Source organism: Pseudarthrobacter arbutini (genome assembly GCF_054510915.1).
In genome coordinates, this window is the sequence record NZ_JBTNDQ010000007.1 from 57,219 (window position 1) to 169,018 (window position 111,800).

117 protein-coding genes, 1 tRNA gene and 3 pseudogenes (2 of these 121 cut by a window edge) are annotated in these 111,800 nt (G+C 64.1%); 42 read left to right on the top strand and 79 right to left on the bottom strand.

Features of this window, described 5'->3' with window-relative positions:
- The 3 genes from ACX80V_RS09565 to ACX80V_RS09575 all read left to right on the top strand — a co-directional run.
- On the top strand, positions 1–322 hold the 3' portion of the coding sequence (locus ACX80V_RS09565) for a type II secretion system F family protein (protein WP_485842962.1). Its footprint begins 611 nt before the window's first position; the window shows 322 of its 933 coding nt (coding positions 612–933); its start codon lies off the left edge, out of view; the stop codon is at positions 320–322.
- Between the two features lie 8 nt (positions 323–330).
- Positions 331–1,215, top strand: a complete 885-nt coding sequence (locus ACX80V_RS09570; RefSeq protein WP_485842963.1) for a type II secretion system F family protein — start codon at positions 331–333, stop codon at positions 1,213–1,215.
- A 92-nt stretch (positions 1,216–1,307) separates the two neighbouring features.
- Positions 1,308–1,772 (top strand): Hpt domain-containing protein, encoded by a 465-nt coding sequence (locus tag ACX80V_RS09575; RefSeq protein ID WP_485842964.1) that lies wholly within the window; start codon positions 1,308–1,310, stop codon positions 1,770–1,772.
- On the opposite strand, the gene ACX80V_RS09580 is transcribed toward ACX80V_RS09575, so the two are convergent.
- Positions 1,769–2,572 (bottom strand): response regulator transcription factor, encoded by an 804-nt coding sequence (locus ACX80V_RS09580; RefSeq protein ID WP_485842965.1) that lies wholly within the window; start codon positions 2,570–2,572, stop codon positions 1,769–1,771. The genes ACX80V_RS09575 and ACX80V_RS09580 overlap by 4 nt on opposite strands.
- A gap of 254 nt (positions 2,573–2,826) precedes the next feature.
- Here ACX80V_RS09580 and ACX80V_RS09585 point away from each other — a divergent pair, with 254 nt between their 5' ends.
- Both ACX80V_RS09585 and ACX80V_RS09590 read left to right on the top strand, forming a co-directional pair.
- On the top strand, positions 2,827–4,488 hold the full coding sequence (locus ACX80V_RS09585; RefSeq protein WP_485842966.1) for a sensor histidine kinase: 1,662 nt from the start codon (positions 2,827–2,829) through the stop codon (positions 4,486–4,488).
- Positions 4,489–4,624: 136 nt separating this feature from the next.
- Positions 4,625–4,918 carry a GIY-YIG nuclease family protein gene (locus tag ACX80V_RS09590; RefSeq protein WP_485842967.1) on the top strand — a complete coding sequence of 98 codons (294 nt, stop codon included), beginning with the start codon at positions 4,625–4,627 and terminating at the stop codon, positions 4,916–4,918.
- 59 nt (positions 4,919–4,977) lie between these two features.
- Here the strand turns inward: ACX80V_RS09590 and ACX80V_RS09595 are convergent, their stop codons facing one another.
- The 8 genes from ACX80V_RS09595 to ACX80V_RS09630 all read right to left on the bottom strand — a co-directional run bounded on the left by ACX80V_RS09595 (position 4,978) and on the right by ACX80V_RS09630 (position 10,367).
- Entirely contained in the window at positions 4,978–5,871 is an 894-nt protein-coding gene (locus tag ACX80V_RS09595; protein WP_485842968.1) for a tRNA pseudouridine synthase A, read from the bottom strand.
- Between the two features lie 32 nt (positions 5,872–5,903).
- The gene (gene rplQ / locus ACX80V_RS09600) at positions 5,904–6,596 is read right to left on the bottom strand and encodes a 50S ribosomal protein L17, sunset domain variant (protein WP_485842969.1); all 693 of its coding nucleotides are present in this window, start codon (positions 6,594–6,596) and stop codon (positions 5,904–5,906) included.
- A gap of 77 nt (positions 6,597–6,673) precedes the next feature.
- Entirely contained in the window at positions 6,674–7,684 is a 1,011-nt protein-coding gene (locus tag ACX80V_RS09605) for a DNA-directed RNA polymerase subunit alpha (RefSeq protein ID WP_056344331.1), read from the bottom strand.
- 132 nt (positions 7,685–7,816) lie between these two features.
- Positions 7,817–8,218, bottom strand: coding sequence for a 30S ribosomal protein S11 (gene rpsK, locus ACX80V_RS09610; RefSeq protein ID WP_018769149.1), 402 nt, complete (start codon positions 8,216–8,218; stop codon positions 7,817–7,819).
- A gap of 51 nt (positions 8,219–8,269) precedes the next feature.
- Positions 8,270–8,644, bottom strand: a complete 375-nt coding sequence (rpsM, locus tag ACX80V_RS09615) for a 30S ribosomal protein S13 (RefSeq protein WP_028275004.1) — start codon at positions 8,642–8,644, stop codon at positions 8,270–8,272.
- A 176-nt stretch (positions 8,645–8,820) separates the two neighbouring features.
- On the bottom strand, positions 8,821–8,934 hold the full coding sequence (gene rpmJ, locus ACX80V_RS09620; RefSeq protein ID WP_009358722.1) for a 50S ribosomal protein L36: 114 nt from the start codon (positions 8,932–8,934) through the stop codon (positions 8,821–8,823).
- A gap of 69 nt (positions 8,935–9,003) precedes the next feature.
- Positions 9,004–9,225: a translation initiation factor IF-1 gene (gene infA / locus ACX80V_RS09625; RefSeq protein WP_009358723.1), complete on the bottom strand. Its 222-nt coding sequence runs from the start codon at positions 9,223–9,225 to the stop codon at positions 9,004–9,006.
- A 179-nt stretch (positions 9,226–9,404) separates the two neighbouring features.
- Positions 9,405–10,367 carry a P1 family peptidase gene (locus ACX80V_RS09630; RefSeq protein WP_485842970.1) on the bottom strand — a complete coding sequence of 321 codons (963 nt, stop codon included), beginning with the start codon at positions 10,365–10,367 and terminating at the stop codon, positions 9,405–9,407.
- A gap of 224 nt (positions 10,368–10,591) precedes the next feature.
- On the opposite strand from ACX80V_RS09630, the gene ACX80V_RS09635 reads away from it, so the two are divergent.
- The 3 genes from ACX80V_RS09635 (at position 10,592) to ACX80V_RS09645 (ending at position 13,931) form a co-directional block, all read left to right on the top strand.
- On the top strand, positions 10,592–11,572 hold the full coding sequence (locus tag ACX80V_RS09635) for a carbohydrate ABC transporter permease (RefSeq protein ID WP_485842971.1): 981 nt from the start codon (positions 10,592–10,594) through the stop codon (positions 11,570–11,572).
- Positions 11,569–12,474: a carbohydrate ABC transporter permease gene (locus tag ACX80V_RS09640; protein WP_485842972.1), complete on the top strand. Its 906-nt coding sequence runs from the start codon at positions 11,569–11,571 to the stop codon at positions 12,472–12,474. The genes ACX80V_RS09635 and ACX80V_RS09640 overlap by 4 nt, the downstream gene beginning before the upstream one ends.
- Before the next feature lie 110 nt (positions 12,475–12,584).
- Positions 12,585–13,931: an ABC transporter substrate-binding protein gene (locus ACX80V_RS09645; protein WP_485842973.1), complete on the top strand. Its 1,347-nt coding sequence runs from the start codon at positions 12,585–12,587 to the stop codon at positions 13,929–13,931.
- 152 nt (positions 13,932–14,083) lie between these two features.
- On the opposite strand, the gene map is transcribed toward ACX80V_RS09645, so the two are convergent.
- From map to rpsJ, 23 genes and pseudogenes are all read right to left on the bottom strand, one after another.
- Positions 14,084–14,911: a type I methionyl aminopeptidase gene (gene map / locus ACX80V_RS09650; RefSeq protein WP_485842974.1), complete on the bottom strand. Its 828-nt coding sequence runs from the start codon at positions 14,909–14,911 to the stop codon at positions 14,084–14,086.
- A gap of 71 nt (positions 14,912–14,982) precedes the next feature.
- Positions 14,983–15,478 (bottom strand): annotated as a pseudogene (locus ACX80V_RS09655) (nucleoside monophosphate kinase).
- 5 nt (positions 15,479–15,483) lie between these two features.
- The gene (gene secY, locus ACX80V_RS09660) at positions 15,484–16,794 is read right to left on the bottom strand and encodes a preprotein translocase subunit SecY (protein WP_252598402.1); all 1,311 of its coding nucleotides are present in this window, start codon (positions 16,792–16,794) and stop codon (positions 15,484–15,486) included.
- A gap of 219 nt (positions 16,795–17,013) precedes the next feature.
- The gene (gene rplO / locus ACX80V_RS09665) at positions 17,014–17,508 is read right to left on the bottom strand and encodes a 50S ribosomal protein L15 (RefSeq protein WP_058931722.1); all 495 of its coding nucleotides are present in this window, start codon (positions 17,506–17,508) and stop codon (positions 17,014–17,016) included.
- The gene (gene rpmD, locus ACX80V_RS09670) at positions 17,509–17,715 is read right to left on the bottom strand and encodes a 50S ribosomal protein L30 (protein WP_056344352.1); all 207 of its coding nucleotides are present in this window, start codon (positions 17,713–17,715) and stop codon (positions 17,509–17,511) included.
- A gap of 3 nt (positions 17,716–17,718) precedes the next feature.
- A complete protein-coding gene (gene rpsE, locus ACX80V_RS09675; protein WP_058931721.1) occupies positions 17,719–18,456 on the bottom strand; it encodes a 30S ribosomal protein S5 in 738 nt (245 codons plus the stop codon).
- Entirely contained in the window at positions 18,453–18,836 is a 384-nt protein-coding gene (rplR, locus tag ACX80V_RS09680; RefSeq protein ID WP_058931720.1) for a 50S ribosomal protein L18, read from the bottom strand. The genes rpsE and rplR overlap by 4 nt, the downstream gene beginning before the upstream one ends.
- Positions 18,837–18,838: 2 nt before the next feature.
- Positions 18,839–19,375, bottom strand: coding sequence for a 50S ribosomal protein L6 (rplF, locus tag ACX80V_RS09685; RefSeq protein WP_056344361.1), 537 nt, complete (start codon positions 19,373–19,375; stop codon positions 18,839–18,841).
- A gap of 18 nt (positions 19,376–19,393) precedes the next feature.
- Positions 19,394–19,792, bottom strand: coding sequence for a 30S ribosomal protein S8 (gene rpsH, locus ACX80V_RS09690; RefSeq protein WP_056344363.1), 399 nt, complete (start codon positions 19,790–19,792; stop codon positions 19,394–19,396).
- Positions 19,793–19,870: 78 nt separating this feature from the next.
- The gene (rplE, locus tag ACX80V_RS09695) at positions 19,871–20,452 is read right to left on the bottom strand and encodes a 50S ribosomal protein L5 (protein WP_056344366.1); all 582 of its coding nucleotides are present in this window, start codon (positions 20,450–20,452) and stop codon (positions 19,871–19,873) included.
- The gene (gene rplX, locus ACX80V_RS09700; protein WP_056344369.1) at positions 20,452–20,811 is read right to left on the bottom strand and encodes a 50S ribosomal protein L24; all 360 of its coding nucleotides are present in this window, start codon (positions 20,809–20,811) and stop codon (positions 20,452–20,454) included. The genes rplE and rplX overlap by 1 nt, the downstream gene beginning before the upstream one ends.
- A 3-nt stretch (positions 20,812–20,814) precedes the next feature.
- Positions 20,815–21,183 carry a 50S ribosomal protein L14 gene (gene rplN / locus ACX80V_RS09705; RefSeq protein ID WP_024366126.1) on the bottom strand — a complete coding sequence of 123 codons (369 nt, stop codon included), beginning with the start codon at positions 21,181–21,183 and terminating at the stop codon, positions 20,815–20,817.
- 535 nt (positions 21,184–21,718) lie between these two features.
- A complete protein-coding gene (gene rpsQ / locus ACX80V_RS09710) occupies positions 21,719–22,027 on the bottom strand; it encodes a 30S ribosomal protein S17 (protein ID WP_056344371.1) in 309 nt (102 codons plus the stop codon).
- Positions 22,024–22,353, bottom strand: a complete 330-nt coding sequence (rpmC, locus tag ACX80V_RS09715; protein WP_058931719.1) for a 50S ribosomal protein L29 — start codon at positions 22,351–22,353, stop codon at positions 22,024–22,026. The genes rpsQ and rpmC overlap by 4 nt, the downstream gene beginning before the upstream one ends.
- Before the next feature lie 2 nt (positions 22,354–22,355).
- The gene (rplP, locus tag ACX80V_RS09720; protein ID WP_056344375.1) at positions 22,356–22,772 is read right to left on the bottom strand and encodes a 50S ribosomal protein L16; all 417 of its coding nucleotides are present in this window, start codon (positions 22,770–22,772) and stop codon (positions 22,356–22,358) included.
- Positions 22,773–23,615, bottom strand: coding sequence for a 30S ribosomal protein S3 (gene rpsC, locus ACX80V_RS09725; RefSeq protein WP_056344378.1), 843 nt, complete (start codon positions 23,613–23,615; stop codon positions 22,773–22,775).
- Positions 23,616–23,981: a 50S ribosomal protein L22 gene (gene rplV, locus ACX80V_RS09730; RefSeq protein ID WP_056344381.1), complete on the bottom strand. Its 366-nt coding sequence runs from the start codon at positions 23,979–23,981 to the stop codon at positions 23,616–23,618.
- A gap of 38 nt (positions 23,982–24,019) precedes the next feature.
- The gene (gene rpsS / locus ACX80V_RS09735; protein ID WP_056344384.1) at positions 24,020–24,301 is read right to left on the bottom strand and encodes a 30S ribosomal protein S19; all 282 of its coding nucleotides are present in this window, start codon (positions 24,299–24,301) and stop codon (positions 24,020–24,022) included.
- 12 nt (positions 24,302–24,313) lie between these two features.
- Complete coding sequence (gene rplB, locus ACX80V_RS09740) at positions 24,314–25,153, bottom strand: 50S ribosomal protein L2 (protein WP_056344386.1); 840 nt, start codon at positions 25,151–25,153, stop codon at positions 24,314–24,316.
- Between the two features lie 29 nt (positions 25,154–25,182).
- Positions 25,183–25,488 carry a 50S ribosomal protein L23 gene (gene rplW, locus ACX80V_RS09745; protein WP_018773664.1) on the bottom strand — a complete coding sequence of 102 codons (306 nt, stop codon included), beginning with the start codon at positions 25,486–25,488 and terminating at the stop codon, positions 25,183–25,185.
- Positions 25,485–26,108 carry a 50S ribosomal protein L4 gene (rplD, locus tag ACX80V_RS09750; RefSeq protein WP_056344389.1) on the bottom strand — a complete coding sequence of 208 codons (624 nt, stop codon included), beginning with the start codon at positions 26,106–26,108 and terminating at the stop codon, positions 25,485–25,487. Before rplD ends, rplW begins: the two co-directional genes overlap by 4 nt.
- 4 nt (positions 26,109–26,112) lie before the next feature.
- Positions 26,113–26,763 (bottom strand): 50S ribosomal protein L3, encoded by a 651-nt coding sequence (gene rplC / locus ACX80V_RS09755; protein ID WP_056344391.1) that lies wholly within the window; start codon positions 26,761–26,763, stop codon positions 26,113–26,115.
- Positions 26,764–26,780: 17 nt separating this feature from the next.
- Positions 26,781–27,089, bottom strand: coding sequence for a 30S ribosomal protein S10 (rpsJ, locus tag ACX80V_RS09760; protein ID WP_038464699.1), 309 nt, complete (start codon positions 27,087–27,089; stop codon positions 26,781–26,783).
- 435 nt (positions 27,090–27,524) lie between these two features.
- Between rpsJ and ACX80V_RS09765 the strand changes: the two genes are divergently transcribed.
- A complete protein-coding gene (locus ACX80V_RS09765) occupies positions 27,525–28,976 on the top strand; it encodes a GH1 family beta-glucosidase (protein ID WP_485842975.1) in 1,452 nt (483 codons plus the stop codon).
- A 42-nt stretch (positions 28,977–29,018) separates the two neighbouring features.
- On the opposite strand, the gene ACX80V_RS09770 is transcribed toward ACX80V_RS09765, so the two are convergent.
- From ACX80V_RS09770 to ACX80V_RS09810, 9 genes are all read right to left on the bottom strand, one after another.
- A complete protein-coding gene (locus ACX80V_RS09770; RefSeq protein WP_256468624.1) occupies positions 29,019–29,144 on the bottom strand; it encodes a hypothetical protein in 126 nt (41 codons plus the stop codon).
- A gap of 30 nt (positions 29,145–29,174) precedes the next feature.
- Positions 29,175–33,458, bottom strand: coding sequence for a hypothetical protein (locus ACX80V_RS09775; RefSeq protein WP_485842976.1), 4,284 nt, complete (start codon positions 33,456–33,458; stop codon positions 29,175–29,177).
- A 156-nt stretch (positions 33,459–33,614) separates the two neighbouring features.
- Complete coding sequence (gene tuf, locus ACX80V_RS09780; protein ID WP_141141214.1) at positions 33,615–34,805, bottom strand: elongation factor Tu; 1,191 nt, start codon at positions 34,803–34,805, stop codon at positions 33,615–33,617.
- Between the two features lie 244 nt (positions 34,806–35,049).
- Positions 35,050–37,164 (bottom strand): elongation factor G, encoded by a 2,115-nt coding sequence (fusA, locus tag ACX80V_RS09785; protein ID WP_485842977.1) that lies wholly within the window; start codon positions 37,162–37,164, stop codon positions 35,050–35,052.
- 69 nt (positions 37,165–37,233) lie between these two features.
- Positions 37,234–37,704 (bottom strand): 30S ribosomal protein S7, encoded by a 471-nt coding sequence (gene rpsG, locus ACX80V_RS09790; protein ID WP_011692813.1) that lies wholly within the window; start codon positions 37,702–37,704, stop codon positions 37,234–37,236.
- A 1-nt stretch (position 37,705) separates the two neighbouring features.
- Positions 37,706–38,080, bottom strand: a complete 375-nt coding sequence (gene rpsL, locus ACX80V_RS09795) for a 30S ribosomal protein S12 (protein WP_011692814.1) — start codon at positions 38,078–38,080, stop codon at positions 37,706–37,708.
- A gap of 334 nt (positions 38,081–38,414) precedes the next feature.
- The gene (locus ACX80V_RS09800; protein WP_485842978.1) at positions 38,415–42,314 is read right to left on the bottom strand and encodes a DNA-directed RNA polymerase subunit beta'; all 3,900 of its coding nucleotides are present in this window, start codon (positions 42,312–42,314) and stop codon (positions 38,415–38,417) included.
- 104 nt (positions 42,315–42,418) lie between these two features.
- Complete coding sequence (gene rpoB, locus ACX80V_RS09805; RefSeq protein ID WP_058931713.1) at positions 42,419–45,928, bottom strand: DNA-directed RNA polymerase subunit beta; 3,510 nt, start codon at positions 45,926–45,928, stop codon at positions 42,419–42,421.
- A gap of 296 nt (positions 45,929–46,224) precedes the next feature.
- Positions 46,225–46,695: a hypothetical protein gene (locus tag ACX80V_RS09810; protein WP_485842979.1), complete on the bottom strand. Its 471-nt coding sequence runs from the start codon at positions 46,693–46,695 to the stop codon at positions 46,225–46,227.
- 224 nt (positions 46,696–46,919) lie between these two features.
- Between ACX80V_RS09810 and ACX80V_RS09815 the strand changes: the two genes are divergently transcribed.
- A complete protein-coding gene (locus ACX80V_RS09815) occupies positions 46,920–48,119 on the top strand; it encodes an acetyl-CoA C-acetyltransferase (protein ID WP_485842980.1) in 1,200 nt (399 codons plus the stop codon).
- Positions 48,120–48,135: 16 nt separating this feature from the next.
- Positions 48,136–48,633, top strand: a complete 498-nt coding sequence (locus tag ACX80V_RS09820; RefSeq protein ID WP_485842981.1) for an aminoacyl-tRNA deacylase — start codon at positions 48,136–48,138, stop codon at positions 48,631–48,633.
- Between the two features lie 125 nt (positions 48,634–48,758).
- Here ACX80V_RS09820 and rplL read toward each other — a convergent pair whose 3' ends face one another.
- The 9 genes from rplL to ACX80V_RS09865 form a co-directional block, all read right to left on the bottom strand.
- On the bottom strand, positions 48,759–49,136 hold the full coding sequence (gene rplL, locus ACX80V_RS09825) for a 50S ribosomal protein L7/L12 (protein ID WP_056344416.1): 378 nt from the start codon (positions 49,134–49,136) through the stop codon (positions 48,759–48,761).
- Positions 49,137–49,215: 79 nt separating this feature from the next.
- A complete protein-coding gene (gene rplJ / locus ACX80V_RS09830; RefSeq protein WP_485842982.1) occupies positions 49,216–49,815 on the bottom strand; it encodes a 50S ribosomal protein L10 in 600 nt (199 codons plus the stop codon).
- Between the two features lie 296 nt (positions 49,816–50,111).
- A complete protein-coding gene (locus tag ACX80V_RS09835) occupies positions 50,112–51,230 on the bottom strand; it encodes a GNAT family N-acetyltransferase (protein WP_248759569.1) in 1,119 nt (372 codons plus the stop codon).
- 8 nt (positions 51,231–51,238) lie between these two features.
- Positions 51,239–52,357, bottom strand: coding sequence for a GNAT family N-acetyltransferase (locus tag ACX80V_RS09840; protein ID WP_485842983.1), 1,119 nt, complete (start codon positions 52,355–52,357; stop codon positions 51,239–51,241).
- A gap of 149 nt (positions 52,358–52,506) precedes the next feature.
- Positions 52,507–53,214 (bottom strand): 50S ribosomal protein L1, encoded by a 708-nt coding sequence (gene rplA, locus ACX80V_RS09845; protein WP_058931708.1) that lies wholly within the window; start codon positions 53,212–53,214, stop codon positions 52,507–52,509.
- A 143-nt stretch (positions 53,215–53,357) separates the two neighbouring features.
- Positions 53,358–53,789: a 50S ribosomal protein L11 gene (rplK, locus tag ACX80V_RS09850; protein ID WP_024365990.1), complete on the bottom strand. Its 432-nt coding sequence runs from the start codon at positions 53,787–53,789 to the stop codon at positions 53,358–53,360.
- A gap of 130 nt (positions 53,790–53,919) precedes the next feature.
- Positions 53,920–54,771, bottom strand: a complete 852-nt coding sequence (nusG, locus tag ACX80V_RS09855) for a transcription termination/antitermination protein NusG (protein WP_056344429.1) — start codon at positions 54,769–54,771, stop codon at positions 53,920–53,922.
- 116 nt (positions 54,772–54,887) lie between these two features.
- Entirely contained in the window at positions 54,888–55,172 is a 285-nt protein-coding gene (gene secE, locus ACX80V_RS09860; RefSeq protein WP_056344431.1) for a preprotein translocase subunit SecE, read from the bottom strand.
- An 81-nt stretch (positions 55,173–55,253) separates the two neighbouring features.
- Positions 55,254–55,326 (bottom strand) — tRNA-Trp (locus ACX80V_RS09865).
- Positions 55,327–55,600: 274 nt separating this feature from the next.
- On the opposite strand from ACX80V_RS09865, the gene ACX80V_RS09870 reads away from it, so the two are divergent.
- Positions 55,601–56,818, top strand: a complete 1,218-nt coding sequence (locus ACX80V_RS09870; protein WP_485842984.1) for a pyridoxal phosphate-dependent aminotransferase — start codon at positions 55,601–55,603, stop codon at positions 56,816–56,818.
- An 85-nt stretch (positions 56,819–56,903) separates the two neighbouring features.
- Here ACX80V_RS09870 and ACX80V_RS09875 read toward each other — a convergent pair whose 3' ends face one another.
- Positions 56,904–57,587: a LuxR C-terminal-related transcriptional regulator gene (locus ACX80V_RS09875; RefSeq protein WP_058931703.1), complete on the bottom strand. Its 684-nt coding sequence runs from the start codon at positions 57,585–57,587 to the stop codon at positions 56,904–56,906.
- Complete coding sequence (locus ACX80V_RS09880) at positions 57,584–59,002, bottom strand: ATP-binding protein (protein ID WP_485842985.1); 1,419 nt, start codon at positions 59,000–59,002, stop codon at positions 57,584–57,586. Before ACX80V_RS09880 ends, ACX80V_RS09875 begins: the two co-directional genes overlap by 4 nt.
- A gap of 124 nt (positions 59,003–59,126) precedes the next feature.
- On the opposite strand from ACX80V_RS09880, the gene ACX80V_RS09885 reads away from it, so the two are divergent.
- The 9 genes from ACX80V_RS09885 (at position 59,127) to ACX80V_RS09925 (ending at position 67,103) form a co-directional block, all read left to right on the top strand.
- A complete protein-coding gene (locus tag ACX80V_RS09885) occupies positions 59,127–60,671 on the top strand; it encodes a PspC domain-containing protein (protein WP_485842986.1) in 1,545 nt (514 codons plus the stop codon).
- Between the two features lies 1 nt (position 60,672).
- Positions 60,673–60,966: a hypothetical protein gene (locus ACX80V_RS09890; protein ID WP_485842987.1), complete on the top strand. Its 294-nt coding sequence runs from the start codon at positions 60,673–60,675 to the stop codon at positions 60,964–60,966.
- A 3-nt stretch (positions 60,967–60,969) separates the two neighbouring features.
- A complete protein-coding gene (locus ACX80V_RS09895; RefSeq protein WP_058931699.1) occupies positions 60,970–61,221 on the top strand; it encodes a PspC domain-containing protein in 252 nt (83 codons plus the stop codon).
- Between the two features lie 146 nt (positions 61,222–61,367).
- Positions 61,368–62,330, top strand: a complete 963-nt coding sequence (locus ACX80V_RS09900) for an ABC transporter ATP-binding protein (RefSeq protein ID WP_485842988.1) — start codon at positions 61,368–61,370, stop codon at positions 62,328–62,330.
- Positions 62,327–63,193, top strand: coding sequence for an ABC transporter permease (locus ACX80V_RS09905; protein WP_485842989.1), 867 nt, complete (start codon positions 62,327–62,329; stop codon positions 63,191–63,193). The genes ACX80V_RS09900 and ACX80V_RS09905 overlap by 4 nt, the downstream gene beginning before the upstream one ends.
- A gap of 64 nt (positions 63,194–63,257) precedes the next feature.
- Positions 63,258–64,544: a sensor histidine kinase gene (locus tag ACX80V_RS09910; RefSeq protein ID WP_485842990.1), complete on the top strand. Its 1,287-nt coding sequence runs from the start codon at positions 63,258–63,260 to the stop codon at positions 64,542–64,544.
- Positions 64,541–65,173 (top strand): response regulator, encoded by a 633-nt coding sequence (locus tag ACX80V_RS09915; protein WP_485842991.1) that lies wholly within the window; start codon positions 64,541–64,543, stop codon positions 65,171–65,173. The genes ACX80V_RS09910 and ACX80V_RS09915 overlap by 4 nt, the downstream gene beginning before the upstream one ends.
- Before the next feature lie 97 nt (positions 65,174–65,270).
- A complete protein-coding gene (locus ACX80V_RS09920; protein WP_058931694.1) occupies positions 65,271–66,296 on the top strand; it encodes an ATP-dependent 6-phosphofructokinase in 1,026 nt (341 codons plus the stop codon).
- A gap of 90 nt (positions 66,297–66,386) precedes the next feature.
- On the top strand, positions 66,387–67,103 hold the full coding sequence (locus ACX80V_RS09925; RefSeq protein ID WP_485842992.1) for a GNAT family N-acetyltransferase: 717 nt from the start codon (positions 66,387–66,389) through the stop codon (positions 67,101–67,103).
- Between the two features lie 13 nt (positions 67,104–67,116).
- On the opposite strand, the gene ACX80V_RS09930 is transcribed toward ACX80V_RS09925, so the two are convergent.
- The 6 genes from ACX80V_RS09930 to ACX80V_RS09955 form a co-directional block, all read right to left on the bottom strand.
- A complete protein-coding gene (locus tag ACX80V_RS09930; protein ID WP_485842993.1) occupies positions 67,117–68,622 on the bottom strand; it encodes a DHA2 family efflux MFS transporter permease subunit in 1,506 nt (501 codons plus the stop codon).
- A gap of 3 nt (positions 68,623–68,625) precedes the next feature.
- Positions 68,626–69,081: an ankyrin repeat domain-containing protein gene (locus ACX80V_RS09935; protein WP_083510454.1), complete on the bottom strand. Its 456-nt coding sequence runs from the start codon at positions 69,079–69,081 to the stop codon at positions 68,626–68,628.
- Complete coding sequence (ygfZ, locus tag ACX80V_RS09940; RefSeq protein WP_485842994.1) at positions 69,081–70,163, bottom strand: CAF17-like 4Fe-4S cluster assembly/insertion protein YgfZ; 1,083 nt, start codon at positions 70,161–70,163, stop codon at positions 69,081–69,083. Before ygfZ ends, ACX80V_RS09935 begins: the two co-directional genes overlap by 1 nt.
- Before the next feature lie 135 nt (positions 70,164–70,298).
- Positions 70,299–71,021, bottom strand: coding sequence for a flavodoxin family protein (locus ACX80V_RS09945; RefSeq protein WP_485842995.1), 723 nt, complete (start codon positions 71,019–71,021; stop codon positions 70,299–70,301).
- Between the two features lie 66 nt (positions 71,022–71,087).
- Entirely contained in the window at positions 71,088–71,702 is a 615-nt protein-coding gene (locus tag ACX80V_RS09950; RefSeq protein ID WP_485842996.1) for a nitrobindin family protein, read from the bottom strand.
- A 170-nt stretch (positions 71,703–71,872) separates the two neighbouring features.
- Positions 71,873–72,640: a permease gene (locus ACX80V_RS09955; protein WP_485843071.1), complete on the bottom strand. Its 768-nt coding sequence runs from the start codon at positions 72,638–72,640 to the stop codon at positions 71,873–71,875.
- Positions 72,641–72,988: 348 nt separating this feature from the next.
- Between ACX80V_RS09955 and ACX80V_RS09960 the strand changes: the two genes are divergently transcribed.
- From ACX80V_RS09960 to asd, 10 genes are all read left to right on the top strand, one after another.
- Positions 72,989–73,687, top strand: coding sequence for a winged helix-turn-helix transcriptional regulator (locus ACX80V_RS09960; protein WP_056344481.1), 699 nt, complete (start codon positions 72,989–72,991; stop codon positions 73,685–73,687).
- A 223-nt stretch (positions 73,688–73,910) separates the two neighbouring features.
- Positions 73,911–74,882 (top strand): mycothiol synthase, encoded by a 972-nt coding sequence (gene mshD / locus ACX80V_RS09965; RefSeq protein ID WP_058931688.1) that lies wholly within the window; start codon positions 73,911–73,913, stop codon positions 74,880–74,882.
- Positions 74,883–75,030: 148 nt separating this feature from the next.
- Complete coding sequence (locus ACX80V_RS09970) at positions 75,031–77,280, top strand: RNA degradosome polyphosphate kinase (RefSeq protein ID WP_485842997.1); 2,250 nt, start codon at positions 75,031–75,033, stop codon at positions 77,278–77,280.
- A 10-nt stretch (positions 77,281–77,290) separates the two neighbouring features.
- Positions 77,291–78,259: an NUDIX hydrolase gene (locus ACX80V_RS09975; RefSeq protein WP_485842998.1), complete on the top strand. Its 969-nt coding sequence runs from the start codon at positions 77,291–77,293 to the stop codon at positions 78,257–78,259.
- 148 nt (positions 78,260–78,407) lie between these two features.
- On the top strand, positions 78,408–80,072 hold the full coding sequence (locus tag ACX80V_RS09980; RefSeq protein ID WP_485842999.1) for a hypothetical protein: 1,665 nt from the start codon (positions 78,408–78,410) through the stop codon (positions 80,070–80,072).
- Complete coding sequence (locus ACX80V_RS09985) at positions 80,069–80,458, top strand: GntR family transcriptional regulator (protein ID WP_485843000.1); 390 nt, start codon at positions 80,069–80,071, stop codon at positions 80,456–80,458. Before ACX80V_RS09980 ends, ACX80V_RS09985 begins: the two co-directional genes overlap by 4 nt.
- 85 nt (positions 80,459–80,543) lie before the next feature.
- Positions 80,544–81,347 (top strand): thymidylate synthase, encoded by an 804-nt coding sequence (locus ACX80V_RS09990; RefSeq protein WP_058931684.1) that lies wholly within the window; start codon positions 80,544–80,546, stop codon positions 81,345–81,347.
- Positions 81,344–81,928 carry a dihydrofolate reductase gene (locus ACX80V_RS09995; protein ID WP_485843001.1) on the top strand — a complete coding sequence of 195 codons (585 nt, stop codon included), beginning with the start codon at positions 81,344–81,346 and terminating at the stop codon, positions 81,926–81,928. The genes ACX80V_RS09990 and ACX80V_RS09995 overlap by 4 nt, the downstream gene beginning before the upstream one ends.
- 1 nt (position 81,929) lies before the next feature.
- Positions 81,930–82,148, top strand: coding sequence for an NF038396 family protein (locus ACX80V_RS10000; RefSeq protein WP_056344500.1), 219 nt, complete (start codon positions 81,930–81,932; stop codon positions 82,146–82,148).
- A 96-nt stretch (positions 82,149–82,244) separates the two neighbouring features.
- On the top strand, positions 82,245–83,387 hold the full coding sequence (gene asd, locus ACX80V_RS10005) for an aspartate-semialdehyde dehydrogenase (protein ID WP_056344503.1): 1,143 nt from the start codon (positions 82,245–82,247) through the stop codon (positions 83,385–83,387).
- A gap of 99 nt (positions 83,388–83,486) precedes the next feature.
- On the opposite strand, the gene ACX80V_RS10010 is transcribed toward asd, so the two are convergent.
- Both ACX80V_RS10010 and ACX80V_RS10015 read right to left on the bottom strand, forming a co-directional pair.
- Positions 83,487–84,464: a type IV toxin-antitoxin system AbiEi family antitoxin domain-containing protein gene (locus ACX80V_RS10010; RefSeq protein ID WP_485843002.1), complete on the bottom strand. Its 978-nt coding sequence runs from the start codon at positions 84,462–84,464 to the stop codon at positions 83,487–83,489.
- Between the two features lie 194 nt (positions 84,465–84,658).
- Positions 84,659–85,756, bottom strand: a complete 1,098-nt coding sequence (locus ACX80V_RS10015; protein WP_485843003.1) for a winged helix DNA-binding domain-containing protein — start codon at positions 85,754–85,756, stop codon at positions 84,659–84,661.
- 91 nt (positions 85,757–85,847) lie between these two features.
- Between ACX80V_RS10015 and ACX80V_RS10020 the strand changes: the two genes are divergently transcribed.
- On the top strand, positions 85,848–86,303 hold the full coding sequence (locus ACX80V_RS10020; RefSeq protein WP_485843004.1) for a hypothetical protein: 456 nt from the start codon (positions 85,848–85,850) through the stop codon (positions 86,301–86,303).
- 2 nt (positions 86,304–86,305) lie between these two features.
- Here ACX80V_RS10020 and ACX80V_RS10025 read toward each other — a convergent pair whose 3' ends face one another.
- From ACX80V_RS10025 to ACX80V_RS10060, 8 genes and pseudogenes are all read right to left on the bottom strand, one after another.
- A complete protein-coding gene (locus ACX80V_RS10025; RefSeq protein WP_485843005.1) occupies positions 86,306–87,373 on the bottom strand; it encodes a UDP-N-acetylmuramate dehydrogenase in 1,068 nt (355 codons plus the stop codon).
- A 48-nt stretch (positions 87,374–87,421) separates the two neighbouring features.
- Positions 87,422–88,696: an MFS transporter gene (locus ACX80V_RS10030; protein WP_485843006.1), complete on the bottom strand. Its 1,275-nt coding sequence runs from the start codon at positions 88,694–88,696 to the stop codon at positions 87,422–87,424.
- A 4-nt stretch (positions 88,697–88,700) separates the two neighbouring features.
- Positions 88,701–89,138: a MaoC family dehydratase gene (locus tag ACX80V_RS10035; protein WP_058931677.1), complete on the bottom strand. Its 438-nt coding sequence runs from the start codon at positions 89,136–89,138 to the stop codon at positions 88,701–88,703.
- Between the two features lie 2 nt (positions 89,139–89,140).
- Positions 89,141–89,608: an FAS1-like dehydratase domain-containing protein gene (locus ACX80V_RS10040; protein WP_058931676.1), complete on the bottom strand. Its 468-nt coding sequence runs from the start codon at positions 89,606–89,608 to the stop codon at positions 89,141–89,143.
- A gap of 44 nt (positions 89,609–89,652) precedes the next feature.
- Positions 89,653–89,877: a DUF3188 domain-containing protein gene (locus tag ACX80V_RS10045; RefSeq protein ID WP_485843007.1), complete on the bottom strand. Its 225-nt coding sequence runs from the start codon at positions 89,875–89,877 to the stop codon at positions 89,653–89,655.
- A 22-nt stretch (positions 89,878–89,899) separates the two neighbouring features.
- On the bottom strand, positions 89,900–90,856 hold the full coding sequence (locus tag ACX80V_RS10050) for a DUF2797 domain-containing protein (RefSeq protein ID WP_485843008.1): 957 nt from the start codon (positions 90,854–90,856) through the stop codon (positions 89,900–89,902).
- Positions 90,857–90,888: 32 nt separating this feature from the next.
- Positions 90,889–91,752: an HpcH/HpaI aldolase/citrate lyase family protein gene (locus tag ACX80V_RS10055; RefSeq protein ID WP_254746946.1), complete on the bottom strand. Its 864-nt coding sequence runs from the start codon at positions 91,750–91,752 to the stop codon at positions 90,889–90,891.
- Positions 91,753–91,897: 145 nt separating this feature from the next.
- Positions 91,898–92,083: pseudogene (locus tag ACX80V_RS10060) on the bottom strand (low molecular weight phosphatase family protein); the annotation flags it as partial.
- Between the two features lie 305 nt (positions 92,084–92,388).
- Between ACX80V_RS10060 and ACX80V_RS10065 the strand changes: the two are divergent.
- The 6 genes from ACX80V_RS10065 to ACX80V_RS10090 all read left to right on the top strand — a co-directional run bounded on the left by ACX80V_RS10065 (position 92,389) and on the right by ACX80V_RS10090 (position 97,425).
- Positions 92,389–92,580 carry a hypothetical protein gene (locus ACX80V_RS10065; RefSeq protein ID WP_485843009.1) on the top strand — a complete coding sequence of 64 codons (192 nt, stop codon included), beginning with the start codon at positions 92,389–92,391 and terminating at the stop codon, positions 92,578–92,580.
- Positions 92,581–92,913: 333 nt separating this feature from the next.
- Complete coding sequence (locus ACX80V_RS10070) at positions 92,914–93,882, top strand: PstS family phosphate ABC transporter substrate-binding protein (protein ID WP_485843010.1); 969 nt, start codon at positions 92,914–92,916, stop codon at positions 93,880–93,882.
- 31 nt (positions 93,883–93,913) lie between these two features.
- Positions 93,914–94,867, top strand: coding sequence for a phosphate ABC transporter permease subunit PstC (pstC, locus tag ACX80V_RS10075; protein ID WP_485843011.1), 954 nt, complete (start codon positions 93,914–93,916; stop codon positions 94,865–94,867).
- Positions 94,867–95,781, top strand: coding sequence for a phosphate ABC transporter permease PstA (gene pstA, locus ACX80V_RS10080; protein ID WP_485843012.1), 915 nt, complete (start codon positions 94,867–94,869; stop codon positions 95,779–95,781). The genes pstC and pstA overlap by 1 nt, the downstream gene beginning before the upstream one ends.
- Positions 95,782–95,923: 142 nt before the next feature.
- Complete coding sequence (gene pstB / locus ACX80V_RS10085; RefSeq protein ID WP_485843072.1) at positions 95,924–96,697, top strand: phosphate ABC transporter ATP-binding protein PstB; 774 nt, start codon at positions 95,924–95,926, stop codon at positions 96,695–96,697.
- A gap of 8 nt (positions 96,698–96,705) precedes the next feature.
- Positions 96,706–97,425: a winged helix-turn-helix transcriptional regulator gene (locus ACX80V_RS10090; protein WP_485843013.1), complete on the top strand. Its 720-nt coding sequence runs from the start codon at positions 96,706–96,708 to the stop codon at positions 97,423–97,425.
- A gap of 250 nt (positions 97,426–97,675) precedes the next feature.
- On the opposite strand, the gene ACX80V_RS10095 is transcribed toward ACX80V_RS10090, so the two are convergent.
- From ACX80V_RS10095 to ACX80V_RS10120, 6 genes are all read right to left on the bottom strand, one after another.
- Entirely contained in the window at positions 97,676–98,125 is a 450-nt protein-coding gene (locus tag ACX80V_RS10095) for an arsenate-mycothiol transferase ArsC (protein WP_485843014.1), read from the bottom strand.
- A complete protein-coding gene (locus ACX80V_RS10100; protein WP_485843015.1) occupies positions 98,122–98,784 on the bottom strand; it encodes an arsenate reductase ArsC in 663 nt (220 codons plus the stop codon). The genes ACX80V_RS10095 and ACX80V_RS10100 overlap by 4 nt, the downstream gene beginning before the upstream one ends.
- Positions 98,785–98,835: 51 nt before the next feature.
- The gene (locus tag ACX80V_RS10105) at positions 98,836–100,221 is read right to left on the bottom strand and encodes an FAD-dependent oxidoreductase (protein ID WP_485843073.1); all 1,386 of its coding nucleotides are present in this window, start codon (positions 100,219–100,221) and stop codon (positions 98,836–98,838) included.
- 208 nt (positions 100,222–100,429) lie between these two features.
- Positions 100,430–101,422 carry a thioredoxin-disulfide reductase gene (gene trxB, locus ACX80V_RS10110; protein ID WP_485843016.1) on the bottom strand — a complete coding sequence of 331 codons (993 nt, stop codon included), beginning with the start codon at positions 101,420–101,422 and terminating at the stop codon, positions 100,430–100,432.
- A gap of 39 nt (positions 101,423–101,461) precedes the next feature.
- Positions 101,462–101,884: an arsenate reductase ArsC gene (locus ACX80V_RS10115; RefSeq protein ID WP_485843017.1), complete on the bottom strand. Its 423-nt coding sequence runs from the start codon at positions 101,882–101,884 to the stop codon at positions 101,462–101,464.
- A gap of 151 nt (positions 101,885–102,035) precedes the next feature.
- A complete protein-coding gene (locus tag ACX80V_RS10120) occupies positions 102,036–102,710 on the bottom strand; it encodes an arsenate reductase/protein-tyrosine-phosphatase family protein (protein WP_485843018.1) in 675 nt (224 codons plus the stop codon).
- Positions 102,711–102,755: 45 nt separating this feature from the next.
- On the opposite strand from ACX80V_RS10120, the gene ACX80V_RS10125 reads away from it, so the two are divergent.
- The 3 genes and pseudogenes from ACX80V_RS10125 (at position 102,756) to ACX80V_RS10135 (ending at position 104,396) form a co-directional block, all read left to right on the top strand.
- The gene (locus tag ACX80V_RS10125) at positions 102,756–103,496 is read left to right on the top strand and encodes an aquaporin (protein WP_485843019.1); all 741 of its coding nucleotides are present in this window, start codon (positions 102,756–102,758) and stop codon (positions 103,494–103,496) included.
- Positions 103,497–103,601: 105 nt separating this feature from the next.
- Complete coding sequence (locus ACX80V_RS10130) at positions 103,602–103,952, top strand: ArsR/SmtB family transcription factor (RefSeq protein ID WP_058931667.1); 351 nt, start codon at positions 103,602–103,604, stop codon at positions 103,950–103,952.
- Between the two features lie 35 nt (positions 103,953–103,987).
- A pseudogene (locus ACX80V_RS10135) lies at positions 103,988–104,396 on the top strand (GNAT family N-acetyltransferase).
- 49 nt (positions 104,397–104,445) lie between these two features.
- On the opposite strand, the gene ACX80V_RS10140 reads toward ACX80V_RS10135, so the two are convergent.
- The 5 genes from ACX80V_RS10140 to ACX80V_RS10160 form a co-directional block, all read right to left on the bottom strand.
- Positions 104,446–105,414 carry an aldo/keto reductase gene (locus tag ACX80V_RS10140; protein ID WP_485843020.1) on the bottom strand — a complete coding sequence of 323 codons (969 nt, stop codon included), beginning with the start codon at positions 105,412–105,414 and terminating at the stop codon, positions 104,446–104,448.
- Between the two features lie 83 nt (positions 105,415–105,497).
- A complete protein-coding gene (locus tag ACX80V_RS10145; RefSeq protein WP_485843021.1) occupies positions 105,498–107,210 on the bottom strand; it encodes a glycoside hydrolase family 13 protein in 1,713 nt (570 codons plus the stop codon).
- A gap of 53 nt (positions 107,211–107,263) precedes the next feature.
- On the bottom strand, positions 107,264–108,148 hold the full coding sequence (locus tag ACX80V_RS10150) for a carbohydrate ABC transporter permease (RefSeq protein ID WP_485843022.1): 885 nt from the start codon (positions 108,146–108,148) through the stop codon (positions 107,264–107,266).
- The gene (locus tag ACX80V_RS10155) at positions 108,148–109,086 is read right to left on the bottom strand and encodes a carbohydrate ABC transporter permease (protein ID WP_485843023.1); all 939 of its coding nucleotides are present in this window, start codon (positions 109,084–109,086) and stop codon (positions 108,148–108,150) included. The genes ACX80V_RS10150 and ACX80V_RS10155 overlap by 1 nt, the downstream gene beginning before the upstream one ends.
- 26 nt (positions 109,087–109,112) lie before the next feature.
- Complete coding sequence (locus tag ACX80V_RS10160; protein WP_485843024.1) at positions 109,113–110,402, bottom strand: ABC transporter substrate-binding protein; 1,290 nt, start codon at positions 110,400–110,402, stop codon at positions 109,113–109,115.
- A 232-nt stretch (positions 110,403–110,634) separates the two neighbouring features.
- Here ACX80V_RS10160 and ACX80V_RS10165 point away from each other — a divergent pair, with 232 nt between their 5' ends.
- On the top strand, positions 110,635–111,800 hold the 5' portion of the coding sequence (locus ACX80V_RS10165) for an ROK family transcriptional regulator (protein WP_485843025.1). It continues 37 nt past the right edge of the window; only the first 1,166 of its 1,203 coding nucleotides appear in the window; its start codon is at positions 110,635–110,637; its stop codon lies off the right edge, out of view.

Here is a 111,800-nt window from a genome sequence, read left to right on the forward strand (position 1 = left end):
CGTCTGGGTAGCCCAAGCCATCCAGATCAACCGGGAAGTGGGTGGCAACCTCGCGGAGGTCCTCGACCAGGTGAATGAAACCATCCGGGAGCGGTCTGAAATCAAAGGCCACATCAAGGCGCTGGCAGCAGAGGGTAAATTCTCCGCGTATATCCTCATCGCGATGCCGTTTGGAATCGTAGTCATGCTCATGGGGGTAAACCCGGGGTACATGAATTCAATGTTCACGCATCCCCTGGGCTGGGGAATGATCGGGCTCTCCGTCGTCCTCATGACGATCGGCAGCTTGTGGATGCGCAAGATCATCGACCTGAAGTTCTGAGCTGAATCATGAATGCCTTGGTATTTTCCTCGCTCCTCCTGGTGGCCCTGCCGGTTGGTTACCTCACCTGGTCCCTCCTCGCTGTGGACCGCAAGGGCCGCACCGCCACAGTGGAGATCCTCACGCGGGGCAGGCAGGATGCCCAAGCCCCGGAAAAAAACAGCAGCGGATTCCTCTCCGGCATCGGCTACCGGCTGACGCCGGCAGCCTATGTCCGCAAACTCGACCGCCTGCTGTCACTCGCAGGCCGGCCCGTCGCCTGGCCGCTGGGCCGAATCCTTGCAGCAAAACCCGTCCTAGGGCTGGTTGGGGCCGTACTGGGTCTGTTGATCAGCACCAGCAGTCCGGCACCGCTCATCAAGCTCACGGGTTTGTTTGTACTGTTCCTGGGGTATTTCATCCCCGACCTGATGCTGTACAGCAAAGGCACGGAGCGCCAAAAGCTCATGCAGCTGGAACTGGCGAACACCCTGGACCAGATGCTCATTTCTGTGGAAGCCGGGCTTGGATTCGAGGGAGCAATGGCACGCGCGGGGGCAAACGGCAAGGGACCGCTGGCAGAGGAATTGGTCCGGACTCTGCAGGACATGCAAGTGGGGCGTAGCCGCCGGGAATCCTATCTGGCCCTCGCCGAACGGACCAGCCTCCCGGAGCTCCGCAGCTTCGTCCAGGCCATTGTCCAGGCAGACAAGTACGGCATTGCCATCAGCCGCGTACTGCGGGTCCAGGCGAAGGTGATGCGGGTAAAACGCCGCCAGCGTGCTGAGGAAAAGGCTATGAAGCTTCCGGTGATGATCCTCTTTCCGCTGCTGTTCTTTATTTTTCCCGTGCTCTTTATTGCCATTCTGGGGCCGGCGGTTATCAACGCGGTTGTCACATTCAGCGGGCAATGACGCCAGATACGTCAAGTCAAGGATGACTCAAGGTTTCCACAGGTTCTACTCAAAACGGACTCACAAGTAACTACAGAAAGTAGCCTTGAAGCATGGATAGTCCACGTCTCACCTCCAGCAGCGGGGGTGTCCCTGCCGAGCCGTCGGCTGCGGGGGCTGCTGCGGGCGTGGGCGCTGGCCTGCCGATGATGGGCGAAGAGCCAGCGCGCTGGGTCGAACCCGGCATCCTGGCGGAGCTGGAAGCAGAACTGGACGGCCCCGAACTTGCCCTTGGATTCGCCCGCGATTACGCGTCTTTGTGGGACCAGCGCTTCAGCCGGCTGTCGGCAGCGGTCCACACCGAGGACCGCCCCATTGCCTTGGACGCCGTCATCAGCCTGCGGATCGCTTCAGCCATGGTGGGCGGGATCCGTTTGTCAGTCCTGGCTCAAGCACTGGAGGATGCCATCCGCCGCAGCGACTTCGTCCAAGGCCAGGCACTGCTGGCAACCCTGGCCGAGCACGGAGTGCGTACAGTCTCAGAACTCCACGCGAACTACATCCTGAAAAACGACTAGTGACCAGCCCCCGGCCAGCCCTGCAGGTCGGTCCTTGGTGGTGCGAGCCGGTAGCCCACTCCGCGCACCGTCTGAAGCCAGCGCGGTGAGAGCGGATCCTCCCGCAGCTTGCGGCGAAGGTTCCCGACGTGGACTTCCACGGCCCGCTCGTCAGCCTCACTGATGTACGCATCGGCCTCATAGAGGTCACCCCGGACCGCTCGCACCAGATCGGACCGCGTACACACCTCCCCCTCGCCGCGGAGCAAAGTGTGCAGGAGGTCGAACTCGCTGCGGGTGAGCCCGAGGTTGACCTCACCAATCACCACCGTGCGGGTCCGGTAGTTCAGAATGAGCCCGTTGTGCTGGAGAACTCCCGCGTAGGTGAAGGTTGCCGGCGCGGCCGGAGGTGAAGCCCATGCAGCCGCCTCGGGTGGACTGGTGACCTCATGGCGCGGCCTGCGCATCATTGCCGCCACCCTGGCCCGGAGTTCACGCGGCCGAAAGGGCTTGGCAATGTAGTCGTCCGCCCCGGCGTTCAGGGCCGAGAGCAGATCCGGCTCCTCGGTCCGGCCGGTCAGCATCACAACGTAGGCATCACTGAAATTCCTGATCCGCCGCAGGACCTCAAACCCGTCAATGTCCGGAAGGCCGATGTCCAGCGTGACCACCTGGGCCTTGTTATGTCGTACCACTTCTACGCCCTCCCGCCCTTCGGCGGCAGTATGGACCTCAAAGCCTGCCTGGCGAAGCACTCCCTCAAGGAGGTTCCGCACATCGGCGTCGTCTTCAATTACTACAGCTACCCCAAGATCTTCCATGTCTATCCCTGTTGCCAGGTGGACGAGGCCCCCATCAGCCCAGCGCCAATCCCTCATCCACTCCAACTCTCTATACGGTACAAGTATGAACGGCAGATAACACGCCTTCTAGAGATTAGTTTTGGAAAGTCAATTACCATGACAACACATGCATATCCGGATTCTGAAGATAGACCGCGTCAGCCTTCAGATATTCGGTTGCATCAATTCATTGGGGACGGAATGGGGACCGTCACGAAAGTTGGAGATCCCCTATGGCTATGCGTCCCTCGCCCCGGGGTGTGGCCCTCTATTTCCGGAAGCTCGGCCCCCGCACCCAGGTGGCACTGTGCCAGCTTCCGCTGTCGCTGATTGTCGCCGTCCTCGGCGTGATGACACCGTTCACCTGGCCATCCCTGCTGGTCAGTCCGCTCTACTTGGCTGCAGTCGCCCTTCATCTCATTCTTTTCGTGGCCTGTTTCCTTACTCCTTGGGAGCGCCTGCCCCATAGCTCCTACTTGGTGATTCCGGTTCTTGACCTGCTGGCGATCGCGCTGCTGCGCAACGGCGCCGCGCCGCTCCTGCCGGGCCTGGCAATTCTGGTCGTATTTCCGGTCATTTGGCTGGCCGCTTCCGGGATCATGGTCCGCACAAGCCTCGTGCTCAGCGCTCTGGGACCGCTCCTGATCATGCTCCCCACAACGGCCGCAAAATTCCCCAACCTCACGGCAGCGGATATCACTTCACTGATCCTTTTCCCGCTCATGATGCTCGGCGTCTCGCTCGCAATCCGGTTCGCCAGCGTCAATATGCGGGTACAGCAGCGGCAGCTGCAGGCCATGGGCGAGGAACTGCGGGAACTGCTCGCCGCGAGCCGGGAACGCGAGAAACTCCTGATGACCATCCTGGACGCCACCGACGTCGGCATTGTTGCCGTCGATTCGAACGGTGACCAGCTGTTGGCCAACAACATGATGCGGCGTTGGCAGCAGACCGCCGCACCGGCTGGCGTCGTGCCTGCCGACCACAGCGAACAACGGGTCTTCGCCCAGGACAAAGTGACTCCCCTGCCGCCGGACAAACGTCCCCTCCGGCGCGCCATCGAGGGTGAATCGTTCGCCGACTATCTCGTCTGGATCGGTGATGTCCCGCAGCAGCGTGCGGTGTCCACCGCCGCCAGACCGTTAATGGACGACGGCGGCCGCCTCACCGGAGCGGTGGTCGTCTACAGCGACGTGACGGGGCTGGTTGAAGCCATGGCCGCGAACGAGGAACTGGTTTCGAACGTCTCCCACGAATTCCGGTCGCCACTGAATTCCATCCTGGGCAACATCGACCTGGTGCTCGAGGACAGCGACGGACTCTCCGCCGTCACGATCCAGCGCCTGGACGTGGTGCAGCGGAACTCCGAACGGCTGCTTGCCCTGGTCTCGGACCTGACGCTTGAGGCGTCCGCCGCCCTGAACGTCCACCCGAAACGGACCGACATTTCCGGCCTGGTGGAGACCACCATCGGCTCAGCCCAGGCACACGCGGAACGGTCAGCCGTGTCGCTGGTGGCCGACGTGCCCTCACCGCTCTGGGCCTTCGCCGACCCGCTGCGGATCGGGCAGGCACTGGACAATCTGGTGTCGAACGCCATCAAGTACTCCCCCGACGGCGGCACTGTGACCATCAGCGCGGCCGGTACCGAGGACTGGGTCAAGCTGGTGGTCCGGGACACCGGCATGGGCATGGCGCCGGAGGATGCGGCCAAGGTTTTCAGCCGGTTCTTCCGCGCCGAGTCGGCCCGGGATGCAGCTATCCCCGGCGCCGGGCTGGGCCTGTCGATCACCAAGACCATCCTGGAACGCCACGGCGGTGCCATCGCCTGCGCCAGTGCCCTGGGCGGCGGCAGCACGTTCACCATGACCCTGCCCGTCGAAGCCGGTGGCTGAGCCCCGGTGGTCGAGCCTGTCGAGACCCAAGCCCGTCGAAACCAATCCCGGTGGTTGAGCCTGTCGAAACCAAGCAGTTTTCCACATAGGTATTCTCCCGCCCGCGCGGGCTCAGAATGCGATGCACAATCGCTACATGCCATTCGCCTACATGCTCCGATGCTCAGACGGCTCCTACTACGTGGGCAGCACGGTGAATATGGAAATGCGCGTGGCACAACATCAATCGGGTGAAGGGGCGGCCTACACGCGCCGGCGAAGGCCGGTAGAGCTCGTTTGGATTGAAGAGTTCAGCCGTATTGACCAGGCGTTTGCGCGGGAGAAGCAAGTTCAAGGCTGGAGCCGCGCCAAGCGGGAAGCGCTTATATCAGGGCGATACAGCGATTTGCCAGGGCTTTCGGCCGCTCCTGACAGGCCACCGATTCCGTAGGGTTTCGACAGGCTCAACCACCGCGCTCCGTTGCGACGGGCTCAACCACCGGACCGGATCTAGTGCTTCCGCACAGCCCTGGTCAGTTCTGCCCTCGCCAGCATCTCGTCGTCGGACGGATAGGCCACTTCCTCAAGGACCAGCGGGTGCGGGGCGGCCAGCACGGACTTGGCGTCACGTTTCTTGGCCAGCAGCCGCTCATGCAGCCAGCCCGGCTCCTCGATGCCCTCACCCACGAACAGGGCCGAGCCAACCAGGGAGCGCACCATGTTGTGGCAGAACGCGTCGGCCTGGACGGTGGCCACAATAACGCCGTCCTCACCGCGGTGGAACTCGAAGCGCTGCAGCTCGCGGACGGTGGTGGCACCCTCCCGCGGTTTGCAGTAGGACAGGAAGTTCTGCAGCCCCAGCAGCTGCACGGCACCCGCGTTCAACAGGTCCACGTCCAGCGGGCTTTGGTGCCAGAGCGTGAAGTACCGTTCGAGCGGATCCCACAGGGCAGGACCGTCCGCGATGCGGTAGCTGTACCGCCGCCACAGCGCGGAGAATCTGGCATCGAACCCCACGGGTGCCAGGGACACCAGGTGAACCTCGATAGCCCCGCTCAGGTCGCCCAGCCCCCTGCTGAGGGCGCCACGAATCCGCCGTAAGAACGCGACGGCGGGGTCCAGTTCGTGCCCGCGAGGCAGCTTCAGCCACTCGGCCTCGGTCAGGTCCAGGTGGACCACCTGACCGCGGGCGTGCACGCCGGCGTCGGTACGTCCCGCCACGGTGACCCGGATGGGACGGCGGATCAATAGCGCCAGCGCCTCTTCCAGGATGCCCTGGACGGTCCGCAATCCCGGCTGCACTGCCCACCCGTTGAAGGGGCCGCCGTCGTACGATAAATCAAACCGGACGCGCAAAAACCCGCCGCCCCCCAAAACGGGGGCAGCGGGTTTTTGGTCGTTCATAGACACAAGTCTACTGGAGCGTCAGAGCCTGATTACTCAGCTTCGACGGCCTGCGCAGCTTCGCCACCGGCAGGCACGAAGCCTGCGGCTGCGGCGGACTCTGCAGAGTCGAACCAGACTTCAGCAGTCGTGGCGTCGTACCAGCGTGAGCCGGGAACGTGGTACTTCATGGAGTCCTCGTTGCCCTTGACCTCGAAGCCCTCAGGGGCGACGTTGTCAGCCGTAGCAGGCTTGGAGCCGGCGTACTTGGCTTCAGCAGCTTCGGTCTCAGCGGCTTCGGTTTCAACAACCGGAGCTTCTTCAGCAACCGGAGCAGCCTTGGCGGCAGCCTGGGTAGCCTCGGCCACAACGGCCTGCTTGGCGGAAACCGGCTCGAGAACCAGTTCGATGACAGCCATGGGAGCGTTGTCGCCCTTGCGGTTGCCGATCTTGGTGATGCGGGTGTAGCCGCCGTCGCGGTTCTCCACTGCCTGTGCAATGTCGGTGAACAGCTCGTGGACGATGCCCTTGTTGCTGATCAGGCCGAGTACACGGCGGCGGGAAGCCAGGTCGCCACGCTTGGCGAAAGTCACCAGACGCTCGGCGTACGGCTTCAGGCGCTTGGCCTTGGTCACCGTGGTGGTGATCCGCTTGTGCTCGAACAGTGCGGCGGACAGGTTCGCGAGCATAAGACGCTCGTGAGCCGCTCCGCCTCCGAGGCGCGGACCCTTAGCGGGGGTAGGCATAATAGTTTCTCCTCATATGGAAGCCAGTGGGCTGCGCACACCGTGGTGCATCCAGCCAGCCGGCCAAGATCTGTTTGTTAGAGTTCGTCGTCGCCGAAAGCGGCGTCGTCCTCTTCAATTGCTGCGGCGCGTGCTGCGAGGTCAAAACCGGGAGGCGAGTCCTTGAGGGACAGGCCCAGTTCAACCAGCTTTGCCTTGACCTCGTCAATGGACTTCGCACCGAAGTTACGGATGTCCATGAGGTCAGCCTCGGAGCGTGCAACGAGTTCACCCACGGTGTGGATGCCCTCACGCTTGAGGCAGTTGTAGGAACGGACGGTGAGGTCCAGATCCTCGATCGGCAGTGCCATGTCTGCTGCCAGGGCAGCATCCGTCGGCGACGGGCCAATCTCGATACCTTCAGCTGCGGTGTTCAGCTCGCGGGCCAGACCGAAGAGTTCCACCAGGGTGGTACCTGCGGAAGCAACAGCATCGCGCGGGGCGATGGCCTGCTTGGTCTCGACGTCGACAATGAGCTTGTCGAAGTCGGTGCGCTGCTCAACACGGGTTGCTTCCACGCGGAAAGTAACCTTCAGGACCGGCGAGTAGATCGAGTCGACCGGGATACGGCCGATCTCGGAGTCGCCGGACTTGTTCTGAGCTGCCGAAACGTAGCCGCGGCCGCGCTCGATGGTCAGTTCGAGTTCGAACTTGCCCTTCGAGTTCAGCGTGGCAATGTGCAGATCCGGGTTGTGGAATTCGACGCCGGCCGGCGGAGCGATGTCCGCGGCGGTGACGACTCCGGGGCCCTGCTTGCGCAGGTAAGCCACAACCGGCTCGTCGTGCTCGGAGGAAACCGACAGGCTCTTGATGTTCAGGATGATCTCAGTGACATCTTCCTTGACACCCGGAACCGTGGTGAACTCGTGCAGCACGCCATCGATCCGGATGCTGGTTACAGCGGCACCGGGGATGGAGGAGAGCAGGGTACGGCGGAGGGAGTTTCCGAGGGTGTAGCCGAAGCCCGGTTCCAGCGGTTCAATGATGAAACGCGAGCGGTTATCGGAGACTACCTCTTCGGAGAGGGTGGGGCGCTGTGCAATGAGCACTTAGGTTTCCTTTCGGCGAGCATCCGCTATATGACGCAACACAGGTGGTGGAAATTCGGTCTGAAGACTTAACGCGGCTGGGCTTGCCCGGACCATAGACGGTCCGGGCAAGCTCAAGCTGCTGGAAAAGCCTTAGACGCGGCGGCGCTTCGGCGGACGGCAGCCGTTGTGCGCTGCGGGGGTGACGTCCTGGATGGAGCCAACCTCCAGGCCAGCGGCCTGCAGCGAGCGGATTGCGGTCTCGCGTCCTGAACCCGGTCCCTTGACGAAAACGTCAACCTTGCGCATGCCGTGCTCCTGCGCACGCTTGGCAGCAGCTTCGGCAGCCATCTGGGCTGCGAACGGGGTGGACTTGCGTGAGCCCTTGAAGCCAACCTCACCTGAGGAAGCCCAAGATATAACAGCGCCGTTCGGGTCCGTGATGGACACGATGGTGTTGTTAAAAGTGCTCTTGATGTGCGCCTGGCCCAGCGCGATATTCTTTTTGTCCTTCTTACGCGGCTTGCGAACCGCGCCACGAGTCTTCGGGGGCATTTTTTCTCCTACAGAAAGTTATTGGGGGAAGACGAGTCAATCCCGAGGGATTTAACGAGCCTTCTTCTTGCCTGCAACGGTGCGCTTCGGACCCTTACGGGTACGTGCGTTCGTCTTCGTACGCTGTCCGCGCACTGGCAGGCCCTTGCGGTGGCGAATACCTTCGTAGCTGCCGATTTCAACCTTGCGGCGGATATCAGCTGCTACTTCGCGGCGAAGGTCACCCTCAACCTTGTAGTTGCCTTCAATGTAGTCACGAAGCTCTACCAGCTGGGCATCGGTGAGGTCCTTAACGCGGACGTCAGCGCTGATGCCAGTGGCAGCCAGGGTTTCGTGTGCACGGGTCTTGCCCACGCCGTAGATGTAAGTAAGCGCAATTTCCAACCGCTTTTCGCGGGGAATGTCTACGCCAGCGAGACGAGCCATAGAGGCAGTGCTCCTTGAATAAACCGGAGGTCGTAGGCAGTACACCCGCACGTTCTGTGCGGCCCCAGCCTCCGACCGGGGGTTAGCTGTCCGGGCTCATACGTCCCAGTTCAGCTTGTGCTGCCTTTTATTTACTTGCGTGGGTTAGCAACCCAGGATTTCCCTCGGGAGGGAAATTAGCCCTGGCGCTGCTTGTGGCGCGGGTTCTCGCAGATCACCATGACCCGGCCATTACGGCGGATCACTTTGCACTTTTCGCAGATCTGCTTGACGCTCGGCTTGACCTTCATGGCATTCCTTTGCGTGTGGCAGTTGGTCAACTGGAGCAGCCGTCAGCTCATGCTGAGGCCGCCCAGAATTTACTTGTAGCGGTAGACGATACGACCCCGAGTGAGGTCATATGGGCTCAGTTCCACCACTACCCGGTCCTCAGGGAGAATCCTGATGTAGTGCTGGCGCATCTTGCCTGAGATGTGCGCGAGTACGATGTGCTTGTTGGTCAGCTCAACGCGAAACATCGCGTTAGGCAGCGCCTCAGTCACAACGCCTTCGATCTCAATGACCCCGTCCTTCTTGGCCATACCCTCCGCTAACTGTTGTTGCCGCAGCCCTGCCGGATTGCACCGGACATGGCCACGAACGTTTTTGTTGGATCGGTTATCGCCTCCGGCCCCAAACAGGGCACAGCTGGGCAGACAACCAACAAACCACTTTACTGTAAGTGTGTAGAAAGTCCAAACTAAATATGAAAGTAGACACCCTACCCGGAAATTGGACTTCCCGGAATCCCGTCGAGGATCGCCAAGCGTACGACGTCGGCTGCCGCACTCTGCAAGGTAATGAGACTCACCTGCCGGGCAGTTTCAGTACTCCGGTCCAGTGCCACCTCACCGGTGGCAAGGCAGAACACAGTATCCCCGTCGGCCAACGTGTGCGACGGATTGAGCGCCCGGGCCAAGCCAGCATGCGCAGCAGAAGCAGTCCGCTTGCATTCCGCCGCATTGAGCACAGCGTTTGTCGCCACAACTACAAGTGTCGTGTTGAGCGGTGGTGGGCCGCCATCACGGTCGGCAGGTTCCGGAGCCCGGAAGCGCGCGTCTAAGGGAGGCACGACCGAGCGCGCGGAGGGCTGCGGCTCCTGCCGCCCGTCGACAACCGGAAACCCCAGAGCGTTCACCACGGCAAGCGCCCCCACAACCACGCCGTTCTCAAGCGTGACCGAAGCCGTACCCACCCCACCTTTGAACTGTCCGCGTCCGATCATCGCTCCGGTGCCGGCACCCACACTGCCGCGTCCGACGTCGTGCCCGGCCTTTTCGGCAGCAGCGGCAACGGTGGCCGCGTAGCCCATGTCCGCCGTCGGGCGCGCTGAGAAGTCGCCTCCCCGACCCAGGTCGAAGATCGCGGCGGCGGGAACGATGGGCACCACTCCTCCGGTGACGGCGAAGCCCCGGCCGTTCTCTTCGCACCAGCGCTGTGCACCGTGAGCCGAGACGAGCCCGTAGGCGCTGCCGCCGGTGAGGACCACGGCGTCCACCGTGGACACCAGCGTGGTGGGATCCAGCGCGTCAGTCTCATGCGTGCCCGGGCCACCGCCACGGACGTCCACCGACCCGACAGTGCCCGGCGGCGGCAGCACCACGGTGACGCCCGTCAGCCAGCCGTCGCCGGTCTTCTGCTCGTGGCCAACCTTGATCCCAGGCACATCCGTGATTGCTCCCATGGCTCCATTCTGCCCTGCGCATCACCCGGTGGTTGAGCCTGTCGAAACCCCGGACTGTGGGCTCCATCACCGGGGAAACGAAACGTTCCGTGAACGGGCTCCGAAGCCTCGGACAACAATTCGTTGGGCGGCCGCATCTGGTCCGGTCCGGCATCGACTATGTGATGGAGTGATCTCAAATCCGTTCCACAGCCCTGCCGTCGCAGGCCTCCCGATTGAGATCCATGACACCACAGCTCACCGCCAAGCCGGGCAGTTCCCCGGCGCAGACGGCCTCCAGCGGAGCAAAAGACCAAGGCGGCGCCCTGCCCCGCCAACGCAATCGCTGGTCGCGCCGGAAACGCCAGGACTTCTTCGTCTTCCTCGCGCTGGCCCTGCCGAACCTGCTGCTCATCGCGGTCTTCACCTACGTCCCGCTGTTCAACAACCTCTACTACTCCACGCTGAACTGGACGCTCGGCTCCGCGTCGGCCACCGTCGTCGGGCTGGAAAATTACGTCACGTTCTTCACCAGCGCGGACGCCGTCCGGGTCCTTGGCACCACCGCCGTATTCACTGCCGCAACCGTGGGCGGCTCCATGGCGCTGGGCCTGCTGGTGGCGCTGGCCCTGAACTCGAAGGTCCGCGGCACCACCTTTGCCCGGTCGGCCGTCTTCGCACCGTATGTGCTGTCCGGTGTTGGCGTTGGCCTGGTGTGGCTGTTCATCTTTGATCCCGGTTACGGTGTGCTCGCGTGGATCCTGCGGGGCCTCGGGCAGCAGAGCCCACAATGGATCAACGATCCGGAGCTCTCACTGGTGATGGTCATCATCGTGTACGTCTGGAAGAACCTGGGCTACTGCGCCGTGGTGTTCCTCGCCGGGCTGCAGTCCCTGCCGCAGGACGTGATGGAGGCGGCGTCGCTGGACGGTGCCAGCAGTTTCCGGCGCTTCGTCAGCATGTCGCTGCCGCTGCTCTCTCCCACCACATTCTTTCTGCTGATCACCACCATGCTTAGTTCGCTCCAGGCCTTCGACCTCATCCGGATCATGACGCCCCTGGGCAGCGGCACCAGCACCCTCATCTACGAGGCGTACCTCCAAGCCTTCGGCGCCTACAACCGCGCTGGCTATTCCGCCGCCATCTCGGTGGTCCTGTTTGTCATCCTGCTGGTCATCACAGTGCTGCAGCTGCGGTTCGTCGAAAAGAAGGTGCACTACTCGTGAGCGCTCCCGCCGCCCTCCTTCCGGACCCTTCAACGCCCGACGCCGTCCCGCCCCTCGAGCGGCCGTTCTCCCGCGCCAACCTGGTCAGGACAGTCGCTGCCGGGTATGCGCCGCTGGCCGTCGCCGTCCTGGTGGTGTTCCTGCCGCTGCTGTGGATGGTGCTGAGCTCGTTCAAGCAGCCCGGCGAAATCGTCACACTGGATCTGCAGGTGCTCCCGGCAGCCCTGGACCCGGAGAACTATCGGGTGGCCATGACCACGGTCCCGTTCGGTCAGTTCTTCCTCAACAGCACCATCGTCACCGTGGTGGGCGGCGGCATCAAAGTGATCCTTGCCCTGCTGACCGCCTATGCCCTGGTGTTTGTGCGCTTTCCGTTCAAGAACCTGATCTTCGTTCTGATCCTCGTGGCCCTGATGGTTCCCGCGCAGGTGTCCATCCTGCCGAACTACATCCTGATCGCCGGAATGGGTGGAAAGAACACCCTGTGGGGCATCATCCTGCCCGGCCTGGGCACTGCCTTCGGCACGTTCCTGCTGCGCCAGCACTTCCTCACCCTGCCCGGTTCGATTCTGGAATCCGCAGAGATCGACGGCGCCGGCCACTGGCGGCGGCTCTGGCAGATCGTGGTGCCGGTGTCCGTACCCTCGATCGCCACGGTTGCCCTGGTCACCGTAGTGAGCGAATGGAACGAGTACATCTGGCCGCTGATCATCACCGACAAACCCGAAAGCATGACTCTTCCTGTGGGCCTGACCCTGCTGCAGAACTCCGAGAGCAACGGCGCAGGCTGGGGAATCATGATGGCCGGCGCCGTGCTCGTGATCGTCCCCATCCTGGTCATCTTCGCCATGCTCCAGCGCTACATCGTCGCGGGCCTGACCCAGGGCAGCGTGACGGGCTAACCTCCGCCGAGCACCGCCGTCGGGCATTGCCGCCGAGCACTGCCGCCGGGCATCCAAACCATCCATCCACCGCATCCGGCACTCCGAGGCACACAACGAAAGGCAGCACCATGTCCTTTACCCTTGATCGACGGTTCTTCCTCACCCTGGCCGGCGCCGGGGCAGGCGCCGCAGCACTCTCCGCCTGCGGCGGCCCGTCAACAACCCCCGGAGCCGCGGTGACGACCGTTGCCGACATCGACTTCAGCGGCGTCAAGCCGGCCGCCTCCATCGACTTCTGGTCCAACCACCCGGGCAAGTCACAGGACGTGGAAAAGAGCATCATCGAGAAGTTCCACGCCAAGTACCCGGACATCAAGGTGAACCTGGTGACGGCCGGCGCCAACTACGAGGAAATCGCCCAGAAGTTCCAGACCGCCCAGGCCGCCAAGTCAGGCCTGCCGTCCCTGGTGGTCCTCTCCGACGTCTGGTGGTTCCGCTACTACCTGAACGAGAGCATCATCCCGCTCGACTCCCTGGTCAAGCAGCTGGACGTCAAGCTGGACGACTTCCGCACCTCGCTGGTGGACGACTACAAGTACGACGGCAAGCAGTGGGCACTCCCCTACGGCCGGTCCACGCCCCTGTTCTACTACAACAAGGACCACTTCGCCGCAGCCGGTTTGCCGGACCGTGCCCCCGCCACCTGGCAGGAATTCGCCGGCTGGGCCCCGAAGCTCAAGGCGGCTTCCGGCGCCCAGTACGCGTTTATGCACCCCGCCCTGGCCGGGTACGCGGGCTGGACCCTGCAGAACAACCTGTGGGGCGAAGGCGGCGGCTGGTCCAAGGAATGGGACATCACGTGTGATTCAGCCGAGTCCGTGGCGGCACTGCAGGCGGCCCAGGATTCCGTCTACAAGGACGCCTGGGCTGGGGTCTCCTCCAAGGAATCCGCCGACGACTTTGCCGCTGGCCTCGCCTCGGCCACGTTGTCTTCGACGGGGTCACTGATCGGCATCCTGAAGTCCGCCAAGTTCAACGTGGGCGTCGGCTTCCTGCCGGGCGGCTCAAAGGCCACCTCAGGCGTGTGCCCCACCGGCGGCGCCGGCCTGGGCATCCCCAGCGGTGTGACCAAGGAAGAGCAGCTGGCAGCAGCCATGTTCCTGCAGTTCATGACCGAGCCGGAGAACACTGCCGCCTTCTCGGCCGCGACCGGCTACATGCCCACGCGCACGTCCGCCGATATGACCGCTGTGCTCGCCAAGACGCCGCAGATCAAGATCGCCATGGACCAGCTGGCCGTGACGAAGGTCCAGGACAACGCGCGCGCGTTCCTGCCGGGAGCCGACCAGGAGATGGCCAAGGCTGCCGCCAAGATCCTGACCCAGGAGGGCGACGTGAAAGCCACCATGACCGAGCTGAAGGCGACCCTCGAGGGCATCTACACCAAGGACGTCAAGCCCAAGCTCAAGGCCTGACGCTCCCCACCACCTGCGACACGCAAAATCCCTGCCGCTATCGGTATTCCGGTAGCGGCAGGGATTTTGCGCGTCGGGAGCGCCTGGGCCCACGACCGCCGGGTTCCCTGGCCGAGATTGCGAGGTTAGGGGGCGGTTGGGGAGCCTCAAAGCTACGGGATCGGGACCGGTACGACGCCGAGCGGCACCAGGTGCTCCGCTCCGCCGTCGGGGGCTGAGAGTACCCAGATCCCCTTTTCGTGGACGGCAACCGAGTGCTCCCATTGGCAGGAGCGCTTGCCGTCGGTGGTCACCACTGTCCAGTCGTCCTCCAGCACGGCGGTGTCGATACTGCCGCGGACCAGCATGGGCTCGATGGCCAGGCACAGTCCGGGCTTGATTTTGGGGCCGCGGTGGCTGGTGCGGTAGTTGAGGACGTCCGGGGCCATGTGCATTTCGGAGCCGATGCCGTGGCCCACGTAGTCCTCCAGGATGCCCAGCGGCTTGCCCGGCACGGAGGAGACGTAGTCGTCGATGGCTGCGCCGATGTCGCCCACATGGCTTCCCGTGGCCAAGGCGGCGATGCCGCGCCACATGGCTGCCTGGGTGACGTCGGAAAGCCGCTGGTCCTCGGGGTCGGCCTCGCCCACGATGACGGTCCGTGCAGAGTCCGAATGCCAGCCGTCAACAATGGCGCCGCCGTCGATCGAGACGATGTCGCCATCGTTGAGGACCTTGCCGCCGGGGATGCCGTGCACCACTTCCTCGTTCACGGAGGTGCAGATGGTGGCGGGGAAGCCGTGGTAGCCGAGGAAGTTCGACTTGGCGCCGGCCTCGTTCAGCACTGCGGCGAAGACGTCGTCCAGCTGCTTGGTGGTAACGCCTGGAGCGGCTGCGGCCACTGCTGCGTCCAGCGCACGGTTCAGCACCAGCCCGGCGTCGCGCATGATGCGCATCTGGGCGTTGGTCTTGTATTCGATACGGGGCTGGCCGAAGGCCATGGTGTGTCCTCTCAATGGCTGAGGCTCCTCCCGGATGCCGGGAGGAGCCTCGGAAAAACATGTTGCGGGGCTTAGGCGGCCTGGGCTGCCTTGATGGCCTGCATCACGCGGTCGGTGACCTCGTCGATGCCGCCGATGCCGTCAACCTGGGTCAGGATGCCGCGTTCGGCATACTTAGCCACAACGGCCTCGGTCTGCTCGTGGTACAGGTCCAGACGGTGGCGGATCACGGCTTCGTTGTCGTCGCTCCGGCCGGTTTCCTTGGCACGGCCCAACAGGCGCGAGACGAGTTCCTCGTCGTCGGCCGTGAGCTGCAGGACGACGTCGAGCTTTTCTTCGCTGTTCGCGAGGATCCCGTCAAGGTAGTCCACCTGCGCCGTGGTGCGCGGGTAGCCGTCCAGGAGGAAGCCGTTTTCGACGTCGGACTCGCTGAGGCGGTCGCGGACCATCTTGTTGGTGACGCTGTCCGGAACNATCACCGGTGGAAATCGCCACGACGCCGAGGCGCTCGGAAATGCGTTCCGCTTGAGTTCCTTTTCCGGAACCGGGAGGTCCAATAATCAACATTTTCGTCATCGCAAAAGCCCTTCGTAGTGACGTTGCTGTAGCTGCGCATCTATTTGCTTGACGGTTTCAAGGCCAACGCCCACCATGATCAGGATCGAGGTGCCACCGAACGGGAAGTTCTGGTTCGCGTTGATCAGTACCAGTGCCACCAGCGGAATCAGTGCCACGAAGCCCAGGTACAGGGCGCCGGGCAGCGTGATCCGGGAGAGCACGTACTGCAGGTAGTCCGCGGTCGGTTTTCCGGCACGGATACCCGGGATGAAACCGCCGTACTTCTTCATGTTGTCCGAGACCTCTTCAGGGTTGAAGGTGATCGCGACGTAGAAGTAGGTGAAGAACACGATCATGGCGAAGTACAGCGCCATGTAGATCGGGTGGTCTCCTCGGGTCAGGTTGTTGTTGATCCACTCAACCCACGGCGCGAGCGCCTCGCCCGCTTTGGGCTGGTTGAACTGTGAGATCAGTCCCGGCAGGTAGAGCATGGACGATGCGAAGATCACGGGGATCACGCCTGCCATGTTCACCTTGATGGGGATGTAGGTGTTGGTGCCGCCGACGGTCCGGCGTCCGATCATTCGCTTGGCGTACTGCACCGGGACACGGCGCTGGGACTGCTCCACGAAGACCACCAGGGCAACCGTCACCAGGCCGATGACCAGGACCATAAAGAACGTACCCGGGCCCTGTGAGCTCCAGATGGCGCCCAGGGACGTGGGGAACGTTGCCGCGATGGAGGTGAAGATGAGCAGCGACATGCCGTTGCCCACACCCTTTTCGGTGACGAGTTCGCCCATCCACATGATGAGTCCGGTACCGGCGGTCAGCGTGATGATCAGCAGGATGGTGGTGATGATGCTGTCGTCAGGAATGATCGGCAGGGCACAGCCCGGAAGCAACTGGCCTGAACGTGCCAGCGACACCAGCGTCGTTGCGTTCAGCAGGCCCAGGGCAATGGTGAGGTAACGCGTGTACTGGGTGAGCTGGGACTGCCCGGAGGCGCCCTCCTCGTACAGCTCCTGGAACCGGGGAATGACCACCCGGAGCAGCTGCACGATGATGCTGGCCGTGATGTACGGCATGATGCCCAGCGCGAAGATGGACACCTGAAGCAAGGCACCGCCGCTGAACAGGTTGACGAGCTGATAGAGCCCGCCTGCGGTCTGACCGTTCTGCAAGCATTGCTGGACATTCTGGTAGTTCACACCAGGCGAGGGGATGAATGCACCCAAGCGGAAGATTGTGATGATTGCCAGCGTGAACAACAACTTGCGTCGCAGATCAGGCGTGCGAAAGGCCCGGCCAAATGCGCTAAGCAAGCGTCCTCCTGTGTTGTTTATAAGCGTGGTGTGATGGGGGACAATAATCCCAACAACCGAGTCTAACGGGTGGATCGGCCATGCGAATAATCCGCGAACCCGCGTTTGCGGCGAACGGACGGAAATGGTCGGCCAGCGGATGTGAAAAAACTCCCGGTGTGCAGGGCCCTGGGGGCCCTGCACACCGGGAGTTCACAACGGGCGTACGCCCACCGTCTACTAGAGAGCGGTAGTGCTTCCGCCTGCTGCTGCAATCTTTTCTGCGGCGCTGGCCGAGAATGCGTGGACGGTGACGTCAACCTTGACGGTGATGTCGCCGGTGCCAAGCACCTTGACGGGCTGGTTCTTACGAACGGCACCCTTTTCGACCAGGTTCTCCACGGTGACTGCGCCACCTTCGGGGAACAGCTCGTTGAGCTTGTCCAGGTTTACAACCTGGAACTCAACCCGGAACGGGTTCTTGAAGCCGCGCAGCTTCGGCAGGCGCATGTGCAGCGGCAGCTGGCCGCCGGCAAAGCCAGCCTTGATCTGGTAGCGGGCCTTTGTACCCTTGGTACCGCGACCAGCGGTCTTACCCTTGGAACCTTCACCACGACCAACGCGGGTCTTGGCGGTCTTGGCACCCGGGGCGGGACGCAGGTGGTGAACCTTCAGTGCGTTCTGCTTCTCAGCAGCGGCGCCCTGAGCCTTTTCGGCGGTGTTCTTCTCTGCCATTTACTTCGCCTCCTCTACCTTTACCAGGTGCGGAACCGTGTTGAGCATTCCAACAGTCACGGCGTCGGCGGTGCGGACAACTGTGTGTCCGATCCGCTTCAGGCCGAGGGACCGAAGGGTGTCGCGCTGGTTCTGCTTGCCGCCAATGGCGGACTTGATCTGAGTGATCTCCAACTGAAGGTCGGAGGGAATCAGGTTCTTAGCCATGGCTTAGACACCCGCCTTCTGGTTCAGGATTGCCTTCACCATTGCCGGCGGAGCAACCTCGTCCAGCGGCAGGCCGCGGCGTGCTGCCACTGCTGCCGGCTCTTCGAGCTGCTTCAGCGCAGCAACAGTCGCGTGAACGATGTTGATGGCGTTGGAGGAACCCAGCGACTTGGAGAGGATGTCGTGGATGCCCACGCACTCCAAGATGGCGCGGACCGGACCACCGGCAATAACACCGGTACCGGCGGAAGCCGGACGCAGCATTACGACGCCGGCAGCGGCCTCACCCTGAACGCGGTGCGGGATGGTGTTGCCAATGCGGGGAACGCGGAAGAAGGACTTCTTAGCCTCTTCAACGCCCTTCGCGATTGCGGCAGGAACTTCCTTAGCCTTGCCGTAGCCCACGCCGACCATGCCGTTACCGTCACCAACGACGACCAGAGCGGTGAAGCTGAAGCGACGACCACCCTTGACCACCTTGGAAACGCGGTTGATGGTGACAACGCGTTCAATGAACTGGCTCTTCTCGGCTTCGCGGCCGCCGTCACGGCCACCACGGCCACCACGGCCGCCATCGCGACCGCCCTGGCCCTTGTCGCCACGCTCGCCACGACGAGCGCCACCACGGCGGTCATCGGCAGCAGCTGCGGGCGCAGTGGTCTCAGTGGCCGGAGCAGCTACGGCTTCAGTAGCCTTCTGATCTGCAGACACAGTGTCCTTTTCCTTGTTTGCTTCCGTCACAGTGACAGCCCACCTTCACGTGCGCCGTCAGCGACAGCAGCAATTCGGCCGTGGTACTTGTTACCACCGCGGTCGAAGACAACTGCTTCGATACCGGCAGCCTTCGCACGCTCGGCGACGAGCTCGCCAACGCGCTTGGCCTTGGCGGTCTTGTCACCTTCGAATGCACGAAGATCGGCTTCCAGTGTGGAGGCGCTTGCTACGGTCAGGCCCTTGGTGTCATCGACAACCTGGACGAATACGTGGCGTGCGGAGCGGTTGACGACCAGACGAGGACGTACAGCCGTGCCGGAGATGCGCTTGCGGATACGAAGCTGGCGGCGGCTGCGCGAAGCAGACTTGCTCTTGTTCGTACGCTTCTTGTTAATTGAGATGGCCATGGTTACTTACCAGCCTTTCCGACCTTGCGGCGGATGACTTCGCCTGCGTAGCGAATGCCCTTGCCCTTGTAGGGGTCCGGCTTCCGCAGCTTGCGAATGTTGGCAGCAACCTCGCCGACCTGCTGCTTGTTGATACCTGAAACAGAGAGCTTGGTCGGGGTCTCAACTGCAAAGGTGATGCCGTCCGGTGCGGTGACATTTACCGGGTGGCTGTAGCCGAGAGCGAACTCAAGGTCAGATCCCTTGGCCTGAACGCGGTAACCAGTACCAACGATTTCAAGCTTCTTCTCGTAGCCCTTGGTAACGCCCTCGATCATGTTGGAGATCAGGGTGCGGGTCAGGCCGTGGAGTGAACGGGAGGCGCGCTCGTCGTTCGGGCGGGCGACAGTCAGGGTCTCTGCTTCCAGGGAAACCTCGATCGGGCTGGCCACAGTGTGGTTCAGCTCGCCTTTGGCACCCTTGACGCTGACGACAGAGCCGTCAACCTTGACCTCAACGCCGGCAGGAACGGTGATGGGGAGACGTCCAATACGTGACATTATTCTCTTCCTTTCCCGTTACCAGACGTAGGCGAGGACTTCGCCGCCCACGCCCTTCTTGCCGGCTTGCTTATCAGTCAAGAGGCCGGAAGAGGTGGACAGGATTGCGACACCCAGGCCACCGAGCACGTGCGGGAGGTTGGTGGACTTTGCGTAAACACGCAGGCCCGGCTTGGAAATACGGCGAACGCCAGCGATTGAACGCTCGCGGTTCGGGCCGAACTTAAGGTCCAGGGTCAGCTTCTTGCCAACCTCTGCGTCTTCTTCTTTCCAGGAGGCGATGTAACCTTCAGCCTTCAGGATGTCGGCAACGCGTGCCTTGAGCTTGCTGTACGGCATGGACACGGAATCGTGGTACGCCGAGTTTGCATTGCGCAGACGCGTAAGCATGTCTGCGACCGGATCAGTCATTGTCATTTGGGCTCTTGCCCTTCCTCATAACGGTTTCCTCGCTGCTGCATGAAGCATCAGCGAAGGACCTGTTACGTAGTTAGATTAGTCTTCGGCCTTGAACGGGAAACCAAGCGCCTTGAGCAGCGCGCGGCCTTCGTCATCGGTCTTGGCGGTGGTTACAACCGTGATGTCCATGCCGCGAACGCGGTCGATGGAATCCTGGTCGATTTCGTGGAACATAACCTGCTCGGTCAGACCGAAGGTGTAGTTGCCGTTGCCGTCGAACTGCTTGCCACTGAGGCCGCGGAAGTCGCGGATACGGGGCAGAGCCAGCGTGACCAGACGATCCAGGAATTCCCACATGCGGTCTCCACGCAGAGTTGCGTGTGCGCCGATGGGCATGCCTTCGCGCAGCTTGAACTGTGCGATCGACTTGCGGGCCTTGGTTACCTGCGGCTTCTGGCCGGTGATCAGGGTCAGATCGCGGACAGCGCCGTCGATCAGCTTGGAGTCCTTAGCGGCATCTCCAACACCCATGTTCACAACGACCTTCACCAGGCGGGGAACCTGGTTAACGTTGCTGTACTTGAATTCCTCAACGAGCGTGCTCTTGATGGAATCGGCGTACTTGGTCTTCAGACGAGGAACGATCTTCGCTGCCGGAGTCTCGAGAGTCTCAGTCATTAGATGTCCTTCCCGGAGCTCTTGGCCACGCGGACACGCACGTCGCGCTTCACGCCATTGCGCTCCACGGTCTCGGTGCGGAAACCAACGCGGGTGGGCTTCTTGGTGGACGGGTCAACCAGAGCCACGTTGGAGATGTGGACCGAAGCTTCTACGACCTCGATGCCACCAGTCTTGGTGCCGCGCTGCGACTGACCGGCCTTCGTGTGCTTGGTTACGCGGTTAATGCCTTCGACCAACACGCGGTTGGTCTCCGGGAATACGCGCAGAACCTTGCCCTGCTTGCCTTTGTCGCCGCCGCGCTCAGCCTTGGCGCCAGTGATGACCTGAACGAGGTCACCCTTTTTGATCTTAGCCATGGACTAAAGCACCTCCGGAGCCAGAGAAACGATCTTCATGAACTTCTTGTCACGAAGTTCACGACCAACCGGTCCGAAGATACGGGTACCGCGGGGGTCACCGTCAGCCTTCAGGATCACAGCTGCGTTCTCGTCAAACTTGATATAGGAACCATCCGCACGGCGGCGTTCCTTCTTGGTACGGACGATGACTGCCTTAACAACATCGCCCTTCTTTACGTTGCCGCCCGGAATTGCATCCTTGACGGTAGCGACGATGACGTCGCCAATGCCTGCGTAGCGACGGCCAGATCCACCGAGAACGCGAATGGTAAGGATTTCCTTAGCACCCGTGTTGTCGGCGACCTTGAGTCGCGACTCCTGCTGAATCACTATTTACTCCTTGCGTCGCGCCGGTTCTCAGACCGAAAATGTTCCTACGGAATGAGCCTTGCGGAACGGTTGATCGGGGTGTCTCTTGACCTGCCTGGATTTTGCCAGACCAGGCCTAAACGCCAGTGCCAAAAACATTTGCTTCCCAAGCGGATCCGGACAGGTCCGGAGCACGAGGGGGCACTATGCCGTGGCACGATTGTTTACGAGGTTGATGACAGCGCACAGAGGGCGCCATACAAACTCAATATCCTAGCACAGTTGGGGCCATCTCCCATATCACACGGCGGCAGCCACAGCACAACCGCTACCCTCCAGAGCCGGCAACGCACGACGGCGTCACGCACGGCACGCTTTAGGCCCACCGGCGGTGCCGCTCCCCCGGAAACCCGGCGTCCCGCCGTCGGCCGTCCCCCAAAAACCTGCTCCGCGTGAAACACCCAGCCAGCCCACAGTCCGCCAAATGCGGAAAACCCCCGCTCCCAAAAGGGAACGGGGGTTTCCAGTGCAGTACCTGCAAGCAGGCTGCGGGGTGTTACTTGGCCTTTTCGAGGATCTCGACCAGACGCCACCGCTTGGTAGCGGACAGCGGGCGGGTCTCGGCGAGGAGAACGAGGTCGCCGATGCCGGCGCTGTTCTCTTCGTCGTGAGCCTTGATCTTCGTGTTGCGGCGGATGACTTTGCCGTACAAAGCGTGCTTTACGCGGTCTTCTACCTGGACAACGATGGTCTTTTCCATCTTGTCCGAGACTACGTAGCCACGCTTCGTCTTACGGTCACCGCGTTCGCCAGCCGTAGCTGCTGCGGAAACAGTTTCCGTCACGTTCTCGTCCTTTTCACTCACTTGGCATCCTCCTCGGCCTCAACCGTTTCAGCCGTTTCGGCCTTCTTGGTTGCAGCCTTCTTGGACTTCTTCTCTTCCTTGGCTTCCACAACCGGTGCGGCAACCTCGGCACGAATGCCCAGCTCGCGCTCACGGAGAACGGTGTAGATGCGTGCGATGTCCTTCTTTACCGCGCGCAGACGACCGTGGTTCTCCAGCTGACCGGTGGCGGACTGGAAACGCAGGTTGAACAGCTCTTCCTTAGCCTTCCGGAGTTCTTCAACGAGGCGCTCGTTGTCGAACGTGTCCAGCTGTGCGGATGCAAGTTCCTTGGATCCTACTGCCATTTCTATTCACCACCTTCGCGACGCAAAATGCGTGCCTTCAACGGGAGCTTGTGGATTGCCAGGCGCAGGGCCTCGCGAGCTACCGATTCCTCGACGCCGGAGATCTCAAAGAGAACCCGGCCCGGCTTGACGTTTGAGACCCACCATTCCGGTGAACCCTTACCGGAACCCATGCGGGTTTCGGCTGGCTTCTTGGTGATCGGACGGTCCGGGTAAATGTTGATCCAGACCTTGCCGCCACGCTTGATGTGGCGGGTCATCGCGATACGGGCAGACTCGATCTGACGGTTGGTGACGTATGCCGGGCTCAGAGCCTGGATACCCCACTCACCGAAGGAGACCTTGGTGCCGCCCGTAGCAGCGCCGGAACGACCCGGGTGGTGCTGCTTACGGTGCTTGACTCGACGTGGGATAAGCATTTAAGCCTGTCCTCCTTCTACTGCAGCAGGTGCAGCCTCAACTGCCGGAGCCTCGGCAGCCGGAGCTGCCTCTGCTGCCGGACGGTCGGTACGACGGCGGCGGTCACCACGGTCAGCGCCGCCGGCGCCACCCGGGCGGCCCGGACGGTCGCTGGGGCCGCGGCCACGGGACGGAGCAGCAGCTGCCTGCTGAGCCAGTTCCTTCGCGGTGACGTCACCCTTGTAGATCCAGACCTTCACGCCGATGCGGCCGAAGGTGGTCTTGGCCTCGTAGAAGCCGTAGTCGATGTTCGCACGGAGGGTGTGCAGGGGCACACGGCCTTCGCGGTAGAACTCCGAGCGGGACATTTCTGCGCCACCCAGTCGACCGGAGCAGGCGATACGGATGCCCTTGGCACCTGCACGCTGAGCGGACTGCATGGCCTTCTTCATCGCACGGCGGAAAGCCACGCGGGAAGTCAGCTGCTCAGCAACGCCCTGGGCAACAAGCTGTGCTTCCATCTCGGGGTTCTTGACCTCGAGGATGTTCAGCTGGACCTGCTTGCCCGTCAGCTTCTCAAGCTCGCCGCGGATGCGGTCTGCTTCAGCGCCGCGGCGGCCGATAACGATACCGGGACGTGCCGTGTGGATATCCACGCGGACACGGTCACGGGTGCGCTCGATCTCAACCTTGGCGATACCGGCGCGCTCCATGCCAACTGACATGAGCTGGCGGATACGGATGTCTTCGCGAACGAAGTCCTTGTACCGCTGTCCGGGCTTGGTGCTGTCAGCGAACCAGTGCGATACGTGATCGGTGGTGATGCCGAGTCGGAACCCGTGCGGGTTAACTTTCTGTCCCACTTAGCGAGCCTCCTCTTTCTCAGGTGTAGCGACTACCACAGTGATGTGGCTGGTGCGCTTCTTGATCTGAAATGCACGACCCTGAGCACGCGGCTGGAACCGCTTCATGGTCGGGCCTTCATCAACGAACATTTCGCTGATGATGAGGTCGCTTTCGTCAAACGAAACACCGTCGCGGTCCGCGAGGGACCGGGCGTTTGCGATTGCCGACTGTACTACCTTGAATACCGGCTCCGAAGCTGCCTGGGGGGCAAACTTCAGAATTGCCAGAGCCTCATTCGCTTGCTTACCACGAACAAGGTTGACGACGCGCCGGGCCTTCATAGGCGTTACGCGGATGTGACGCGCAATTGCCTTGGCTTCCATTGCTTTCCTTCTCTCGTCTTTGACGTAAGTGCAGGCGCCTAGCGGCGCTTGCCCTTACGGTCGTCCTTGACATGGCCGCGGAATGTCCGCGTGGGAGCGAATTCGCCGAGCTTGTGCCCGACCATCGACTCAGTGACAAACACCGGAATGTGCTTGCGTCCGTCGTGTACGGCGATCGTGTGCCCAAGCATGTTGGGGATGATCATCGAACGGCGGGACCAGGTCTTGATGACGTTCTTGGTGCCCTTTTCGTTTTCCCTGTCCACCTTTACAAAGAGGTGCTGGTCAACGAAAGGACCTTTTTTCAGGCTGCGTGGCATGTGTCCAGGCTCCTATCGCTTGTTCTTGCCAGTACGACGGCGACGAACAATAAGCTTGTCGCTCTCTTTGTTGGGACGCCGGGTGCGGCCTTCCCGCTTACCGTTCGGGTTGACGGGGTGACGTCCACCGGACGTCTTACCCTCGCCACCACCGTGCGGGTGGTCAACCGGGTTCATAGCGACACCACGGACGGTCGGGCGAACGCCCTTCCAGCGCATGCGGCCGGCCTTACCCCAGTTGATGTTCGACTGCTCGGCGTTGCCGACCTCGCCGACGGTTGCGCGGCAGCGCACGTCAACGTTGCGGATTTCGCCGGAAGGCAGACGCAGCTGGGCGAAGCGGCCTTCCTTGGCAACAAGCTGGATCGATGCGCCGGCGGAGCGGCCCATCTTGGCGCCGCCACCCGGACGCAGTTCAACTGCGTGGATTACGGTACCAACCGGGATGTTGAGCAGCGGCAGGTTGTTACCGGGCTTGATGTCAGCACCGGAACCTGCCTCAACGACGTCACCCTGGGAGAGCTTGTTCGGGGCGATGATGTAACGCTTGGTGCCATCAACGTAGTGCAGGAGGGCGATGCGAGCCGTACGGTTCGGATCGTACTCGATTTCGGCAACGCGGGCGTTGACGCCGTCTTTGTCGTGGCGACGGAAGTCGATCAGACGGTACTGGCGCTTGTGGCCACCACCCTTGTGACGGGTCGTGATCTTACCGGAGTTGTTACGGCCGCCCTTTTTGGGCAGCGGACGTACCAACGACTTTTCCGGCGTCGACCGCGTGATTTCGGTGAAGTCCGCTACGCTCGAGCCACGACGGCCCGGGGTAGTCGGCTTGTATTTACGGATTCCCATAATTTATTTCCTCGTTAAAGTGGTCTCCGCTACGAGAGCGGACCGCCGAAGATGTCGATGGTGCCTTCTTTGAGGCTCACAATTGCACGCTTGGTGTTCTTGCGGGTACCCCATCCGAATTTGGTGCGCTTGCGCTTACCGGCACGGTTGATGGTGTTGATCGATTCGACCTTGACGGAGAAAATCTTCTCCACGGCCAGCTTGATCTCGGTCTTGTTCGAGCGGGGGTCCACCAGGAAGGTGTACTTGCCCTCATCGATCAGGCCGTAGCTTTTTTCCGATACGACGGGTGCAAGCACGACGTCGCGCGGGTCTTTGATGGTGGCTGCACTCACTTGGCATCCTCCTCGTTCTTTGCTACTGCCCGGTCAGCAACGAATGCTTCGTAGGCAGCCTTGGTGAAGACAACGTCGTCAGAGACGAGTACGTCGTAGGTGTTCAGCTGGTCTGCGTACAGAACGTGAACACCGGCGAGGTTGCGCACGGAAAGTGCTGCAACATCGTTGGCGCGCTCGATGACAACCAGCAGGTTCTTGCGCTCGGAAACTCCGCGCAGCGTTGCCAGTGCGTTCTTGACGGACGGCTTGGTGCCCTCCACCAGTTCAGCAACAACGTGGATGCGTCCGTTGCGTGCCCGGTCAGAGAGTGCGCCGCGCAGTGCAGCAGCAATCATCTTCTTGGGGGTGCGCTGGCTGTAGTCACGCGGTGTGGGACCGTGGACTACGCCACCACCGGTCATGTGAGGAGCACGGATTGAACCCTGACGGGCGCGGCCGGTGCCCTTCTGCTTGAACGGCTTGCGACCTGCACCGGAAACTTCGGCGCGGGTCTTGGTTTTGTGGGTACCCTGGCGAGCAGCAGCGAGCTGGGCTACGACGACCTGGTGCAGCAGCGGCACGTTGGTCTGAACGTCGAAGATCTCTGCAGGCAGGTCAACCTTGACAGTGCTAGTCATTGAACTAGGCTCCCTTCACGGCGGTGCGTACGAGTACGACCTGGCCGCGGGCGCCGGGGACGGCGCCCTTGATCAGGAGCAGCGACTTCTCGACGTCAACTGCGTGAACCGTGAGGTTCAGCGTGGTGTGACGAACGGCGCCCATGCGGCCGGCCATTTTCATGCCCTTGAAGACGCGGCTCGGGGTGGATGCGCCACCGATTGAACCGGGCTTACGGTGGTTCTTGTGAGCACCGTGTGAGGCGGGAGCACCGTGGAAGCCGTGACGCTTCATAACACCGGCGAAGCCCTTACCCTTGGTGGTGCCGATAACGTCGATCTTCTGGCCGGCTTCGAAGAGCTCAACAGAAAGCTCCTGGCCCAGCTCGTAAGTGTCAGCATCTGCAGTGCGCAGTTCGACGACGTGGCGGCGAGGCGTGACGCCTGCCTTTTCAAAGTGACCAGCCAGCGGCTTGGTGACCTTGCGGGGATCGATCTGGCCGTAGCCGATCTGAACAGCTACGTAGCCATCAGTGTCTGCGTTGCGCAGCTGGGTGATGACGTTCGAATCTGCCTGGACCACAGTGACGGGGATGAGCTTGTTGTTCTCGTCCCAGACCTGGGTCATGCCGAGCTTCGTGCCCAGCAGGCCCTTTACGTTACGGGTTGCGGTCATAGTCTCTCAGCACCTCCCTACAGCTTGATTTCGATGTTCACGTCGGCCGGCAGGTCGAGACGCATAAGCGAATCAACAGCCTTCGGCGTGGGATCGATGATGTCGATAAGACGCTTGTGCGTGCGCATTTCAAAGTGCTCGCGGCTGTCCTTGTACTTGTGCGGAGAGCGGATAACACAGTAAATGTTCTTCTCCGTTGGCAGCGGCACGGGGCCAACTACCGTTGCGCCTGCGCGCGTGACCGTCTCAACGATCTTCCGTGCTGAAACGTCAATGACCTCGTGGTCATATGACTTCAGCCGGATGCGGATTTTTTGTCCCGCCATGTCGCCTGACTCTCTTTCAGTTAGTGCTGCTCCCGGTGAGGGCTGCTCTGTTCACTTTCTTGTTGCATGTGGCTGCCGAAGCATTTGAAGTCTGAACTACCACCCGCCGCACAAGCTGAATCCGGATGAATCCGGGTTCCTCAACCTGCCGACGTAACCGACCCCCGCGGTCGGGCGTGTCGCGCTTAGCACGCATACAAATCCGCAGTTCCATGGGGAGTGGGTTATGTTTGGGCTTCCACTTGGACCCTGACACCCGGCATTATCCGGATCGGGACACGAAGAAGCGCTTGAACAACTCATCTAGTATGCCGGATATTATGCCCAGAAGCGAATCTGCAGGCTGACACCTCCCCGTCCGGCCCGGTGCGCATTCGGGGCCCTGCGCGGCCTGGGGTCATTGCCTTCGGCAACATCCGAATGGATGATGGGGGAATGACCGTCGAAAATGACGTTTCCGTCCAGGATCTGGCCGACCTACTGCCCAGCTCGTTCACCTTGGGTGTTGCCGCGGCCGCCTTCCAGATCGAAGGCTCCCTCTCCGCTGACGGACGGGGTCCCTCCGGCTGGGACGCCTTCGCGGAGAAACCCGGCGCGATCATTGATGGACACTCCCCCGCCGTGGCCTGCGACCACTACAACCGCTCGCCCGAAGATGTGGCTCTGATGCGGGACCTCGGCGTGGATTCCTACCGCTTTTCCATCTCCTGGCCACGGATCCAGCCGGACGGCCGCGGCGCGTTCAACAAACAGGGCCTGGACTTCTACGACCGCCTGATCGACCAGCTGCTCGAAGCCGGCATCTCCCCCATGGCCACCCTCTACCACTGGGATACGCCACTGCCCTTGGAGCACCGTGGCGGCTGGATGAACAGGGCCACCGCCGAACGCTTCGCTGAGTACGCAGGCGAGGCCGGCCGGCGTTTTGGTGATCGCGTAGACCAGTGGGTAACCCTCAACGAACCAGCCTCGGTAGTCCTCAACGGCTATGCGCTGGGCGTCCATGCCCCCGGACGGGATCTCCTCTTTGACGCCTTTCCTGCTGTCCACAACCAGCTGCTTGCCCATGGCATGGCCGTCCAGGCGCTGCGCGCAGCAGGGGTCCGCGGCGGAATCGGCGTGACCAACCTCCACTCCCCCGTCCGGCCGGCCACGCGAAAAATCACGGACAAATACATCGCGCTGGTTTTCGACCTGATGCTCAACCGCATCTATGCCGATCCGGTCCTCCTGGGCCGATACCCCCGTCCGCCGCTCATCGCCAAGCCCTGGTTCCGGTCGTTCGGCAGAATCCCCGACGCCGACCTCCGCACCATCCACCAGCCCCTGGACTTCTACGGCGTGAACTATTACTACCCCACGAAGGTGGCAGCCGGACGGGGTCCGGCCGAAAGCCCCACGGGTCCTGCCGAGGCGATGGTGCGGGTGCCGTTCCATCAGGAGCCGTTCCCCGAATACGGCACCACGGGTTTCGGCTGGCCGGTAGCGCCGGAGCACCTTGGCATCCTGCTGCGCGAACTAAAGGACCGCTATAAAGGGGACCTGCCCCCGCTGTACATCACCGAAAGCGGCGCCAGCTTCCCGGAGCCCGACCATGTGAGCGGCCCCATCCAGGACCTGGGGCGGATCAATTACATCGCGGACCACCTGCGGCACGCGCTGGAAGCGACGGCACCGGGCGGAATCGCCCACGACGTGGACCTCCGCGGCTACTACGTCTGGACGCTGATGGACAACTTCGAATGGGCCGCGGGGTACTCCCAGCGCTTCGGCCTGGTGCACGTGGATTTCGACACCCTGGAGCGCACGCCCAAAGAATCGTTCTACTGGTACCGGGCGCTCAGCCATGCCCGGAAATCACTGGCCGGCGAAGGCCAGCCCGGCTGAACACCGGCGAACACCCCTGCCGGCTGAGGCCCAGTGGCCTTGCTACTTGTCCTTGTTTGCCCGGTTGATGCGCTTGGCGCGGTCAATCTCGGTGCGGAAATGCTTCTTGGCCCAGAAAACTCCGGCGACCACGGCGACCACGATGATCAGAAAAATCAGCCATTCCATGATGTACTCCTCTCGCTGTCAGCAACAGTATCAGTGCCGGCGGGACGGTTCCCTGCCGTCGCGGGACGGCGGGCTGGACTCAGGACCCGGGGTCACCTCTGGTCCCGCCTCCGGCGCCTGACCGGCCGTTCCACGGTTCAGCCGCCAGACGGCAAAGACGATCAGCCCCACAGCGATGAACGCCAACAGCAGGAACGTGTACTGCCGCATGGCCCACAGAATGCAGACGGCCACCCCTGCCGCGCCCCACCAGACGAAGAGCCGTTCCCCCAGTCCAAGGCCTGCCATGAGCAGCAGGGCAAAGAGCACCAGGACCCATAGCTGCTGCCCAGCGTTCCCGCCGAACACTATGCCGAGGCCGCTCAGCGAGAGCAACGCAGAGGCCGCGCCCACCAGGAACCGGCCGGCAGCCTGGTTGCCGGCGAAGTAGCGCAAGCCACCGAGGACAGCGGCCAGGACCACGTACCACTGGACAACCCAGAAGGGACTGGGAAGGTCGGTCAATAGCCGGCCTGTGCGACCTTCAGGCGCGTCCAGTTCGAAGATGGCAGCGCGCTGGATGGCTACGGTGAGGAGCAGCGCACCCACTTCGAGGGCGATCCGTCGCGCCCTTGCGGGTGCCTCCCTGTAGGACATTCCGACGGCGGCGGCCAGCACGGCGGCCGCCGTCCAGGACGTTGCATCGTGCCGGATTCCGACGAAGACCACCAGCACGAGGCCGAGGAACGCCGCACCGGCAAGCGACCAACGACGCACCGGCTCGGCCTGCAACGGGCCGCTGCGCATGAGCCGCACGGCATAGAGGGCGGCCGAAGCCACGCCCGCGCCGGTCAGCCATGGCAGGAATCCGTCCCAGACGCCGGGGACATCCTGATACGCCTCCGCCGCCAAGGCCACGGACCCGCCGAGCGCGGCCACGGCAGCCGGCGGATACAGGACCGGCAGATCCTCGATATGCGACGCGGTAAAGCACACGGCTGACAGGACCAGTACAGCCGCTCCCGCCACCCAGTCGGCCGCCAACGGCGAGATCAGCAGCCCAACACCGGCAAACGAGCCGGCGCTAACCAGCCAGAGCCAGTGCTCGACGTCCGCGTCGAGAGCGGTCTGTTGGTGACCATTCTGCGCGTGCCCGTTCTGAGTGAGCCCGTTCTGCCGGCCCGCGTTCTGCCGGTGTCGCAGGATGCCGGCAGCGGTAGCAAGCAGCGCACCACACAACAGAGTCACGGCAGTGCCGGTGTGGCTCAGGAGCGCAGTCACAAGGAACGTCCCGCCAAACGTGAACAGCGGGCCCAGGGCGAGCACGCCGAACAGCGCCGCATACACAGCGAAGTAACGGGCTCCGTTGGCACTGAAGAGTCTCCTGGCCACCACAGCAGAGACCAGCAGCAACAGCAGTTCCAGCAACACCACCCAGCGGCCGCCGTCGGCGTCCTGCGCCAGCAGCCCGACGCCGCCCGGCCTCGTCACGTAGACCAGCGGCAGCAACGCTTGCCCGGCCAGGGTGATCCAGACTGCAGCCTGCTGGAAGGGGATGTCAGCCAGCCGTGAGCGCATCACCCAGCGGACGGCATGCTGGGCCGCGAGCACCAGGGCAAAGGTCACCGAAACCACAGTGGGCGACGCGGTGATGTCGTAGCTGAGGACCACCGCGAGGCCTGCCGTCAGCACGCGGGCCGCCACAAAGTTCCATCCCTTCCTGGCCCGCTGTCGCTCGGCCACCACCATCAGCGTGGAGTAGACCGCGAAGATACCCAGGATCAGTTCCACCCGAAGTAGATCGCCATCGCTGAAGACCAGCAGCACAACAAATGCAAACGGGGCCAACCAGACTGCACCCGCCACTCTGCGAAGGAAGTACCCCGAGGCCGCCGCGCCTAGGGCCACGAGTCCTGCAGCGGAGGTTTCCTGCCAGTCTGCGGAACCTGACTGCAAGAGGCTGGTAATGCCGGCCAACTGGAGAAGGAGCACGGCGCCCGCGTCAGCAAGAATCCCGCGGGGAGCACGACGGCGGACGGCAGCCACGAGCGGAAAGCACAGCTGGAGTGCCAGCACGGTCACCAGGACCGTTGCCGGGTGGACCACTTCGTCCGCGATGACCACCGGGCCGCCGTCCCGCCGCAGCTGGTGAAAAGCTGTTAGGGCAAGTACGGTGGCTGCCGCCCTGGCGAACCACCAGTAGGCCCAGCGGTGTTGGCGCAGGGGCAGACGAACCGCAGTGATGATCAGATACGCCACCACCAACAACAACGCCACGTTCCCGGCGCCTTGTGAAACGGCTTGGAACGCGACCGTCGCGGCGACCACGGACATACCCAGCGGCAAGGCCTCCCACACCGTTGCAACCCAGTCCGGTTCCGTAGCCGGCCGTGGAACCACAAGGGCTCCGATGACAAAAGCGGCAGCAAGCTGGATGATCACGCAAACGGCTGTCAGGCCGTGGTCCGGAGAGGTCTCTATGAACGGCATCCCGACCAGAACCAGTGCACCCCCGGCACCGAAGACGCCCAAGGTTGCCTCCGGCGCCAACGTCCGCACGCCCGCGCGTTCCAGGAGCGCCGTAAGGAGCTGCTGGCACACGAGTGCCAGCAACAGCGCGAACATGGACGCCTCGGCCCGCCCGGGGCCGTCATCCATCACGGCCGCGACAGTTACAGGGACCGCACAGGTGAGGGCCAACCGGGACCCCAGAACCAACCGGCCGCGGAAATCACCTGCCGCGAAAACCCCACGGATCGCCCAGAAGCCGGCCGCGGCGAGCAGCATTCCGGCGAGCGGCCACGCGCCCATCGAAGGCGAAACTATGCAGGCCAAGACCAGTGCGGCCACGGGCGCCCATTCGGCCCGGCCGGCCCACTTGGCTGCCAGCACCATGCCCGTGGCCAACGATAAGGCCACCGGCACCCACAGCGGCACCGTAGTATCCGCTGCGACTGAACCGTAGCCGTCCATAGCGCGGAAGAAGCCGACAGCGGTCTCCTGAACGCTGAACGCCGTGGTGGCAGCGAGTTGCAGAGCAAACGTCGCCCGGGCATCAACCTGCCAGCGTTCTCCAGCGGCGTTTGGGCTGTTGCCGGCGGCGGACGAGCCTGCCTCCTGCTGGGGAAACCAGCCCGTCAGCCTGGCCGACAGGAACGCCAGCCCCACTGTCTGGGCGGCGAACAGTAGGCCGGCGGAGAGCAGGGCATCGGAACCCCGGCCGGTCAGGTGCCAGATCTCGACGGCGGCAGCTACAGTCAGGGCGGCCCGTGCCGCATAGAAGTTGATCAGCCGGAACCGCCCCGGAACAGCGGCCATAAGGGCAAAATAGACTCCGCACATCCCGATGACCAGCGCGTACTCAGCTTTGTCCAAGTGCAACGGCACGCAGGTCGCGGCGACGGCAACGGCCGGAACCACCAACGGGTGAAGGACCATCAGCGGCCTGATATACACCGGCGGCAGCCAACGCGGCCGGGCAAGGGCAATGCCAGTTAGCAGCACGGCGACGGCTATGAGCGCAGCGAAATACCAGACGAGCGCGCCACCCAGGATTGAAACGCCGGAGAACGCTGTGGAAGCCACAAACGTGAAGGAAAGGTACACGAGAACCCTGCTCTCCAGCCGGACCGCCGCCGCAACATAAGCCGCGGTACCGATCAGCGACGTGATCAGCCAGGCAGACGGGCCGTGATGCAATGCGAAGTTGTACAGTGCCAGCCCGGTCACAGGAACCAGGGCAAGCCCGGTGCCGGTGAACGCCACGGCAGCAGGCTTCAGCCGCGGGACCCGGGCGTGGAGTACAAATCCCGCGCCATAGAAAAGCGCCGTGACTGCGCAGACGCCGGCAAAGCGCAACATGGGCGGAAGGCTGGTGCCGATGAAGAGTGCTGCGGCAGCCACCAGCAGCAGGCTGGCCACGTACAGCGTGATGTTGATGTTCTGCCGGTCCCGCTTTTCACGTCGGGCCTGGCGCTCAGCCGGTGTCTCCGGATATGTCTGGAACGAGGCGACCGGAGACTGCGGCGGAATCCTCGGTGGCACCGACGCGGTGGGCGACGGCGACGATAAGGGCGCCGAAGGCGACGCCGGCACCAGGGAGATGCTGACGTCGGCGGGCACTGGCGTGGCGGGCGTGGGCACGCTGCTGGCTGCCGCCGTCGTACGCTTCCCCAGAGGCTGGCCCTCCCCCAGCCGTGAGTCAGCGTCGCCAGAACTTGGCGATTGTGTGGCCCCCGGACTTGGCTGGCCGGACGCCTGAAGCTTGGCCACGGCGTCAAGCCACCCCTGCAGGTGACCGGCGCGGTACCCCGCTTCATATGATTCGTCCCTCACGGCGATCCCTTTCCAAAGGGCAGGCTTGCCTGCACAATTAATCCAGTGATTGGATTAATTGTAGCAAAGAACAGCCCCGCTGCACTAGCAGCGGGGCTGTTCCAAACTTCGCGTCAGGCCGTCAGACGGCGATCAGCTCCGTAATCAACAAGTAAATTACTTGATGATCTTGGTAACGCGTCCTGAACCAACGGTGCGGCCGCCTTCGCGGATAGCGAAGCCGAGGCCCTCTTCCATGGCGATGGGCTGGATGAGCGCAACGGTCATCTCAGTGTTGTCGCCAGGCATAACCATTTCCGTGCCTTCCGGCAGGGTGATAACGCCGGTTACGTCCGTGGTGCGGAAGTAGAACTGCGGGCGGTAGTTCGAGTAGAACGGGTTGTGACGTCCGCCTTCGTCCTTGGAGAGGATGTAGACGTTGGCCTCGAAGTCGGTGTGCGGGGTGATGGAACCCGGCTTGACGACAACCTGGCCACGCTCTACGTCATCGCGCTTCAGACCGCGGAGCAGGAGGCCACAGTTCTCGCCGGCCCATGCTTCGTCGAGCTGCTTGTGGAACATCTCGATACCGGTAACCGTGGTCTTCTGGACCGGGCGGATGCCGACGATCTCGACCTCGGAGTTGATGGCGAGAGTTCCACGCTCGGCGCGGCCCGTTACAACGGTGCCACGGCCGGTGATCGTGAAGACATCTTCGATCGGCATCAGGAACGGCTTGTCACGGTCACGTACGGGGTCCGGAACGGACTCGTCGACAGCTGCCATGAGGTCCTCGACGGACTTGACCCAAACCGGGTCGCCTTCGAGAGCCTTCAGACCGGAAACGCGAACAACCGGAGCTTCATCGCCATCGAAGCCCTGAGCCGAAAGCAGCTCACGAACTTCCATTTCAACGAGGTCCAGCAGCTCTTCGTCGTCGACCATGTCCGACTTGTTCAGCGCAACCAGCAGGTAGGGAACGCCAACCTGGCGGGCAAGCAGAACGTGCTCGCGGGTCTGAGCCATCGGGCCGTCAGTGGCGGCAACCACGAGGATTGCACCGTCCATCTGTGCAGCACCGGTGATCATGTTCTTGATGTAGTCAGCGTGACCCGGAGCGTCTACGTGTGCGTAGTGGCGCTTCTCGGTCTGGTACTCAACGTGGGAAATGTTGATCGTGATACCACGCTGGCGCTCTTCCGGAGCAGAGTCAATCGACGCGAAGTCGCGCTGCTCGTTGAGAGTCGGGTACTTGTCGTACAGCACCTTGGAAATGGCGGCAGTCAGCGTCGTCTTACCGTGGTCAACGTGACCAATGGTGCCGATGTTGACGTGCGGCTTAGTCCGCTCGAACTTTGCCTTTGCCACAGGTTCCTCCTAGAACGTTTTCAAATGACTTACCCTTCAACCGCGCTTATCGCGGCAGAAACTCAGGCAAGTCTACTTGGGGGGCTTTGGATTGGTGAAATTGCAGATTCAGGAACTAATACTAGTCCCTCGAGCCTGTTCGCGCAGATGGCCGGGCCCGGCATGACCGGACCCGGCCACCTGCACCAGGCGTGCTTCCGTGAACCGGAAACGCACCCGAGTTTTTGCTGCGAAAGTCGGAAGACTACTCGCCGCGGTTCTTCTGGATGATCTCGTCGGCAAATGCCTTCGGGACCTCGGCGTAGCTGTGGAACGTCATGGAATACACAGCGCGGCCCTGGGTCTTGGAACGCAGGTCACCGATGTAGCCGAACATGCCGGACAACGGGACGTGCGCACGGATGACCTTGACACCCTGTGCATCTTCCATGGACTGCATCTGGCCACGGCGGGAGTTGAGGTCACCGATTACTTCACCCATGTATTCCTCAGGGGTGCGGACCTCTACATCCATCAGCGGTTCAAGCAGGATGGGGTTCGCCTTGCGTGCGGCTTCCTTGAAAGCCATACGGCCGGCGATCTTGAACGCCATTTCCGAAGAGTCAACATCGTGGTAAGCGCCGTCAATCAGCGTCGCCTTGATGCCAACCACCGGGTAACCGGCCAGGACGCCGTCATTCAGTGCATCCTGGATACCGGCGTCAACCGACGGGATGTATTCGCGCGGAATACGGCCACCGGTGACCTTGTTCTCGAACTCGTACAGCTCGCCCTCGGAAGTGTCCAGCGGCCCAATGGCAATCTGGATCTTTGCGAACTGACCCGAACCACCGGTCTGCTTCTTGTGCGTGTAGTCGTGACGCGCAACAACATTCTTGATGGTTTCGCGGTAAGCGACCTGCGGCTTGCCGACGTTGGCCTCGACCTTGAATTCGCGGCGCATGCGGTCCACCAGGATATCCAGGTGGAGCTCGCCCATGCCGGCGATGATGGTCTGACCGGTGTCCTCGTTGAGGGAGACCTGGAAGGTCGGGTCCTCAGCGGAGAGCTTCTGGATAGCCAGTGAGAGCTTCTCCTGGTCACCCTTCGTGTTCGGTTCGATTGCAACCGAGATCACGGGCTCCGGGAAGCTCATGGACTCGAGGACGATCTGGGCGGCGGAGTCACACAGGGTGTCGCCCGTGGTGGTGTCCTTCAGCCCGATCGCTGCGTAGATGTGGCCGGCGGTAGCGCCCTCAACGGGCATTTCCTTGTTGGCGTGCATCTGGAACAGCTTGCCGATGCGCTCCTTCTTGCCCTTGGTGGAGTTGACCACCTGAGCACCCGCTTCGACGTGACCGGAGTACACGCGGATGAAGGTGAGCTGGCCGAAGAACGGGTGCGCGGCAATCTTGAACGCCAGAGCCGAGAACGGCTCCTCGGAGGAAGGCGCGCGCGTGAGTTCCTTCTCTTCGTCGCGAGGATCGTGACCGATCATCGGCGGGACGTCGAGCGGGTTCGGCAGGTAGTCAACCACGGCGTCAAGCATCGGCTGAACGCCGCGGTTCTTGAACGCGGAGCCACAGAAGACAGGGTAGAGCTCAGAGTTGATCGTCATCTTGCGGATGCCGGCCTTGAGCTCCTCGACCGTGAGTTCTTCACCCTCGAGGTACTTCTCCATGAGCTCTTCGGTAGCGTCGGCCACCGTCTCAACGAGGGCAGCCCGGTATTCCTTGGCCTTCTCCAGCAGATCCGCGGGGATCTCCTGGACCTCGTACTTGGCACCCATGGTGACGTCACCCTTGGAGTCGCCCGGCCAGACCAGCGCGCGCATTTCCAGGATGTCGACAACTCCGACGAAGTCGTTCTCGGCACCGATCGGCAGCTGCATAACGAGCGGCTTGGCACCGAGGCGGCTGATGATGGTGTCTACCGTGTAGTAGAAGTCAGCGCCGAGCTTGTCCATCTTGTTGACGAAGCAGATACGCGGAACGTTGTACTTGTCAGCCTGGCGCCAAACGGTCTCAGACTGGGGCTCGACACCTTCTTTACCATCGAACACGGCAACGGCGCCGTCGAGGACGCGCAGTGAGCGCTCAACCTCGACGGTGAAGTCAACGTGGCCGGGGGTGTCAATGATGTTGATCTGGTTGTTGTCCCAGAAGCAGGTCACGGCGGCAGACGTGATGGTGATGCCGCGTTCCTTTTCCTGTTCCATCCAGTCAGTCGTCGAGGCGCCGTCGTGCGTTTCGCCGATCTTGTGGTTCACACCTGTGTAGAACAGAATGCGCTCGGTGGTGGTGGTCTTGCCAGCATCGATGTGGGCCATGATGCCGATGTTGCGGACCTTACTAAGGTCTGTAAGCACGTCCTGTGCCACGGTGTCTCCCTTTCGGATGGACTACGCGTCCGCCGCCGGCTCAGTCGAGCCGGCGGCGTCCGGGAAGTATTACCAGCGGTAGTGTGCGAAGGCCTTGTTGGACTCGGCCATCTTGTGGGTATCTTCGCGACGCTTCACAGCGGCACCGAGACCGTTGGAGGCATCCAGGATTTCGTTCTGGAGACGCTCGGTCATGGTCTTTTCACGGCGGGCCTTGGAGTAGCCAACCAGCCAACGCAGGGCGAGGGCGGTGGAGCGGCCCGGCTTGACCTCAACCGGAACCTGGTAGGTAGCGCCACCGACGCGGCGTGAGCGGACCTCGAGGGAAGGCTTGACGTTCTCCATGGCCTTCTTGAGGGCTGCTACGGGGTCGCCGCCGGACTTGGCGCGGGCGCCTTCGAGGGCACCGTAAACAATGCGCTCTGCGGTGGACTTCTTACCGTCAACCAGCACCTTGTTGATCAGCTGGGTAACCAGCGGGGAGCCGTAAACGGGATCTAGTACGAGCGGCCGCTTGGGGGCCGGACCCTTGCGAGGCATATTACTTCTTCTCCATCTTTGCGCCGTAACGGCTGCGTGCCTGCTTACGGTTCTTCACACCCTGGGTATCGAGGGCGCCACGGACGATCTTGTAGCGAACGCCGGGGAGGTCCTTCACGCGACCGCCGCGAACGAGCACAATGGAGTGCTCCTGCAGGTTGTGGCCTACACCGGGGATGTAAGCGGTAACTTCAACGCCACCGTTGAGGCGCACACGTGCAACCTTACGAAGAGCCGAGTTCGGCTTCTTGGGGGTGGTGGTGTAAACGCGGGTGCAAACACCGCGGCGCATCGGGCTGCCGTTAAGCGCGGGAGCCTTGGTCTTTTTGACCTTAGGCGTGCGGCCCTTGCGGACCAGCTGGTTAATCGTAGGCACTCTCGTGTTCTCCGTTGGTTTGATCTCTACCTTCACGCTCAGGCGCCAGCCTGAACACAATGGTTTTGGCGTTGCTCCTTGCAGCTGCGGCCTCTGGAAACTTGCGTAGGCGTGCAAAAGCGTGGCATTCGTTGCGCACCTTACCCGCAACCCGGAAACAAGCTCCACCCAGCATCATGAGAACAAAACCAAAATGATGCTGCGGCGGCCTTCATCCACTGCCACACAGAACAATTACACAAAGTTTAGCACGGCTGGACCCGGGCCCTTAATCGGGTGTAGACGAAAGGCCCCGCCTCCACAGAGTGGAAGCGGGGCCTTTCAACGCAATCGACTAGCGGAAATCGTTGCCGAGATCGTAGTCATCCAGCGGGATGGCGTGGAACTCAGGAGCTCCGTCGCCGCCCAGGGAGTCGTACGAGAAGTCACTGAATGCGCTGGGGCCGGTGAACAGGTTGGCCTTCGCTTCCTCAGTGGGCTCCACGGTGACCTCGGTGTAGCGCGGGAGACCCGTGCCGGCCGGGATCAGCTTACCGATGATGACGTTCTCCTTGAGGCCGAGCAGCGGGTCGCTCTTGCCTTCCATGGCCGCCTGCGTCAGGACGCGGGTGGTCTCCTGGAAGGAAGCTGCCGACAGCCAGGACTCGGTGGCCAGGGATGCCTTCGTGATGCCCATGAGCTCAGGACGTCCGGAAGCCGGAGTCTTGCCCTCGGACACAACGCGGCGGTTGGCCTCCTCGAAGCGGCTGCGCTCGGCGAGCTCGCCGGGGAGCAGATCCGATTCGCCGGACTCGATGACCGTGACGCGGCGCAGCATCTGGCGGACGATAACCTCGACGTGCTTGTCGTGGATACCGATGCCCTGGCTGCGGTACACGCCCTGGACCTCGTCCACCAGGAACTTCTGCGCGGCACGGGGACCCATGATGCGCAGAACCTGCTTGGGATCCACCGGACCGTTGATGAGCTTCTGGCCTACTGTGACGTGCTCGCCATCCACAATGAGGAGGCGTGAACGGCGCAGTACCGGGTAGGCGATCTCTTCAGAGCCGTCATCCGGAGTGATGACCAGGCGCATCTGACGCTCGGACTCTTCGATGGCGATGCGGCCGGCTGCTTCAGCAATCGGTGCGACACCCTTCGGAGTACGGGCTTCGAAGAGCTCCTGGATACGGGGCAGACCCTGGGTGATGTCGTCGCCACCGCTGGCGGAAACAGCACCACCGGTGTGGAACGTACGCATGGTCAGCTGGGTACCGGGCTCACCGATGGACTGTGCGGCGATGATGCCGACGGCCTCGCCGATGTCCACGGTCTTGCCGGTGGCCAGTGAACGGCCGTAGCACAGGGCGCAGGTGCCGACGCTGGACTCACAGGTGAGTACGGAGCGGACCTTGACCTCGGTGATGCCGGCTGCGAACAGCTCAGCGATAACGACGTCGCCGCAGTCGGTGCCGCCGGCTGCAAGGACATTGCCCTTGGAGTCCACAACATCAACAGCGAGCGTACGGGCGTAGGCGCTGTTCTCGACGTTCTCGTCCAGGACCAGCTCGCCGTTGGCGTCCGGCACGGCGATTGCCGTGACCAGGCCGCGCTCGGTGCCGCAGTCCTCTTCGCGAACGATGACGTCCTGCGACACGTCCACCAGACGACGGGTCAGGTAACCCGAGTTGGCGGTACGCAGCGCGGTGTCAGCCAGACCCTTACGGGCACCGTGCGTGGCGATGAAGTATTCCAGCACCGACAGGCCCTCGCGGTACGAGGACTTGATGGGACGCGGGATGATTTCACCCTTAGGGTTGGCCACCAGGCCACGGATACCCGCGATCTGCCGGACCTGCATCCAGTTACCACGTGCACCGGAGGACACCATGCGGTTGATGGTGTTCATCGGCGACAGGTTGTCACGCATCACCTGGGCGATCTCGTTGGTTGCCTTGTTCCAGATCTCGATCAGTTCCTGGCGACGCTCGTCGTCGTCGATCAGGCCCTTGTCGTACTGGCCCTGGATCTTGGCAGCCATGGTTTCGTAACCGGCGAGGATCCGCGGCTTGTCCTTGGGTACCTCGATGTCCGAGATGGCGACGGTAACGCCCGAGCGGGTGGCCCAGTAGAAACCGGCGTCCTTCAGGTTGTCCAGCGTTGCCGCCGTGACCACCTTCGGGTAGCGCTCGGCGAGATCGTTGACGATCGTGGACAGTTCGCCCTTGTCCGCAACGTTCTCAACCCACGGGTAATCCGCCGGCAGCGTCTGGTTGAAGATGACCTGTCCCAGGGAGGTCTGGACGATCACCGGCTGGCCGGCTTCCCAGCCTTCCGGAGCTTCCCAGCCCGCGTACGGAACGAAGCCTTCGAGGCGGATCCGGACCTGCGAGTTCAGGTGCAGCTCGCGGAGGTCGTAGGCCATGATGGCTTCGGCAACCGAGGAGAAGACGCGTCCCTCGCCAGCTGAACCGACACGCTTGGTGGTCAGGTGGTAAAGACCGATGATCATATCCTGCGAAGGCAGGGTGACCGGACGGCCGTCGGACGGCTTCAGGATGTTGTTCGAGGACAGCATCAGGATGCGTGCCTCAGCCTGGGCCTCGGGGCTCAGCGGCAGGTGGACTGCCATCTGGTCGCCGTCGAAGTCAGCGTTGAAGGCGCCACAAACCAGCGGGTGGAGCTGGATTGCCTTACCTTCAACAAGCTGCGGTTCGAAAGCCTGGATGCCAAGGCGGTGCAGGGTAGGTGCACGGTTGAGCAGCACCGGGTGTTCGGTGATGATCTCTTCCAGCACGTCCCAGACCTGCGGACGGTAACGCTCAACCATGCGCTTGGCCGACTTGATGTTCTGGGCGTGGTTGAGGTCAACCAGGCGCTTCATCACGAACGGCTTGAAGAGCTCCAGTGCCATCTGCTTGGGCAGACCACACTGGTGCAGCTTCAGCTGCGGGCCGACGACGATGACCGAACGGCCGGAGTAGTCAACGCGCTTGCCGAGGAGGTTCTGGCGGAAACGGCCCTGCTTGCCCTTGAGCATGTCGCTCAGGGACTTCAGCGGACGGTTGCCAGGACCGGTGACCGGACGGCCGCGACGGCCGTTGTCGAAGAGGCTGTCAACAGCTTCCTGAAGCATGCGCTTCTCGTTGTTGACGATGATCTCCGGGGCACCGAGGTCAAGCAGGCGCTTGAGGCGGTTGTTGCGGTTGATCACACGACGGTAGAGGTCGTTGAGGTCGGAGGTCGCGAAGCGGCCACCGTCCAGCTGGACCATCGGGCGCAGTTCCGGCGGGATCACCGGGACAGCGTCCAGCACCATGCCGAGCGGGCTGTTGTTGGTGGTCAGGAACGCGTTGACCACCTTCAGGCGCTTCAGGGCGCGGGTCTTGCGCTGGCCCTTGCCGTTGGCAATGATGTCGCGCAGAAGGTCAGACTCGGCCTGCATGTCGAAGTTCTCAAGACGCTTCTTGATGGCTTCGGCACCCATGGAGCCTTCGAAGTACATGCCGTAGCGGTCGCGCAGCTCGCGGTAGAGGCCTTCGTCGCCTTCGAGGTCCGCGACCTTCAGGTTCTTGAAACGGTCCCAGACCTGCTCGAGGCGCTCGATCTCGGCGTCGGCACGCTTACGCACGTTGGCCATCTGACGGTCCGCGGAGTCGCGGGCCTTCTTCTTGTCGGCAGCCTTGGCACCTTCACCTTCGAGGCGCGCGATCTCGTTTTCGAGGTCACGGGCGATCGTGGCGATGTCGGAGTCGCGGTTGTCGATCAGCTGCTTCTTCTCGATGTCGTGCTCAACCTGAAGGTTGGGCAGTTCCTCGTGGCGGCTGTCGGCGTCGACGCTGGTGATCATGTAGGCAGCGAAGTAGATGACCTTTTCGAGGTCCTTCGGTGCCAGGTCAAGGAGGTAGCCCAGGCGGGAAGGAACACCCTTGAAGTACCAGATGTGCGTGACCGGGGCGGCCAGCTCGATGTGGCCCATGCGCTCACGGCGGACCTTCGCACGGGTGACTTCAACGCCACACCGCTCGCAGATGATGCCCTTGAAGCGCACACGCTTGTACTTACCGCAGTAGCATTCCCAGTCACGGGAAGGGCCGAAGATCTTCTCGCAGAAGAGGCCGTCCTTCTCGGGCTTGAGCGTGCGGTAGTTGATGGTTTCCGGCTTCTTAACCTCGCCGTAAGACCAGCCACGGATGTCATCCGCGGTGGCGAGGCCGATCTGCATGAGGCCGAAGGAGGATTCGCTGGACATATGGTCCCTGTTCTCTCTTGTTCTCTAAATTCTGAAGTCTTGGTTACGGGAAGAGGGAGGTGACTTACGACGGCGGGTGCGAACCCGCCGTCGTAAGTCCCCTGCTAAACCTCTTCTACGGAACTGGGCTCTGCACGAGACAGATCGATGCCCAGTTCTTCCGCAGCCGTGAAGACTGCGTCATCAGAGTCACGCATTTCAATTGTGGTTCCGTCCGTGGAAAGTACTTCCACGTTCAGGCACAGCGACTGCATTTCCTTGATCAAGACCTTGAAGGACTCAGGAACGCCCGGCTCGGGGATGTTCTCGCCCTTGACGATTGCTTCGTAGACCTTGACACGACCGTGGATATCATCCGACTTGATGGTGAGGAGTTCCTGGAGGGTGTACGCGGCGCCATAAGCTTCCAGCGCCCACACTTCCATCTCACCGAAGCGCTGGCCACCGAACTGTGCCTTACCACCCAGCGGCTGCTGCGTGATCATGGAGTACGGGCCAGTGGAACGGGCGTGGATCTTGTCGTCCACCAGGTGGTGGAGCTTCAGGATGTACATGTAGCCGACCGAGATCGGATCCGGGAACGGCTCGCCGGAGCGGCCGTCAAAGAGGCGGGTCTTGCCTGAGGAGTTGATCAGGCGGTCGCCGTCGCGGGTGACGTTGGTGGAGTCCAGCAGACCCGTGATTTCCTCTTCACGGGCGCCATCGAACACCGGCGTTGCAACAGTGGTCTGGCCACTCTCGCGCGGCAGGTTCGGCAGCTGCTTCATCCACTCGGGCTCGCCTTCGATCTTCCAACCGGTCTTGGCAACCCAGCCGAGGTGCGTTTCCAGCACCTGGCCGACGTTCATACGGCCCGGAACACCCAGCGGGTTCAGGACAATATCAACGGGGGTACCGTCGGCAAGGAAGGGCATGTCCTCGATCGGGAGGATCTTGGAGATAACGCCCTTGTTGCCGTGACGGCCGGCGAGCTTGTCGCCGTCGGTGATCTTGCGCTTGGCGGCCACGTAGACGCGCACCAGCTGGTTCACGCCCGGGGGCAGTTCGTCGTCGTTGTCGCGGTCGAAGACGCGGACGCCGATGACGGTGCCGGACTCGCCGTGCGGAACCTTCAGGGAGGTGTCGCGCACTTCGCGGGACTTCTCACCGAAGATGGCGCGCAGCAGGCGCTCTTCGGGGGTCAGTTCAGTTTCACCCTTCGGGGTGACCTTTCCGACCAGGATGTCGCCGGCTTCAACCTCGGCACCGATGTGGATGATTCCACGCTCGTCCAGGCCTGCCAGGACTTCCTCGGACACGTTGGGGATGTCACGGGTGATTTCCTCGGCACCAAGCTTGGTGTCGCGGGCATCGATCTCGTGCTCCTCGATGTGGATGGAGGAAAGAACGTCCTCGGCAACAATGCGCTGCGAGAGGATGATGGCGTCCTCGAAGTTGTGGCCTTCCCATGACATGAATGCCACGAGCAGGTTCTTACCGAGGGCGAGTTCGCCCTGGTCCGTTGCCGGACCGTCGGCGATGATGCCGCCGACCTCGAGGCGCTGGCCTTCGTTCACCAGGACACGGTTGTTGTAGCAGTTGCCCTGGTTGGAGCGTGCGAACTTGTTGATGCGGTAGTTGGTTTCCGTACCGTCGTCGTTGAGCATGATGACGAGCTCAGCGGAGACCTCGGTAACCACACCGGCCTTCTTCGCAATGGTGACATCACCGGCGTCGACGGCTGCGGCGCGCTCCATGCCGGTTCCCACGAACGGGGCCTCGGAACGGACCAGCGGCACGGCCTGGCGCTGCATGTTGGCACCCATGAGTGCGCGGTTAGCATCGTCATGCTCGAGGAACGGGATCAGGGCCGTAGCCACGGACACCATCTGGCGCGGGGAAACGTCCATGAACTCGACCTCGCCGGCGGGAACGAGCACAGGCTCGCCTCCACCACCACGGGCGCGGACCAGGACGGTCTCTTCGGCGAACTTCTTGTTCTCATCCAGCGGAGCGTTGGCCTGTGCGATCAGGACCTCTGCCTCGTCGTCGGCCGTGAGGTACTGGACCTCATCGGAGACAACGCCTTCAGCGACGAGACGGTAAGGAGTCTCGATGAAGCCGAACGGGTTGATGCGGCCGTAGGATGCCAGCGAACCGATCAGACCAATGTTCGGGCCTTCAGGGGTTTCGATGGGGCACATACGTCCGTAGTGGGACGGGTGAACGTCTCGAACTTCCATGCCTGCGCGGTCACGGGACAGACCACCCGGGCCAAGCGCGGACAGACGGCGCTTGTGCGTCAGACCCGACAGCGGGTTGTTCTGGTCCATGAACTGTGACAGCTGGGAAGTTCCGAAGAACTCCTTGATGGCCGCAACGACAGGGCGGATGTTGATCAGTGTCTGCGGCGTGATGGCCTCGACGTCCTGGGTAGTCATCCGCTCGCGGACAACGCGCTCCATACGGGACAGGCCGGTGCGGACCTGGTTCTCGATGAGCTCGCCGACGGCGCGGATACGACGGTTGCCGAAGTGGTCGATGTCATCGATCTCAACGCGCAGCTCGTGGTCCTGGCCGTCGCGCTTGCCCGTGAGGGTCTTCTCGCCGGCGTGCAGGGCAACCAGGAACTTGATCATGGCCACGATGTCTTCAACGTGCAGGACCGAAGCTTCCTTGTCGCCAAGGGAGCGGTCGATGCCAAGCTTGCGGTTGATCTTGTAACGGCCAACCTTGGCCAGATCGTAGCGCTTGGAGTTGAAGTACAGGTTGTCCAGGAGGGACTGGGCAGCCTCGACTGTGGGCGGCTCGCCCGGTCGCAGCTTCCGGTAGATGTCCAGCAACGCGTCTTCGCGGGTCTCGGTGGCGTCCTTCTCCAGCGTTGCGCGCATGGAGTCGTACTGGCCGAACTCTTCGAGGATCTGGCCTTCGGTCCAGCCGAGGGCCTTCAGCAGAACGGTGACGGACTGCTTGCGCTTGCGGTCGAGGCGAACGCCGACCTGGTCGCGCTTGTCGATCTCGAGTTCAAACCATGCACCGCGGGACGGGATGATCTTGGCAGTGAAGATGTCCTTGTCACTGGTCTTGTCGGCGGTGCGCTCAAAGTAGGCGCCCGGTGAACGGACCAGCTGGGAGACGACCACACGTTCGGTGCCGTTGACGACGAAGGTGCCCTTCTCCGTCATGAGGGGGAAGTCGCCCATGAACACGGTCTGCTGCTTGATTTCGCCCGTGTTGTTGTTCATGAACTCGGCCTTGACGTACAGCGGTGCCGAGTACGTTGCGTCCCGGTCCTTGCACTCGGCCATGGTGTACTTCGGGTCAGCGAACTCCGGATCGGAGAAGCTCAGGGACATGGTGCCCTGGAAGTCCTCGATCGGGGAGATCTCTTCAAAGATGTCCGACAGTCCGGACGAGGTGGCGACGCTAAGATCGTTTTCTTCGACGGCCTTCGCTACGCGCGCCTGCCAGCGTTCGTTTCCGACCAGCCAGTCGAAGCTGTCCGTCTGCAGGGCAAGGAGATTCGGAACGTCCAGCGGTTCGTGAATCTTTGCGAATGAGAGCCGGCGAGTGGCACCATCAGTGCTGTCGGCGGTGTTAGCGGTTTCGTTATTAGAGGTGCTCGAGGCGACCAAGAGGGATCCTTCCACAGACCTTCAGGCGTTTTCAGATCTCCCCCGCTGTGCACCCTGCGGAGTGACTCCGCAGTGCTACCATCCGGTTCCGCTATATGACCCGGGCCGGGGCTTTCCATACAGTGACGTTGTTGACGGCACGTTGATGGTCAGCTGCCAGGCAAAGCCCACCGCTATATGAAGGCTGAAGGTAAACAGGGAAGACGCAAATATCTACGATACGGCAAAACCAATTACGTGTCTACCCCACAACCTGACTTATTGCAAGCACTGATTTTTTGGCTTCCGGCCCGCGTTTAGAGGCGGAGCGTGACGTCCGCTGCGGTGCACTCGCCCGCGTTTGCGAAGACAGCATCCCGCACACCATCCTTGGAAGCCTGCTCCGGCCCGCCGCCCTTTTTCGCGGCCGTGGAGTGGTCAAGCGCGAGAACGCTGAGCGAGGTAAACAGTCCCACCAGGTTCCCCGACACCGTGTCCTTGGCGTCCTGCGCGGCAAAGTAGATGTCCTCGTAGGCGTTGGAATCGTCCTGGATGGCCTTGTAGTCGGCGTAAAGCGAGTTGAACGTCTCGCAGGCTCCCTTAACACCTCCGGCCTGGGGCGCTGCTGACGGACTGGAAGAGCGCGACGGCGACGCGGTGGACGGTGCGGACGTGGACGCAGTGGGGGCCGCTGTGGATGAAGTGCTGTCCGGCGCAGGAGTGGCAACGCTGCAGGCGGTGAGTCCGGCGAGGCTGGCCATGGCTGCCGCGGCGAGGATTTTCTTCAAGATGCTGCTGCTCCCTGTTTTGCGTTGCTCTGTTGCTTTCGTCTTCGCCGTCCACCCTACGCACCACCGCGACCTCGCGCACAACCGGCGGATGGGTAGTTCTCCCCTGTTGGCCATGGCCGGCACGATTGGAATCACCGGCACCCCTGCGGCGTTTGGATAAATAGGTGACATGCCTCACGGTAGCCTTGGAAGTACATCGATTCAGAGCGGAAGAGATCACAATGGGCAACTCCAACGACAACACTGACGTGGTCATCCTGGCCGGTGCGCGCACCCCGCAGGGCCGGCTCAACGGGCAACTGGCGAGCTTCACCGCCGTCGAACTCGGAGCGCACGCGATCAGGTCCGCGATTGCAGCGAGCGGCGTGGACGCCGGCCAGGTGGACGCCGTCATCATGGGCCAGGTACTGCAGGCCGGCGCCGGGCAGAACCCCGCACGCCAGAGCGCCATCGGAGCGGGAATCGGCTGGAACGTTCCCACGGTCACCATCAACAAGGTGTGCCTGTCCGGGCTGACCGCGGTGATCGACGCCGCCAGGATGATCCGCAGCGGCGACGCCACCGTGGTGGTGGCCGGCGGCCAGGAATCCATGACCCGTGCGCCCCACCTGCTGCCGGGTTCCCGCCAGGGCTGGACCTATGGCGCCATCCAGGCGCTGGATGTTGCGGCGCACGACGGCCTTACGGATGCGTTCGACGGCCAGTCCATGGGCCTGTCCACCGAGACCAAGAACCTGACTCTCGGCATTGACCGGACCTCGCAGGACAACGTGGCCGCCCACTCGCACCAGCGTGCGGCGCTGGCGGCGAAGAACGGCGTCTTCGACGACGAGATCGCGCCCATCAGCGTCAAGCAGCGCAAGGGAGATCCCATCGTTGTCTCCACCGATGAAGGGGTACGGCCCAACACGTCCATCGAGTCCCTGGCCGGGCTCCGGGCGGCTTTTGTCAGCGACGGAACCATCACCGCCGGCAACTCCTCTCCCCTGTCCGACGGCGCCTCCGCACTGGTGCTGGCATCGCGCCGGTTCGCGGAGGAGAACGGCCTGGAATACCTGGCTGTGGTGGGAAAGCCCGGACAGGTTGCCGGTCCGGACAATTCCCTGCATTCGCAGCCGTCCCACGCCATCATGAACGCACTGCAGAGGGCGGAATGGACCACCGCCGACCTGGACTTCATCGAAATTAACGAAGCCTTCGGTTCGGTCGCGGTGCAGTCGCTGAAGGACCTGGACTACCCCCTGGAGAAGTGCAACATCCACGGCGGCGCCATTGCCCTGGGCCACCCGATCGGGGCGTCCGGTGCGCGGTTGGCGCTGCACGCGGCCCATGAACTCAAACGGCGGGGCAGCGGCAAGGCCGCGGTTTCGCTGTGCGGCGGCGGCGGCCAGGGCGAAGCGCTCCTGCTGTACCGGGACTGATGGCGGGCAGGGACTGATGGCGGGGCAGGCGGACAACGGGGGCCCCGCCGTCGGACGTCAGCGCTTCCTTTCAGACGCCGCCGGGCGCGGCTTGGACGTGCAGCTGGTGGAGCGGCTGGCCGCGCGGAGCCTTGAGGAGGCTGCCGGGATTCTGGGCATCACGCCCGCGGACATCGTGAAGTCCCTGGTGGTCAAGCACAAGGACGGGACGTTCCTGTTCGCGCTGATTCCGGGTGACCGGCAGATCTCCTGGCCAAAACTGCGGACCCTGGTGGGCGTCAACAAACTCTCGTTGCCGCCCGCGGACGTGGCGCTTGGTGCGACCGGCTACGAACGCGGGACCATCACCCCGCTCGGCAGCACCACCGCCTGGCCGGTGTACGCGGACGCCACCATTGCCGGCCGCCGGATCTCCATGGGCGCCGGCGAACACGGCTACAGCGCATTTGTGGACGCCGATGCGCTCACCGCAGCACTGGGCGCCGTCGTCGCCGATATCTCCGAACCGAACTAGCAACGCGGGGTCACTTACGGCCCAATAGTGGGCACTTCATGGGCCATATTTGACCCCGCGTTGGGTTAAATGCAGGAAAACCCCGCCCACCGAAGTGGACGGGGTTTTCCGTGAAGCGGCGTGAGTTACTTGAGGGTAACGGTTGCGCCGGCAGCCTGGAGCTGCTCCACTGCCTTCTCGGCAGCTTCCTTCGTGACGCCTTCGAGGACAGCCTTGGGGGCGCTGTCAACAACGTCCTTAGCTTCCTTCAGACCCAGGGAAGTGATTGCGCGAACTTCCTTGATCACTGCGATCTTCTTTTCGCCAGCTGATTCGAGGATAACGTCGAATTCAGTCTGCTCTTCAGCTTCTTCAGCTGCGCCGCCACCGGCGGGGCCAGCAACAGCAACTGCAGCTGCAGTAACTTCGAAGGTCTCTTCGAAGAGCTTGACGAACTCGGAGAGCTCGATGATGGTCAGTTCCTTGAAAGCTTCAATGAGCTCTTCGTTGGTGAGCTTCGCCATGGTGTGGCGTCCTTCCTATAGGTGGTGCTTGGCGGCCTGGGCCATTGCCTTCACACCGGAGTCTGGTGGGTGAAGAGAACTAGTTCTCTTCGGCAGCGGGTGCTTCGGCGGGAGCCTCGGCAGCTGCTTCGGGGGCTTCGTCTGCGGCCGGAGCTTCTTCCGCGGCGGGAGCCTCGGCAACTGCCGGTGCACCGTTCGCTTCTTCGAGCTTGAGGCGCAGTGCGTCAATGGTGCGTGCAGCGGCGGCAGCAGGAGCCTTGAGGATGCCTGCAACCTTGGCGAGCTGCAGCTCGCGGGACTCGAGTGCTGCCAGGGCAGCGACTTCGCTCGCGTTCAGTGCCTTGCCCTCGAAGTAACCGGTCTTGATAACCAGCTGCTTGTTGGCCTTGGCAAAATCCGTCAGGCTCTTGGCAGCGGCAACTGCGTCACCCTTGATGAACGCGATTGCAGTAGGGCCGGAGAGCTGGTCGTTGAATGCTTCGACACCAGCTTCCTTGGCTGCAATGGCGGTCAGGGTGTTCTTGACGACCGAGAACTTGGTGTCCTGGCCGAGAGAAACACGCAGCTGCTTGAGCTGTGCAACGGTGAGCCCGCGGTATTCGGTCAGGACAGCGGCGTTCGATTCCTTGAAATCGTTAGTGATCTCAGCTACTGCTGAAACCTTTGTAGGCGTTGCCATAACCCTCCTTCCGGGGATAGTGCCGGTATGCGACGGTCCCCGCTCAGATGAGCTAAAACTAAAAAACGCCCCGCGCAGATGCACGGGGCTTGGCTCAACACGGCTTTCACTGTGGAGCGTTGCTTCGTTCACCTGCGCCGGCCGCCCTATGTTCAGGGTCCTTCGTCCAGAAATACACTTGGCCTCCCGCACACAACTGCAGAGTTGAGCTGCGTTCAGGAGAATGGATTTCCAACAACCGACGGTCTTTGGTACTTCAAGCTTACGGGACGGCCAGCCGGACCACCAAATCGGCCTTAGCTCTTGCTGGTCCCCAGGTACGGAAGTTCCTTCTGCCAGATGCCGGTCACGCCGGCGGTGGTGAAGCCGAGCTGCTGGTTGACAGTCAGCAAGTACCTGTTCTCGGGGGCGTTCCAGGTGTAGATGACACGGGCATCGGGGAACTGCTCGGTGAGCCGCTCCATGTTGGCCACTTTGATCAGTAGCCCCAGCTTGTTCCCCCGGTGCTCCTGCAGGACCAGGGTGTCGTCCTGGAACACCACATCGGGCCGGTGGGCCAGGACGCTGATGGTGGTCAGGCCCACCAGGGCCCCGGTGGCCAGATGCTCGACGGCGGTGACCACCGTCCGCCTCCCCTGCGCGATGGTGACCTCTTCGGCCTCGCGGAGGATGCCGCCGTCGAACACCATGTCCTGCTCAACGGGAGTCTCAAGGGAAGGATCGACGTCGGCGCCCGCCTGGTTCTCGAGCACGGCCACGGCTTCCAGCCACTCATCCGGGCAACGGTCCGTCCAGTGATGGAGCCGGTACCGCCCGTTGTTGGCTTCATCCGCCTCGGCCTGGAGATCGGCCACGAGTTTGCTGTCCAGCGGCAGTGCACAGGAGCTGAACTGTTCGATGTGCTGAAGTGTGTAGCCGGTCCGGCGCGCGAATTCGACTTCCCGGCTGTCCAACGGCACAAAGCCCTGGCCTGAACCCGGCACCAGCTGGGCCGTCTCGAACTCGTGCAGGGACGCGCCGGGATGGTTGGTGTCAACGAGGATTAAAGTGCGGCCCTCGCTGCGCGCCAGATGTTCGGCCGCGAGGAGCAGCTTGCGGCCCACCCCCTGGCGCTGGAATTCCGGCAGGATGTCCAGGGTGAACTCCGCCATGTCCAGGTTGTCGGTCAGCGGCAGGGCAATGTCCACCGTGCCGATGATCTGTTCTCCGGCCTTGGCCACCAGGATGACTTGGCGCTCATAGGGATCCGCCAGCTCCAGCAGCTTCTCCAGCGGCGTGTACGCGAGGTCATCGCTGCCCCAGGTCTGCATCCGGACTTTGCGGCCCACCTCCACGGCAGCCAGGAAATCCACCGCGTCAGGTGCGTCCAGGGTGTCCGGGATCCACAGCTGCTCGATCCGTACGTCTTCTGCCATAAGGTGCGTCATCCCAGCCGTTTCTGCCATTCGCCCTCATAACCAGCAGGTTTGAATCCAAGCAAATTATTTATCGCCAGCATATGCCGGTTTTCCACGGCGTTCCATGTCAGCACCGAACGCGCCGCGGGCCATCGTTGCTGGGCGGCGCGGAGGTTCGCCGCCTTGATCAGCAATCCCAGCCTCTTCCCGCGGTGCGCGGAAGAGACCAGGGTGTCCTGCTGGGCAATGCTGGCAGGAATGCCCGGCCGCCAGTTCAGGACCGAGTAGGCGACGAGCTGGCCGGTGGGCCTGTGCAGCGCGGCCGCGACCTGGCTCTGCAGGCCGCTGCGGCTGTTCGACTGCTCCTCCTGCCGGACCCTGGCAGCGTCCCAGTCCTCGGCTTCCCAGTCCATCCCGGCAATGGGCACATCCGTGCTCATCCGGTTCTTGAGGACTGCATATTCAGTCACGAGTTCGTCAGGACAGGTATCAGACCAGCCCACCAGGACGTAGCCGGTTGCCCGTGAAGACGCCTCCATCTCCAGTGTGTCGAGTTGATTCGCCGGGACCGGCAGCGTGAGCCGGCTGGCCCTCTCCACCTGCTCAAGTTCGTAGCCTGCACCGGCCGCAAAGGCCACGGCGGGATCATCGGCGGGGAGCCCGCCCGCCCCCGATTTGGCGGGGATCAGCCTGGCTGCGTTCTCCACCGGCCCGGCGGGCAGCTCACAGTAGGCATCCAAGGAAGTGCGGCCGCTTTCCGCGGCCACAGCCTCGGCATGCTCCAGAAGCCGGCGGCCCCAGCCCCGCCGCCGGAAGGCTGCCGCCACGTCCACCATGATCCCTGCCGTGTACGTGTTCTCACGCAGGGGCAGGGTGACGGAGCAGGTTCCCACGGTTTCCTGGCCCAGCCGTGCTATGAAGAGCCGGCGTACCTCATACTCATTGCCGCGCCAGTATTCCAGGCTTTCCATGGCCGTGGGGCAGCGGTCCAGGTCGCCCCATTTCTCCAGCTCATGCTTCTCGCGCAAGGCGTGGCACTCGTGGAAGTCCATCACACCGCCGGTGCCGCCGGCACCGTGGCCTGTCCCGGCGTCGAGCGCTGAAGGAATGGCCACTGCGGTGATCATCAGCTGGTGACCGGTCATCCCCCATCCTAACCATCCATCCGGTTTGGACGAGGGGGCAGGGGCCGCATGGTCCAGGGCTGTTGGGGTTAAACCAAAGGACCGCCCGGCGCAGTGCCGGACGGACCATTTGGTGTGCCGGAATAACCCGGCCGAAGTGCTGTTGAGGACTAGACCTCGGTCAGGACCTTCGTGACGTTGGGGTCGACGGAGATGCCGGGACCGAACGTGGTGGCCACGGTGGCCTTCTGGATGTAGCGGCCCTTGGAAGCGGACGGCTTCAAACGAAGCACCTCTTCCAGTGCTGCTGCGTAGTTCTCGGCCAGCTTGATGGCGTCGAAGGAAACCTTGCCGATGATGAAGTGCAGGTTCGAGTGCTTGTCGACGCGGAAGTCGATCTTGCCACCCTTGATGTCGTTGACAGCCTTGGCCACGTCTGCGGTCACGGTGCCCGTCTTCGGGTTCGGCATCAGGTTACGGGGACCCAGGACCTTACCAAGACGGCCAACCTTGCCCATGAGGTCAGGGGTGGCGACGGCTGCATCGAAGTCGGTCCAGCCGGCTGCGATCTTTTCGATCAGGTCATCGGAACCAACGAAGTCGGCGCCGGCAGCGATTGCTGCCTCAGCCTTGTCGCCCGTTGCGAAGACCAGGACGCGGGAGACCTTACCGGTGCCGTGGGGCAGGATAACGGTGCCGCGGACCATCTGGTCAGCCTTGCGAGGGTCAACGCCCAGGCGGAAGGCAACCTCAACGGTGGCGTCGAACTTGGACGGGTTGGTGTCCTTGGCGAGCGTTACTGCCTCGAACGGCGCGTAGAAGTTCTCCGCGTCGATCTTGGCGGCTGCTGCCTCATATGCTTTGCTGCGCTTTGCCATGCTGCTTATTTCTCCTTGTGCAGTTGTGGTCTGCGGACCGCGCTGGGCCCTGCCACAGCCGAGGATCCTGGAAGGACCCTGCGGCATTACGGTTTTGTGCCGGTTGTCCGGCAGTGGTGCCGGTTTCCCGACGGTGAAGGCTATTAGCCTTCTACGGTGATACCCATGGAGCGGGCGGTACCGGCGATGATCTTCGCTGCGCCTTCGAGGCTGGTGGCGTTGAGATCTTCCATCTTGGTGGTGGCGATCTCGTTGACCTGGGCCTGAGTCAGCTTGGCAACCTTGACGGTGTGCGGGGTGGGTGAACCCTTGGCAACTCCTGCAGCCTTCTTGATGAGCTCTGCAGCCGGCGGGGTCTTGGTGATGAACGTGAAGGAACGGTCTTCGTAGACCGTGATTTCCACGGGGATAACGTTTCCGCGCTGGGCTTCTGTGGCAGCGTTGTACGCCTTGCAGAATTCCATGATGTTGACACCGTGCTGGCCAAGCGCAGGACCGATCGGCGGGGCCGGGTTAGCGGCGCCTGCCTGGATCTGCAGCTTGATGAGGCCGGTGACCTTCTTCTTGGGAGCCAATGTAAGGTCCTTCTCTCAATATCTTCCTGGGACACAGGAGCGTGCCTCAGGTTTTTGGCCGCCATGGCGAGGCGACCGGCCGTTCCGGGGCTGCTAAGCGGGCAGTCCGGAACGAATTCTGTGCGGGTAACTAGATCTTGCTGACCTGGTTGAATGCCAGCGTGACCGGGGTTTCGCGTTCGAAGATCGATACGAGCACCACGAGGGTCTGGGATTCCACCTTGATCTCGGAGATCGTGGCGGGGAGGGTCTCGAACGGCCCTTCCTTGACGATGACCGATTCGCCGACCTCGAAGTCGACGTCAATCTGGGCGGCAGCATGCTTGACGGGCTTGCCCTTTTCGGCCTGCTCTTCTTCGAAGACCGGCGCGAGCATGGAGAAGACTTCGTCGAGGCGCAGCGGCACCGGGTTGTGGGCGTTGCCCACGAAGCCGGTAACACCGGGAGTGTGGCGGACGGCGCCCCAGGAGGCGTCCGTCAGGTCCATGCGGACCAGGACGTAGCCGGGGATCCGGACGCGGTTGATGACCTTGCGCTGAGCGTTCTTGATCTCAACGACCTCTTCCATGGGCACCTGGATTTCGAAGATGTAATCTTCCATGTCCAGGGTCTGGATGCGGGTCTCAAGGTTGGCCTTGACGCGGTTTTCGTAGCCGGCGTAGGAGTGGATGACGTACCAGTCACCCTCCTGGCGGCGCAGCTTGGCTTTGAATTCGTCGGCGGGGTCAACCTCGGCCTTGGCGGCCGCGGCTGCCAGGGCGTCTGCATCAGCGTCGTCGCCCTCCGAGTCGCCTTCAGCAGGTTCGCCTTCTACGGCGTCATCCTCTGAATCGTCTGAATCGTCGGCGGAATCGGCGTCGGCGGATTCGGGCGCAGCGGACTCAACCTCGGACTCTTCACCGGCTTCAGCCGTGGGGGCCGCCGTGTTGTCCGTGGACTCTTCCAGCTCAGTCTCGGTTACCTCGAGCTCCTGCTCAGACACTTGGTCTCCTGCTTCCTCATTGCCTAACATGCCTATTTAAATGGCTCAATTCCGCACACCGCGTGGATTCTTCCGGTTTACCCGGACAAGGCCACGCGGCCTGCGGACGATTCGCCCTAGCGGTCCCCGGGAGCGATCCCGCCGAAGACCCAACTGACAGCGGTTCCAAAACCGATGTCCAGCAGGCTGACGATCACCATCATGATGGCCACGAACACCAGCACCACGAGCGTGTAATTGATCAGTTCCTTGCGGGTTGGTGCAACAACCTTCTTCAGTTCGCCGATGACCTGGCGAATGAAGAGTGCAATACGAGCGAAGAAGTTAGCCTTGGCGTCCTTCTTAGCTGGGCGGCCCTTGGAGCTGCTGGCAGCTGTTTCGGTCACCTGGTCCTCGCTCATCTTTGCAATGTTGGATTACCCGGTTCTGATCAGAACCATGGTTGCTGCGCTTGCTCCGGCATTCCGCCGGAACAGCTTGCGCAGGGCAGACAGGACTCGAACCTGCAACCTGCGGTTTTGGAGACCGCTGCGCTACCAATTGCGCCACTACCCTATGGATCGAAAACAGCATCCTGACAAACTTCCGCAGTTTGCACTGGGGCGCACGTCATCATCCGTGTTTTCAACACCGGAGAACCAGTCTACGCAACAACTTCGTCTACGTCGAACCAGCCTCATTCCGGACCGTCCAATCCGCCCTCGTGGGTGAGTTGACCTGCAGTCACATCCACGCCGGCAGCCCGAACGATCCGCTGAACAGCATAGAGTAGATCACGTCGAATTCCACCATTCAGCCTCCTGGCTGCAAGCGAAGAACGGACCCTGCCATGTCTGCCGCCCGCGTTTCCCAGCGCATTTCCGCAATTGCCGAATCCGCAACCCTGGCTGTTGATGCCAAGGCCAAGGCGCTGAAGGCAGCTGGCCGGCCGGTTATTGGCTTCGGGGCAGGGGAACCGGATTTCCCCACTCCGGACTACATCGTCAAGGCATCCATTGAGGCCGCCAGCCAGCCCAAGTACCACCGCTACTCCCCCGCCGCCGGCCTGCCGGAGCTCAAAAAAGCCATCGCCGAGAAGACCCTGCGCGACTCCGGCTACGCCGTGGATCCGTCCCAGGTCCTGGTGACGAACGGCGGCAAGCAGGCCGTGTACAACACCTTCGCCACGCTGGTGGATCCGGGCGACGAAGTGATTGTTCCCACGCCGTTCTGGACCACCTACCCGGAGGCCATCAGGCTCGCCGGCGGTGTCCCTGTTGAGGTGTTCGCCGGACCTGAGCAGGACTACCTGGTCACCGTTGAGCAGCTTGAGGCCGCTGTGTCGGACAAGAGCAAGATCCTGCTGTTTGTCTCGCCGTCCAACCCCACGGGCTCCGTGTACAGCCCGGAGCAAGTGGCCGAGATCGGCAAGTGGGCCGCCGCCAAGGGGCTCTGGGTGGTCACCGACGAGATCTACGAGCACCTGACGTACGACGGCGTCCCGTTCACCTCCATCGCCACGGCAGCCCCGGAACTCGGCGACAAAGTGGTCATCCTCAACGGCGTCGCCAAGACCTATGCGATGACCGGCTGGCGGGTCGGCTGGATGATCGGCCCGGCCGACGTCATCAAGGCTGCCACCAACCTGCAGTCACACGCCACCTCCAACGTTTCGAACATCATGCAGATTGCAGCCCTCGCCGCCGTCTCCGGACCGCTGACCGCCGTCGACGAAATGAAGGTGGCCTTTGACCGCCGCCGCAAGGCGATCGTTGCCGGCCTGAACGCGATCGACGGTGTTGAGTGCCCGACGCCGAAGGGTGCGTTCTACGTCTACGCGGACGTCCGTGCGCTGCTGGGGAAGGAATTCCCGACGGCGGCAGGCACCGCAACGCCGTCGACCTCCGCCGAACTGGCTGCTTTGATCCTGGATGAGGTTGAAGTAGCCGTGGTGCCGGGTGAGGCGTTCGGCCCCTCCGGCTACCTGCGGCTCTCTTACGCCCTGGGCGACGAGGACCTGGCCACCGGCGTCGCCCGGCTCCAGGACTTCCTGGGCAAGGCCAAGTAGGCACGCTCTCTCACACCCGGTGCTCTATCACTTTTGGTCCCCATTCGAGCCTTATGGGGACCAAAAGTGATAGAGCATCTTTGGGTTAGAGGAGGCGGCGTTCGGCGGCCCACTTGGTCAGCTCGTGCCGGCTGGAGAGCTGGAGCTTGCGCAGCACCGCCGACACGTGGGTTTCCACGGTTTTGATGCTGATGAACAGCTCCTTGGCCACCTCCTTGTAGCTGTAACCGCGGGCGATCAGCCGCATCACTTCGAGTTCGCGGGCAGACAGCCTGTCCAGCTCGTCGTCGGCAATATCGGCCGGAGCGGTGCCGAAGGCGTCCAGCACGAAGCCGGCCAGCCGGGGCGAGAATACGGCGTCGCCGCCGGCCACGCGGAACACTGCGTCGGTGATCTCGGCCCCGGAAATCGTCTTGGTGACATACCCCCGGGCACCGGCGCGGATGACTGACACCACGTCCTCGGCGGCGTCGGAGACGCTCAGGGCCAGGAACTTGGTGGTGGCCAGCAGCGCCGCGGAACCCGCGATGACTTCCCGGCCGCCGCCGCCCAGGCCACCGGGCAGGTGCACGTCCAGGAGCACCACTTCCGGACGCTCCTGCGCGATCACGGCGATGGCCTGCTCAACCGTTGCCGCTTCCCCCACTACCTGGATGCTCTCAGAGAGGTCGGCCTTGAGTCCCGAGCGGAAGATGGCGTGGTCGTCCACGATGACCACCCTGACCGGCGTTGCGGGGCGGATGGGCCCGGTCCCCTGTACGTTGTTCATGATTTCCCTTCCGCGTTTTCCGTTTGGAGCGCCGGCATTCCCAGCCGCACCTCAGTGCCGTTGGGCGTGCTGGTGATGGAGGCGGACCCGCCGTGGCGTTTCATGCGTCCGATGATCGATTCGCGGACACCGAGACGGTCTTCGGGCACATCCTGCAGGTCGAAGCCCGGCCCCCTGTCCTTGATGAAGATTTCCGTCCGACCATCGGAAACTTCGAGGTAGACAGAGACGGTCCCGCCGCCGTGCCGGGAGGCATTGAGCATCGCCTCACGGCTGGCCTGAACCAGGGCTTCATGGGATTCGGTCATGGCTGTGTCCCCGACGCTCACCACCTCCACGGCGTTGCCGAGCGAGTCTTCCACCTCGGCACCCACTGCCTTGATGCGGTCCGAAAGCTGGCCCGCCTCCTTACCCGGGTCCTGGAACAGCCAGCTCCTGAGCTCACGTTCCTGCGCCCGGGCGAGCCGGACAACGTCGTGCTCGTTTCCCGCCCGCCGCTGGATCAGGGCGAGGGTCTGGAGGACGGAATCGTGCAGGTGGGCAGCGATCTCGGCCCGCTCCGTTTCACGGATACGGCCCGCCCGCTCAGTTTCCAGGTCCCGCCAGAATTTGAGGGCCCACGGAAGGAGTACCAGCACCACGCCGCCCAGCACCGCCACCGATGCCAGCAGCGCCAGCCAGGTCTGTTCCCAGGATCCGGAACCGGACACCATCACCAGCACGCCGGCAACCACCAGAGCCAATCCGGCGGCCAGGCGCGCCCAGCCGCCTGCCTGATCGGCCTTGGTTTTGTCCACGAGCCCCGCGCGGCGGGTTTCGTCGAGCTGCATCCAGGCGATGGCTGCACCGCCCAGCACGGCAGCCGCGGGGATAAGGGTCTCGAGGGGCACGTCCACGCCCAGGAGCCGGGCAATCATGATGCCCGCCACGAGGAGGAGGCCGGCACCCAGCAGAATCTCCTTGCCATAGCGCATGCTGCGGACCCGGAACCACGGCGGCCGCACGGCGGCCCGGTAGCCCGACCCGTAGCCGGCAGCGGGCCCGCCGGGGGAAACCCCCGGGGCGTCAGCACCGGCGTCGGGATTTCCCCACCAGGGAGCGGCCGCGGGCGAGCCCTGCGACGGCGCCGCCGAGTGCGGCCCAGCGCTCGGTGACGGGTCAAGGCTGACGGCCGGGGCAATGGGCGACGCCGGACGCCTGGCGTTTCGCCGTGCGCTTTCGTCCGCCGTGGGGACCATGATCCACAGCCACGCGTAGAAGGCCAGCCCGGCGCCGCCGGCGAGGGTTGCGAGCGCCATGCCGATCCTCACGCTTTTCACCGGCCAGCCCAGATGCGCCGCGAGGCCGGCACATACGCCCGCGATGACGCGGTCGCTGCTGCGGACAAGCGGTGGGCGGGTGAGGGCGGTGGTCATGTGTCAATCCAAGCACGGATCAGGGTTCCCCGGACCCGATTCCGGCCTGAACCGGGGGTAACTCAGGGGCGAGTCAGGGTGTTCCCCAGTAGAGCTGCGTCGCCCCGGACGGCAGGATCGAAGTATGAACTCCCAGACCCCCACCCCCGATGACGGCCAGCCCACGGAACCGCTCCCCCCTCGCGACCCGGACCAGCCAACCGAACCCCTGCTGCCACCCCCGGCTGCTTCGCAGGACACACCCCCGGCCGCCGGTCCCTATGCCGGCCCCTACGCAAGCCCGTATTCCGGCCCGTCCGCCGGCCCTTACTCCAGCGCCAAAGCACCGGGCCAGTCCGGTGACTTCTTCACCTGGGTCCGGAGCCACGGCATCCAGCGCGGAGGCGACCGGTGGATCGGCGGTGTCTCCAGCGGCATCGCGCACCGGATGGGCATCGATCCGCTGATTGTCCGCGGCATCTTCATTGTCCTCACCCTCTTCGCCGGAATCGGCGTCCTGCTCTACGGCCTGGCGTGGGCATTCCTTCCCGAACCCGACGGGCGCATCCACGTCCAGGAAGCTGGCGCCGGCCGCTGGTCCAGCGGCATGACAGGCGCGCTGATCACCACCGTGGTGGGACTCACCGGGCTGGGCGGCGGATTCTGGGGCTGGAGCCGCAACGGCTTCGGCGGATTCCTCTGGACCGTCTTCTGGGTGGGCGGCGCCATCTACTTCATCTACTACCTGACCCAACGCAGCAAGGCCCGGAATGGAGCTCCCATGAACGCGACACCGCAGCCGGCCGGCGGAGACTCCGGTTACTCGGCCTCCTATCCCACAACCCCCTATGCCGCGCCGTTTGCGGCCACGGACTCTGCTTCGACCCGCACATCCGGCACGTCCGGCAGCGCACCCTACCTTCCGGTCCCGCCGTCGGGCGTCAACCCGCCTTACGGCGGCGGCACTTACGGCGGCGGCAGCTACGGCGGGGGCGGCAGCGACGGCGGTGCCTACGGCGGCTACCAGCCACCGCAGGGCCCGGCCCGGGCACCCAAGGTCCGCCCCTCCGGCCCCGGTGCCCCGGCAGTAGCCATCACAGCCGGAACAGCACTCCTGGTGGGTGGCGGGCTCAAGGCCCTGGACGCCGGCAACGTGATCAACCTCGGTGACGCCGCCAACGCGATCGTCTGGGCCAGCGGCGCAGCCGTCCTGGGCCTGGGCATCCTCATCGCGGGCCTGCGCGGCCGGACGTCCGGAATCCTCGGTTTCTTCGCCGTTGTTGCCTTGGTGATCGGCGGCATCTTCAACGTGGTGGGCAACGGCGACAGGGTCCGCTTCAGCCAGGTCGACTGGGCACCGACGAGCCAGCAGCAGGCGGCCGATGGCTTCAGCGTCACCGGCGGCCGGGGAACCGTTGACCTCACCCAATTGGCCGCTCAGGCCCCGCTGGACTCAGACGTCGTGGTTCCCCTGGACATCACGGCGAGCAACGTCACCGTGATCCTCCCCAGCAACATTCCAGTGGACGTGAGGGCAGACATGACGCTGGGGAACCTCAACGAAGGCACCAACCACCGGGGCGGCATTACCTCCCGGGAATCCAGCTACAACACCGACAAGCCAGGCGGCCACCTGATCATCCGGATCGACGGCACCGTCAGCAACGTCACCATCCAGGAAGGAAACTGACATGAGCAGCTTCGATCCGGCACCAGACCCATACACTCCGGAAAGCACGACGGCGGCCGGCCAGCCCGGAGCCGACGCACCCCAGCAGCCATCCGCCCGCGTGGGCACCATAGTCTGGGGCCTCATCGTGATGGCGCTGGCCGCCCTGATCATCATCGCCCAGCTGGGCGTGGTGACCCTGAACGGCACCTACGTGCTGATCGGCCTTATGATCGGCGCCGGCGCCGCGCTGGTGATCGGCGGGCTGCTCTCGGCCCGGAAACGTGACAACGAACCCACAACAGGGAAGTCTTGAACCATGGACAAGTTCTTCAGCATCGTCAGGGGCTTCGGCCTGAAACGTGGACCCCAACGCTGGCTGGGAGGTGTGTGCGGCGGCATTGCGGCAAAGCTCAATGTGGATGTGGCCTTCGTCCGGATCGCTTTCCTGGTCTTCTGCCTCCTCCCCGGCCCCGCCGTCGTCCTCTACGTTGCAGCGTGGCTGGTCCTTCCCGACCAGCAGAACTCCATCCCGCTGCAGAACTTCCTGGACCGCCGCTCCATCAGCTGAACTCATGTAAGAACCGCAAGGCCCTCGCTCCCCGGAGATCCTTCCCGGAGCGGGGGCTTCTGCTGTCCTTGTCCACCGGCCGGTGGACAACAGGTTCAACCGGCCGGGCCTGTTGACCGGCACCCCGGGACTGCAACGCTGGACGCATGAACACTTCCCTCATCCCCGGGCAGCGGCAATCCCCTGATGCCATCACCGTGCGCGGCCTCAACAAAACGTACGGCCTGCCCAAAGGCGGGACCCTCACGGCCGTGGACCAGCTGGACCTCACCATCCGCGCAGGCGAAACCTACGCCCTTCTAGGTCCCAACGGCGCCGGCAAGTCCACCACCATCGAGATCCTGGAAGGCCACCGGAAACCTGACAGTGGCGAGGTCATGGTTCTGGGAACGCGCCCCTGGAAGGCGGCACCGTCCTTCCGCGCCCGGATCGGTATCGTCCTCCAGGAGGCCACCGACTCCGGTGAACTCAAGGTTTCCGAGGCCCTGCGGTCACTGGCTTCCTGTTTCCCGGCGCCCCGGCCAGTGGACGACGTCATCGAAGCCGTAGGACTCGGCGGCAAGGGCGGCGTCCGGATCTCAACCCTTTCGGGCGGCCAGCGGCGCCGGCTGGACGTGGCGCTGGGGATCATCGGCAACCCGGACGTCCTGTTCCTGGACGAACCCACCACAGGCTTCGATCCGGAAGCCCGTCGACAATTCTGGGACCTCATCCGCCAGCTGAGCAGCGGCGGCACCACCATTGTCCTCACCACGCACTACCTGGACGAGGCCGAGCAGCTGGCGGACCGGATCGGCGTCATCAACCACGGGCGTCTGATCGCCGAAGGCAGCCCGCAGGAGATCGGCGGCCCGGGCCTCCGGGTGCCCCGCGTCCGGTGGCGGGATGCTTCCGGCCTTCGCGAAGTGGTGACCGAGCAGCCTGCTTCCCTGGTCGCGTCGCTGTCCGACGGCGGCGCGATAGAGCCGGCGGAGCTCGCCGTCGTCCGTCCCAGCCTTGAGGACATTTACCTCCAGCTGATCGGTGCCGTGGACGGCGCCGAAAACTCTGCCGAACCATCCGCCGCACGATCTACGGAAGCATCGTCCGTTTCAGGAGCCCTCCGATGAGCACAGCAGTCCCCGCATCCGTCTCCCACGCCACCGGCCGTCCGGCCTGGCGCCCGTCAGTCCTGCGCCTGGGACTTGGCCGGGTCCTGCTGGAGATCAAACTATTTAACCGTGACGTGCTATCTCTGGTCCTGGTCCTCTTCTTCCCGATCCTGATGATGTCCCTGTTCGGGACTGTTTTCGGTGACGAGCCGGTCTTCGGGGCCGGCCCGGACGGGCAGGGCGGCATCACCCCGGCGCACTACTATCTGCCCGGCATGCTTGCGCTGAGCACCATCCTCAGCGGGTTCCAGAACCTCAGCAGCTACGTGGCCACCGAGCGTTTCAACGGCACGGTGAAGCGGCTGGCCGGTACGCCACTGCCCGCGGCCTCGTACTTCATCGGGAAAACAGGCCAGACGCTCTACCTGATCGTGGCCCAGACTGTCCTCCTATTGCTCGCGGCGGCCGTCCTGTTCGACGTGCCGCTGCCCCGGGATGCCGGGCAGTGGGGCATGGTGGCGCTGCTGATGATCCTGGCCACGGCTGCCTGGGCCACAGTGGCCATCGCGTTCACCGCCTTGCCGAAGTCAGCACAAAGCGCGTCCACCCTGGCGGTCCTGCCAGTACTGCTCCTGTCCTTCACATCGGGTGTGTACTTCCCGTTCTCCCAGCTTCCGGACTGGCTGCAGTCCGTGACCAATTTCTTCCCCCTCCGCTGGACGGCGAGCGCGTTCAGGTCTGTTTTCCTGCCCGCCGGTTTTGAAGCCGTTGAGCCCGGCGGCACCTACAACCTGCCGCTGACGTTCCTGGTCCTGGGTATCTGGGTGGCCGCGGGTGCCGTGCTGGCCCGGTTGGCGTTCCAGTGGCCGCCGCAGAAGTAGCCGGCTCCGTGCCGCAGCAACCGCCGATCTTGGTAGCCCGGCGGCACGCCGATAGGGTGCACCCATGAGCTATATGAGCGGACGGACCGAGCGGCTGCTGCCGGCACGGTCCGTGTGGGCCACCTCCATGGTCTGGTGGCACGCCGGCTTCTACGCCGCACTGGCCAGCGTGTCGTATTTCGCCATGTTCGGCGACGAGCGCGAGCCGGGGACGCCCCTGGTCGTTGGTGCGCTGTTGCTCCTGGGGGCCGCGTACCCGTTCCTGACCCGGACCAAGGATCTCCGGACACTGCGGCCCACCATCTACGTGGCACTGCTGGTGGCGGTGGTGGTGTTCCTGTCCTTTGTGTACGACGGCGCCGGGGTCCTGCTGTTTGTGGCCTTCCCGCAGGTCTGGATGTTCACGTCCTCACAGCGCCAGGGCGTAGCAGCCACCGCCGCGCTGTGCGTCGGCGTGGCCGTTGGCCAGATCAACCGCTGGGGACTCGCCGGCACGGAGGTTTACGGCATCACGGCCCAGTTGGTGACCTCGTTTGTGGCCAGCTGCATGATCGGACTCTGGATCTCGAAAGTCATTGAGCAAAGCGAACAGCGTGCCGAGCTGCTGGCCGAGCTCGAGGCCACCCGCCACGAACTGAACAACGCGGAACAGGCACGCGGTGCATTGGCTGAGCGTGAGCGGATGGCCCGGGAAATCCACGACACGCTGGCCCAGGGGTTCACATCCATCGCGATGCTCTCCGAAGCGGCGCAGGCCCAACTCAGGGCGCAACCCGAGGCCCCCTCCGGGCTGGTGCGCAGCCTCACCGCCATCACGCGGACGGCCCGGGAGAACCTCGCGGAAGCGCGGGCCCTAGTGGCCTCAGGCGTCCCGTCCGATGTGCAGGGCGGAGACCTCCTGGCGGCACTGAAGCGGCTGCCGGAGACCCTGCACCTGGACAGCATCCGGCTGACCGTGGAGCTGCCCGACAACCTGCCCCCGCTGCCGTCCACGCAGCAGGTGGCACTGCTCCGGACCGCCCAGGAGGCACTCAACAACGTCCGCAGGCATTCCGGAGCCACGGCCGCGGAGGTACTTATGGATAACCCTGCCGGCGACCCGCCGCTGCTCCGGCTGACCGTCACGGACAACGGGCAGGGCTTTGACGTCTCGGCGGATCACCTGGGGTTCGGCCTGAAGTCGATGGCTGCCCGGCTGGACGAAATCGGTGGCCGGCTGCAGGTCACTTCCGCGCCGGGCGCCACCCGGCTGGTGGCGGTGGTCCCCACCGAGGCCCTCGGGCCCGGCGGCACAGACACCGGACCAGGGACCCGCGGTACGGACGCACCCCTGCCCGGAGCCGTGACATGAGCCTCCCGGAAACTGTGACTGTTGTCCTCGCCGATGACCACCCCGTGGTCCGGAGCGGCCTGGCCGCGCTGCTGGACACCGCGGACGGCATCGATGTGGTGGCCGCCGCGGCCAACGGCGTGGAGGCGGTGGACGCTGTCAGCCGGCTGCGCCCCGCCGTCGTCCTGATGGACCTGCGGATGCCCGTCCTTGACGGCGCCGGCGCCACGGCGCAGATCCGGGACCGGTTTCCTGACACCAAGGTGCTGGTGCTGACCACGTACGACGACGACTCCGACATCATTCGCGCCGTGGAGTCAGGGGCGGTGGGCTATCTCCTGAAGGACACGGCCGGGGACCGCATCATCGAGGCCGTGCGCGCTGCAGCGCGCGGTGAGACGGTTCTCGCTCCGCCGGTGGCGGCACGCCTGGTCTCGCGGATGCGCGCGCCTGAACTGCCGCGGCTGACAGCCCGGGAGGTGGAGGTCCTTCGCTGTGTGGCGCAGGGATTGAGCAATCCCGAGGTGGCCACCGCGCTCCATATCGCCGAGGCGACGGTCAAGACGCACCTGCTGCGGATCTTCAACAAGCTGGACGTGGACGACAGGACCCGTGCCGTGGTCCTGGCCATGGAGCGGGGCCTTTTGTAACCGGTTTGTGTCGTAACGCACACTGCCGACTACAATCTAGGTGAGCTCAGCGTGGCGCTCTGCCTGTAAACCTTCACACCAGGATTTGAGCCGAGACATGAAAATTGGAATTCTTACCAGCGGCGGCGACTGCCCCGGACTGAACGCTGTCATCCGCGGAGCCGTCCTCAAGGGCATCGCCATCCACGGCCACGAATTCGTGGGGTTCCTGGACGGCTGGCGGGGTGTCGTCGAAGGCGACATCATCGACATCCCCCGCAGCATGGTCCGCGGCATCGCCAAGCAGGGTGGCACCATCCTGGGCACCTCCCGCACCAACCCTTTTGAAAACGGCGGCGGGCCGGAGGTCATCAAGGCCCACATGGACCGCCTCGGCATCGACGCCATCATCGCGATCGGCGGCGAAGGGACCCTCGCGGCCGCGAAACGCCTTACCGACGTCGGTCTCAAGATCGTGGGTGTCCCCAAGACCGTGGACAACGATCTTGACGCCACCGACTACACCTTCGGTTTTGATACGGCCGTCCAGATCGCCACCGAGGCCATCGACCGGCTCCGGACCACGGGCGAGTCCCACCACCGCTGCATGATCGCCGAGGTCATGGGCCGCCACGTTGGCTGGATTGCCCTGCACGCCGGCATGGCCGCCGGCGCCCACGCCATCCTGATCCCCGAGCAGAAGGTCAGCATCGAGCAGATCACCGAATGGGTCCAGGAAGCCCATGACCGTGGCCGCGCCCCGTTGATTGTTGTTGCCGAGGGCTTTGTTCCGGACCACATGGAATCCCCGCACTCCGAGCGCGGCCTGGACACGTTCGGCCGGCCCCGTCTGGGCGGCATCGCGGACCGGCTCGCCCCCGAGATCGAAGCCCGCACCGGCATCGAGACCCGCGCCACGATCCTGGGGCACATCCAGCGCGGCGGCGTCCCGTCCGCGTTCGACCGTGTGCTCGCCACCCGCCTGGGCATGGCGGCGATCGACTCCGTGGTGGAGGGCTACTGGGGCACCATGGTGGCCCTCAAGGGCACCGACATTGAGCACGTGAGCTTCGACAAAGCTCTGGGCCAGCTGAAGACCGTACCGCAGAACCGCTACGACGAGGCTGCGGTCCTGTTCGGCTAAGCCTGTTCAGCGCGAACGGACACTTGAGGCCCTCCGCTGTGGGGCCTCAAGTGTCCGTTCGCGCTTCCCTGTGCTGGGTAGGCTGGGGATATGACTCTTGACCCCGGTTCCGCCGCCATCATCCAGCTCGCTTGGGCCCGGCATTTGGGGCTCGACGACGGCGCTTTCGCTGCGTCGCTGAGTTCCGGCGAGCGGATGGTCCGGGCCGACGCCGCTGCAGAGACTGTGGAGTTCGTCAGGCTGTTCGGCAGCTCGGCACTGGTGGGGCCCCAATGGGTCATTGACGCCGCCGCCGGAATTCCGGACGAGGAGATGGCCCATCATGTGACGCTCCTGACCCTGACCCGGTCCCACGGAGGCCACGGACTGGGCTCGGCGGCGCTGTTCTTCGCCGACGACCTGCCCCTGCGCCAGCCCTCCGAAGAACTCACCGTGTCCCACGGAAACCCCGAGGCCATCGAGCTCGAAGGCCTGTGCCCGCCGGACGACGTCAACGAAGTGCACCTGTCAGAACTCGAGAACCGGTACACGATCCTCCACGAGGTGGACGGGCGGCGCCTTCCGGTGGCATGCGGCGCCTATGGGGAATGGGAAGGACTTCTCGCGCAGATGGGAGTCCTGGTGGACCCCGAGTGGCGGCGACGCGGGCTGGGATCCGTGGCCGCTTCCATCGCCGCCCACGAGGCCCTCGCGGCGGGCCTCACCGTCCAGTGGCGCGCCGAAGTCAGCAACACCGGGGCGGTGGCCCTGGCGCGCCAGCTGGGCCTGTCCACGGGCGGCATCCAGACCAGCGTGCACCTGGGCTGACGCCGGCTGACGCTTAAGTCGCCTGGTTGGCGTCCTGTACAGCCGCAGGAGCCGCCGACTGACCGCCCCAACCCGCCACTGCCTGGGGCTTGGCGAAGAACAGTGCGACGGCTGCGCCCACCAGGATCACCCCGGCAGGAAGCAGGATGGACTGGCCCATCGCCGTCGAGAATCCCTCATGCAGCGCCTCGGGCAACAGTCCGGAGAGTTCCATTCCGCCCGCCCCGGGACCTTGCGCGGGAAGCTCGGCGGCCAGGCGTGCCTGGATGAGCACGGCGATGGCCGCACTTCCCAGTACCGCGCCGATCTGGCGCGTGGTGTTGTAAACCCCGGAACCTGCACCTGCCTGGCGCGGCGGCAGATTGCGCGTGGCCGTGGAGCTCAGGGGCGCCCAGATGCCGGCATTCGCGAACCCGAGGACGGCACTGGGCAGGAGGAAGACCAGGATGGGTGTATCCGGGTGCATCAGGGCCGAGTTCCAGAACAGCGCCACAGCCATCAGGACCAGGCCGCCGGCAGTGATGTACTTCGGATTAACGCGGTCGATGATTTTGCCCACCGCGGGCGCCAGCCCGCCGGAGATCAGGGCCATGGGAACCATCATGAGCGCCGATTCGGTGGGCGTCATGCCCCGCACCAGCTGGTAGTAGAAAATGAGCGGCAGTGCGAAGGCGGTGACGGTGAAGCCAACGGTGGTGATCCCGATGTTTGCCAGGGAGAAGTTCCGGTCCCGGAACAGGTCCAGCGGAAGGAGCGGCTCACCTTTGTTGAAGCGCTGCCAGAGAATGAACCCCCCGAGGACCACTATCCCGGCGATGATGAGGCCCCAGACACTGATGGGGCCGGCGATGGTCCCCCAGTTGTACGTCTCGCCTTCCTGGATGCCGAACACCAGGAGGAAGAGCCCGACGGCGCTGAGCAGCACGCCCGGGATGTCGAACTTATGGGGGTGCGTGCTGAGGGTGGGGACGAACCGCCAGGCGAGGATAAATCCGACGATGCCGACCGGCACGTTGATGAAGAAGATCCATTCCCAACCGAGGCTGTCCACGAGCAGGCCGCCCAGGATTGGACCCACCAGCGTGGCCAGGCCCGCGGTGGCGCCCCAGAGGCCCATCGCGGCGCCCCGGCGGTCCGGCGGGAAAATCCTGGTGATCACAGCCATGGTCTGGGGTGTCATGATGGCGGCACCCAGACCCTGGAAGATCCGTGCGGTGATCAGCGTCTGGACGTCACCGGCCAGACCGCACCAGAGGGAGGCGAGCGTGAAGACCACGAGGCCGGAGAGGTAGAGCTTCTTGGGTCCGAAGCGGTCGCCAAGCCGGCCGGTGATCAGCAGCGGCACGGCGTAGGCCAGCAGGTAGGCGCTGGTCACCCAGATCACGGCGTTGATGTCCGTCCCCAGCCCCTCCATGATGCTGGGGTTGGCCACCGACACGATGGTGGTGTCGATCAGGATCATAAAGAACCCGATGACCAGTGACCAGAGGGCTGGCCAGGGCCGCTTTACATTCTCCAAGCGTCAGTTCCCCAGCAGATCCAGGATGTCGGTGCGGGCGAACATCTGCGCTGCAGCCCGGGCGGAGGGACTGCCGGCGTCGGGATCTGCACCGGCGTCCAGCAACACGCGGGACACGTCCGTGTAGCCCTTGAATGCTGCGCCGGCCAGTGGGGTCTGGCCGCGGTCGTTGGCCGTATTGGCCTCTCCGCCGTGCTCGAGGATCAGCTGCACCGTCTCCGCGTGGCCGTGGTAGGCGGCCAGCATCAGCAGGGAATCCCCGGCCGTGTTGGTCATGGTGGCCGGAGCCCCGGCGTCAAGATACGTGCGCAGGAGACCGGTGTCCCCCTCCCGGGCAGCCTGGAAGAGCCGGTGGGCCAGCGCCACAGCCTCGTCGTCGGGCGTTGAGGCGTCAGGCGCAGCGGCATCGGGTTTGGCGGCGCCTGTTGAAGCTGCGTCGGGTGCGGTGTTCTCGGTCATCAGCGGGTCCCCCTCAGGAATCCAGTCTGGCGCCCCACTACCTGGCCGGCGTCGGGAGCAACAATTACTTCCTGGGCAGCGATGTAAGGCTCCTCGCCGTCCAGCACGGTCAACATTTCATCCGGTGCGACGGACCGTTTGATGACGGCCAGCGCCACCGGGCCCATTTCGTAGTGCTGGGCAACGGACGTCACTGTCCCGACCTTCCGCTCCCCGAGCATGACCTGGCTGCCGGGGGCGGGCATGGTGTGCTGCGACCCGTCCAGCTGCAGGAACACCAGGCGCCGCGGCGGATGGCCCAGGTTGTGCACGCGGGCGATGGTCTCCTGGCCCTTGTAGCAGCCCTTGGAGAGGTGCACGGCGGTGCGGAGCAGGTCCAGTTCGTGCGGAATGGTTTTGTCATCGGTTTCGGCGCCCAGCCTGGGGCGCCACGCAGCGATGCGGAGGGCTTCGGCCGCCATTACGCCGGCGAGTGGGCGGTCGGCCAGGGTTTCCTCAAGGTCGGCGGCCGGCACCAGGTACTCGATCCAGGGCCGCTCCAGCCCGGGGTGTCCTTCTTCCGGGACCACGGCGTAGGAGTAGCCGCCGGCGCCCACATGCGGCCACGGATCCCGCCAGGCCAGCAGTCCGGACCATTCCTCCACAGTCTTGGTGGACCCGAGGACGGCCCAGTCGGCGGAGACGTCGGTGATCTCGACGCGCAGCATGAACTTCATTTTGTTCAGCCACTCAGCCAGCGGTGCAGCCTCGGCGGCCTCAACAATCAGCCAGGTGGTCCCGCCGTCGTCCACTACGCGGGCGTCAAACTCGATCCGGCCCTGGACACTCAGCAACAGCAGCTCGCTTGACTCCCCCGGCTGCAGGCCGGTGACCTGCTGGGAAGACAGGGTGTTCAGCCAGGTCAGCCGGTCCGGACCGCTGACCGTCACCACGCCGCGGTGGGAGAGGTCGACGACGGCGGTACCGGCTGCGAGGGCGCGCTGCTCACGCAGCGGCTCACCGTAGTGGGATGCGACGCCGGCGTCCGCGCCGGTGGCCTCGACGGCGCCGGGGCGCGACAGTAGGGGGCTGGGAGTAGTCATATTGGGGGAACGTCCTTAGGTCAGTAGGTATTCCGGTCTCGGTCAGCGGGTCTTGCTCCCCACCCGCTCCCTAACCTCGCAAGCTCGGCCAGGGAACCCTGCGGTCGTGGCCCCAGGCGACCACCGGGGGCGGCGTCAGCGGTACTCCGGGTTCTCGAAGTCGAAGCGTGTTCCGGCTTTCCATTCTTCAGGAAGATTGCCGTACGCGGGAATCCCGCCGGCGTCCTTAAGCATCCGGGCGAAATGCAGCAGGTTCCATGTCATAAACGTGGTGTTGCGGTTGGTGAAGTCGGATTCGGGGCCGCCGGAGCCTTCGTCAAGATAGCTCGGGCCGGGGCCAACCGGGCCGATCCAGCCGGCGTCGGCCTGGGGAGGGATGGTGAAGCCGACATGCTGCAGGCTGTACAGCACGTTCATGGAGCAATGCTTGATGCCGTCCTCGTTGCCGGTGATCAGGCAGCCGCCAACTTTGGGGTAGAACACCCATTGGCCCTTGTGGTTGAGTTCCCCCGAATGCGCGTAAAGCCGTTCGATCAGCTTCTTGGTCTGGGAGGAGTTGTCGCCCAGCCAGATCGGCCCGGCAACCACCACGATGTCCGCTTCTTCAACAGCCGGGTACAGTTCCGGCCACTCGTCCGATGGCCAGCCGTGCTCAGTCATGTCCGGGTAAACACCGCTGGCGATGTCGTGATCGACAGTCCTGATCACGCGGGTGCCCACGCCCTGCTTCTCCATGATGAGGCGGCTGACGTTGATAAGGCCCTCGGTGTTGCTCGTCTCCGGCGACCGCTTCAGGGTCCCGTTGAAGAACACAGCCTTCAGGTCGCTGTAATCCGTGGAGTTTTGCGGTGCAGCCATGACGCTCCCTTGATTCACTCGTGGGTGAAGCCCAGGAAGCCAAGTCTACTGAGGATCGGCAGGGCGTCAGGAAACCTTTTTCAGGAAAGCCGAGGCGTGCGCCTCGAGGCCTTTGCCGGGCTGCGACGCCCCGCCGGTGGCCACGTCCCAGCGCCAGAGCAGGTTGCCGTCCACCAGTCCGAAGATCCGGGTGGCCGCGCTGTAGTCCTTGGAATGGCTGCCGCGCATCACCATGTCGGTGGTCAGCTGGATCTGCGGGCCCTTGATCTGCCCGTAGTAGAGCTCGGAGATCCCGCCGGGATGGGCGATGGACACAGAGATATCGAACCCGCCGTCTTTATTGCGGTGCGCTTCGACTTCATCGGCGCTCTTGAGGGCGGGAACAATATCGGCCGGAATCAGGCCCGGTCCGCCGTCGGCATCAAGCTGTTTGCGCTCCAGCGCCCAAAAACCGGTCTCAACTGTCAGCGGCCGCAGGCGCGTGCCGTCGTCGTCAGTTAACCAGCTCTCCGCGCGGTACTGAAGATACGGCAGGCCGTTGTGCGTGAAGGAGACATGCTGGAGGAAGTGCTCCGAGTCCTCGTCCCCGCTGCCGAGCCGGCCGCTGCCTTCCCACTCACCAATGAGCCAGGAAAGCGGAACAAGTTCGGGTGTCAGGTCTGTAGGAATTTCTATCGGCACGGCAATAACCTCAGGAAAATGCTAGCTCGTTGAACGGGTTTACTTCTGGCCTTTGAAGAGGCGGTAAACCACAAAGCCGGCGAACCAGGCCATGGACAGGCTGGCGATGCCGAGCAGGACGAGGAAGAAGATTTCAAATGCAAGTACGGACATGATGCCATCCTAACCGGTTAGTAGATGAGTAGTTTGTCTATGAAGTAAGCCAGGGAGCCCACGGCCGAAACCGGCGCAAGGCCCATGCTAACCGCAGCCAAAAGATTCAGCGGACCGCCGCGGAGTGTTACGAGTCGGCGGAAGCTGACCAGCACGGCGCCCACCACAACACCGAAGATCGCCGCCGGCAGAACAGCAATATCGGAGAAGACCAGGCCAGCGAGCGGCCCGGCAAGTCCTGCCATCACGATGCCGAGGGGGGCCACGATGCTGTCCGGCCAGCGGATGAGGCCGGCCAGCAGCGCCACGGCAGCGCTGATGGCTGCCACCAGGAGCATCTCGCGGACGCCGTTGAAGCGCGCGCCGGCGACCCAGCCTGCTCCCAGGCAGGAGAGGAGCACACCGGCGCAGCAGCCCAGGGTGGATTCAAGCCGCTGGGCCTGGCCGGTGCCTCGGATGAGCTGCACCACAAACACGGCCATCATTCCCAGCGCCATAAATGCAGGCGTCCAGTCCAGGAAACCCGGGGCGGGGACAAAGCCGGCCGCGAGCGCCGATCCGACGCCGGGCAGCGCAATGACGGCTGCAAGGGTCTTTTTCGCGGGGATGCGGAGAAAGTGGGGCCAGCCGATGCCTACCGCCACAGCAATCACCGCGGCGACGCCGATGAGTGCCTCGCGTGAGATGTAGACGCCGGCGATGATCGCTGCGAGTCCCGCCACTCCGACAACACCGATGACCCACGAGCCCAGTGACTTTGCCGGGGCCTGCACCTCGGCGGTCATCGGGAACCCGGCCTGCCGGTTCGCTTCGGCTTCGACTCTGCACTCAATTCGTGGCATCCCATTCTGGCTGTGGACCCGGCGGCTCTGCCTTCGGTGTCAGGGCGTTCTGCCCCACGGATCAATCCTGCCTTATGTGACCCGGATATGTCGCAAAACGAAGGTTTGAGGGGGCGGAATCCGTGCTGTCGTGCAGGCCGGTGGGTATACTCAGAGTTCAGCTACGCTTCCTGCTACGGATGCCGGCCGGATAGATTCTTAGCCGGCCAAGTCCGCTGCAGTGAGATAGTACCGGCCGGTGAAAACCCGGTTCAGTCGCCCAAAGATGCGCGGACGCCCCTTGGAGGAACAATGTCGCACATCCTGCTATTGACGAACAGCACCGGTTCTTCGGTAGACATTCTGCCTGCCCTGGAATTGCTGAACCACCGCGTGCACATCCTCGCCGCGGAACCCACAGCCCTGCTGGAAACCGATCCCTGCGATATTGTGCTTCTCGACGCCCGCAAGGACCTGGTAGGCGCCCGCTCCCTCACCCAGCTGCTCAAGGCCACAGGTTTGAGCGCGCCCTTGGTCCTGATCCTGACCGAGGGCGGCATGGCCGCTGTTTCTTCGGCCTGGGCCGTGGATGACATCGTGCTCGATTCAGCCGGTCCCGCCGAAGTGGAAGCCCGCATCAGGCTCTCCGTGGCGCGGGCAGTTCCGGACAAGGATGACGCCCCCACGGAGATCCGCGCGGCAGGTGTGGTCATCGATGAAGCGAGCTACACTGCCCGCGTGAACGGCGCCCCGCTGAACCTGACGTTCAAGGAATTCGAACTCCTCAAGTACCTGGCCCAGCACCCCGGCCGCGTCTTCACCCGCCAGCAACTGCTCACCGAGGTGTGGGGCTATGACTACTACGGCGGCACGCGCACCGTGGATGTCCACGTCCGGCGGCTGCGTGCCAAACTCGGCGCGGACCACGAAAACCTGATCAGCACTGTCCGGAACGTCGGCTACCGCCTGACCCTGGTGCGGCAGCAGGAAGACGAACTGACGGAAGCCTGACACCGTTCAGACAGCAACAGCCCCGGACCAGTGGTCCGGGGCTGTTGCTGTCTTAGTCAGGCTGTATTTGTGGAGGACATACGGGTCGAACGTATCGAGGCCACCCCACTGGTGGATCCCCCTCGTTCCCACCGTTAGCGGCGGGTGAGATATCGACTATACGTGCCTGCCCCGGGGCCATCAAATCGGAGCGCCTTCCGGCCGGGGCGTATAGCCTAGCCTCATGAGTCCTGCGCACCCGGAAAAATGGCCCGTCCTTATTGTCCACGGCGGCGTGGAACAACAGCTGCTGAAGGACTGTGTGGCGCTCCTGGCAGCTGCCGAGGAGTCTGACGGCAACCCCTCGCTTTCCGAGCAAACAGTGGTGACGCTCCGCGCCGGGGACTCTGCAGAGCATTCCCTCCTGACCCTGGCGCTCTACGCGCCGGACGAGGATTCCGATCCCTCCTCCGGCCAGGACCTGGCCGGGTTTGCCGTTGTTGTGGAGGAGCCGGACGGCAGTGGAGTGCTGGAAATTGCCGTCCACCCCAGCTACCGCAACCAGGGCGTGGCGGACCGGCTTGTCGGCGCACTCCAGTCCGGGCGGGGCCTGGATGGGCTGAAGGCCTGGTCCCACGGCAACCACGAGGCAGCCGCGGACCTCGCCGCCCGCTACGGCTACGGTCCGGTGCGCGAACTCTGGAAGATGAGGCTGACCACCGCCACGGCAGAACTGCCCGACGTCGGTCTACCGGATGGCGTCACGCTCCGCCCCTTTGTGCCGGGCAAGGACGAGGACCGCTGGTTGGCTACGAACCGCGCCGCATTTGCCCACCACCCCGAGCAGGGCTCGATGTCCCGCGCGGACCTGGATGCCCGCATGGCCGAGGACTGGTTTGATCCCGCCGGCTTCCTGCTGGCCGTGGACGCCGAGGACCGGTTGCTGGGATTCCACTGGACCAAGGTGCATCCGCGCCACGGCGCCCACCCTGCGATCGGCGAGGTCTACGCTGTGGGCGTCACACCGGCCGCGCAGGGTATGGGCCTGGGAAAAGCACTCACTGTGGCTGGCATCAGGCATCTGCAGGGCCTGGGGCTTCACGCCGTCATGCTCTACACGGATGCCGACAACACCGCTGCCGTTTCCCTCTACCGGGGCCTGGGCTTCACACGCTGGGATATGGACGTAATGTACGGACCGCTGGCCTCCGTTTAGTGCCGCCCGGGTGAGTTATCCCACTCGTGTGACCAACGACTTCGGGTGGCCCGAAATCTAGGGCTTATGCACCCTGATTGATTGTAAGGTTGGTAAAGAACCGCGCCGGCCGAGGGCCAGCATCAAGCGCCAGGTAAGAGGAGAGACCATGAAACCGGAACCCGCCGGAACAGTCACGTCCGAGGGCGCTTCAGTGCCGGTGCGCGCGCGCTTCGGCTCATCCGAAGTCCCTGCCTCGCGTGCAACGCAGGACCGGATCGACATCCCCGAGTTTGCGCCCAACCTTGTGCCCGAAGGGGACATCCGGCCTGACCGTTTCCTGGACCGCGAACTCAGCTGGCTGGCTTTCAACTCCCGCGTCCTGGAACTCGCCGAAGATCCCTCGCTCCACCTCCTGGAACGCGTGGCTTTCCTGTCCATCTTCGCGTCCAACCTGGACGAGTTCTTTATGGTCCGGGTGGCCGGCCTGAAGCGGCGCATCGCCACCAACCTCGCCGTGCCCTCCCCTGCCGGCCTCAGCCCTGTGGAGGTGCTGGAGAAGATCGGCGACGAAGCCCACCGCCTCCAACAGCGCCATGCCCAGGTCTACGCCGAACAGATCCGTCCCGCCCTGGCCTATGAGCACATCCACCTGATGCACTGGGACGAACTGGATGACGCCGCCAAGCAGCAGCTCAGTGCCATGTTTGCCGAAAAGGTCTTCCCGATCCTGACGCCGCTGGCCGTGGACCCGGCACACCCGTTCCCCTACATTTCGGGGCTCTCCCTCAACCTGGCCGTCGTGGTCCGCAACCCCGTGAGCGACAAGGAACTTTTCGCCCGCCTCAAGGTTCCGGACCAGCTTCCCCGCCTGATCTCCATCGACGGTCCGCGGGCCGGCGCCGTGGCGGGACGCGTGGCGCGTTTCATCGCGCTTGAAGAAGTCATCGCCGTCCACCTGGACAAGCTCTTCGCCGGCATGGAAGTCCTGGAACACCACATCTTCCGCGTCACCCGCAACGAGGACCTCGAAGTCGAAGAGGACGACGCCGAGAACCTCCTGCAGGCGCTGGAGAAGGAACTGCTGCGCCGCCGGTTCGGCCCGCCCGTCCGCCTCGAAGTCACCCACGACATCAACCCGAACATCCGGGCCCTGCTCATCCGTGAGCTCGGAGTGGACGAGTCCGAGGTGTACTCGCTCCCGGCTCCGTTGGACCTCCGCGGCCTGTCCGTCATTGCCGGAATTGACCGTGCCGACCTTCATTACCCCAAGCACATGCCGCACACGTCCCGGTTCCTCAACGAGTCCGAGACGTCCAAGGCCGCCAACGTTTTCTCGGCCATGCGCCGCCGCGACATCCTGCTCCACCACCCGTACGACTCCTTCTCCACCTCGGTGCAGGCGTTCCTGGAACAGGCGGCCGCTGACCCCAAGGTCCAGGCCATCAAGCAGACCCTGTACCGGACCTCGGGCGACTCCCCCATCGTTGACGCCCTGATCGATGCCGCCGAGGCCGGCAAGCAAGTGCTGGCCCTCGTGGAGATCAAGGCCCGGTTCGACGAGCAGGCCAATATCTCCTGGGCCCGCAAGCTGGAACAGGCTGGCGTCCACGTGGTCTACGGCATCGTGGGCCTGAAAACCCACTGCAAGCTGTCGCTGGTGGTCCGCCAGGAAGTGGACGGGCTGCGCCGCTACTGCCACATCGGCACCGGCAACTACCACCCCCGCACGGCCCGCTACTACGAGGACCTTGGCCTGCTTACCGCCAACGACCAGGTGGGCGAGGACCTTTCCAAACTGTTCAACCAGCTCTCCGGCTATGCGCCGAAGTCCACGTTCAAACGGCTCCTGGTTGCTCCGCGCTCCGTCCGCTCCGGGCTGATCGACCGCATCGAGACCGAGATCCGCAACGCCCGGGCCGGGCTGGCCGCCAGGGTGCAGATCAAGGTCAACTCCATGGTGGATGAAGCCATCATCGACTCCCTCTACCGCGCGTCCCAGGCCGGCGTGATGGTGGACGTCATTGTGCGCGGCATCTGCTCGCTGCGTCCCGGCGTTCCGGGCCTCAGCGACAACATCACCGTGCGCTCCGTGCTGGGCCGATTCCTGGAACACTCCCGGGTGTTCGCCTTTGCCAACGGCGGCGATCCTGTGGTTTACATCGGCTCGGCGGACATGATGCACCGGAACCTGGACCGCAGGGTCGAGGCCTTGGTCCAGCTGTCCAATCCCGACGACATCAGCTACGTCCTTAACCTGCTGCGCCGCTACATGGATCCTGAGACAGCCAGCTGGCATCTGGATAGCCAGGGCCTGTGGAACCGGCACCACGTTGCCGACGACGGCAGCCATCTCGACGACATCCAGTCCTGGCTGCTGGCGTCGCGCACCCGCCAGCGCAGCCTGAGCCGGCGGTAGGGCTACGGCGTTGGCGAGCGACATCCTCGTAGCAGACCAAACAGGCCATCCCGGCGAGGCAGTCGCCGTCGTCGCGGCCGGGGCGCTGCCCTGGCGTATCAACTCCGAAGGTCTCGAAGTCCTGCTGATCCATCGTCCGCGATATGACGACTGGTCCTGGCCCAAGGGCAAGATCGACGCCGGCGAGACCATTCCCGAATGCGCGGCCCGTGAGGTGCAGGAGGAGATCGGACTTGATGCGCCCCTGGGCATTCCGCTGCCGCCGATCCACTACCGGGTGGCGACCGGACTGAAGGTGGTCCATTATTGGGCGGTCCACGTCAACGGAGCCCGCCTCGTTCCCGACGGCAAGGAGGTGGACCGCGTGGTGTGGTGCGCCCCTGAAACGGCCGCGGGACTGCTGTCCAATCCGACCGACGTCGTTCCCTTGGAGTATCTGCGGGCAGCCCATGGCCGGGGTGACCTCAACACGTGGCCGCTGATTGTGGTGCGGCATGCAAAGGCCAAGCCCCGCTCGTCCTGGTCCAAAGCCGAGGGTGAACGGCCCCTGGCCGCGACGGGAATCAGGCAGGCGCAGGCCGTGGGCCGGCTGCTGCAGGCCTGGAAGCCGCCGCGCGTGGCGACGAGTCCCTGGCAGCGCTGCGTTTCAACGGTGGCGCCATATCTGAGGGCAACAGGGGCCAAGGTCAAACTGGTGGAAGCGCTGACGGAACACCGGCACGCCAGGACCCCCAAGAAAACCGCGGCCGCCATTGAGTCGCTCCTGGAGAAGGCACAGCCCGTCGCCGTCTGCACGCACCGTCCCGCACTGCCCACTATCCTGGGCCAGCTGGGCAAGCACATGCCAAGCCGCGTGCGCGCGCTCCTGCCGGACGCCGACCCGTACCTGTCCCCTGGCGAGCTGGTGGTGTGCCACGTGGCCATCGACAACAGGCGCCGCATCGTGGCAGTGGAGCAGTTCAAGCCCTTCGACGACTAGGTTTTTTTGGTCAATGCCGGGCGCGTCGCCACAGCCTGTTGACCCCCAGATGTTTGTATCAAATACTTAGTACATTGATGCGCAAAATCTGGGGGATGATGTGCCAGGCGTCGACGGTCTCGAAATAGCGGTTCACAACGTGCCGCCCATGGTCCTGTTGTGGCCGTTCCTGTTGGCCGCCGGCCTCTACCTGCTGTTGCGGTGCGTGATCAGAGCCCCGGGCGGCGGGACCACCGCCGTCACGGTTTCCCAGCATGCGCTGTGGATCGGCGTGATCGGATGGTTGGCTAGCTCCCTGCAGGCCGCGGGGACTGCGGGCATCATTCCGGCGGGCAACACATCGCCCACCCTGGCCACGCCAACAAGCATCCTCGGAGCTTTGGCGTGGCCGGTCCTGGGCTGCCTCGCGGTCCATGCCGTGGGGCAGCTGAGCTACCCCGGACCCCGGCTCCCCCGCCGGCTGGCCTCCCTGGAGATCCGCCGCATCCGGGACTTCCTGCCCCGTCCCCTGGCCTGGACTGTCGCCGCGATCTTTGTCGGTTCGGCGCTGCAGATCGGGTTAGTGGCTGGTCTTCCCGCCTACGACGCCATCCCCTATGGCACTTTCCAGGAAGACTCGAGCAGTTTGAGGCGCATCGGTGGGGACGGCCGGATCCAGGGTTACATTTTGGCCGCCTGCCTGGGCGCCGCCTGGCTGACCCTGGCCTTGGGAACCGCGCTGGTGCTCAAACTCATCAGCCACCGGCGGCAGCTCAAGGCCCTGGATGCGCCGGAGAACGACCTGCTGCGGACCATCGCCATGAACAGGCTCCTGAGGACCGTCGCAATCATCGCCGCCGGGCTTGCCGCGGTGGCAGGCAATTTTGCTGCCCGGCCCGATCCGGCCGCCAATGTATCCAGCTGGACCAACCCGGCCGGATTCGCGGCGTTCGTGGTGCTGCTGGTCATGTGGGGGTGGGCGCCGCCCAAGCTGCCCAGCGTCCAGGTCAACGGCAATGGGAACAGGGCGGCGCTCTCAGAATCACCGGCCGCCGCGCATCCGGCAACCCGTCTCGTAGTATCCCTTGGAGCAGCCATGGGGTTCACCCCGGTAGCAGCCGCCGTACTGGGATTGTTCGTGCCCGGTCTCTATTTCCCCAGTGCCAATCTTCCGGGGCGGCCGGTGCTGTTTGTCGCGCTGATGGCGGCAGCCGTTCTGCTGGTGGCTGGGGCCGGCGAGCTGCTGCTCCAGCGCAGCTATGGCACCCACGGGATACCGCGGACATGGCCGCGGCAGGTGGTGAGCCCGGCCTTGCTCACCACGGCGATCGTCGCCGTCGTACTCTTCGTCGCGATCACGGTGCTGACTGCTGCCGGGGAATGGGAACTGCGTGAGGCCGGGCTGGAGGGTTTCCTGCGCCTGGGCGGCACGCCCCCCGATGGTGCTCCCGGCTGGGTGATCGCGGCGGTTGCGACGGCGGCCGTCGCGTCCATCGCCTGCCTGCCGGTTGTTGCGGCCCGGAGGCGTCGCAGCATATCCACCGACATCCACGGCCTGGACGCCGCGCTGCGGGCCATCACGGTCCATCGTGTGGTGCGGACGTTCGCCGCGTTCTGCACAGCCCAAGCAGGCGTGCTGCTGATGACGGCAAGCCAGGCCTGGCCGCCGTTGCTGGGCCTGCCGGCAACAACCTGGGCAGCCCCGTGGCAGCCGGCCATCATTGCCGGGGCGCTGCTCGCGGCCGCCGGCGTGCTGATCGCCGTCATCCCGGTCAAGGGTTTTGCCCGAACTCCAGCCGCCGCGGCGAAGCCTGTCCCGGAACGGGTGCCGTGAACGCCGGCATCTCCGTGGACCTGCGCTCGGCAACCCCGCCGTATGAACAGATCCGCTCGCAGATCAGCGCCCTGATCGCCACCGGAACATTCACCGCCGGAAGCCGGCTGCCCACGGTCCGCAGCCTGGCCGCCGATCTGGGCATCGCCGCCGGAACGGTCGCGCGGGCGTACAAGGAACTTGAAGCTGCCGGAGTCATTGAATCCCGACGGCGGAACGGCACCGTCGTCGCGCAGCCGGCACCGGGCGGCGCCCAGCAGGCAGGCGGGCCGGTGCCGGAAGCGGTGACTGCCGCCGTCGACCTTCTGGTCAATGCCGGCCGCGACGCCCGACTCACCGATGAACTGCTGCTCGATCTGGTCCGCGGCAAGCTGAGGAAGGGCTGATCCGACGCGCGGCCGGCGGCCAACCCTGAGGCCAGCCGCGGGACCCTTGCGGGGTCGGCAAGGCTTGGCCCGGTAGACTTTAGCCGTGAGCATCCCGACGCCTTATGAAGACCTCCTGCGCGATGTCCTGGCCCATGGCACGCACAAATCCGACCGGACGGGCACCGGAACCACCAGCGTTTTCGGCCGTCAACTGCGCTTTGACCTTGGCCGGAGCTTCCCGCTGATCACCACCAAACGCGTACATTTCAAGTCCGTGGCAGTGGAGCTGCTGTGGTTCCTGCGCGGTGAATCGAACGTCAAATGGATGCAGGACCAAGGCGTCAGCATCTGGAATGAGTGGGCCGACGCGGACGGCGAACTCGGCCCCGTCTACGGCGTCCAGTGGCGCAGCTGGCCCACCCCTGACGGCGGCCATGTTGACCAGATCGCCGAGCTGGTGGAGAACCTCAAGACCAACCCGGACTCGCGCCGGCACATCGTGTCTGCCTGGAACGTCTCCGAGCTCAAGGACATGGCACTGCCCCCGTGCCACGCGTTCTTCCAGTTCTATGTGGCCGACGGCAAACTGTCCTGCCAGCTGTACCAACGCTCGGCGGACATGTTCCTGGGCGTGCCCTTCAACATTGCCTCCTACGCCCTGCTCACGTGCATGATTGCGCAGCAGGTGGGGCTGGAGCCTGGCGAGTTTGTCTGGACAGGCGGCGACGTCCACATCTACGAGAACCACATGGACCAGGTCCTGAAGCAGCTGGACCGGGAACCGTATGAATACCCGCAGCTGTTGATCACCCGGAAGCCGGCGTCGATCTTCGACTACACGCTCGAGGACTTCGAAGTGGTGGGCTACCAGCACCACCCCACAATCAAGGCCCCGATCGCCGTATGAGCACCGAGAGCGCAGCAGACCCCCAGGACTTCACGCAGGAACTCGCCGGTTCCGTGACCGGCGTCGGCCTTGTCTGGGCGCAGACGTCCGGCGGTGTGATCGGCAAGGACGGCGATATGCCCTGGCACCTCCCTGAGGACCTCAAGCACTTCAACCGACTCACCATGGGGCACCCCGTGATCATGGGGCGCAAGACGTGGCTGTCCTTCGCGGACAAGTACCGTCCCCTGCCCGGCCGGACGAATATTGTGATCACCCGGCAGAAAAACTGGGGCGAATCGCCCGAGGCGGGGGGCGCCGTCGTGGTCCCCTCCCTGGATGATGCCCTCCTTGAGTCGCAGTTCGTCGACGGCGGCGGGACCGTGTGGATCCTGGGAGGCGGCGAAGTCTTCCGCCAGTCCACTGAACTCGCCAACGTCGCGGTGGTCACCACCATCGATGTGGAGGCCGACGGCGACACGTTCGCTCCGGAGCTCGATGAGACCTGGGAGGCGGCGGCGTCCGTCCCGCCAGACGGGTGGCTGACGGCGGCCAACGGAACGCGCTACAGGTTTACCAAATGGATTAGGACGCAGGGCTGAGATGTTGAAAAAACCGGAAACACTGTTTGTGCTGGGCTACATGCTGCTGCCGCTGCTCGCGCTGCTGTCTGCGATCGTGGGCCTGACCATGATCCTGGGCGGCAACAAGATCGCCGGCGCCATCGTGCTGGTGGTGGTGACGCAGGTGTTTGCCTTCGGCGCCTTCTACGCGTTGCGCCTCCGCAAAGCCGCGGTGCTGGAGGAGACCAACCGCAGCTGACGTCTGTTTCCTGCCCCACGCGCCGTCGCGCGTTATCCCTCACGGCAGTGACGTAACCGACTGCGCCCTGCGCGGTCCGGCGTCTAAACTGGACGAATGACTACAGCAGCTACCCCCTCCGTCGGCCTGGTCGGATGGCGCGGCATGGTCGGCTCCGTCCTGATGCAGCGCATGCAGGACGAGGGCGACTTCGCCAACATCAACCCGGTGTTCTTCTCCACGTCAAACGCGGGAGGTGCCGCCCCGTCGATTGCCGGTGCTGCCGCTGGCGCCGCCGGCAAGCTTGAGGACGCGTTCGACGTCGACACGTTGGCTAAGCTGCCCATTATTGTCACCGCCCAGGGCGGGGACTACACCAAGCGCGTGCACACCGAGCTGCGTGGCCGCGGCTGGGACGGCCTCTGGATCGACGCCGCCTCCACGCTGCGCATGAACGACGACTCGATCATCGTGCTGGACCCGATCAACCGCGACGTCATCGACAAGGGCCTGGTCAACGGGACCAAGGACTTCATCGGCGGGAACTGCACCGTTTCCTGCATGCTCATGGGCCTCGGCGGGCTGTTCAAGAACGGCCTCGTCGAATGGGGCACGTCCATGACCTACCAGGCTGCCTCCGGCGGCGGCGCGCGGCACATGCGCGAGCTCCTGAGCCAGTTCGGCACGCTCAACGCCGAAGTCAGCTCGGAACTGGACGACCCGGCGTCGGCCATCCTGGAAATTGACCGCAAGGTCCTGGCCCACCAGCGCTCCGACATCGACGCCACCCAGTTCGGCGTGCCCCTGGCCGGCTCACTCATCCCGTGGATCGACGCGGACCTGGGCAACGGACAGTCCAAGGAAGAGTGGAAGGCCGGGGTTGAAACCAACAAGATCCTGGGCACATCGGACGAAAACCGGATCATGATGGACGGCCTGTGCATCCGGATCGGGGCCATGCGTTCGCACTCGCAGGCACTGACGCTGAAGCTCCGTGAGGACCTCTCCGTGGCCGAGATCGAGAAGCTCCTCGCCGAGGACAACGAGTGGGCCAAGGTCATCCCGAACACCAAGGAAGACTCCATGGCAGGCCTGACCCCCGTGGCCGCGTCCGGCACGCTGGACATCCCCGTGGGCCGCATCCGCAAGATGGAAATGGGCCCGGAGTACATCAGCGCCTTCACCGTTGGTGACCAGCTGCTCTGGGGCGCCGCCGAGCCGCTGCGCCGCATGCTCAACATCGCCACCGGGAACCTGTAACCTCCCGCGGCTCCCCGCCACTCGAACGGCCCTGCCCCGCAGGAACGGTGCTGCCCCGCACCGCTCGTGCGGGGCAGAGCCGTCTTTGCGTTCAGGCGGTCAGGCGGTCAGGCCCGAGGCACGCAGGATCCTGGACCGGTCCATCATGGCCAACAGCCGGCGCCGCACATCCGCGGGATACGCCAAGTGCTTCCACTCAAGTCGAAGGACCAGCCAGCCTTCTTCGATCAGTGCGTTCTCCCGGCGACGCTCGGCGAGCAGCACCTCCTCCGTCGGTCTGTAGTCGGTGTATTTGCCGCTGCCATCAAACTCGATCACGATGCGGGCTACTGGATCCGCGAAGTCTGCCCTGAATTGACCACTTGGCGCCTGAATCTCGAACTGCGGAATGAACATGTGCAGATCGAATGATCGCAGCAGCAGCCTGGTCCGGGTCTCACCCACCGATTCCGACCGCCCATCCAGGGCCGCCAGCACATCCAGCGCCCGCCGGTTCCCGCGTTTGACCGGTCCCACGTCCAGAAGTTGCCGCATGCTGTCGATTCCAGCTCCCTTGCGCAGCGCGTGGTCGCCGATCACGGCTGCCTGCTCCAGTGGCAGGATACGGGCGCAGTCCAGGACGGTCCGTTCAATGCCGGTAGTCAGAATCTCTTTGCCATCCATGCTCCACAGCGTTGTCATATCTACGGGTTGCAGGTCCATCCGGTGAGTACGGACGTCCGTGCCGGCACTTTTCGTCGAGTTGGCATAGGCCGTGGTGACGTGGACCATGGGCCCGGCATCCCAGACGTGACACTCGTGCAGTCTCGCAGCACTGATATGGCTGTAGCGGCAGGCCCCGCCGGTGGACAGGAAGTGCGCCTGGATCCGCAGGGCATCCCTGGTCCACGGCTCCGCTCCCTTCCAGTCAGCGCTCCGGACGTAGGCTCCGCGTCGAAGGCGCAGGATGGTTCCGGCGCGGACTGCTGCCGTCAGGACCCGCTCGTCCAGCCCGGCCGCGTCCAACTGTTGCGTGGAGGCAACGGGGAAGGCCGGCCAGCGCCCATCCAGGAGCACACGGACTTTGTCGCCATTCATGGTCCAAGGTTCTCGGACCACGGCTGGCCCCGGTAGATCGCGGCCACATTATGTGGACAACCCCCGGCAGAAATACACGCATCCGCTTCTTCCGGCATCATTCGCTGCCCTGCCCCGCAGGAACGGTGCTGCCCCGCACCGCTTTTGCGGGGCAGGGCCGCTCGCGTTCGGCAGGGCGGCGAATGGGGCCTGGCTTAGCTGTCCAGGAATGCGAGGTACTGTACGGCGGCCTTGCTGAACACGGCCTGCGCAGCGGGTCCAAGTGGCTTGGCTGCGTCAAACAGTTCAGGCACGACGGCGGCGCTGCGGCTGGTTCCGGCCCGCGCCCACGTGCCGATCACCTCTCCCCGGGCCACGACGGTCTTCTTGAACACTCCGTTGCCGCCCGGGACGATCTTGTTGGCGTGCTCCGGCTCCAACACCAGGCTGCGGTCCTGATAGCCCAGCACAAACTCGTCGAAGCCCGGCAAGAGGAGGACGGACCGCTGCCCGGGCACGCCGTCGTCGAGCATTGATGCAGTCTCCGGTGACATCCAATAGTGAACGCCCCCGAATTCCAGCTCCACCAACTGCCCGCTGACCAACTCAAACGCCGCCCGCACGTCGGTCAGGGGAATCTGCGTCCACCAGGCGAAGTCGCGGACGGTGGCAGGGCCATGGCTGCGGAAGTAGCGCAACATGAACTCGGCGATCGCTTCCTGCCGCTCAAGCTCGCGCGACACCGGAATCCAGTCATCGAACGCCGCCAGCAGCTGCTGGCTACCGGCCAATGGCCCTTGAACCAGCCAGGCGTGCCGGCACAGCGTCCCCAAGAGGTGGACCCCCCGCTGGCCGGTGGTGGGCTGCCCGGCTGCTTCAAACACCTCGAAGAGTTCGGTCCGGCTCACGGGACCGCCGGCCGCAATCCGCTCCAAGGCAACGTCGCGGCACTTCTCGATGTCCGCCCACGTGATGTCCAGTTCCCGGTGCCGGCCGGCAATGATGCGGCTAAGACGCTCGGTGGTGAGGTCCAGCATCCAGCGCAGATCCTCCGGAGCCACCAGGTGCAAGGTGCCGCGCATCGGCCAGGACCGGACCACCCTTCCGCTGTCCAGCGCGGCGCGCACGTCAGTCAAACCTGCGCCCGGAACGCGGAGGCCCATGGCCCAGAGCGCGGCCTGCAGGTCCTGAGCCTGCGTGGCTGTCATCCAGCGGACCGCGGCCTCTACGGAGCCGAGCCCGGGACCGAGCAGTCCTTGAGAGGCAAGGCGTAACCTGCCCATCACCTTGGGGCTTACGCGGTTCACTGCCATGTCCTCATCGTAGGACCTGGCCCGATAAGGTGTAAGCATGACTTTGGGGAGTTTGTGGCAATTATTCGCGCGCGGAACACAGGCATGGCTGGTGGCAGGGACCGTATCGGTCCTGGCCGGCGTGGCCATCGGGCTGGCCCCGGCCATTGGTTTCCAGCCCCTGGGATTCCCGGGAGGCGGCGGCGAGGCACCCCTGGAATTCCTCTTGCCTTCCCTGTTCCTGTCGCTCGGCGGAGGGTACGCCGTGCTTTTTCCCGGTATCCGGGTGGGCCGCGGCAAGGTCCGCATTGTCCGTGACTGGAAGCTCTATCCCGTCAGCGGCCGGCTGCTCTGGATCCTCGCCCATGCCACCGCCGTGATCGGTTTGGTGGTTTGCATCCTTGCAGCCGCGAACCACCCGGCGGTTCCGGGACTTATGGTCTGGCTGTTTATGGGTCCATATTTGGCGCTGACCGGTTGGGCCGCAGCCCTGCTCGGCATGGCCACGAACGTCCGGCTGACAGAGGCCTTTGATGGGCCCATGGCGCCGGTGACGCGAGCCAGCTGACCCTAGAGCGTCACGCCGATGAGCAGCGGTTCCGGGTGCAGTTCAATGCCAAAGCGTTCGACGACGCCGGCGCGCACCTCGCGCGCAATGGCCAGCATGTCCTTGGCGCTGGCGGAGCCGCGGTTGGTGATGGCCAGCGTGTGCTTCGTGGACAGCGACGCCCGCCCGCCGGAGGCGCTGCCCTCCACCAGGCCATAGCCCTTGCCGAACCCCGCCTGGTCGATCAGCCAGGCGGCCGACAGCTTCACCAGCCCCTCTGCCCCCGCGGGGTACTGAGGGGCGGTATCCGGCAGCGTTGCCGCCACGTCCACGGGGACTATGGGGTTGGTGAAGAAGGACCCGGTGGAATAGGTGTCCCGGTCCTCGGGATCCAGCACCATGCCCTTGGAAGCCCGCAACCGCAGGACTTCCCGGCGGACATCGTTGGAGTAGGCCCGTTTGCCTGCCTCCACGCCCAGGGAGCGGGCCAGCTCGGCATAGCGGATGGGCGCGCTCATCCGGCCCAGCGGCAGCTGGAATTCCACGGTCAGCACGATGTAGCGGGGTGAGCCCTCGACGGTGGTCTGTTTCAGGATGGAATCGCGGTAGCCGAACTTCAGCTCTGAGTTGGTGAACGTCTGGACCGCGTTCCGGGTCCGGTCCCAGGTGCGGACCGCCGCGATGGTCTGGGAGACGTCAGAGCCGTAGGCCCCGACGTTCTGCACGGGCGTGGCGCCCGTGGCCCCCGGGATGCCGGAGAGTGCTTCGATGCCGGACCATGCATGCAGCACGGCGTGCTCCACGAGGGCATCCCAGTTGTGGCCGGCCTGGACCACCACCGCCACGCCGCCGCAGGAGTCCTCGGCGTTGACGGTGAACCCTTCGGAGGCGATCCTGATCACGGTGCCGGGGAACCCGTCGTCGGAAATCAGGAGGTTTGAGCCGCCGCCGATGATGAGGACCTGCTCCCCCGCAGCGTCAGCCGTGCGGACGGCGTCGATGATCTCCGCCTCGGTGCTGGCCTCAACATATTTGTCGGCGGGGCCCCCGACGGCGGCCGTGGTCAGGGCAGAAAGCATTGTCTGGGTCACCAAACCAGCGTAACAAGACCAAACCGAATCAAACGCCATCAAACTGAGCTAGGGAATCTTCCGGGCCACCGGTGAGAGGAAGAAGGTGGCCACCAGCATCACCATCACGGCCAGCAGCGAGTGCAGGATGCCCACGTGTTCAGCCAGCAGCCCCAACAGCGGCGGCCCACACAGGAACGCACCGTAGCCGATGGTGGAGACGACGGAGACGCGGGCCGCAGCCTTGGCGGGATCATCCGCGGCGGCGGACATGCCCACCGGGAAACCCAGCGAGGCGCCGAGTCCCCAGATGGCCAGGGCCACAAAGGCGAGCCAGGGAACGGGGGCAAACACAAACAGGCCGAGCCCGAACACCGCGAGCGCGGCGCACCAGCGCATCACCGGGACGCGGCCGAAGCGGTCCAGGACCACCGTGCCGGCGAAGCGTCCGATGGTCATGAAGGTCACGAAGAGCCCGTAGCCGGCGGCTCCGGCGGCGTCGGTCTGGCCGTGCCCGTCGGCGAGGGCCAGCGCCACCCAGTCCCCTGCTGCACCTTCGGCCAAGGCAAGCCCCAGGACCATGACTCCGAGCAGCAGGGTGCGCCGGTCGCGCCAGGCCTCCGCGATCTTGCGCTTGTTGTCCAGCGGGGCGCCGGAAGCGTCAGCGGGCGCCCCGGCGGTGACAATGGGGATCGGGCCGGTGAACGGGTCCTCGAAGTTGTCCTGTACATACGTCCGCTCCCCCGCGACCGGGGTGACATCTGCACGGAACCAGGCTGCCGCCGTCGTCACCGAGACGGCAACCACCACGCCGGCCGCCGCCAGGTGCCAAAACACCGGGACGGAGGTGGCTGCGGCCCACGCCCCAAGGCCTGCACCTGCCACGGTGCCGAGGCTGAATGCGCCGTGGAGCCGGGGCATGATGTGCCGGCCCACCGCGCGTTCCACCGAGGCACCCTCGACGTTGGAGGCCGTACTCCAGCTGGCGGAGCCGAGCCCGATGACGGCAAGTCCCACGGCCACCGCGAGCGGCGTGGCCAGCACCGACGTTCCAAATCCGGTGATGGCCATGCCGCAGGCCACCATGATGGCGCCGGTGCGGATGGTCCGTTTGGAGCCGAGACGCAGCACGATCAGCCCCGACGCGGACACCGAGACGAACGATCCCAAGGTCATGCACAGCAACAGCAAACCGACCGTGCCGGGGGTCAGCTCCAGCCCGTCGCGGATGGCGGGAAGCCGGGAAACCCAGGACGCGAAGGCCAGCCCACTGCCGGCGTAGGCAACCACCACGGCATTGCGCCAGGCAGTGACCTCGGCAGCGGCAGTTGTGTTGACGGTCAAAGGATCATGAAAGCCTGACGACGGCCTGGGCCTTCATCAGCACTTTCTGGCCGGCAGCGACCACGGTGAGGTCAACGCGGGCGGTGCCGGCATCGGCGTCGAGCTTTCCAATGGCGCCGCTGACCTCGATGGTGGCCCCGGCGTCCGTGGTTCCGGTGGTGTCGGTGACCAGGACCGGCTTGGTGAAGCGGGTCTGGAAGTCGACGACGGCGGCGGGGTCGCCTGCCCAGTCGGTCACCAGCTGAACGGCGGCACCCATGGTGAACATGCCGTGGGCGATCACACCGGGCAGTTCCACGCCGGTGGCGAAGGCTTCGTTCCAGTGGATGGGGTTGAAGTCGCCGGAGGCGCCGGCGTACTTGACCAGGTCGGTCCGGGTGACTTCGATGGTGCGGCTGCCGATGTCCTGGCCGGCGCTGAGTTCGTGGAAGCTGGGGCTCATGGTTACTGTCCCTCTCCGCGGACGAGGATGGATGACGTGGTGGTGGCGACTGCCTCGCGCGGTCCGTTGCCGCCGTCGGTCAGGGCAAAAATTTCCTGGCGGGTGGTGATCATGGCCCCGCCGCCCATGGCACGGACACCGTCAACGTGCAGTTCGGCAACCAGGCGGTCGCCGGCGAAGATGGGGCGGTGGTGGATGAAGCGCTGGTCGGCGTGGACCACGCGGGAGAAGTCGATGCCGGCGTCCGGATCCTCGATCAGCTGGGCATCGGCGCGCTGGGCGATGATGATGGCGAACGTGGGTGGTGCCACCAAATCCTTGTGTCCGAGAGCCTTCGCGGCCTCGACGTCAAAATGGGCTGGGTGCGTGGCCTTGACCGCGCGGGCGAACTCGCGGATCTTCTCGCGGCCGACGTCGTAAACCTCTGCGGCAGGGTAGCTGCGGCCCTGCAGGTCCGGATTGATAGTCATGGCCTCAAGCCTATCGGTCTGCCCCGGGACACCCGGAATTCCGGCTACTTGCGGAGGTTCTTCCGGATGGTCTGGCCCCGCACCACAATCCCTGCGATGTGCAGCAGGAGGCCCAGCCCAATCAGCGGCAGTGACGCAGTGGCGAGGCCCTGGTTTCCGGACGTGTTGCCGATCAGGTTCAGGATGATGCCGACGGCGATGAGGCCCATGGCGCCGAAGACCAGGACTTTGTACAAGGTGGGCGCTGACTCCCAGAATTCTTTGAGCACCGTGACAGTCTACCGAGCAGGTTCAGAACAGCGGTTCCTGCACGGCCGGCACCTCCGAGGCGAAGTCCCCCAGGACGATGGTCCGGGCAGCCAGCCTGCCAAGGTTCACCACAAAGGCCGCGTCCGTTCCGGCCAGGCTGGCGAGGGCGTTGCTCCCGCTCAGCGCGGTGATGCCGAAGCCGTGCTTTCCCTGCTCCAACGGATGGGGGTACGTGTGGCGCGCTGTGGGGGCGCAAAGCCCTGCCGCCTGCGCCGGCCGCACCCATAGTTCGTCCACGATGCTGAAACCTTCGGGGCTGGAACCGTCGACGGCAGCCTGGCCCAGCAGCGTGCGGACCGCGGCCGCGTGCCGCTCATTGATGCCGTCCAGGGCGGCCGCGGGCAATGGCCCCGCCAGGGCCTCGGCTTTGGCGGCGGAGCGGACCTGCTGCGCCAGACCGGCCTCGCGCGTCACCATGTCCTCGAGGAGCCGAACCACGCGGCCGTCCTCCGCCCTGGCAACGTACCGCGCCACAACCGCTCCCTGTTCCGCGAGCCGGTTCCATTTCCTCAGGTGGGACGCCGTGCCCACCTTGCTGGCGCCGCCGGCGAACGTGGCCACGTACAGCCAGTGATCCTGCAGAAGATAAGTTCGCAGCCCGTCCGGAACGCGGCCGCCCCGGTGGAAATCGTGGATAAGGCGGGAATCGTCCAGCACAAAGCAGCGTTCGCACTGCTTGCCCTTCACGGCGGGGGCGCGGGCCGGGCACAGGACGTGGTCACGGCTGCTGGCTGAGTGGACCTTGTAATGCCCCAGGCAGAACCTGCCGTGATCGGCCACCGCAAAACCGAGCCTGGCGCCCGCCGCGAGGCTGACCTCGCGGAGATCCCCGGACGGTGACTGGAGGCGCAGAACCGGGCTGCCGCCGTCGTGCCTTAGCGTCTGCGCCGGGGCGCCGTCCCAAAAGACCCCGTGAACCAGATAGCGGGTATCGGTCACGGGGTCTCCTGTGCTTGGGTGTACGGGTGGCGCTACAGCGCCGGCTGCACGCCGAACGCTACGGCGAGCTTCATGATCTTTTCGGCGCGGCCCAGGCGGGGCAGGTCCGAGCCGTCACGGATGACGCGGCCGTTGGCCTCGAAGTCGGACATAAAGTCCGTGGCCCAGGCGACGTCCGACGGGGTGGGGCTGATGACCTCGTTGATGACGTTCGTCTGGTCGATGGCCAGGCACAGCTTGCCGGTCATGCCCATCATCACGGTGATGCCGGTCTGCTCGCGCAGGATGGGGTGGTTGGTGCCGACGGTGGGGCCGTCAATGGGGCCGGGCAGGTTGCCGACGCGGCTGGCAACCACCAGTTTCGCGCGCGGATAGGCCATGGCCTCGGGGGTGGCCGCCATGCCGGTGTCGCGGCGGAAGTCGCCGGAGCCGAACGCCAGGCGGAAAGCACCCTGGGCCTTGGCGATGTTGTTGGCTTCCTCGATACCCAGAGCGGATTCCACGAGCGGGATGACGGGCGTCTTGCCGTCCATCCGGTGGAAACTTTCGGTCACCTGGTCAGCTGATTCGGTCTTGGCGAGCATCACGCCGAGCAGCCCGGGCGTACCGCGCAGCCCTGCCAGGTCATCGGCCCAGAACGGGCTGGTGGCATCGTTGATTCGGACCCAGGCCTGGCCGCCGCCGCTGAGCCAGTCAATCACGTGTCCGCGCGCCTCGTCCTTTTGCGACGGGTCCACGGCGTCCTCGATGTCCAGGATGATCGAGTCAGCCCGCGAAACAGCCGACTGGTCAAACAGGTCGGTTTTCATGGCGTTGACCAGAAGCCACGAACGGGCGATTTCTGCTGGGATGTTGCGCTTGGGGCGTAATGTCTCGGTGGCGGTGGGTGACGTCATGCTACTACCGTATCTGCCCGGGCACCGCCAACGCTAAGCCATGGCGCCGGACGTGCCGAACAATACAGATACGACCGGCCGGCGCCGGTGGTCGAGCCAGTCGAGACCCTGGTTTCGACAAGCTCAACCACCGGTTTGGACAGGCTTAGTTCCCTGTGCGTTCCGCATGGAGCTTTCGGACGCGGGCGTTGATGTCGTTGCGGACGAGGCGCATGCGCTCCGTGCCTTCGATGCCCCGGGTGGAAGGTTCGTCGGTTTCCCAAATTTCGAAGCGGGTGCCTTCGCGGGGTTCGAGCTTGGCTTCGGTGCCCAGAACGATCACGACGTCGACGGCGTCCCGCCGTTCTTGCTGACTTCCGCGCCTGCACCCGGTCCGGCCGGCCTTGGACTGAAGACCCAGCCGCCGCCGTCAAAGCCGTCGCAGCCACGCTCCCCTTCATCTCCTCGATTGAGGCATCAGAGGACTTCACCCGGGTCTGCTGGCAGGCCGACGAAGTCATCGCCACCTCTCCCTCGGACCTGCTCTACAGCCTCATCACGGCCGGGGAGGAAGGCGGGCGGCTTGATCGTCGATCACCCGGAGTTCGATCCCGGCTACGGGGTCCCGGACGCGGCGACGGACTCGAGATCGACTTCATGGACGCCGAAGGGACGCGGCGCCAGGGACTCGGCACGCAAGCGATCGACCTGCTTCGCCGCCACAATCCCGGACGGACCGTGTTCGCCAGACCGCCCGAAAGCGAGGACGCCTTCTGGCAGTCCCTGGGCAGGGAACACGTGCCCCACGCCCAGGATGACAGCAATCCCCCGCTGTTCCCGAAGCGCTAACCACCACCGGCGCCCGGGAGGAGCATGGAGGCCTTGGGCCGAATAAGGAGGCCGGACTACACATAGCCCGCGTGTTTCAGGCAGGCGTCACGGGCACCCCACGCATCAAAAGGTCTGCAATCATGACCGGCTAAGCCTTCAACGAAGGACCTGTCGGCTGCGGCAAGGATCCCCGAAGAATTCTGCGCGTTTCCGGGAGATGTCCACCGAAGTATCCCTGCCGTTAACCCAGTATTCATGTTCAGCAACTCCAATTGTGTTAAGCGAAGTGCTCGCCGAATTCACCGCAACGCAGCGGGAGTCATCACCCGCTCATGGAGGGAATGATCGACCGTGCAAAAGCGTGCTATCAACTACTTCGGAGCCCTGAGCCTGGCTTCCGCGCTCCTCGTCCTTACCGCCTGCGGCGGGCAGAACAATACCCCGTCCGGAAACTCTACCGGCGGAGGCGCCAGCGGCAGCGTCGCCGTTGACGGTTCCTCGACAGTGGCCCCCTTGACCGAAGCGGCTGCCACCAGTTTCCGCGGCAAGAACTCAGGCATTAACGTCTCGGTTGCAACATCGGGCACCGGCGGGGGATTCAAGAAATTCTGTGCCGGCGAGACCGACATTTCAAACGCCTCCCGCCCGATCAAGGACGAAGAGGCCGCCGAGTGCAAGGCCAAGGGTATTGCGTACACCGAAATCATCATGGCAAACGATGGGCTTTCCGTCGTCGTGAACCCCGAAAACGACTGGGCCAAGTGCCTCACGGTCCAGCAGCTGAAAAAGATCTGGGGTCCGGAAGCCGAGGGCAAGGTCAAGACCTGGCAGGACGTTGACCCCTCCTTCCCCGCTGAAAAGCTCGACCTGTTCGGCGCGGGCACCGACTCCGGCACGTTCGATTACTTCACCGAGGCCATCAACGGCAAGACAGGCGCCATCCGCACCGACTACAGCCCCTCCGAGGATGACAACGTGACGATCCAGGGCGTTCAGGGGTCAAAGGGCGCTTTGGGCTTCTTCGGCCTGTCCTACGCCGAGGAAAACCCTACTGCGGTCAAGATCGTCCCGGTGGACAACGGTGCAGGCTGTGTCACGCCCTCCACTGAGACGGTCCAGAACGGCACCTACAAGCCGCTTGGACGGCCGTTGTTCGTATACGTTGCGAACAAGTCCTACACCGAAAAGCCCCAGGTCAAGGAATTCGTGGACTTCTACGCCGAGAATTCAACTTCGATCGCCAAAGAGGCCCTCTTCATCGGCCTGACCGAAGAACAGTCCGTCAAGGCCAAGGAAGAGCTGGCCTCGATCGGCAGCTGACGGCCGATACTCGATAGCCAGTAGTTCTGTCATGACATCTCTGCGTGAGACGGGTGGTCCGGCCAAAGCGCCGGGCCGCCCGGCCCCGTTTACGCTCAACGGGAAACCGCGCCACGGCGAACGCGTCATCCGTATCCTGCTTGCCCTGGCCGCTGCCGTCACCATCGCCACGACGATCGGGATCCTGCTGGCACTGATAGTGCCGGCGCTGGGATTCTTCCGGCAGGTCCCTGTCGCAGACTTCCTCTTCGGTGACCGTTGGGCGCCGCGTTTCGCTCAGGCGTCCTTCGGAGTTGTGCCGCTGATTACAGCCACGCTGTGGACGACGCTTATCGCTCTGGTGATCGCCGTGCCGTTCGGTCTTGGGGCCGCCATGCTCCTGTCTGAATACGCTAGGCCCGGCCTTCGCAAGGTCCTCAAGCCGGTCCTCGAAATCCTCGCGGGCATCCCGACCGTGGTGTACGGGCTGTTCGCCCTGACCTTCGTGCAGGGCATAGTGTTCCGGCAGTGGCTTGGCCTGGACACCGGCGCGTTCAGTGTTCTCGCCGCCGGCGTCGTCATGGGCATCATGATCGTTCCGACGGTCGCGTCTGTTTCCGAGGACGCCATGTCCGCAGTTCCTCAAGCAATGCGTCAGGGATCCGCAGCCCTGGGGGCCAACCGGATGCAGACCACGCTTCGGGTAGTGTTCCCCGCTGCATTGTCGGGCATCATCGCCGCTATCGTTCTGGGAGTATCCCGGGCGGTCGGTGAAACCATGATCGTCGCGATGGCCGCAGGCAGCCAGGCCCGCATCGTCTCGGGCCCGCTTGAACAGGGCCAAACCATGACTGGCTTCATCGCCAGCGCCGCCCTGGGCGATTCCCGCGTGGGGTCCATCCAATACGACACACTCTTCGCGGTGGGGCTACTGCTGTTCCTGATCACTTTGGTGGTCAACTTCATCAGCATTGCCCTTGTCCGTAGATACAGGCAGGCCTACTAGTGAGAACCGATCAGCGGAACGTTCTGGACCCCGTCAAACCGCTTGGTTATCGGGCGAAAAAGCTCAGCGGGGAAAACAGCCCGGCCTCGTTGGTGTTCCTGCTCCTGATATGGGCCGCCCTGGCGGTGTCCTTCCTCTTCCTTCTGGTGCTCATCATTACGACATTCATGGAAGGCTTCGCCGTGATGCGGCCGGGACTGATCACCAACTATCCTTCGTCGTCACCTGGGGACGCAGGAGCGCGACCCGCCATTCTCGGATCCGTCTGGGTGGTTGCCGTCACGGCCATTCTGACCATCCCACTGGGGGTCGCGGCGGCTATTCATCTGGAAGAATTCGCAGACAAACACAACAAATTCAACCGCATGGTCGAGCTGAACGTCCAGAACCTCGCAGCGGTCCCCTCCATCATCTACGGGCTGCTCGCCTTGGCCTTCCTGTCCATGCTGGGGTTCCAAAACAAGAATGTCGTTATCGGCGGAGCAATGGCATTGGGCCTGCTGATCATGCCGGTCATCATCATCGCCACACGCGAAGCCATCAGGTCTGTTCCCCAGGAAATCCGCGAAGGCTCCATGGCACTGGGAGCTACAAAGTGGCAGACCGTTTGGCGTCAGGTCCTGCCATCCGCCGTTCCCGGGATCGCCACCGGATCCATCCTTGCGCTCTCCCGGGCGCTGGGCGAAGCAGCTCCCCTACTGGTGCTGGGGGGGCTGGTGTTCGTCAGTTTCGACCCCAACGGCATCATGAGCCAGTTCACCACCATGCCAATCCAGATCTTCAACTGGTCCAGCCGTCCCCAGGCAGAATTCCACGAACTCGCCGCCGCGGCGAGCATCGTCCTGCTGGTCCTGCTGGTCCTCATGAACGGCCTGGCCATCTACATCCGTAATCATTATCAGAAGCGGTGGTAATCCCATGACCAAAGACACCGACACTGACGTTCCCGCCCTCAAACCTGAAGAGGAGGCACGACTGCACGAGCAGCACGGCGTCCCGGTCCACGTGGCACCCACACAGAAGCGCGGCGATAACACCGACCGCGTTAGCGACGCCATCCTGACCTGCGATGACGTCAACGTTTACTACGGTGACTTCCGCGCCGTCACAGGTGTCGACCTGGGGTTCGCCCGCAACCAGATCACCGCACTCATCGGCCCGTCCGGCTGCGGCAAATCCACCCTCATCCGGGTCTTGAACCGCATGAACGACCTGATCGACGGCGCGCGCGTCGAAGGCAAAGTCTCCTTCCGCGGCGTGGACATGTACGCCAAGAACGTCGACGCCATCGAGGTCCGCCGCCGCATCGGCATGGTATTCCAAAAACCCAACCCGTTTCCCAAGTCCATCTACGACAACATTGCTTACGGCCCGCGGGTGACCGGCATGAAGGTCGAGAACATGGATGAACTTGTTGAAGAGGCCCTCACCGGCGCTGCACTCTGGCCCGAGGTGAAGGACAAACTCAAACAGTCCGCGTTTGGACTGTCCGGCGGACAGCAGCAGCGGCTATGCATCGCGCGGACCATTGCCGTCAAGCCGGACGTGATCCTGATGGACGAGCCGTGTTCCGCCCTTGATCCCATCGCGACGACCAGGATCGAGGATCTTATGGCGGAACTCCGCCGGAACTACACCATCGTGATTGTGACCCACAACATGCAGCAGGCAGCCCGCGTCGCGGACCGGACGGCCTTCTTCACGGCCCTCGCAGCCGAAGGAACGGGCGACCGGACAGGGGTCCTGGTTGAATATGGGACGACCACACAGATTTTCGAATCACCGCGCGATCAGCGGACCGAGGATTACATTTCCGGCCGCTTCGGATAAATCCGCCGATGAAATCGCCTCTCGAACACAATCTCCCGGCTTCACGGCGTCACCGTCTGCCGTACAAGGTCGTGGCGGTCACCGGCCGGTCACCCATCACCGTTGACTCCGACCTGTCGTTGCTTCCCCAAGGAATCGAAATCTGCCGCTACCAGGATCCAGCGAGCGCGCTCGTGAACATCGGAGCCGACCCGCCCTCTCTGGTTCTGGTGGACACGGACATCGAGGGCATTCCGTTGCCCGAATTTGTCCGGGTACTCGTCAGGCAGGCAGATGTCCCTGTCCTCGTAGGAGTCCGAAGTGGTGCCCAGGGCCGGGACCAGGGATTCCAGGCGCTTGAAGCCGGGGCCAGGGGGCTGGTCGCCCTGCCATGTACCGCAGAACGGTTGGCGAGAGCCATCACCCAGCTCAACCTGCCAATGCGGACCATGGCTGCCGTCCTGACCAACGGACCCATCGTTCTGAACACACATTCGCGCCGCGTGCTGGTCGGAGGTGAGGATGTCCATCTAACGAGGAACGAATTCGACGCTCTCGCCTACCTTATGGCCGAAGCCCCCCGAGTCGTCCGCCTGGAGGAATTAACGGAGCGCTGTGCACGTGAACGGCCCATGCATCCGGATGGCCTGCGCACGGCATTGGGCAGGGCCCGCCGTAAGTTCGAAGCGTTAGGGGTGTCCGCCGTCATTGAAAACGTGCGGGGCGTCGGCTATCGAATGTCCCTCTAACCGGAGCACAGCCCCGTGTACGTGTACGGCGCCGGCACGGAGAAGCCCGGCTGAGAACGCTCCGGCCACGAGAACGGGGCGCGGCCCGTCTCTTCGCTGATCGGCCGCCCCGCGGTGGGCAGGAAGTGGCACAGCAGCCCACACGCGGTCACGGCTGATGCAGAGCGCGGGCAGGCCACCGCATGGGGCACCTCCCAAGTCCCGGTCGAAGATACGTCAGGACCGGCCGTGCTCGAGAATCCGGGGCTCGTTAGCCCCGGCTGGATGTCAGCTCGGCGAAGAGGGCCTGGACTCTGGCTTTGATGTCGTCCCGGACCAGGCGCATGCGTTCCATACCTTCGATGCCGCGTTCGGAGGGCTCGTCCGTTTCCCATACTTCAGAGCGTGTCCCGTCCCGGGGTTCGAGTTTCGCTTCGGTGCCCAGGACAACCACGACGTCGACGGCGTTCAGCACCTCGTCGGTGACCGGTTTGGGGTGCTCGCCGGTGATGTCGATGCCGACTTCGGCCAGTGACTCCACGGACTGCGGATTGAGCGACTTCCCGGGTTTGGTGCCTGCGGAGTGGACAGTGACGGCTCCGCCGGCGAGTTGCTTCATCAGGCCGGCGGCCAGCTGGGACTTTCCGCCGTTCTTGCTGCAGACGAAAAGGACGCTGGGCTTCTTGGCCTCGATGCCGAGCGCGGTGGACTGGTCTGTCATGGTGTGGGTTCTTCCTTATTGAGCAGGGACTCGACGAGGATTCTGACTCGATCGTGGATCTCGTCTCGGATTGAGCGCACGGTTTCGAGCGACTGGTCGGCCGGGTCCGTCAGCACCCAGTCTTCGTAGCGTTTGCCCGGGTAGATGGGGCATGAGTCGCCGCAACCCATGGTGATGACCACATCCGATGCGCGCACGACGTCGTCGGTGAGTGGTTTCGGGTAGTCCGTTGACAGGTCAAGACCGATCTCGGCCATCGCCGCTACTACGGCAGGGTCCAATGCCGATGCCGGCATGGAGCCGGCCGAGCGGACCCGGATCCTGCCTTTGGCTTCAACGTTGAGCAGCGCGGCAGCCATCTGTGACCTGCCGGCGTTCTGCACGCAGACGAAAAGGACCTCCGGGACCTCGGAGACCACCGACCCCTTGGATTTGGCCAGGGCGGCCAGCCGGTCGTTGGCGAAGTGTTCCGTGGTGGCAGGCAGGTAGGCGCTGATCTTCGCTGTCCGGGCCAAGGCCGTGTAGGACTCGAAGACGTAGCGTTCGACCGTCTCGACGGCGAACACCCCGGTGAAACGCTCGGCGAGGCGTTCGCTGATCCGGTGCAGGATTTCAGTATTGTCCTGCAATCCCAGCGTCGTTTTCTGGTGTTCGGTCATGGCATACTCCCTTGGCGTGCGTCCGGAACGGTGCGTTGTGGTTGGTTGTGGTCAGTGTTCCCCGGAGCGGCCGTGAGCCAGCCCGGTGGGGAATCCAACGAGGACCGGCTCCGGGGCGGCGCAACAGCCGCTCTCCGCTGATCCGTCAGTGTCTGCTGTTGAAGCCGCGGGGACGTCGCAGCTGGTGCCGACGTCGGTGGAGCATACCCCGGTTTCGGGCAGTTCAAGGTGGACAGTGTCCGCCGCGGCCTGGTCGCCGGAGAGTGCCGCGGCGACGGACCTGACCTGTTCGTAGCCGGTAGCTAGCAGGAAGGTCGGCGCACGGCCATAGGACTTCATGCCGACGATGTAGAAGTCCTTTTCCGGGTGGGCGAGAAGCTTGGCGCCATGCGGCTGGACCGTGCCACAGGAATGGAATTCGGGGTCGATCAGCGGACCCAGCTCGACCGGCGCCTCGACGGCGGGGTCAAGGTTGAGCCGGAGCTCGCGCAGGATGTCCAAGTCCGGCCGGAAGCCTGTGCAAGGGATGATGACGTCGGCGTCCAGGGTGCGTCCGTCGGCGGCTTCGACGCTGACGCCGGAATCCAGTGTTTTGAGGGAGGCGATGCCGAAGCCGGTGCGCAGTTCGATGGTTCCCGCCTCAACGAGTCGGCGGAGCCGGGATCCGAGTTGGCCGCGGGCGGGCAGTCCGTCGGCGTCTCCGCCGCCGTAGACCTTTTCGGCGGATGCTCCGCGTACGGCCCACAGGATGGTGGTTCCGGGCTCTTCCTTGGCGAGGTCTGCCAGATTGATCAGTGTGTTCGCGGCCGAGTGCCCGGCTCCCACGATCAGGACGCGACGATTCGCGAAGGTGGCACGGTCCCGCCTTGTGACGTCCGGCAGGGGCGAGGAGATCCGGGCGGCGGCCGTGTCTTCGCCGATGGCGGGCAGCCCGGAGGTTCCGAGCGGGTTGCGGGTGGACCAGGTGCCGGACGCATCGATCACGGCGGCCACGGTGTGGTCGCGCACTTCTCCGCCGTCGTGTTCGACGCGGACGGTAAAGGGTGTGGTTTCGCGGTCCCCGACGTGGGTTTTGTCCATGCCCTGGCGTGTGACGGCGATGACGCGTGCGCTGGTCTGGAGGCGGGAGGAGATCTCCGAGGTTGCGGCCAGCGGGGCGAGGTAATTGTCGATAAGTTCCCCGCCGTACGGGAGTGCCGTCAGACGGGGGGCCACCCAGCCGGCGCCTTCCAGCAAACGCACGGCCGCGGCGTCGAGGTTGAACCGCCAGGGTGAGAACAGCCGGATGTGGCGCCACTGTTCGATGGCGGATCCCGCCGTCGGGCCTGCCTCGAAGATCAGCGGCTCGAGGCCGCGTTCGAGCAGGTGGGCTGCGGTGGCCAGTCCCACGGGGCCGGCGCCGATGACGGCGACGGGAAGGTTCTTTACTGGATCCATGCTGTCCTCTGTTTCATCCGTTGGTGTGGCGGTGCGGTGGCCAACTAGGTAGCAGTAGATGTCGTTTTGAGCGCTCATAACGACACTTGCTGCTACCTAGTTGGGCGGGGAAGGGCTGTCAGCAGCAGTCCAGATTATCCTCGTCGCAGCAGCCCGTATCGGTGCAGCAATCGGCGTCCATCCAGCTCACCCCCTCCCCTTTCCGTAGTCAGGCGTGGATTGGCTCTTCGACCAGGGCCGTGGCAATGCTGTCCGCATCCTCCAGGGCGGCCAGGTAGCGTTCGGCGTCCAGGGCCGCGGCGCAGCCGGTGCCGGCAGCGGTGATGGCCTGGCGGTAGCGGTGGTCCACGGCATCGCCGCAGGCGAATACCCCGGTGAGGTTGGTGACCGTGGTGGGGGAATCCACCTTGATGTAGCCCTCGGCATCCAGCTCTACTTGCCCAGCCAAGAGTTCCGTGCGCGGCACGTGCCCGATGGCCACAAAGATGCCCGTGGCCGCTTGTTCGCGAGTCTCCCCACTGCGGGTGTCCGTCAGGGTGACGCCAGTGACTTTGGCATCGCCGTGGATGGCAGTGATGGCGGAGTTCCAGGCGAAGCTGATCTTCGGGTTGTCCTTAGCGCGCTGGGCCATGATCCGGGAGGCGCGGAGTTCGTCCTTGCGCACGACGACGGTGACGGACTTTCCGAAGCGGGTCAGGAAGGTCGCTTCCTCCATGGCCGAGTCACCGCCGCCGACCACGATGATGTCCTGTTCACGGAAGAAGAAACCGTCGCACGTGGCGCACCAGGACACGCCGTGCCCGCTGAGCTTCTTTTCTTCCGGCAGGCCGAGTTCCTTGTACGCCGAGCCGGTGGCGAGGATGACGGCCGGTGCCTCATGGGTCTCGCCAGCGCCGGTGACCACGCGCTTCAGGTGGCCTGCCAACGTGACTTCGGTGACATCGTCGAACACGATGCGGGCGCCGAATTTTTCGGCCTGTTCCTGCAGCCCGTCCATCAATTCAGGTCCTTGAACGCCGCCAGGGAAGCCCGGGAAGTTCTCCACCTCGGTGGTGTTCATCAAGGCACCACCGGCCGTGACCGAGCCGGCCAGGACCAGCGGGTTGAGTCCGGCACGTGCGGCGTAGATGGCGGCCGTGTAGCCGGCGGGGCCGGACCCGATGATGATCAGCTGCTCGGTGCTGGCTTCTGTGGTGCTCACGAAGGTCTCTCCTGAAGCTCGAAAAATGTGCGGGGTGGGTTACTTGGCGGCCGGGATCAGCGAGTCGATGAGCCCTTCGATGCGCGTCTTGATCTCGTCGCGGATGGGGCGGACGGCGTCTACGCCCTGCCCGGCGGGATCCTCCAGGACCCAGTCCTCGTAACGCTTACCGGGGAAGTACGGGCACTCATCGCCGCAGCCCATGGTGATCACGACGTCGGACTCCTTGACGGCCTCGGTGGTGAGGACCTTGGGGATCTCGGCGGACATGTCGATGCCCAGTTCGGCCATGGCCTCGACGGCGGCCGGGTTGACCTTATCTGCGGGCTGCGATCCGGCGGAACGAACCTCAACGCCACCCTTCGAAAGGGTGGTCAGGAAGGCGGCTGCCATCTGGGAGCGGCCGGCGTTGTGGACGCAGACGAACAGGACGGAGGGCTTCTTGGCGGTTTCGGTGCTCACGTGGTTTCTCCTGAAATCAGATCGGTGTGGATCGGTTTGGTTGAGGTTGTTGCGCCTGTACCGCTCTTGCCAACATCACATTGATGATTATCGATGCATGCAGTATCGAGCGAAAGATTGATGATTGTCAATATTTGAATCCGCCGGAATATCAGGCAGCGCGCAGGCGGGGCGCGAGGTCTTTGACGCGATGGAAGATGTCAGTAAAGGCGCCCTCAAAGGCCTCCCTGGTGTTCAGCCGCAGCGGATCCGGGACAGACCAGTGGATACCCCGAAGGCCGGGGAGTTCCTCGTGGGCGTTGTCGCACACAGTCACGACGAAGTCTTCATCGCGCCCCACGTCATCCAGCCGGCGCGGGGAAACGTCCGCGAGAGCGACGCCGTGGCGGCTGGCTACATCAATGGCCCCCCGGGCAATACTGTCCGCGGGATGAGTTCCGGCCGAGATCGAGGGGATTCCGCTGATCTGATTCCAGAGCGCGGCGGCCAGTTGCGACCGGGCGCTGTTCCGCGTGCACACGAAGAGGACACGGCTGGCCCCATACTCAGCCCCCGGCACCAGCCCTTCGAGCGCCCCGGCGGCAAGCCGGAAGTAGCTGCGCCGCCTGTCCGCTTCTGAGCGGTGACGGATCGTCAGCCCGGCACCCTCCAACACGCGCAGGTGGTGGGACAGCAGGTTAGAGGGCATCCCGAGCTCAGCTTGAAGTTCCGTGGGGGAAAGGTCGCCCAGAGTCAGAAGGTCCACGATGCGCAGCCGCGCGGGATCGGCGAGGGCGGCATGCTTTGCGACCCGCGCCCGAAAGTCCTCAACTGGGTCAGTATTCATTGGTTCAATTTTGACTGAGTTAATTTCTTGCGTCAAGCTGTTGGTATGACTTCACATCAGCCGCCGCTGTGGCGCCGCGCCGTCGCCGAACTCCTCGGCACCGGCCTGCTCGTATCCATCGTCGTCGGCTCCGGGATCGCGGCACAGCAACTCTCTCCGAACGACGTCGGCCTGCAGTTGCTCCAGAACAGCACCGCCACCGTCCTGGGTTTGACCGTATTGATCCTCATACTCGGACCCGTCAGCGGCGCGCATTTCAACCCAGTAGTCTCGCTCGTGGACTGGGTCCTGGGTCGGCGCAGCGGAACCGGGCTGACCCTGCCGGACCTCGGTACATACGTGGTTGCCCAAACCGTTGGTGCAATAGGCGGCAGCGTGGTCGCGAACGCCATGTTTGAGGTGGGAACCTCCATCTCGGTCAAGGACCGTGCCACCACTGGGCACCTGCTGGGTGAAGTCGTCGCCACCGCAGGACTCGTCCTGCTGATCTTCGCCCTGGCCGCCACGAAACGGGGCGTCCTCGCGGCTCCGGCCGTGGGCGCCTACATTGGCGCCGCGTACTGGTTCACGTCCTCGACGTCGTTCGCCAACCCCGCCGTGACGGTCGGCCGCATCTTCAGCGACACCTTCGCCGGCATCGCACCGGCTTCGGTCCCCGGCTTCGTCGCCGCTCAGCTGATCGGGGCGGCAGTAGGCCTCGGGCTCCTCGTCGTCCTGTTCCCCTCCGCCGCCCGCAGCGCGGACGACGGAGTCCTTGCGCACTCCTCAGTAACGACCACCTCCTAGCACTCAGCAGGCCACGACGGCCCGGCTGTTGCAGTGCTGCCAGGCCGTCGTCGAACGCAAAGGACCATACATTGATGGTGGTCAATATTCGGGCATAATGGGTACATGAAAACGCTGCCCGTTCTCGATCCGATCACGGACGAAGCTTGCTGCACCCCGGCAGGACAGCCCGCCCTTGGCGCAGAAGAGGCCAAGCAGAAGGCCCTGGTCTTCAAAGCCCTGGCCGACCCCAACCGGCTGCGGCTGCTGTCCATCGTTAAGGCCGAATCCTCCGGCGAATCCTGCGTCTGCGACCTGACCGACCCGCTGGACCTGGGCCAGCCCACGGTCTCCCACCACCTGAAAATCCTGGTGGACGCCGGTCTGCTGCACCGCGAAAAGCGCGGAACCTGGGCCTATTACTCCCTGGTTCCCGGGGCCTTGGAGCGGACAGCCGGACTCCTGGCGGCGCTGTGATCGTTCCTGAACCGTCCATCGTAACCACCCGCCTCATGCGCGATGATGATTGGCCGGCCGTCCACCGGATCTACGCTGAAGGAGTCGCCACCGGTCACGCCACGTTCGAAACGGAAGCGCCCGGCTGGGAACATTTCAACACCTCACGACTCCCCCGCCACCGGCTCATCGCCGAGGAAGCTGTGCGCGGGATCCTTGGTTGGACTGCTGTTTCCCCGGTTTCCACCGCTGCTGCGGGCCTTGGCAGAATCCACCGAGGCTGGCGGTATCTGGACCATCCAAGCCAGTGTCTTTCCCGAGAACGAAGCCAGTCTCAAGCTCCACCTCGCCAACGGCTACACCGTCGTCGGGCGGAGACACCGTATCGCCCGGATGACCAACGGACCGCTCACTGGACAGTGGCGCGACACAGTCCTGATCGAACGCCGCTCCCCTCTCCTGTGACCGAGCCCGGGCCCAGTCGGGACCACAGGCTCGATCACCGGTACCACCCTCAGGGGAGGTTGCTGCCCCTTGCTGCGATCCACAGCCCGTACCAGTCGGCCCGGGTCATGGCCGCCGCCACGCGGGCGGCGTCCGCGCAGGCGGCGATTCTCGCCGGATTCACGGTGCCGATCACGGGCGCAATGCCGGCCGGATGCTTCATCAGCCACCCCAGGAGGACGGCCTCCCCCGTGGTGCCGTACTGACCGGCAAGCTCCGCAACCATCGCAGCCGCGGCAGTCTCCGCCGCCGTCGGGTTTTCCGGAACTGCCCCTGTGTACAACCCCTGCGCCAGCGCACCGTAAGCCTGCACGGTAACGCCGTTGCTGCTGCAGTACTCCAGGGTCCCGTGCGGGAAGCTGTAGTCCAGCAACTCCGGATGGTTCACCAGTACCTGGCTCTCCAGCCAGGCCCGCTTCAGCAGGCTCATCTCCAGCTGGTTGGCCACCACGGGCACCTCCAGCCGCTCCTGCAACGCCTTGATCTGCGCGCCGGACATGTTGGACACCCCAAGCGCCCGAACCTTGCCGTCGGCCAGCAGTTGCCCGACGGCGGCCGCCACCTCCGCCAGGTCCGTCAGGGGATCCGGGCGGTGCAGCAGGAGAACGTCCACGTAGTCCGTCTGCAGCCTCTTCAGGCTGCCGTCCACGCGTTCCAGGATGGATTCCCGGCTGAGGTCATAGTGTGTGGCCAGCCCGCGTTCGCGGAGCCGGATCCCGCACTTGGTCTGCAGCCGGATCCGGTCACGCAGGCCCGGCGTTGCCGCGAGGACCTCGCCGAACACCGCCTCGGACTTGCCGCCACGATAGATGTCCGCGTGATCGAACAGCGTGATGCCGGCGTCCAGCGCGGCCTCGACGGCGGCAGCGGCCTCGTCCACATGCTGCACGTCATGCGGTTCATCGGACCAGCTGCCGCCCAGACCCATGCAGCCGTAGATGAGTTCCTGCGCGGAGGATGGAACGTTGTGTTCAGTCATTGCTTCACTCTTTCATGAGCCGGGGCAGACACACAGGTGGCGGGGCCTGGCAGGGCCCCGCCACCTGTTGATCTTGAGTTATGTCAGCGCAGCCAGGCAGTGCTGTTGGCGCCCAGTTTGCCGTCCATCAGCGGGGCACTACTGACCAGGACGGTTCCTGCCGGCAGGTCGACGGCGGCGTCCCCGAAGTTGGTAACGGACTGCCAGCTACCGGGGCGGCGGAAGTGCAGGACCTCCGGGTTGCCGGTCTCCACCCACTCCAGCTCCTCGCCGGCCTGCAGTTCGCGGCGCAGCTTCAGGGCCGTGCGGTACAGCTCCAGGGTGGAGTTTTCGGTGCCGTCCTGCGCCTCCACCGCGTACTTGCTGAACCAGTCCGGCTGCGGCAGGTGCGCGCCGCCGTCGCCAAAGCCGAAGGAGGTCCCTTCAACCTTCCAAGGCAGGGGCACGCGGCAGCCGTCACGGCCCACTTCAACGCCCCTGTTCCGGAAGAACGCGGGATCTTGGCGCTCGGAGTCCGGAATCTCCGCCACTTCCTGCAGGCCCAGTTCCTCGCCCTGGTACAGGTAGGCCGAGCCGGGCACAGCGAGCATCAGCAGGGTGGCGGCGCGGGCACGGCGCTCGCCAAGGTCCACATCGAGTTCCTCCTTTGGGCCGCCGGCCAGCAGCCAGCCCTTCCCGTCCTGTCCCTTGGCGTGCTTCTTGCCCTTGGACGCCTTGGGCAGGCCATAGCGCGTGGCATGCCGGACGACGTCGTGGTTGGAGAAAACCCAGGTGGAGGACGCGCCGGTCGCGGCGGCTTCGGCGAGGTTGCGCGTGATGATTTCGCGGAAATCCTCGGCATCGAAGTCGGCCTGCAGCAGGTCGAAGTTGAAAGCCTGGCCCAGGCCCTCAGGGCTGGCGTAGCGGGCACGGCGGGTAGCGTGCACCCATGCTTCGGCGACGGCGGTGCGGGGCGGGTTGTATTCGTTGAAGACTTCGCGCCATTCGAGGTAGATGTCGTGGACGTCGTCCCGGTCCCAGAAGGGGTGCGAACCGTCGTCGAACCCGTCCGTGCCGGTGTTCGCCGCGCTCAGTTCCAGCTTGGAGAGCAGCGGTTCGGTGAGGTCCTTGGTGAGGGCGTGCGCCACGTCCACGCGGAAGCCGTCCACACCGCGGTCGGACCAGAAGCGCAGGGTCTTGAGGAAGTCGTCGCGGACCTCGCGGCTGGACCAGTTCAGGTCCGGCTGCTCCTTGGCGAAGATGTGCATGTACCACTGGCCGGGGGTTCCGTCCGGTTCGGTGATGCGTTCCCAGGCCGGTCCGCCGAAGACAGAGTCCCAGTCCGACGGCGGGAATTCGCCGTTGGGGCCCTTGCCGTCACGGAAGATGTAGCGCTCACGCGCGGCGGAACCCTTCGGCGAGGCGAGCGCCTCCTTGAACCATTCGTGCCGGTTCGAGGAGTGGTTGGGGACGATGTCGGCGATCAGCTTGATGCCGGCGGCGTGCAGCGCCTTGGCCATGTCGTCGAAGTCCGCCAGCGTGCCCAGCTTGGGGTCCACGTCGCGGTAGTCGTCCACATCGTAGCCGCCGTCGGCCAGGGCCGACGGATAGAACGGGCTGAGCCACACAGCGTCGATCCCCAGGTCCTTCAGGTACGGGACCTTGGCCGTGATGCCCTTGATGTCACCCATGCCGTCACCGTTTGAATCGGCAAAGCTGCGCGGATAGATCTGGTAGACCGCGGCCTGGCGCCACCAGTTGGGATCGGCCAGACGGTCGGAATCGGACAGGGTTGCCAGCGTGGCAGTGGTGGACAAAGGATGATCCTTTTCTCTTGTTTGGGTTGTTCTTGCTGGGTGGATAAGTCTGGCTATTTAACGGCCCCGCGCATGACTCCGGACAGTACCCAACGTTGGGCCAGGATGTAAACCACCAAGGTGGGTGCCATGGCCATCAGGTAGGACGCGAACGCGAGGCTGTAGTTGGTGTTGAACTCGCCCTGGAACAGCATTTGGACCACGGGAAGGGTCTGCAGGGCCGGGTCGGCGATCATCATCTGCGGCAGCAGGAAGTCGTTCCACGAACCCAGGAAGGCGAAGATGCCGACTGTGGCGTTCATGGGAGCCAGCAGCGGGAAGATGATCTTGCGGAACACCTGCCAGGTGGTGGCGCCGTCCATCCGGGCCGATTCCTCCAGTTCCACCGGAATGGAGCGGACGAAGGCGATGTACAGCAGCGCGTTGAACGAGATTCCGCCCAGCACATGCAGGAAAACGACGCCGGCCGGGTTGTCCAGGCCAAGGAGTGCTGTCTGCTTGATCAGGGGAAGGATGATCACCGGAAACGGGATGAACATGGCCGACAGCAGGTACACAAAGGAACCGCGGAAGAACCTGTGGTTCCAGTTCCGTGCGATGGCGTAGGCCACCAGCGAGCTGCAGGCAAGCGAGCCGAGGACGCTGAAGACGGTGACGAAGGCCGTGGACATAAAGGCCCGGGGGAAGTTGGTAGCAACGTACGCCGCTGCGAAGTTCTCCCAGTTCATCGGGTTGGGCCAGGCAAGCCCGGTCCCGGTGCCGATCTGGTCCGGTGACTTCAGCGCCATGGCCACGGTGAAGTACAGCGGCAGCAAGACAGTCAGCGAGGCCACCAGCATCAGGGCGGTGAGCCACCAGTTGATCTTGAAGCCCTCGCGGCCGGACGGGCGGTTTGTGAGAACTCGGATTCTGCGCTGCGGAAGAGTTGATGAGGTCATTACAGTGATACCCCCCGGCGCTGGATGAGGCGCAGCTGGATGACGGAGATCAGCAAGGTGATCAGGAAGTAGATGACGGCATTTGCCATCTGGTAGGAGTAGTCGCCGCCCGTGAAGCCGGAGAAGATGCGCATAGCCACCGACTGGGTTGCCATGCCCGGCCCGCCGCCGGTGAGGCCCACGATGATCTCGTAGGTCCCCAGGAATCCCTTGAAGCCGAGGATCACATTGATGACGAGATAACCGAGGATGAGGGGCAGTGTAAGGCTCAGGAACTGGCGGAAGCTGCCGGCACCATCCAGGTCCGCGGCTTCGTAGACCTCCGCTGGCACGCTCTGGAGCCCGGCGAGGTAGATGATTGTGGCTCCGGGCGCGGCCTGCCACACGGTGACCAGCACAATGGCCAGCCAGGCGAGGTTTTCGTTGGCCAGGATGCTGGTGGCAAGCGGCGTTAAGCCGAACCGTTCAGCGAGCACCGGCAGGGTGTTGGAGAACAGGTAGTTGAAGACAAACGACACCACCAGGGCTGATAGCACCATGGGGATGAAGAACACGGTGCGGATGCCGGTTCGCCACTTGATTTTCGCATTCAGTCCAAGGGCGATCGCCAGGGCCACGATATTGACCACCACGGTGGTGGTCAGGGCAAAGACGAACGTGAAGATGTACGACTGCAGGATTGCCGGGTCCTTGAAGATGTTGACGTAGTTGGACAGGCCGATGAACTTCCAGTCACCGTAGCCTGCGTAGTTGGTGAGGCTGAAGAACACCCCAACCAGCGCTGGCAGGGTGATGAAGAAGGCGAAAAGTGCAAGGACCGGCACCACCATCCAGTAGTAGGTGGGGTCGATCCGGCGCTTGGACCGGACAGCGAGCGTACGGGCGGGGTCGTTGTGCGCGGCCGGCGTTGTCTCAGCCGGCAGGGCGGTTGCGGTCATGGGGGCTCCTGGGATCGGGGTGGGCATCAGACCGCTGTCCGCTCGGCGACGCGGCGCCATTCGTCGTCGACCGTGGTCAGGAACTGTTCACCGTTCTTGTTGAAGACGAAGGACTGAATGTAGTTGTTCATGGGGACCGACGGCGGAAAGTATGTTCCGGCGCCCTGGTAGTAGCGGCCTTCGGCCACGTGGGCGGCAACACCGTGGAGATGGGGGTTACTCACGGCAGGGGCGCCTATCAGCGGAGAGAACGCCGCGTTCTTCTCGTTGTACGTGTTGACCACGGACGGTTCCAGGAGGTAGTTGAGGAACCTCTCCGCAGCGGCCCTTTTCCGCGTGTTCCGGGTGATGGAGAGGGCCATGTCCACGTTGACGCGCACCTTGGTCTGGTCCGGGTCGTTGGTGACCGGCAGCGGAAAAGTGCCCAGCTTGATGTCCTTGTTGGCCTGAACCAGCTGGGAGAGCGCCCACGGCCCCTGCAGATACATGGCGGCCTGGCCCTTGCCGAAGGCGGCATTTCCGTCAGAGTAGTTCTTGCTGGCCGCCCCGTTCTGTGAGTAGGACGCGAGCTGCAGGATTTTTGGCAGCGAGGAGCGGTAGTGATTGCTGAATGACTCGGGGGCGGACTGCGGGATGTTGGCCCCCTTGGCCATCAGGTCCCTGAAGAATCCCCCGACGTCCAGCATTCCGCCGGTGACGTAGTCGAAGGCCCCCTGGCGAAGGGTCCAGGCGTCCTTGAACGTCCCGTAGATCGGTGTGATGCCTGCTGCCTTGAAGGTCTCACACGCGGCGATGAAGGCCTCCCATGTGGTTGGAACAGCCACACCGTGCGCTGCGAAGATGTCCCGGTTGTAGATGACCCCGGCCGCAGCAATGGAGAACGGCAGGGCGCTGGTTTCGTTCCCCTTGTATTGTCCCCACGAACTGATGAGGTCCTGGAACTTCGGATCGACAGTCTTGGCCACGGGAAGGCCCGACAGGTCTGCGAAGATTCCCTTCCGGACGAACTCAGCCGTTTCGGTCGCGAATCCCCGGGTCACGACGTCGGGCGGATCGTTGCGGACCAGGCCGGGGACGAAGTTGCCCTCATTGAAGTCCTGGATGACCCGGAGATCCGGGTTCAGGACTTCGAAGTCCTTGATCACCTGGTTGAAGTACCCCACCACCTCGGGCTTGTTCTGCATAAACCGCACGGTGGTGACGCCGGCCTGCTGCCCTGCGCCGGCGGCGCAGCCGGTGAGGGGAAGGAAGGCGGTTGCTCCGGCCAGGCCGGCCGCCCGGAACAGCGAGCGCCTGCTGGGCAGTGTTGCGCGCACGGTGCCGCTCACAGGGCGGGGGCAGACGGACGGGAGAGAGAGGACTGTGGTGAGGGCGGGCAGTGCTTCGGGATGCGGTTCACTGTTGCTCCTTTGCAAAGGCTGAATGAAGGATTTTGGAGAAGACCGGTGGCTCGGCGGACGTCCGACCCACCGGCCAAGCATTATTTATTTTGGATCTAAATTTAGTTTCTCAAGTATTATGTGGTGCAGAACACAGGGGGTCAACACCATGTCCGAAATTTCCGTCGCAACGCCCCAGTTGCTCAGGCGCGTGAGTGCCGGAGCCGTCCTGGATTTTATGCGCGCGTCGCAGGCCGTAACGGTCACCGACGTTATGGAAGCCACCGGACTGACCCGGGCCACGGCCATATCCGTGTGCGAGGACCTCATGCACCGAGGCTGGATCCGGGAGCTGGAAAACCAGCGGGCCTTCGGCGGCTACCAGAAAGGCCGGCCGGCACGGCGGTTCGAACTCAACGAACGCGCAGGCTACGTTCTGGGCATGGACGTGGGTGTCTCCAAGGCCACCGTGGTGGTGTCCGACCTTCGCGGAAAGGCCCTCGGCAGGTCCAGCCAACCCTTCGCGGAAGCAGACATCCCGGCCGAGGAACGCATCGCCGTCATTGACCGCACCGCCATGATGGCCCTCCACAGCGTGGGAGCCTCCCCCGATTCCGTTCTGGCGGTCTGCGCCGGCATTGCGGCGCCAGTGGACCGTAACGGCGAGGTGCTGGTGACGCAGCACTTCTGGGGACTGTTCGACGTCGGCCTGAAGGCCGCCCTGCGGGACCAGCGGGGCTGGACGGTGCTGCTGGAAAACGATGCGAACCTGGCCGCCCTGGGCGACCGCTGGCGCGGCGCCGCTGCCGGCGTGGACGACGTCGTGGTCATCCTCGCGAGTGAGCGCCTCGGGTCGGGCGTGATCGACGGCGGACGGCTGCTGCACGGCCGCGGCGGAGGCGCCGGCGAGCTTGCCTTCCTCGACATGCTGGAGGGCGTGGGAGATACGTACGGTATCGCCGCACTGGCCAGGAGATGGGCCGCAGAGGCGCTCGCGGGCAAGGCCAAGACATCCCTCCGGGACTACGCCGCCAAAGGCGCGGAAGCAGAGCACGTCTTCGCGGCCGCCGCGGACGGCGACGCCGTGGCGCTGAAGATCCTTGAACGGCTGGCCGACAGGATGGCCCGGGTCATCGGGGCCGTCGCCACCATGATCAACCCCGAACTCGTGGTCATTGGCGGGGCCGTGGCGAACTCCGCCGGCGTGCTGCTCGAGCCGATCGCCAGGCACCTGACCAAGTACACCGTCACTCCCCCGCGGGTGGCGGTCTCGCCCTTGGGAGATTCAATCGTGACCGTGGGAGCCGTGCGGTGCGCCCTCGACTACGTGGAAAA

What these genes read in the sequence shown, in the direction of transcription:
- ACX80V_RS09570 (WP_485842963.1), top strand. Translation starts at nt 331, where the DNA reads ATGAATGCCTTGGTATTTTCCTCGCTCCTCCTGGTGGCCCTGCCGGTT.
- ACX80V_RS09575 (WP_485842964.1), top strand. Translation starts at nt 1,308, where the DNA reads ATGGATAGTCCACGTCTCACCTCCAGCAGCGGGGGTGTCCCTGCCGAG.
- ACX80V_RS09580 (WP_485842965.1), bottom strand. Translation starts at nt 2,572, where the DNA reads ATGGAAGATCTTGGGGTAGCTGTAGTAATTGAAGACGACGCCGATGTG.
- ACX80V_RS09585 (WP_485842966.1), top strand. Translation starts at nt 2,827, where the DNA reads ATGGCTATGCGTCCCTCGCCCCGGGGTGTGGCCCTCTATTTCCGGAAG.
- ACX80V_RS09590 (WP_485842967.1), top strand. Translation starts at nt 4,625, where the DNA reads ATGCCATTCGCCTACATGCTCCGATGCTCAGACGGCTCCTACTACGTG.
- ACX80V_RS09595 (WP_485842968.1), bottom strand. Translation starts at nt 5,871, where the DNA reads ATGAACGACCAAAAACCCGCTGCCCCCGTTTTGGGGGGCGGCGGGTTT.
- rplQ (WP_485842969.1), bottom strand. Translation starts at nt 6,596, where the DNA reads ATGCCTACCCCCGCTAAGGGTCCGCGCCTCGGAGGCGGAGCGGCTCAC.
- rpsK (WP_018769149.1), bottom strand. Translation starts at nt 8,218, where the DNA reads ATGCCCCCGAAGACTCGTGGCGCGGTTCGCAAGCCGCGTAAGAAGGAC.
- rpsM (WP_028275004.1), bottom strand. Translation starts at nt 8,644, where the DNA reads ATGGCTCGTCTCGCTGGCGTAGACATTCCCCGCGAAAAGCGGTTGGAA.
- rpmJ (WP_009358722.1), bottom strand. Translation starts at nt 8,934, where the DNA reads ATGAAGGTCAAGCCGAGCGTCAAGCAGATCTGCGAAAAGTGCAAAGTG.
- infA (WP_009358723.1), bottom strand. Translation starts at nt 9,225, where the DNA reads ATGGCCAAGAAGGACGGGGTCATTGAGATCGAAGGCGTTGTGACTGAG.
- ACX80V_RS09630 (WP_485842970.1), bottom strand. Translation starts at nt 10,367, where the DNA reads ATGGGAGCAATCACGGATGTGCCTGGGATCAAGGTTGGCCACGAGCAG.
- ACX80V_RS09635 (WP_485842971.1), top strand. Translation starts at nt 10,592, where the DNA reads ATGACACCACAGCTCACCGCCAAGCCGGGCAGTTCCCCGGCGCAGACG.
- ACX80V_RS09645 (WP_485842973.1), top strand. Translation starts at nt 12,585, where the DNA reads ATGTCCTTTACCCTTGATCGACGGTTCTTCCTCACCCTGGCCGGCGCC.
- map (WP_485842974.1), bottom strand. Translation starts at nt 14,911, where the DNA reads ATGGCCTTCGGCCAGCCCCGTATCGAATACAAGACCAACGCCCAGATG.
- rplO (WP_058931722.1), bottom strand. Translation starts at nt 17,508, where the DNA reads ATGGCAGAGAAGAACACCGCCGAAAAGGCTCAGGGCGCCGCTGCTGAG.
- rpmD (WP_056344352.1), bottom strand. Translation starts at nt 17,715, where the DNA reads ATGGCTAAGAACCTGATTCCCTCCGACCTTCAGTTGGAGATCACTCAG.
- rplR (WP_058931720.1), bottom strand. Translation starts at nt 18,836, where the DNA reads ATGGCCATCTCAATTAACAAGAAGCGTACGAACAAGAGCAAGTCTGCT.
- rplF (WP_056344361.1), bottom strand. Translation starts at nt 19,375, where the DNA reads ATGTCACGTATTGGACGTCTCCCCATCACCGTTCCTGCCGGCGTTGAG.
- rpsH (WP_056344363.1), bottom strand. Translation starts at nt 19,792, where the DNA reads ATGACAATGACTGATCCGGTCGCAGACATGCTTACGCGTCTGCGCAAT.
- rplE (WP_056344366.1), bottom strand. Translation starts at nt 20,452, where the DNA reads ATGACTGAGACTCTCGAGACTCCGGCAGCGAAGATCGTTCCTCGTCTG.
- rplX (WP_056344369.1), bottom strand. Translation starts at nt 20,811, where the DNA reads ATGGCTAAGATCAAAAAGGGTGACCTCGTTCAGGTCATCACTGGCGCC.
- rpmC (WP_058931719.1), bottom strand. Translation starts at nt 22,353, where the DNA reads ATGGCAGTAGGATCCAAGGAACTTGCATCCGCACAGCTGGACACGTTC.
- rplP (WP_056344375.1), bottom strand. Translation starts at nt 22,772, where the DNA reads ATGCTTATCCCACGTCGAGTCAAGCACCGTAAGCAGCACCACCCGGGT.
- rplV (WP_056344381.1), bottom strand. Translation starts at nt 23,981, where the DNA reads ATGGAAGCCAAGGCAATTGCGCGTCACATCCGCGTAACGCCTATGAAG.
- rpsS (WP_056344384.1), bottom strand. Translation starts at nt 24,301, where the DNA reads ATGCCACGCAGCCTGAAAAAAGGTCCTTTCGTTGACCAGCACCTCTTT.
- rplB (WP_056344386.1), bottom strand. Translation starts at nt 25,153, where the DNA reads ATGGGAATCCGTAAATACAAGCCGACTACCCCGGGCCGTCGTGGCTCG.
- rplD (WP_056344389.1), bottom strand. Translation starts at nt 26,108, where the DNA reads ATGACTAGCACTGTCAAGGTTGACCTGCCTGCAGAGATCTTCGACGTT.
- rplC (WP_056344391.1), bottom strand. Translation starts at nt 26,763, where the DNA reads ATGACCGCAACCCGTAACGTAAAGGGCCTGCTGGGCACGAAGCTCGGC.
- rpsJ (WP_038464699.1), bottom strand. Translation starts at nt 27,089, where the DNA reads ATGGCGGGACAAAAAATCCGCATCCGGCTGAAGTCATATGACCACGAG.
- ACX80V_RS09765 (WP_485842975.1), top strand. Translation starts at nt 27,525, where the DNA reads ATGACCGTCGAAAATGACGTTTCCGTCCAGGATCTGGCCGACCTACTG.
- ACX80V_RS09770 (WP_256468624.1), bottom strand. Translation starts at nt 29,144, where the DNA reads ATGGAATGGCTGATTTTTCTGATCATCGTGGTCGCCGTGGTCGCCGGA.
- rpsG (WP_011692813.1), bottom strand. Translation starts at nt 37,704, where the DNA reads ATGCCTCGCAAGGGTCCGGCCCCCAAGCGGCCGCTCGTACTAGATCCC.
- ACX80V_RS09800 (WP_485842978.1), bottom strand. Translation starts at nt 42,314, where the DNA reads ATGTCCAGCGAATCCTCCTTCGGCCTCATGCAGATCGGCCTCGCCACC.
- ACX80V_RS09815 (WP_485842980.1), top strand. Translation starts at nt 46,920, where the DNA reads ATGGGCAACTCCAACGACAACACTGACGTGGTCATCCTGGCCGGTGCG.
- ACX80V_RS09820 (WP_485842981.1), top strand. Translation starts at nt 48,136, where the DNA reads ATGGCGGGGCAGGCGGACAACGGGGGCCCCGCCGTCGGACGTCAGCGC.
- rplL (WP_056344416.1), bottom strand. Translation starts at nt 49,136, where the DNA reads ATGGCGAAGCTCACCAACGAAGAGCTCATTGAAGCTTTCAAGGAACTG.
- rplJ (WP_485842982.1), bottom strand. Translation starts at nt 49,815, where the DNA reads ATGGCAACGCCTACAAAGGTTTCAGCAGTAGCTGAGATCACTAACGAT.
- ACX80V_RS09835 (WP_248759569.1), bottom strand. Translation starts at nt 51,230, where the DNA reads ATGGCAGAAGACGTACGGATCGAGCAGCTGTGGATCCCGGACACCCTG.
- ACX80V_RS09840 (WP_485842983.1), bottom strand. Translation starts at nt 52,357, where the DNA reads ATGACCGGTCACCAGCTGATGATCACCGCAGTGGCCATTCCTTCAGCG.
- rplA (WP_058931708.1), bottom strand. Translation starts at nt 53,214, where the DNA reads ATGGCAAAGCGCAGCAAAGCATATGAGGCAGCAGCCGCCAAGATCGAC.
- secE (WP_056344431.1), bottom strand. Translation starts at nt 55,172, where the DNA reads ATGAGCGAGGACCAGGTGACCGAAACAGCTGCCAGCAGCTCCAAGGGC.
- ACX80V_RS09870 (WP_485842984.1), top strand. Translation starts at nt 55,601, where the DNA reads ATGTCTGCCGCCCGCGTTTCCCAGCGCATTTCCGCAATTGCCGAATCC.
- ACX80V_RS09875 (WP_058931703.1), bottom strand. Translation starts at nt 57,587, where the DNA reads ATGAACAACGTACAGGGGACCGGGCCCATCCGCCCCGCAACGCCGGTC.
- ACX80V_RS09880 (WP_485842985.1), bottom strand. Translation starts at nt 59,002, where the DNA reads ATGACCACCGCCCTCACCCGCCCACCGCTTGTCCGCAGCAGCGACCGC.
- ACX80V_RS09885 (WP_485842986.1), top strand. Translation starts at nt 59,127, where the DNA reads ATGAACTCCCAGACCCCCACCCCCGATGACGGCCAGCCCACGGAACCG.
- ACX80V_RS09890 (WP_485842987.1), top strand. Translation starts at nt 60,673, where the DNA reads ATGAGCAGCTTCGATCCGGCACCAGACCCATACACTCCGGAAAGCACG.
- ACX80V_RS09895 (WP_058931699.1), top strand. Translation starts at nt 60,970, where the DNA reads ATGGACAAGTTCTTCAGCATCGTCAGGGGCTTCGGCCTGAAACGTGGA.
- ACX80V_RS09900 (WP_485842988.1), top strand. Translation starts at nt 61,368, where the DNA reads ATGAACACTTCCCTCATCCCCGGGCAGCGGCAATCCCCTGATGCCATC.
- ACX80V_RS09905 (WP_485842989.1), top strand. Translation starts at nt 62,327, where the DNA reads ATGAGCACAGCAGTCCCCGCATCCGTCTCCCACGCCACCGGCCGTCCG.
- ACX80V_RS09910 (WP_485842990.1), top strand. Translation starts at nt 63,258, where the DNA reads ATGAGCTATATGAGCGGACGGACCGAGCGGCTGCTGCCGGCACGGTCC.
- ACX80V_RS09915 (WP_485842991.1), top strand. Translation starts at nt 64,541, where the DNA reads ATGAGCCTCCCGGAAACTGTGACTGTTGTCCTCGCCGATGACCACCCC.
- ACX80V_RS09920 (WP_058931694.1), top strand. Translation starts at nt 65,271, where the DNA reads ATGAAAATTGGAATTCTTACCAGCGGCGGCGACTGCCCCGGACTGAAC.
- ACX80V_RS09925 (WP_485842992.1), top strand. Translation starts at nt 66,387, where the DNA reads ATGACTCTTGACCCCGGTTCCGCCGCCATCATCCAGCTCGCTTGGGCC.
- ACX80V_RS09935 (WP_083510454.1), bottom strand. Translation starts at nt 69,081, where the DNA reads ATGACCGAGAACACCGCACCCGACGCAGCTTCAACAGGCGCCGCCAAA.
- ygfZ (WP_485842994.1), bottom strand. Translation starts at nt 70,163, where the DNA reads ATGACTACTCCCAGCCCCCTACTGTCGCGCCCCGGCGCCGTCGAGGCC.
- ACX80V_RS09945 (WP_485842995.1), bottom strand. Translation starts at nt 71,021, where the DNA reads ATGGCTGCACCGCAAAACTCCACGGATTACAGCGACCTGAAGGCTGTG.
- ACX80V_RS09955 (WP_485843071.1), bottom strand. Translation starts at nt 72,640, where the DNA reads ATGACCGCCGAGGTGCAGGCCCCGGCAAAGTCACTGGGCTCGTGGGTC.
- ACX80V_RS09960 (WP_056344481.1), top strand. Translation starts at nt 72,989, where the DNA reads ATGTCGCACATCCTGCTATTGACGAACAGCACCGGTTCTTCGGTAGAC.
- mshD (WP_058931688.1), top strand. Translation starts at nt 73,911, where the DNA reads ATGAGTCCTGCGCACCCGGAAAAATGGCCCGTCCTTATTGTCCACGGC.
- ACX80V_RS09970 (WP_485842997.1), top strand. Translation starts at nt 75,031, where the DNA reads ATGAAACCGGAACCCGCCGGAACAGTCACGTCCGAGGGCGCTTCAGTG.
- ACX80V_RS09980 (WP_485842999.1), top strand. Translation starts at nt 78,408, where the DNA reads ATGGTCCTGTTGTGGCCGTTCCTGTTGGCCGCCGGCCTCTACCTGCTG.
- ACX80V_RS09995 (WP_485843001.1), top strand. Translation starts at nt 81,344, where the DNA reads ATGAGCACCGAGAGCGCAGCAGACCCCCAGGACTTCACGCAGGAACTC.
- ACX80V_RS10000 (WP_056344500.1), top strand. Translation starts at nt 81,930, where the DNA reads ATGTTGAAAAAACCGGAAACACTGTTTGTGCTGGGCTACATGCTGCTG.
- asd (WP_056344503.1), top strand. Translation starts at nt 82,245, where the DNA reads ATGACTACAGCAGCTACCCCCTCCGTCGGCCTGGTCGGATGGCGCGGC.
- ACX80V_RS10010 (WP_485843002.1), bottom strand. Translation starts at nt 84,464, where the DNA reads ATGAATGGCGACAAAGTCCGTGTGCTCCTGGATGGGCGCTGGCCGGCC.
- ACX80V_RS10015 (WP_485843003.1), bottom strand. Translation starts at nt 85,756, where the DNA reads ATGGCAGTGAACCGCGTAAGCCCCAAGGTGATGGGCAGGTTACGCCTT.
- ACX80V_RS10035 (WP_058931677.1), bottom strand. Translation starts at nt 89,138, where the DNA reads ATGAGCCCCAGCTTCCACGAACTCAGCGCCGGCCAGGACATCGGCAGC.
- ACX80V_RS10040 (WP_058931676.1), bottom strand. Translation starts at nt 89,608, where the DNA reads ATGACTATCAATCCGGACCTGCAGGGCCGCAGCTACCCTGCCGCAGAG.
- ACX80V_RS10055 (WP_254746946.1), bottom strand. Translation starts at nt 91,752, where the DNA reads ATGACGTCACCCACCGCCACCGAGACATTACGCCCCAAGCGCAACATC.
- ACX80V_RS10065 (WP_485843009.1), top strand. Translation starts at nt 92,389, where the DNA reads ATGGACGCCGAAGGGACGCGGCGCCAGGGACTCGGCACGCAAGCGATC.
- pstC (WP_485843011.1), top strand. Translation starts at nt 93,914, where the DNA reads ATGACATCTCTGCGTGAGACGGGTGGTCCGGCCAAAGCGCCGGGCCGC.
- ACX80V_RS10090 (WP_485843013.1), top strand. Translation starts at nt 96,706, where the DNA reads ATGAAATCGCCTCTCGAACACAATCTCCCGGCTTCACGGCGTCACCGT.
- ACX80V_RS10095 (WP_485843014.1), bottom strand. Translation starts at nt 98,125, where the DNA reads ATGACAGACCAGTCCACCGCGCTCGGCATCGAGGCCAAGAAGCCCAGC.
- ACX80V_RS10100 (WP_485843015.1), bottom strand. Translation starts at nt 98,784, where the DNA reads ATGACCGAACACCAGAAAACGACGCTGGGATTGCAGGACAATACTGAA.
- ACX80V_RS10105 (WP_485843073.1), bottom strand. Translation starts at nt 100,221, where the DNA reads ATGGATCCAGTAAAGAACCTTCCCGTCGCCGTCATCGGCGCCGGCCCC.
- ACX80V_RS10120 (WP_485843018.1), bottom strand. Translation starts at nt 102,710, where the DNA reads ATGAATACTGACCCAGTTGAGGACTTTCGGGCGCGGGTCGCAAAGCAT.
- ACX80V_RS10125 (WP_485843019.1), top strand. Translation starts at nt 102,756, where the DNA reads ATGACTTCACATCAGCCGCCGCTGTGGCGCCGCGCCGTCGCCGAACTC.
- ACX80V_RS10130 (WP_058931667.1), top strand. Translation starts at nt 103,602, where the DNA reads ATGAAAACGCTGCCCGTTCTCGATCCGATCACGGACGAAGCTTGCTGC.
- ACX80V_RS10140 (WP_485843020.1), bottom strand. Translation starts at nt 105,414, where the DNA reads ATGACTGAACACAACGTTCCATCCTCCGCGCAGGAACTCATCTACGGC.
- ACX80V_RS10150 (WP_485843022.1), bottom strand. Translation starts at nt 108,148, where the DNA reads ATGACCTCATCAACTCTTCCGCAGCGCAGAATCCGAGTTCTCACAAAC.
- ACX80V_RS10155 (WP_485843023.1), bottom strand. Translation starts at nt 109,086, where the DNA reads ATGACCGCAACCGCCCTGCCGGCTGAGACAACGCCGGCCGCGCACAAC.